Consider the following 115,343-nt stretch of genomic DNA (forward strand, 5'->3'; position numbering starts at 1 on the left):
TGTCTAACGTTCATTGTGTAATGTATTCTTTTCCAGTTCAGCTGTAAGCTTTTTCAATTCCTCTTCGAGTGCGTTAATTCTTTTTTCTACATCGGGGAGGTGTTTGAAAATTACCGATGCGCGCATCCAGTTGCGCAATGGCTGGGCAGGACTGCCGTGCCATTGTTTATTTTCTTCTGTAATGTTAAAGTTAATACCCGCCTGCGCACCAATTTGCGTGCCTTTGGCTAAGGTTAAGTGACCTGCAATGCCCACCTGGCCACCTACAACGCTGTTAGGGCCAATTTTTGTGCTGCCTGAGATTCCTGATTGTGCAGCCAAAACTGTGTTTTCGCCAATCTCCACATTATGGGCAATCTGAATCAGGTTGTCGATTTTTGTACCTTTTTTAACAATGGTCGATCCCATGGTTGCACGATCGACAGTCGTATTGGCGCCTATTTCCACATCATCTTCAATTATAACATTTCCAATCTGAGGAATTTTATTGTAAGTGCCGTCTTTTTGAGGGGCAAAGCCAAAGCCATCGCTTCCAACAACCGTATTGGCATGGATAATTACGCGACTACCAATAACCGAATTGTGGTAAATTTTTACACCGGGATAAAAAGTTGTGTTTTCGCCAATTTTGGAATGTGCGCCGATAAAAACCTGTGTATTTATTTTACAACCATCGGCAATTACAGCATGCTCGGCCACATAGGCAAAAGCATCAATAAAAACATTCTGACCAATTTTAGCAGTTGGGTGCACAAAGGCCATTTTATCAATGCCCGTTTGTGTATTTTGTGCGTTTACAGCTTCGTTGTATTTATCCAGCAAAATGGTAAAAGCACTGTATGGATTTTCTACACGCACTAAAGTGCTGGTATAGGGCTGTGTTGGGGTAAAATCTTTAGATACGATTACAACGGATGCCTGAGTAGAATACAAAAAGTTTTCGTACTTAGGATTGGAAAGAAAAGACAAAGAGCCTTCCTTTCCGTCTTCTATTTTAGAGAGTTCGGTAACGGCTACATCAGGGTTACCATCTATGGAACCGTTCAGAAACTGACTTATCTGCTTGGCAGTAAATTGCATCGTACAAAGGTAAATGTTAAATTGATATGAACAAAAAAACCTGCAATGGTTAAGCTGTGTATATTTTACACAATAATAAGACTTAAAACGGCAGTAAAAGTTAAATATTTTGTTAAATAAGCTTAAATGCCCCTGGGGTAACAGAGGATATATTTTTCTACGGTTTTCTGCAGCGACTCCAGATTAGATAAATCTGAGGCCTTTGCAATATCAACTATCCTGTTATTTTTCATTAAAATTTTAATGTTACCTACGCCAGCATTGTAGGCCCGGTTTTGTATGGTATCGGTAAAAACAAAATAGCGGGCTTCTTCGGGCTTAATTCCGAGCAGGTTAACAGCCGCATCCTGCAAAAAGGTTACGCGATCGGCTTTTTCCATCTCGTTACCCATCTCAACTTTGTACAGGTTACGCGAGGTGAGCATACTGCACAGGGTAGATAAAATTTTATCGGGATGTTTTACCCAAACTTTAACGGCTGCGTAAATATCCTGATCGTCGAGATTGGTAAAATGTTCGAGGTTTTCGTGCTGCTCAAAGAAATTAGCCTCATTAATATTGTTTTTAAGAAAATGGTTTAACGATGGTGAAGCAAAGAGATCAACACCATTTGCCGATAACTCTTTGGCTCTTTCGAGTAATTTCACCAAAATCATTTCGCCTGCAATTACCGTTTTATGGAGGTAAACCTGCCAATACATCAGGCGGCGGGCAATCAAGAATTTCTCGATAGAGTAAATACCCTTTTCCTCAATCACCAGGTCATCGTCGTAAACATTAAACATTTTAATAATGCGGTCGAAACTGATTACGCCTTCGCTTACACCAGTAAAAAAGCTATCGCGGTTTAAATAGTCCATCCTATCCAAATCGAGCTGGCCCGAAATTAACTGGTGTAAAAACTTTTTAGGGTAAGTGCCGTTAAAAATCTCGATTGCATGGGTTAAACGCCCTTCAAAATGAATGTTCAGGTCGTTCATCAGTTTTACTGAAATATCTTCGTGCCTGATACCGGTAACCAGCGAATGCTCAAGTGCGTGCGAAAAAGGGCCGTGACCGATATCGTGCAGTAAAATGGCCAAAATGGCGGCTTCTTCTTCACCTTCGGTAATGTCATGCCCTTTGCTTCTAAGCAAGCCGATTGCCAAACACATTAAATGCATGGCACCCAATGCGTGGTGAAAACGGGTGTGCAATGCGCCCGGGTAAACCAAATGGGTCATGCCCAGTTGTTTAATGTAGCGCAGGCGCTGAAAATACGGATGCGAAATTACATCGTAAACCAGGGCCGATGGTATGCTGATGAAACCGTAAACCGGATCATTTATGATTTTCTTCTTGTTCAATCGTTAAAAATAGTTAAATAGACAGATACGGTACAAAAATTGCTATTTTTATTTAGAGTTTGATTTACCTGCCAAAATTAAAAGGCAATACATACCTATTTTTACATAAACATGCAAGAAACTAAGATATTATGGGCCGATGATGAAATCGACCTGTTAAAACCACATATATTATTGTTAAATGATAAAGGTTATAATGTAACCACATTTACCAATGGGAACGATGCGCTTGAAGCATTCGGAAAATCACATTTTGACCTGGTTTTTTTAGATGAAAATATGCCTGGAATGAGTGGGATTGAAACGCTTGGGGCCATTAAAAACCTGAACCCGGATGTGCCAGTGGTGCTGATTACCAAAAGTGAGGAAGAAAACCTGATGGAAGACGCCATTGGTAGCAAAATAGACGATTACCTGATTAAACCGGTTAACCCCAAACAGGTATTGCTAACCATTAAAAAGCTGATCGATAACAAGCGTTTGGTAAGCGAGAAAACTTCTATGGCTTATCAGCAGGATTTTCGCCGTTTGGGCATGACCCTTGGCGATAAGCTAAACTACGAAGAGTGGGTTGATGTGTATAAAAAGATTGTTTTCTGGGAACTGGAGCTGGAGAAGCTGGACGATCCGCAAATGCACGAGATTTTAACCATGCAAAAGCAGGAGGCCAACACACAGTTTTCGAAATTTGTTGAAGAACACTATTTAGGCTGGATTAAGGAAAAAGATAAAGCGCCTTTATTTTCGAACGAGTTGTTAAAGAAAAAGGCTTTCCCGCACATTAACGAAACTACCCCTGTATTTTTTATCCTGATTGACAACCTGCGTTACGACCAATGGAAAATCATCAATCCTTTAATTTCGGAGTATTTCCGCATTGATGAGGAGGATATGTACAGCAGTATTTTGCCAACAGCAACACAGTATGCCCGTAATGCCATATTTTCGGGATTAATGCCTTTAGATATGGAAAAACGTTTCCCTCAGCTTTGGCAAAACGACGACGATGAGGGCGGTAAAAACATGCACGAAGAGGCTTTTTTGGCCGATAACATTAAACGTACGTTACGAAGAGACTGCAAATTCAGCTACAATAAAATTTTAACTTTTGAGCAGGGGAAAGATTTGGTTGATCAAACCAACAACCTGATGCAAAATGATTTTAACGCTATTGTTTTCAACTTTGTTGATATGCTGAGCCATGCACGTACAGATATGCAGATGATCCGCGAGCTGGCCAACGATGATGCCGCCTACCGTTCGTTAACTCTATCGTGGTTTGAGCATTCGCCGCTTTGGGATTTATTGAAGAAAATATCACAGAAAAAAGTTAAAGTGATTATCACCACCGATCACGGTACCATCCGCGTTAAAAAACCGGTTAAGGTAATTGGCGATAGAAGTACCAATACCAATTTAAGGTACAAACAGGGCCGCAATCTGAATTTTAATGTTAAAGATGTTTTCCTGATCAAAAACCCGCACGATGCCATGTTGCCTAAGATTAACATCAGCAGCAGTTATATTTTTGCCCGTGAGGACAGTTATTTCGTTTATCCCAACAATTACAACCAGTTTGTAAATTACTATAACGAAACCTTTCAGCATGGAGGGATCTCACTGGAAGAGATGATTATTCCGGTGGTGACGTACTCGCCGAGGTAAAGATTAGGTAGCACCGTTTTATTGTCATCTTGATTTTATCGAAAAGATATTCAGTAAATTATTGGTGAATTCTTCGACAAGCTCAGACTGACAAAACTCATAATCAGGCAAAAGGAATGCAATTAAGTATTACTTTTGCCTTTATTTTTTTAGCATGGAAATAACAGTAAATGGTTTATCGGGTTTACCTCAGGTAGCCGAACAGCTTTTGGTCTTCGCCGGTGATGAAAAAGTTTTCATTTTTGAAGGGGAGATGGGAGCTGGAAAAACAACTTTTATTAAGCAGTTCTGTGCCCACCTGGGCATTGAAGATGTGGTTTCGAGCCCAACTTATTCTATCGTAAATGAGTACGTGAGCCCTAAAGGATCAGTTTACCATTTCGATTTTTACCGCATAAAAGATATCCGCGAAGCTTATGACCTTGGCTATGAAGAATACTTTTATGGTGGTGCCATTTGCCTCATTGAATGGCCGGAGCGTGTAGCTGAATTATTGCCCCAAAATTATATCAAAGTTGAAATTAGTGTGGTAGATGAAAACGAGCGATTGTTCACTTTTTGTAAGGTATAACAATTAGTTATCAATAAATTAACAGATTTTCCTTACCTTGAACAACCTAAAACTACCAAAATATTAATTCAACATGGCTACAGGATTACGCGAAGGAATGGCCGATATAGCTCGTCAAGGTTTATTGCAAACACAAGAGGCAAAACTCGAAACCCGAAACAAAAAAAATAGCCTGTACATCGGGATACCCAAAGAAATTTCTTTCCAGGAGAATAGAATTGCTTTAACTCCGCTTTCTGTTGCCTTGCTGGTAAACAATGGTCACCGCGTAATACTGGAAAGTGGAGCCGGTACCGGAGCGAATTTTACCGATACTGAATATGCCGAACAGGGCGCTAAAATAACCTACAACAAAAAAGAGGTTTTCGAGGCCGATATTCTGGTAAAAATTGCACCGCCAACCCTTGAAGAGATTGACATGATGCACAAAGGGCAAACCCTGCTTTCATCTTTACAGATTGGTACTTTAAAGCAGGAATACCTCAAAGCCCTGATGCATAAAAAAATTAATGCTTTGTGTTTCGAGAACCTGCGCGATGAAGGGAATGTGCTGAGTGTGGTGCGGGCCATGAGCGAAATTGTAGGGTCAACATCGATTTTAATTGCAGCAGAATACCTGAGCAATGTTACCGGTGGCAAAGGCTTAATGCTTGGCGGGTTTACGGGGGTACCACCAACCGAAATCGTAATTTTAGGCGCCGGAACAGTGGGCGAGTATGCGGCAAGAACCGCTTTAGCACTTGGTGCCGAAGTAAAGGTTTTTGATAGTTCTATTTACCGTTTACGTCGTTTACAAAATAACCTGGGCAGCCGGGTTTTTACCTCGGTAATGCAGCCCATAGTACTTAATAAAGCCATTGTAACCTGTGATGTGGTAATTGGTGCCATCAGGGCTACCCATGGCCGCAGTCCGTGTATTGTGATGGAAGAAACCGTTGCGCGTATGAAACCACATTCGGTGGTTATTGATGTGAGTATCGATCAGGGGGGCTGTTTTGAAACATCGGAAGTAACCAATCATGCCAACCCGGTTTTCAGGAAATACGACGTAATTCATTATTGTGTGCCTAATATTGCTTCGAGAGTGCCCAGAACGGCATCGTACGCATTAACCAATATTTTCGCCCCAATTTTATTGGATATTGGCGAGTTTGGAGGACTGGTAAACATGGTTTGGAATAATCCGGTTATCCGGGAAGCGTTGTATATTTATCAGGGCAACTGTACCAGTAAAGACCTGTCGGATATGTTTAATTTACCGTTTAAGGATTTAGAATTATTGGTGGTTTCGAACCAATAACCTATAATCCGTCATTGCGGGAAGGCTTTTTCAGCCGACGAAGCCTGCCTGCAACAGGCAGGCAATCTTAATGCGCTGGTTAGTAGCGATCGTTTTTTAAGATTGTTTGTACCACTCAATAATGATGAACTAAGCCAATTCGTGTATGAAATTAAGTTGTGTAATATTTTTTCTCCTTATTTCTGTTTCAGCCTCTGCTCAAAATAAGCCCACCGCCGCAAAGAAACTTGTTGTCGTTAATTCTTTCAATCAATATCAGGCTTCGATAAAATCAAATCCGGATAATGAGCTCGTTGAAATAAAAAAAGCCATTCCAAACATTAGCCTCGATATCCGGTACGCTACTAAGAACAACTTTATGCAGCAGGTAATGTACAGGCAGGCCAGGGCTTTTGCCCGGAAACCTGTAGTCGATGCATTAAAGAAAATTCAGCAGGAGCTAAACAAAAAAGGGCTTGGTTTAAAAATATTTGATGGATACCGGCCCTATGCCATTACGATTGAGTTTTATAAAAAAGCAAGCGATAAAAACTTTGTAGCCAATCCGGCCAAAGGCTCTAAACATAACAGGGGCTGCGCCGTAGATTTAACCCTTATTAATTTAAAAACAGGCAAAGAATTGCCGATGCCAACACCTTACGATAGTTTTTCGGCTGCTGCTGCAGCTAATTATGAACCCGTATCGGCTGTGCAAAGAAAGAACCGCAATTTACTGATCAGCACCATGGCCAAATACGGTCTTAAGGTTTTAGAAAATGAATGGTGGCACTATGATTTTGTGGGCTGGAAAAACTACCAGCTGATGGATATCCCTTTCGAGAAGCTTTAGTTTAGCTGTTCGTCGCTGTGGTGTAAGCTGGTAACAGCTTACACTCAAATCTTCACCAACTTTAGATCTGAGTCAGATGGAAACATCCGACTCCACTTTGAAACTCGCAGGTAACTCCAAACTAAAAACTCCAAACTCCCAACTAAAGATGATGTGGCCTGCCGTACTGGTCTTTTTTAACGCGTGCTTTATCGTCTTTTACGGTTAAGTGAAAAATATAGTCGTAATCATCGTCGGTAAGCATTTCCATTGGTCTTTTACCGCCAAAGGCTTCAATAATTTCCAGTATGGTATTGGAATGGCCGGCTACAATAACCGTTTTTCCGCTGTAATTTTTCTTAACCGAATCTACCAGCGATGGAATATCTTTATAATCGATTACTTTTTGGATGATTAAAGAATCTAAAGTTTGATGCGTTCTTTTAAAAGGGGTACTAAAGGCAACATCGAACTTTTCTTTCTTTAAATAGGTGGCCAGGTCGCCGGCTCTGATTCTGCCTTCATCAGATAAGGCTGGGTCAGTATCTTGTGGGTTCGATTTATCTTTTTCGGCATGCCTTACAATCCAAACATCGGTGGTTTGCGCCAAAACAGCAGTAGAGAGCATCAATAGCAGGGGCAGGAAAAGGAATAGTCGTTTCATTTTATAAAGATTAAAAAATATTGCGAAAGCCTAAGCATTAATAATGCTAATTAATTTCTCGATATCTGATTTTTCGTGCCAGCTACTTAATACAATGCGATTAATAGGGGCGCTTGTTGGGCTGGGATAGGGAAAGGACGAAATCAGAATCTGATCTTTAAAAAAATGCCGATCAATTTGTGGATTGTCTATTAAAAATGCCGGGAAGCCTGGTTCGTATTTCCACGTGGAACTTAGGTTGTTGGCCAATAAATCAATGTTTTCCTGCAGTTTTTGCCATGCTGTTTGATAAATTTCGCCAGCATTTATGAAAGCGTAGAGACCCGCTGCGGCAGGAGGCGAGGCCCCAACAAAAACAGCGCTTTTCTTCAACAAGCCAATTATTTGTTGCGATCCTAAAATAATCCCTGCATCTACTCCCAGCGCTTTTGCCATCGAGGCTACTACAACATATTCGGTATTGGGCCGGTCTGGCAAGCTGGAGTATACGCTTAGGCCCCTATTGTTTACACCAATCCCATGCGAATCATCTATAATCACGATTAGTTTCTTACTCGCGTCAATTTGGTTCAGAAAAGAAAAATCGTAAATCTCTGGCATGAGGTTGTTCATCGAATTGCTGATGAGTACCCAGTTTTGTGCTGTAGAAGCATTAATCCGTTCAGTCGTTTCTGCTTTCCAGATTGTAAATGAATCAGGCGCAACCGGTGGCGTGTTTAGCCATAACGAAGGGTGAGTGGCTGGGGCGTAACTCACCTCGCCCAGGTTAGATAAAGCTTTAACCGTAAGTTGCGCAGCTAAATATCCGCTCGAAGTAATCAGCGCTGCTTCAGCGCCATAACGGCCTGCAGCTACGTTTTCGGCTTCGTCGTAAATGCCAAGCTGAATGTTATTGTTACGGCTGGTGCCATTATTTAAGCCAAATTTGTTAATCCCTTCTACGTAAAGCTGAATAAAAGCTGGATTTTTCGGAATTCCCAGGTAGGCTGTACCGCCAAAATAGAGGTAACTTGTTCCATCAACAGTTATTTTATTACCGAAAGGCTGGTTTATGGCGCTAAATGCAGTGCCCATGTGCTAAAAATTATCGTGTATGTAAGTTATTACCCGCGCCATTTCTGCCCGTACCTCGGCTGTGGGTTTTACAAAACCGTTGTTCATAAAAGCATAAATGTAAGTTTTACCTTTTTTGGTTAAAACATAACCGCTTTGGTTGTGTACACCACCCAGCGAACCCGTTTTGCCATAAACAAATGGTGTATCGGTTTTTGGATAGGCATTTTTTAAAGTGCCACTCTTTCCGCCTGCAGGCAACAGATCAAAAAGTTTTTCTGGATTATTTACCAGGCGGTAAATCGAGTCGAGCAGGTATACATTATCGCGTGGAGTGAATAGATTTTGACGCGAAAGGCCTGAGCCATCAACCCATTTTACCTTATCGGGTAAAAAGGAAAGGTAGTTTTTGTTAATGTACTGAATGGCTTTAACCGTGCTTAAAGTATCGCCAATCTGGTTGGCACATACCAGTAATAAATGCTCGGCTATAAAATTATCGCTGGGCAACATCATGTGTTTTAAAACAGAATCGCGTTTTGCGCCAGGCAAAGTTTTCGCATCAGCAGGTATTTTAAGGTTAATCAATCCAACTGGTTTGTGCAAGGTATCGGACAAAATTTCTACGGTAAGCTGCGGACTTGTTTTATAGGGGTTTTGCTGGTTGTAGCCCGGTTTTACAGCAACGGCGGGATAGTGAAAGGTATTGGTTAAAAAATCGCGGCTTACCTGAAAATTGCCTGTGGTTTTAGCCGAGTCTATTTGGAAGCACGAAGTGAAAACCCTGGGCTGGATGTTGATTTTATTCGGACCAGCGTAGGTAGAAGTAACCATATTATCCATAATGGGCATTTCGGTAATTTCGGGCTGGTAGTAAAAGTCGTAATCATCCCACGACCACCCATCGCCAAAAAAACTACCTGAATAACGACCGGGCGCAAAGAAGAGCTTTTTGTTAGCGGCCAGGAGGAAATTGTATGCCGATTTATCTTTTACTCCAAATTGTAAAAATGAAGGATCGCCGGTTCCCCAAAATATCAGCGAATCGTTTCTTTCAACATATTTTAATGCAGGCATCACCTCAGGCAGCATTTTCAAACTGGCAAAAAAAGTATAGAGCTTGGTATTTGAGGCAGGTGTAAAGTATTTGTCTGCTTCCTGCTGAAAAATCATCTTTTTATCGGCCGGATTGTAAAGCGCAAAACCAACCTGGTACTGCCTGGTTACTTCTGAATTTTTAAAGATTTTGGCTACTTTTTTCGACATTATTTTATCTGCAGAACAGCCACTCAACAGGCTTATAAATAGTGTAGCGGCAAGGAAAAAAGTACTTAGGTTTTTTAATGGAAACATGTTCTGAATTTAGGGAAGCATAATTATCAACTAATTTATTAAATTTAGTTAAATGTTAGCCAAATATAGCCCTGTTGTAATAATCTGTTTACGCAAGTTAATGATTTGCCTGGGCTTTGTTTTGACTGTTTTTCAGGGAAAGGCGCAGGAGTTTGCTTTCAGACGGGATCAGCAGCAGAAACAATCTATTTCCTTTAAGTGCATTAAAAACCTGATTGTGGTTCCGCTGTATGTGAACGGTAAAGGGCCTTACGATTTTGTTTTAGATACCGGAGTAGGACCAATGATCGTTACCGATCCCTCTATCATTGATTCGTTAAACTTTAGTATGCTTCGCAAAATTAAAGTCTCGGGCTTAGGCATCGAAACTGTCGAAGCTTTTGTATCACAGAATATTAGTGCCCGGCTGGGAAATGCAGCTATGGACCATGTACCTACGGCCATTTTAAAAGAAGATCTTTTTAATTTATCGGGGCATTTGGGGATTAAGATTTATGGTTTAATCGGCTATAATTTCTTTAACAGCTTTATTGTAGATATCAGGTACAACGAGAACAGGATCATTGTATCCAATTATGGCGCAAAGATCAAGTATCGCGGAGAAAAAATCCCCATTGTAGTCGAAAACCAAAAGCCTTATGTAATGGCCAATATCGAAATTCCTGGTGGTGGAACTGTAAATGCCCGCTTCCTGATTGATACGGGCGCCAGTCATGCGCTATCGCTCGAAACCCTCGACGGAACAGCTTTCCCGTTACCCGCCAAAACCATCAGCGCCAATTTAGGGATGAGCCTCAGCGGACAGATTAAGGGCTATGTAGGCCGGGTGAAGAAGTTTAAATTGGGCGACTATACCTTTAAAGATGTTGTTGCCGGTTTCCCCGATTTTAAAACCATTTCTGATAAGATTGACCTGACTAAACGGAACGGGAATTTAGGTGCCGACCTGCTTCGTAAGTTTAACCTTCAGATTAATTACCAACAAGGTTTTATTTATATTAAACCCAATAGTTTAAGCAAAGTACCTTTTGAGCATGATATGGTTGGGATGGTAATTTATTTAGACCAGAAAGAATATAAACGCCTGCTCATAGGCGAAATAGATCCCAATAGCCCGGCAGAAAGGGCTGGCCTTTGCCAGGATGATGAAATTATTGGTGTAAATTTCAAGGCAGTTGATTATTATTCCCTAAATGATCTTACAGAAATGTTTAAATCGAAGGCCGACCGGAGCATCATTTTTGAAATTTACCGGGATAAACAGGTGTTCTTTAAAGTGGTAAAGCTCGAGAAAAGGATTTAACAGAATGTAATTTTCCGGTTACACAGTACTTGGCTTGTAACAAGCCTTTAACTTTAACCTCTTAATTGCCAAGCAAACTAACTTTTAATTGCACATGAAGAAAAACTTTAAAATACTTGCATTAGCAGGTATTGTAGCACTTGGTGTAGCCGGAACAGATACGGCATACGCCCAGAAAACTCCAAAAAAAGGTAAAGGCACAACGCCAGCCTCCCCACCGGCAGCAGCTGCTGCAGCCCCAAAGAAAGAGGGCATAAAACCATTCTCAGAAATTATTACCGCAAAAGCAAGAACTACCAATGGCTTGTTTAAAACCCATAAAGTTGATGATAAGTGGTATTTCGAGATTCCTGATTCAATCATTAACCGCGAAATGTTGGTAGTTACCCGTCTGGCTAAAGTACCGGCTGGCGTTAAAGTTGGCAACCAGCAATATGGTGGCGAAGAACTTAACGAGCAGGTTTGGAAATGGGAGCGCAGAGGTAAACAGGTTTTTATCCGTGTACCAAGCTACTCAACCAAAGCAGACCCGAACAGCGACATGTATGAGTCGGTTCAGAACTCTAACCTGGCGCAAATTTTAGCGAGCTTTGAAATTAAAGCATATAATAAAGATACTACCGGTGTGGTAATCGATGTTACCGATTTTTACAACGGCGATGTAATGGCAATTGGCGCTACCGATCAGATCCGTAAGGCCTATAAAGTTACCATGTACGATGCAACCCGTTCATACATCGATACGGTTAAAACTTTCCCGATTAATATCGAGGTAAAAACAGCTAAAACTTACCGTGCAGCCGAATCGCCAACCGATAGCAGCAACGGAGCGGTTACTTTCGAGTTCAATACTTCGATGTTGTTATTGCCTAAAATACCTGTAAAAGCCAGGATTATGGATAACCGGGTAGGTTTCTTTGGTCAGTCGCAGATAGATTATGGCAGCAATGCACAAAAGGCAGAACGTACAGCTTACATTCACCGCTGGAACCTGGTACCGAAAGATACCAATGCTTATAAACGCGGCGAACTGGTAGAGCCAGTTAAACCAATCGTAATTTATATCGATCCGGCAACGCCGAAAAAATGGGTTCCATTCTTAATTCAGGGTATTAACGACTGGCAGGTAGCTTTTGAAGCCGCTGGTTTTAAAAATGCCATTATGGGTAAAGAAGCACCTACTCCACAACAAGATCCTCAGTTTAGCGTAGAAGATTCGAGATATTCGGTAGTACGCTACTTCGCTTCTGATATTGCCAATGCTTACGGCCCGCACATCAGCGACCCACGTACCGGACAGATTTTAGAAACACACATCGGCTGGTACCACAACGTAATGAATTTATTGCGCAACTGGTATTTTGTACAAACAGCTGCCATTAACCCTGAAGTGCGTAAAGCTAAATTTAGCGATGAGCAAATGGGCGAACTGATCCGTTTTGTTTCTTCGCACGAAATTGGTCACACTTTAGGTTTGCCTCACAACTTTGGTTCGAGCTATGCTTATCCGGTTGATTCATTACGTTCTAAAACGTTTACAGATAAACACGGTACAGCACCATCAATTATGGATTATGCCCGTTTTAACTACATTGCACAGCCTGGCGATGGTGTAACCAAATTACACCCACAAATTGGCGAGTACGATAAATGGGTAGTAAAATGGGGATATTCATGGATTCCGGGCGGTAAAACTGCTGAACAGGAAAAAGAAATCTTAGATCAGTGGACTTTAAAAAATGCAGGTAATCCTTTATACTTCTATGGCCGTCAGGGTACTTCTTTAGATCCACGTTTACAAAGCGAAGATTTAGGTGATAATGCCATGAAAGCCAGTACTTATGGTATTGCCAACTTAAAACGCATTTTACCAAATGTAGAAAAATGGACTTACCAAAAAGGTAAAGATTATAGCGATTTAAAAGAGATTTATACAGAGATTGTTGGTCAGTTTAACCGTTATATGGGCCACGTTGCAACAAACGTTGGTGGTTTAAGCGAAAACTTTAAAACGTACGAGCAAAAAGGACCGGTTTACGCATACCTGCCAAAAGCGAAACAAAAAGAGGCTGTAACTTTCTTTAACCAGCAGTTGTTTACCACACCACTTTGGTTAATTAACAACGATCAGTTGAGCAAGTTTGATAATGGCGTATTGTTAAACCGCATTAAAGGTGTTCAAACCAGTACACTGGGTAATTTGTTGTCGCCATCGCGTATTGCACGTTTATTGGATAACGAAACTAAAAACGGTGCCGCTAAAGCCTATACTTTACCTGAACTGTTTACTGATTTAAGATCATCGGTTTTTGTTGCGGGTAGGGCAGATGCCTTTAAACGCAATTTACAACGTGCTTATGTAGATCGTTTACAGGATTTGATGACCAAAGAAAACGAGCTTCCTGCAGGTTTCCCAGCAGATTATGCTGCGAGTTTTGGTTTAACACCAATCAACGTTGGCTTATCAGATATCAGACCATTGGTTAGAGCTGAGCTAAAAACATTATTGGCTACCACCAAATCAAGAGCTGCGGCTGGCGATGCCATTACCAAAGCGCACTACGAAGATTTAAGCATCAGGATTAAAGATATTTTAGATCCGAAAAAATAATACCTGCCTCAAAACCCACAGGTTTTGAAAGCAATATAAACATTGTATTAACCTGCAAGGTTTATACTAAAAAGAGCAATCATTAAATTGATTGCTCTTTTTGTTTTTGTATAATTCTTGATGCTTTAAAGCAAACTGTAAACCGTTTTATAATTTTAAGGCAAAACTGTTTTATGCTTAAAAAACTCTTACTTGCTACCGCCTTATTTGCCTGTAGTTTAACGGCTTTTAGTCAAAACGCCGATTCGTTAACTGTTGTAAAAACCCGATGGCAGAAAACCAGGGTAGCAAGGCAGGTTAGCTTGTTTCAGCATCACTTTAACCAGCAAAACCTGTTTGGCACCAATCAAAATATATCTTTTTTAGAGATTAAAAATACCGGTCGCAAAGCCGTTTTTGCCATTGGAGCGGAAGAAAAACAATTGATTACCACCAGCGATTTCGGCTTGCGCGATACCGCGCTGGCAGCCATAAACGGCAATTTCTTTGATGTTAAAAACGGAGGCTCGGTTGATTTCGTTCGCGTACAGGGAAAAACCATAAATACCAACCGCTTAGCTGCTAATGGTGAAAGAGCCAGGCACCAGCAGGCGGGTATAGCGATAGAAAATGGAAAGCTTAAGCTGATTAAATGGGATGGAAGTACGGATTGGGAAAGCCGCTTAACCGCTGCTGATGTTTTATTAAATGGCCCGTTGCTGACGTTTAATGGGGTAGATGAAAGTTTAGATACTGCTGCTTTTAACCGTTTACGCCATCCACGTACTTGCCTGGGTCTAAAACCCAATGGGCATGTTATTTTGTTAACCATTGATGGCCGCAATACCGAATCGGCAGGGGCAAGCCTGTTCGAACTCACCAAACTGATGCGCTGGCTGGGCTGTACCAGTGCCATTAATTTCGATGGCGGAGGCTCTACTACCTTATGGGTAAACGGCATGGGCAGCAACGGCGTAATTAATTATCCTACCGATAATAAAAAGTGGGATCACGAGGGGCAACGCAAGGTGGCCAACGTTATATTGGTGAAGAAAAAATAAACTTTAGGCGTTTTTTAATGATTTGGCGCTGCAGGTTGCGGCAAGCTTTCATGACCCTCATGATTTGGTGCTGCACCCTGCAGCGGGTTTTCCTGATACTCATGAAAGGTCGCTGCGCACGGCAGGAAGGTTTCATGACCCTCATGATTGCCTGGCGCACAGAGCAGGAAAAGATACTGGAAAACAGGCTAAAAGTTCAAATTAGCGCTAACAAAGTGCATTTTGCTCAAAACTTAAATGGCTTCTTGGATAATTACTTATTTTAGGGCCATATTTTATTACCATGTTTAAAAATATCCTATACTTTTTCTTTTTTGTGCTGTGGCTTTCGTCGTGTAAGTTTGGCTCCAAAACCACCGATCCAACCCTGCGCGATTTTACTTTTGAGCCTGTTAAAGGTATCCGCTATGAAGAGGTAAAACGCAGGTTTAAAGATGGCCTTTCTTTTAACGAACAGGGATTTATGCAGAAACCTTCGTGGATAATTGAAGTGGTAAGAGAAGATACCATGTCGGCATGGAGCCCGCAGAAAAATAGAATGCAGAATTTTTACCTGCAATACGATCATGGCAACGTGTACAATTTCGCTGCAGAGTTTTTCAAAGTGAAGCACATCAGTAAAGATAGCCTGGTATTTCAGCGTGTTCAGGTTGATGGAAAGGTAATTGCTGCTGATGTACGCTCGGATGTAAACATGACTTTTTATGCGCAGAGTTACATCAAAAACAAACTGAAAACAACGGCAAAAGCATTACAACGACCTACTAAGGCCGATACCGCTTTTATCGAAAAAAGGGCAAACCAGGTAAATGCAAATCGCGATAGTGCCTTTGCTGCTACAGATCCTGTTCAGTTTATTTCGAAAAGCAAAATTGCAAAGGCAGAGAAAATAAGCACGGTAGACCGTCTTAACAACCGTACCGAGGCTTATGATTACATGTTTCCGCAATATGTAATTACGATAGAGCGTGCGTATAAAGATTTTTCGCACCAGGTTGCTGCGGTTGTAGACTTTCAAGGGGGCATACATATAAAGACCGTTTATAACACCTTACCGGAAGATGCTGAGACCAAGAAGAAGGCTGCACAGGGTGTTGCAGATATCTATATTCGTAACCTTTTCGATATTGCTCCGGGCACCACTTTAGGTGTGCCGCACAACAGCGAAATTACCCTGACCATGATAGGTAAGGCAATTAAAAAGCCTTAATAATCTGATGTTTACAAGATTTTAACGTTAAAAAAATGTTAAAATTTAGTTTTAATTTTAAAAATTAAAACTTACCTTGCATACTTAATTTAATACTTAAATACAATGCAAGAAGGCACAGTAAAATTCTTCAATGTAACTAAAGGTTTTGGCTTTATCATCCCTGCGAATGGCGATAGCGAAATTTTTGTTCATTCAACAGGTCTTATCGACGAAATCCGTGAAAACGACAAAGTACAGTACGAAGTTGCTAACGGTAAAAAAGGCTTAAATGCCGTTAATGTGAAAGTAATTTAATTTATTTATCATATTTTCAGATGGGCTGCTCTCTTGCGATGGCAGCCTTTTTTATTTTTGCATCTACTAAGGCCATCCGTTTTAATTTTATGACCAACTACTTTATTATTCCAGGTTTGGGCAATTCTGGCCCCAACCATTGGCAAACACATTTCGAAAAATCAGGGAATCATTTTCAGCGCATCAACCAGCAGGAGTGGGATGCACCCAACTGCAAAGATTGGATTGAAACGATTGACAAGGCGCTTGAGGGCTACGACCTGTCTGCAGTGGTTTTAATTGGGCATAGCTTGGGTTGCACTGCCATTGCCAACTGGGCAAAGCATTACCAAAAACAAGTTAAAGGCGCTTTGCTGGTAGCGCCAAGCGATCTTGATGCACCCAAATATACATTCCCAACAGTTGGCTTTGATCATGTGCCGCTGGATAAAATTAACTTTAAAACAATTGTGGTAAGCAGCGACAATGACGAGTGGGTAACTTTAGCAAGGGCCACTTTCTTTGCACAACACTGGGGCAGCGAATTGATTAATATTGGCAATGCAGGCCACATTAATGCCGATTCGGGCTTTGGCCCATGGCCGGAAGGATTGGAGATCCTGAAAAGGCTTTAAGGCAATGCCTGCGTGTTGGGAGGTTATTTATGCACCTTTCTCCGCAAAAACTGATCTAAGAAAATTAATCCGATAACGAGATCAACGAATAAGAAAACATACAGGGTGGTTGGTGTAATGTAGCTATCCAGGTTAATGTTTAACTTTTCGGGTAGGTTAAAGCCTGCAAAACCAGCTTTAGCCTGATAAAATATATAACCCAGGATACCTAAAAGCGAAAGCACAAAAAAGCCGCCAATGGCGTAAATAATCTGCGTATTTACTTTTGTTTTTAAAGCGACAGGGGCCGGTTCGAGCGCAATGCTTTCCATTACGTTCCGGGTAAAAGACATGGAAGGTTCATCAAGATCAAGTGTTCCTAAAACTGAATTCAGTTTTAAAAGCCCTTCATACTGTGCTTTAATTTCCGGATCTGACGCAATTTTTTCTTCAAGGGCTTTTTTTGCCGCTTCATCTAAAGTGCCATCAATATATTCCCAAAGCTGTTGTTCTATCGTGTTCATAGTAACTCCTTTACTTCATCTTTTAACAAATATTGTAATTTTTCTTTAAGCCTTTGCCTTGCCCGGTGCAGTTTTACTTTGATGGTATTGGGCTCCATGTGCAGCGTTTCTCCAATTTCTTCCAGGCTCTGTTCGCCTTTATAAAACAGGGTGATAATGGCCGCATCATCGGGCATTAGCTGGCCAATGGCCTGGTTTAAAAAAGTATGACTATCCAGTTTTTCGTAGTCGTTGGCGTTAAAGCTTGATGTCTGGTTTTCGAGTTGTACAAATGTTTCTTCGTTATGGATCGAGTCGGTATCTAAACGCTTTTTCCTTAAAAAAGTCATGGCTGTGGTATAGGTAATGGTATACAGCCAGGTACTAAATTTCGAAGTTTGTTTAAATGTAGCCAGTGCTTTATAAGCTTTCACAAAGCAATCCTGGGCTATTTCTTCGGCATCTTCGCGGTTTTTCGAAAACCTTAAAGCAAGTGTAAATACAAAGCGCTGATGGCGTTTCACCAACAAAGCATATTGCGCAGGTTCGCCCGCCAATATATTTTGGATCAGCTCTAAATCTGTAAGTTTTTGCTCCATCTTTAGCTGTAAGACTACATTAAAGATACACAGGTTACACGTGAAACATTAATCTTTTTGTTAAACCTATGAGGTTTTAAAAACCTCATAGGTTTGCAAACTCCTGATTTTTGGAAACGAAAGGGAGTATTTTTTAGGATACTGCAGCCCTGCTGTTCGCTGTAGCCCTCATACTTCGGGGCTGCTGCGGCCATCAGGTTTATTAACAGCGTTGGTGCAGCTTGCAAACCTTAAAAATGAAATACTGCTTTTGCAATTTAGCCCTGGGTGAAGCGGTACCCTGCAGGCCGGCGCAGCGGCCGAAGCGTAAAGCGTAACACAGGAGGCAACGTTGTTTCTTTGCAAGGCTACTGCGCTACAGAAAAAAATGTTTAACCTAAATTAGGCTGTGCGGGTTAATGCGAAGCAAAAAATTTCAGCCCGGCAATAGAGGCAATTAAGGTACAGATAAAAAATATCCGCCAGAAAGTGGCTGGTTCCTGAAAATATACAATGCCGATAATTACGGTACCTACAGCACCAATACCTGTCCATACGGCATAAGCGGTTCCCATGGGTAATGTTTGCGCGGCTTTATTTAGCAAAGCAAAGCTGAGCGAAATGCAGATAAAGAATGCGACACTCCATTTCAGGTTAGTAAAGTTGTTCGATAATTTTAAGCAGGTGGTGAAGCCTACTTCGAAAAGGCCGGCTATAATTAAGATAATCCAGTTCATAATAAATGTGTTTCGGCAAAGGTAACACAGCCAATTGGCGCAACATTTTACAAATGTTAAAAAATGAACTTATTAATGAGCTGCCCTGATGCGGCTTAAGGTAACCTGGGTTACGCCAAGGTAGGAAGCAATATGTTTTAGGGCTACCTTTTTAATTAACTCGGGCGATTGCGCTGTAAAATCGCGATAGCGTTCTGCTGCTCCTTTAAAAGCGCGGTCTATCAATCTCCGTTCGGTAGCAATTAATTCCTGTTCGGCTATTTTTCTGCCCCAGTTGGCAATTTCGAGGTTTTGTTGGTACAGCAAAAACAAATCGGTTAGTTTAATCCTGATTAGAGCGCTGTTCGCTAAAAGCTCAATGTTTTCGTAACCGGGGCGATTGTTAATGTAGCTGTTGAATGAAAAAAGCACATCGCCGCTTTGTCCAAACCAAAAGGTAATCTGCTGGTTTTCGCCGTCACTATACGCCCGGGCAATACCACTTTGAAGTACATAAAAGTAGGGTTCTACTTTATCGGCACGAATGATTGTGGTGCCTTTTGGATATTGAATACACTCCATACAATTGCTAAGCTCACGCAAAGACTCCTCACTTAAGGAGCTAAAAACGGCTATATTTCTGAGTTGTTCAATCAAAATAGGAGGCTTTATTACAAAAATAGGAATGTTTTTTAGCTTGCTGTTTGTAGTATTGAAAATTATCTGCTTTAAGTTTAACCTGAAAATTGCTTGTTGGTTATTGAATATTTTTTACCCCATGGTGTAACCTGCTTTAAAAAGTTGTAGTCATAACACACAGAACACGGTTCAAATAAACAAGAAACAAAATATTTATACATTAAAAATTATAATCATGGGAGAGTTAGTTGCAATAACATTGTTTTTAGGTGCCTTCACGATGGTATTCGGCATCCGTTATTTATCAAACAAAGAGAAAATGGCAATGATTGAGCGCGGCATCAATCCGGGAGTAGGCAGGTCGGCCCCGAAACCCTATTTAAGTTTAAAGTTTGGCTTACTGCTGGTAGGTCTGGGCATTGGTTTACTTGTGGCCCTTGCTTCGGTTAGAAATATGTTTGGTAGTGATATGACACATGCAGAAACCTCGCAGGCCGTTGCAGTTTATTTTGGCTGCCTGGGTATTTTTGGTGGTTTAGGTTTAATTGTTTCTTTCCTTATCGAAAAGAAAGCAATTGAGAAAGATAAATTCTAGTCCGCTTTATCCGTGCAAAGCAAATTTACCCTTATGCTCCGGGGCTTTCTTGTAATACTGGCCTGCAACCTCTTTATGGTAGCAGCGGTACAGGCCCAAAAGCTCAATAATCAGCTTGATAGTTTGATTTTGGCTGCAATGCCCGATCAGCAAGGTCCCGGAGCTGCATTTATGGTTGCCCGAAAAGGGGAAGTGATTTACCAAAAGGCTTTTGGTAAAGCCAACCTCGAACTGGGAGTTAACCTTAGTAACGAAAGTGTTTTCCAGCTGGGCTCTATGACCAAGCAGTTTACCGCTGTAGCCATATTGCTTTTAGCGCAGCAGGGCAAATTAAAAGTAAACGATCCCATTTCGAAATATATTCCCGATTACCCCGGTGGTGACAAAATAACCCTGCATCATTTGCTTACGCATACTTCGGGCATTAAAGATTTTACCAAAATGAAGGCGCTGGCAGAGATAGCCCAAAAAGAGATGACACCTAAAATGATGGTCGATTTTTTTAAGGATGAGCCCGTTGATTTTGCCCCCGGTGAGCGTTTCGAATACAATAACTCGGGCTATGTGCTGTTGGGCTACCTGATTGAGCTGGTTTCGGGGGTGACATACGCCAATTTTATTCAGCAGCATATTTTTGATCGGCTTGGCATGAAGCATTCTTATTATGCGAGCGACAGAAAAGTGATAGATAACAGGGCTTATGGATACCAGAAAAAGGAGAGTGGTTTTGTAAATAAAACGGCGATTAACTTTAGCGTTCCTTTTGCATCAGGAGCTTTAATGTCTACTTTAGGCGATTTGCTGAAATGGCAAAATGCTCTGGTCAACAATAAACTACTCAATACTGCTGAAACACAACAGGCATTTTCGCGCTATAAACTAAATAACGGCGAACTGTTTAATTACGGTTATGGCTGGCACATTAAAGAAATTGGTGGCTTAACTGTAAGGACACATGGCGGGAGTATCTTCGGGTTTAAAAGCATGGGTGTTTATGTGCCCGGCAAAGATATTTATGTAGTTGGCCTAACCAACTGCGATTGCAATTCGCCTACCGTGCTTACCGAAAATATAGCGAGGCTGGTTATAACCGAAACGCTGAAAAGTAAGTAGCGCTTTACTGTGGTTTAACAATTATAGCCACTGTTAACCGGCTTATACAATTCATTTTGCCTCTTTCATCGTAAATTTTAATTTCCCAAACCTGTGTTTTGGCTCCAATGTGCAGTGGTTTGCAAATACCTTTTACCAGGCCACTTTTTACCGGCCTGAGGTGATTGGCATTTACCTCCAAACCTACGGCCATGTATTTATCCGGATCAATACACATGTAAGATGCGATGCTGCCCAGCGTTTCGGCCAATACTACCGATGCGCCACCATGCAGAATGCCTGCGGGCTGGTGCGTGCGTTCATCAACTGGCATGGTACCGCTAATAAAATCGGTGCCGATTTCGGTAAACAGGATATCAAGCAGCGCCCCGATATGGTTTTTGGGGCGATTGTTCAGCTCTTCGACGGTAAAATCTTTAAACCACATGATAACGTTCTTTTAAAACCCCAACATGATGGATTACGTGGCCTCCTACAATGAAAAGGATCGCGCGTACATTAATTTCCCTTCCCGAGGCAATCCCATTGCTGTTCAGGTCTTCTTCGTTTAGCGATTTAAAAAGATATAAATTGGCTTTGCGCAGGGCCGCAAATTCTTCAATCAAATCTTCCAGCTCACGTTCGGCAAAGCGGGCATTGTTTACATAATCGTCTTCATCGAAACCGGGCAGGGCCTGTTGCTCTTTGCGGGCAAAGCAGGTAATGCGAAAAGCGAAAACACGCTCGGTATCGATGATATGGCCCAGCATTTCTTTTAATGTCCATTTGCCTTCTGCATAGGCATAATTGGCCTTATCGGCATTTGCCCTGAACAAAGCAGGAATGCTTGTTACCTGTTCGTTTAGTATTTCGAAAATATCGCGGTCAACCTTGCTGATGTAGGTTTCGCCCCAGGCCGGATATTCGTTAGGCTGTGGTCGGTTCATATCTTAAACTGCTTTTTAATATTATTCTAAAAGTGGTGCCTTTGCCCTGCTCTGAGTCTTTTACAAAGATTTCGCCACTGTGGTAATTCTCAACAATACGTTTGGTAAGCGATAGTCCCAGTCCCCAGCCGCGTTTACGGGTAGTGTAACCTGGCTGGAAAACGGCATCGAATTTCGATCTCGGAATTCCTTTTCCCGTATCCGTTACATCGATAAAAACCTGTTCTTTGGCCAGGTTTTCAATAATGTTAATCGATATCGAACCCTCATTTTCAATCGCATTTGCTGCGTTTTTCAGCAGGTTTTCGATTACCCAATCAAACAGGGGCACGTTAAGCATCGCCCTAACCTGCTCGTCGCCGGTAATACTGAATTTAACCTTATCAGAAGTACGTACTTTAAAATACCGGATAAAATCGCTGATGACGATGTACACGGTATGGTCTTCCAGAATGGGTTTAGAACCAATTTTAGAGAAACGGTCGGTAATAATTTCTAAACGCTTAATGTCGTTTTCCATTTCGGCAATCAGCGGATCGTCTTCTGCATCAAATTTAGACTTCATCAGCTCAACCCAGGCCATTAACGAGGAAATCGGCGTACCCAGCTGGTGTGCCGTTTCTTTGGCCAAGCCTACCCACACATGGTCCTGTTCATCACGCCTTGCCGAACTAAATGCAGCATAAGCCGTTAAAAGAAAAAGGAAAATTACACCCATCTGGATATAGGGAAAGTATCTCAGCTGCGTTAAAATAAACGAATCGCGGTAATAAGCCTTAAACTTCTTACCTAAAAAGTTCATTTCATCTGGTGGATGCTGAGCTTTCATCTGCCTCAACTGGCGGACAAAATAAAGGCTGTCATAAGTTAGCTTGGGATCGGAGTCTGGGTAATTTGTTTTGGTACTATCGAGCCCGAAAAAAGAACTGATCATACCTGTAGAATCGGTCATAATTACCGGCGTTTTGGTATTGGTACGCACGGTTTCAACCACATCGCGGTAATCGTCATTGTCGTACAAAAACATGGCCCGCTCCTGTATACGCACCCAAAGGTGAAACTGATCTGCTTCTTCGCGTTCCATTTTTTTTACAAAAGAATCGGTATAAAATACTGAAGCAATGCCGATTAAGATGGCAAAAATTAGGAGGAAAAACTTCCAGCGGCGTTTCTTTTGATAAGGGTTCATGCTTGTGTTAGGCAAAATACGATAACAAAACGAAAAAAACATAAAACCATTATGCTTTTTCAAAAAGCTTAAGTCAATCCTTTTGAAAGCATAACTGCTTCATGACAGATGAAAACCGTATAAAACGGATGAAAAATATATCTTTGTAGCGTCTTGCGCTTTGCGTATGGCGATAGGCGTTTTATGCGCCTTACGCATAACGCCAACCGCTCAACAATTCAATCATGGATAAAAAAGTTAGAGTAAGATTTGCCCCAAGCCCAACAGGAGGTTTGCATTTAGGTGGTGTGCGCACTGCCTTGTTCAATTATTTGTTCGCTAAAAAGAATAACGGAACTTTTGTACTTCGTGTAGAAGATACCGACCAGAACCGCTTTGTAGCCGGTGCAGAAGAATATATTGTAAATTGTTTAAACTGGTGTGGCATTACGCCTGATGAAAGTCCGGCAAACCCGGGCAGCTATGGCCCATACCGCCAAAGTGAGCGCAAACCCAGCTACCGCAAATTTGCCGAGCAGTTAATCAACGATGGTTATGCCTATTATGCTTTCGATACCCCCGAAGAGCTGGATGCAAAGCGTAAAGATATTCCTAATTTTCAGTATGGACAGGCTACGCGCATGCAAATGCGTAACTCGTTAACGCTTACAGTTAACGAAGTAGAAGATTTACTGGCGGCTAAAGTGCCCTATGTGATCCGCATTAAGGTGCCTGCCGATGAGGTGGTGTATTTTAACGATTTAATCCGCGGCGATGTGAGTTTCGAAACTTCGCTGGTTGATGATAAAGTTTTATTGAAAGCAGACGGTATGCCTACCTATCATTTAGCTGTTGTGGTTGATGATAAAGCTATGGAAATTAGCCATGCTTTTAGGGGCGAAGAATGGTTGCCATCTGCTCCGGTTCATATTTTGCTTTGGAAATATTTAGGCTGGGAGGCCGATATGCCGGCATGGGCGCATTTACCTTTAATTTTAAAACCCGATGGACATGGAAAACTGAGCAAACGCGATGGCGACCGCTTAGGTTTTCCGGTTTATGCCATGAACTGGACCGACCCTAAAACAGGCGATGTAACCAAAGGCTTTAAAGAAATGGGTTTTATGCCCGAAGCTTTTATCAATATGCTGGCCCTTTTAGGTTGGAATGATGGTACAGATCAGGAGATATTCTCGTTAAAAGAACTCGAAGAAAAATTCTCGGTAGAAAGAATCAGTAAGGCTGGTGCAAAATTCGATTTCGAGAAAGCAAAATGGTATAACCACGAGTGGATTAAAGCACAAAGTGCTGAGCGTTTGGCAGCAGGGGTGAAAGCAGAACTTGAAAAAGCAGGTGTTGCAGTTAACGACGAAGCTTTCTTAAATACCGTTATCGATTTAATTAAAGATCGCTGTACTTTATTGCCCGATTTTGTGGCACAGAGCAGCTACTTTTTTGCTTCGCCCGCTGAGTATGATGTAAATTCGGTAAAACCGAAGTGGACTTCAGAAAAAGCAGCGTTTTTTAATACTTTTGCTGAGAATTTAACCCTTACAGATGCCGTAGCGGCCGAAACAGCTTTTAAAGCCTTGGCCGAAGAAAAAGGATTTAAACCGGGCGAATTGATGTTGCCTTTCCGCATTATGCTGGTTGGCGGTAAATTTGGTCCGGGTGTTTTCGATATCGCACTATTATTAGGCGTTGATGAAACTAAGGCAAGAATCGAGAAAGCGATTGCTGTATTTAATAGTTAGCCTTTTTAATAATTGAATTTTGAATGCGCGAATGTTTAAAAGAAAGCTCCTGTTTAGGCATTCAAAATTCAATTACCTTCCATTTTTTTGCTACTTACTTCACCAAAAAATATTTCTACATTAGTATAACAATTTTTGATAGATCAGGTTAATCATTAAAATAAAAATATAAACTATGCAGTGGTTTGGTAAAGGCAGTAACAACGTAGAAGATGGCAGAAGTGGCGGTGGTAAAACCGCACTGGGTGGCGGGATAGGTATTATCATTGTGGTGCTGGGTTTAATATTCGGTAAGGATCTAACAGGGGTTGTAAATCAGCTGCCGGCCACTACCGGTACCGAAGAAGTTAAGCAGGGCGTACCAGCTAATGATGCGCAGGCACAATTTGTTTCGGGAGTATTAGAATCGACCGAGCAGGTTTGGGATGCCGAGTTTAAAGCAATGGGTAAGGAGTACGAATACCCTAAACTGCGTCTTTTTAGAGATGGCGTACAAACCGCCTGTGGTTATGCACAATCGAATGTTGGGCCATTCTATTGCCCTGGCGATCATAAAGTATATATCGACTTATCTTTTTACGACGAATTGAAAAACCGTTTCGGTGCAGCTGGCGATTTCGCACAAGCTTATGTAATAGCACACGAAGTTGGTCATCATGTGCAGAATTTGCTGGGTATTTCGGCTAAATTAGATGAAGCGCGCGGACAGGTAAGTAAAACGGAATACAACCGCCTATCGGTTAAATTAGAGTTACAGGCCGATTTCTTTGCCGGCCTTTGGGCGCATAATGCTCAAAACCTGAAAGATTTTAAATTAGACGCCGGCGATATTGAAGAAGCTTTAACGGCTGCCAACGCCATTGGCGATGATAAGTTACAGAAACAGGCAACAGGCGAAGTACAGCCCGATTCTTTTACCCACGGTACCTCGGCACAACGCATGTACTGGTTTAAAAAAGGCTTCGAAACAGGAGACATCAGGCAGGGAGATACCTTTAATTCAAATAATTTATAAAAATTTAAAACCTTTTGTAAAAGCTGTTGTTTGTTTACAGTTAAGGAGATTCTTATCTCCCGACCAAACATAATTATCCCGGCTTCTTATTTGTTTAATAAAGAATGATCCTTATAGTTGATGACAGGCCTGAAAACCTGATCTCGTTACAGAAAGTACTACAGGCGCACAATTTTGAGGTTGATACCGCATCATCTGGTGAAGAGGCGCTAAAAAAAGTCCTGAAAAATAATTACGTCCTGATTATCTTAGATGTTCAAATGCCCGATATGGATGGCTTTGAAGTGGCAGAAGCTATTTCGGGCTTTAGTAAGGCAAAAGATACCGCTATTATATTTCTATCGGCCGTTAATACCGAACTCAAATTCATTACAAAAGGTTACCTGAGTGGCGGATTGGATTACATAACCAAACCTGTTGATATCAACGTATTGTTGCTTAAAATCAAAACTTTTTACCGCATTTACGAGCAGAACAGAAAGCTGAATGAGGTGCAGGAAAAGCTTTTGGAAGAAATAGAATTCCGTAAGCAGGCCGAGCACAAAAAAGATGAGTTTATCAGTATTGCCAGTCATGAGTTAAAAACACCCTTAACCAGTGTAAAGGGCTATATCCAGTTGCTGCAGCGCAGTTTAAACCGCGATGATAAAACCATGGCGCAAAACCACCTCGAAAAAGCCAGCATCCAGCTCGAAAAACTTAATGATCTGATTGTCGATCTGCTCGATATTTCTAAAATCGAAAGCGGTAAGATGAAGTTTAACATGAAAAGCTTTTGTGCCGATAACATGGTAAACAATGCCATCGAGATGTTGCAGCAATCTAATCCCGACTTTAAAATTACCAAGCTGGGCCAAACCCACGAAATGATTTTTGGCGATGAAATCAGGCTCGAGCAGGTGGTTATCAATTTCATTACCAATGCCATTAAATATGCTCCGGGCACCAACCAGGTTAATGTTACCATTAATATAAAAGATGGGAAACTGTACCTGGCGGTTAAAGATTTTGGCATCGGCATTTCGAAAGAGCAGCAAGAAAAAATATTCGATAAATTTTACCGCGTTGAAGAAAATAGCAACCGTTTTAATGGTCTGGGCATAGGTTTATATATCTGCTCGGAAATTATAAACCGGCATGGCGGTAAAATTGGGGTAAATAGTGTACCCGATGAGGGCTCTGAATTTTATTTCATTATCCCCATCACCGAAGAAGAAATTGTAAAGAACCAGATCTAATTAGTTTTATTCCCCATAATGAAAACAACACTTAAAAATAATCTGCGTTTAGGCCTGGGCCTGTCGTTGATTATTCTGTTCATCAGTTCGCTGGCTTCTTATACCAGTATCAGCAACCTCATTAAAAGTACCGAGCTGGTAAAACACAGCGACGAGGTGATTTTAAGTGCCGAAGGCGTAATTTCTACCTTAAAAGATGCCGAAACCGGCCAACGGGGATACCTTTTAACGGGCAACAAGATCTTTTTAACTCCATATTACGGCGCTACTGATACCGCCATGAATGCGTTGAGCAAGTTGCAGGTATTAACAAAAGACAATCCAAACCAGCAAAAAAATATTAAAGCATTGAGGGATATCATGTCGCGCAGACTGAGTATCATTACCTCAACTATTGAAATTAAATCGCTTGGCGGCCAGATAGATCCAACTGTGCTTTTGCAGGGCAAGACTTATATGGATCAGGCCAGAGCAGCTGTGTCAAGGATGGTAAGCGAGGAGAAGAGTTTGTTAGAGCGCCGCACCATCGAACTAAATAAACTGACTTCTTATACGCCACTCTTAATTTTGGTAGCCGCTTTGCTGGCGGTGTTGATTACCCTGTTTTTTTACCGAAAAGTGTCGATCGATTTTGATGAACGTGTTAAGCTTCAGCAAGAAATTGAGAATAAAAAACATGAAATGGAAAAACGCATAACGGCCATTAAAGAAATTGCACACCAGATTTCAAATGGCAACTATGGCGTACGGCTTGATAGCCAGAGTCGGGATGATTTGGGTGAACTGTCCGAATCGTTAAATACCATGTCGACCTCTTTAAAAAAATCTTTCGATACCCTCGAAGAAAACGAATGGCTGCAAACGGGGGTAGCCAATTTAAACGTTAAAATGGTTGGCGAAAAGGATGTTTTTCACCTGGCCGAAGATATTATTGCATTTTTAGCTAACTATACCAAAAGCCAGATTGGCGCCTTATATCTTTTTAAAGATGACGGATACCTGCATTTAAAGGGACAATATGCTTTACAGGGACAAAATTTAACGCAGACGCTGGAAATTGGGCAGGGGTTGATTGGACAGGCGGTAAAATCGGGTAAGCCTATTCTATTGGACGATGTTCCGCAAAACGAACTGACCATTACCCACGCCACGGGGAATATTAAACCCGCACAATTAATTGTGTTGCCGATTATCAGAAACGAGATTTCGATTGGAGGCCTTGAGCTGGGCACCATTGGTAAATACACTGATTTGCAGTTACACTTTTTAAACCTGGTATCTTCTGATGTTGGTACAGCACTTTTAGGCGCTCAGAACCGTCAGAAATTGCAGCAGTTGCTGGAAGAAACACAGGCCCAGTCAGAAGAATTGCAGGTACAGCACAACGAGCTGGAAGGTTTAAATGCCGAGCTCGAGGCACAGGCGCAGAAACTTCAGGCAAGCGAAGAAGAACTGCGCGTACAACAGGAAGAGTTGTTGCAAAGCAATCAAGAGCTCGAAGAAAGAAGCAGTTTACTCGAAGAGAAAAATGAACTGATTGAGGAACGTAATGTAGAAATCCAGCAAAAGGCTGAAGCTTTGGAGTTGAGTACCCGGTACAAATCAGAGTTTTTGGCCAATATGTCGCACGAGTTGAGAACCCCGCTCAATTCGATCTTACTTTTATCGAGGTTAATGGCCGAAAATGAAAGCATGGATCGCGAGCATCAGGAATATGCTGAGGTGATTCAAAGCTCCGGACAAGGCTTATTAAGTCTGATCGATGAGATTTTAGATCTTTCTAAAATTGAAGCCGGTAAAATGGAGCTCGATCGAACCAACGTTAAGGTTGACGATATTGTGTTGAATATGCGCTCGCTCTTTAGCCCTTTGGCCAAAGAAAAAAACTTAACTTTCGAAATAGCGCAATCGGCAGCAGTACCTGAATTTTTCCATACCGATAAAATGCGCTTAGAGCAGATTATAAAAAACCTGTTGTCGAACGCCATTAAGTTTACTACCGTGGGGGCTGTAACCTTATCTGTCGAAAAAAATGAGAAGCTGGCTGCCCTTGAATTTAAGGTTACCGATACCGGCGTGGGTATTGCACCCGAAAAACAAGGTATGGTGTTTGAAGCCTTTCAGCAGGCCGATGGGTCTACACGCCGTAAATTTGGTGGTACTGGTTTAGGGCTGTCTATCAGTCGTGAGCTGGCGAGGCTATTGGGTGGCTACATCGATTTAAAAAGTAAAGAAAACGAAGGCAGTATTTTCACTTTAACGTTACCTATTGATAAAAATAAAGGTTTTGATGGTGTTATTGCTGCTTTAGATCAACCTGTTGCAGCAATTGCAGAACCGGCAGTTAAAAAGGCAAATCCTTTAACGGTGGCCAATATTCCACAGGAAATTGAAGACGATAGAGCTAACATCCAACCCGATGATAAAGTAATTTTGATTGTAGAGGATGATACGCCTTTTGCCAAAACCTTGTTAGATTTTACCCGCAAAAGAAATTACAAAGGTTTAGTGGCTGTGCGTGGCGATGTGGGTATTGAAATGGCTAAAACCTATAAACCACTGGCCATATTGCTCGATATTCAGCTGCCGGTAAAAGATGGGTGGCAGGTAATGGAAGAGTTGAAGTCAGATCCCTCAACACGACCAATTCCGGTGCATATCATGTCTTCTTTACAGGTGAAAAAGGAGAGCCTGCTTAAAGGCGCGGTAGATTTTATCAATAAACCTTTCGCTTTTGAGCACATGCAGGAGATTTTTACCAAGCTGGAGCATGCGCTTAGCCGTCACCCTAAAAAGGTGCTCATTGTTGAGGAAAACGAACAACACGCCAAAGCTTTAAGCTACTTTTTAAGCAATTTTAATATCCAGACAGAGATTGTAAATCAGGTAAACGAAAGTGTTTCTGCCTTACACAAACCAGAGGTAAATTGTGTTATCCTGGATATGGGTATTCCGGATAAACATGCTTACGAAACACTCGAGGTAGTGAAAAAGACCCCCGGTTTAGAAAATCTGCCGATTATTATTTTTACCGGTAAAAACCTTTCGAAAGGCGAAGAAAACCGCATTAAGCAATATGCCGATTCAATTGTGGTGAAAACGGCGCACTCTTATCAGCGCATTTTAGACGAAGCGGGATTGTTTTTACACCTGGTTGAAGAAAAAAATAAGGAAAAAACCAAAACGCCTAAAAAATTCTCAGAATTGCAGGATGTGCTTAAAGGAAAAACAGTTTTAGTAGCTGATGACGATGTGCGTAATATTTTTTCGTTAACCAAGATGCTGGAGCAACATCAGATGAAAGTTTTGGCGGCTACAGATGGGAAAGAAGCACTTAAGCTGCTGAACGAGAACGCCGATGTAGATGTGGTGCTGATGGATATGATGATGCCGGAGCTGGATGGTTACGAAACCACAACAGCCATCAGGCAGGATCTGAAATACCGTAACCTGCCTATATTGGCCGTAACCGCAAAGGCCATGATGGGCGACCGAGAAAAATGTATTGCTGCCGGCGCATCCGACTATATCAGTAAACCGGTAGATATGGATCAGCTGATCTCATTATTGCGCGTTTGGCTATACGAAAATCACCATAAATCATAAACCATTTTAATTAGTTATGCCTCAAAAATTAATCCTTATTATTGACGACGATAACAGAAACATTTTTGCCCTGAAAGCTGTTTTAAAGGCCAAAGGCTTCAATTGTTTGTCGGCCATAAGTGCGCATGAAGGTTTTTCCATCATGGAGCAACACGAAAATGTGGCCATCGTTTTAATGGATATGATGATGCCCGATATGGATGGTTATCAGGCAATTGCCGCAATGAAAAAATCGGCTAAAATGCAAAATATACCTGTTTTGGCCGTAACTGCGCAGGCCATGGTTGGCGATAAAGAACGTTGCCTCAGTGCAGGTGCATCCGGTTATGTTTCAAAACCGATAAATGTTGATGAATTGTTATTGCAGATAGAAAAATTTACCAATTAAACAGTGATAAGTGAAGTGATAGATAACGAGCAGGTTGAGCTGTTGCTGAACGATGTTTTAGAAACTCATGGCTATGATTTTCTCGAATATTCGCATGCTTCGATAAAAAGAAGGATTACCCGGCTCTATGCGCTCGATAGTTTTGTAAGCTTCGCAGAGTTCCGCTACACCGTAAAAACAGATAAACAGTATTTTAAGCGTTTTTTGGAGGAAATTACGGTTAATGTTACCGAAATGTTCCGTGATCCTTCGTTTTACAAAGCTTTGCGCAACGATGTGCTTCCCGTTTTAGGTACCTATCCTTTCATCCGCATCTGGGTTGCAGGCTGCTCTACAGGCGAAGAGGCTTTTTCGCTGGCTATTTTGCTTAAGGAATTAAACCTGCTCAACAAATCGCTCATTTATGCTACAGATATTAATCCCTCGGTTTTAGAAAAGGCAAAAAAGGGCATGTTTCCTTTAAACTACCTGAAACAATATTCTGAAAATTACCTGCAATCGGGCGGAACTAAAGATTTTTCTACTTATTACACCGCAAACTATTCGCTGGCTAAATTTGATGAAAGTTTGAGCAGTAAAATGATCTTTTCTACCCATAATCTGGTTTCTGATCATTCTTTTAACGAATTTCAGCTCATTTTGTGCCGGAACGTATTAATTTACTTTGATAAAGATCTACAGCATAAGGTTTTTAACCTCTTCGATAACAGCATTGAAAATTTAGGCTACCTGGCGCTCGGGAGTAAAGAAAGTTTGGATTTTTGGCCCAAAGCCAAAGGCTATAAAAGGATTAAACAGGAGAAAATATGGAGAAAACTGTAAATAAAACCTCCTGTACTGCATTAATTATCGGGGGCTCGGCTGGTAGTTTAGATGTTTTGCTTGAAATTTTCCCTCAATTGAGCCAGAACCTGAATTTCCCCATTATACTGGTTGTACACCGTAAAGCCAGTAACGAATCGTTGCTTACCGATCTGATTAGAAACCGCACCTCGCTACTGGTTAGCGAAGCCGAAGAAAAAGAACTGTTAAAGGCTGGAAAAGTATTTATTGCACCTGCCGATTACCATATGCTCATTGAAGAAGATCATAGTATTTCGCTCGATTATTCAGAAAAAATAAATTATTCCAGGCCATCAATAGATGTTACCTTTCAGTCTGCAGCTGAGGTCTTTAAATCGGGTCTGGTATGCATTTTGTTATCGGGTTCTAATGCCGATGGGGTAGAAGGACTAAAAAGTGTAAACAATTTTGGTGGTAGGGTGGTTATACAGAATCCAAATACGGCGATAATGCCGTATATGCCCCAGCAGGCGGTACTACAGGTCCAGCCGCATGAGGTTGTGGATGGCCACGATATGGCCACATATATAAATAAGTTGAACAATTAATTTACTTTTTCGGAGGTTAAATATGGCAGGTGTAAAGAAAGTATTTGTTTTTGATGATAACAGGGATATCCTTGATCTATGTACATTTATTTTAGAAGATGCTGGTTACGAAATCAAAACATCTGAAAACGCGAACGATATTGAGAAGCAAGTGGCAGAATATATGCCCGATTTAATTTTCATGGATAACTGGTTGCCCGATTTAGGCGGTATACAGGCTACAAAAGCATTAAAAAGCCATCCTGATTTAAAACACATTCCCGTGATTTACTTTTCGGCCAATAACGATATCTCTTCGCTGGCTGATGAGGCCGGTGCCGATAGCTATTTATCGAAACCTTTTGATATTGCCGCATTGGAGGATATTGTGAAAAAACATTTGAGTTAGTGTTTCATTTCATTATTAACCGCAAAGTACACAAAGACAAAACGCAAAGTACGCCAAGCCTTTTATATTAACTTCGTATGCTTTGCGAAACACTTCACGGCCTTTGCGGTTAAAGTACCTTGGTTAATCTCTCCCCCAGATCCGGGTATTCAAATCCAGCTCTTGTACAATATCATACATAAACTTAACGGCTCTAATATCATCGTTGAGTGCTTCGGCATTAATTAAAGATTTAAATACCGGTGCTTCGAAATAATTCCGGTCTAGCGGAAAAGCAATGTACATCCTCGATTCGATAAACGATAAGGTAATGTCGTATTTGGTTTCGTGGTTGAGCTTTAAAATCCGTTCCATCATGGCTGGTGTCAAAATATAACGCGCTTCTACCTGATCGGAACCATAAGTTACAAAGGCTTTATCAAAATCGGGGTTTTCGAGCTTAACCACATCGCTGCCACCAAAAGAGAAGACATTTTTCGAAAACCAGGCCCCCAGTGCATTGGCAAAGCCCTTAGGGCGTACAATGGTTATGCCATTAAAATTTTTGTTAAAATCGGCAGCGAAAATAATCCCTTTAAAAATGTCGTGCCATTCAGTACGCGTACCGTTTTTGGTTTGGGTTACTGTTTTATATTCGGCATGTACTTCGGCAAAGTAAAACCGGGTTTTGCCGGCGCTGCCCGTTACCAGGTCTTCGGTGTTATACCGGTCGGGGTCTTGTGTAAAAAGCTGTGTGTAAACAAATTCCGATGCTTCAATGCCTGCGTTTGGTTGCAGGGCAAGACTTTCATCTAAAAATTTAAGTGCTGCCCCAATTACATCCCGCTTGTAGGCATTTTTATAAGTGGCTAAATTGTCGCTGATTTTAAGATGGAGTATCCCTCCATAAATTAGTGGAATTAAACCCACAATAATAGGGAGCAGAATAGGGAAGCCCAGCATAATGCCAAGCACAGCTACGGCTATGCCCAGCAAAATAAAAATATAGCCTTTGGTTTGGGTTGAAGCAATTTTTTTGCGTTCAATTTCCATTGTAGCCAATACTTGTTGCAGGGCTACATTTCCATCAATACCGAATTGCATTAGTTGTTAAAAAGCTCTTTTGCGCTGATGTTTTTGCGTTCTTCGGCTGCAGTTTCTAAAACCGGGGTAGGCTGAAAGTTAAGCATGCCGGCAAATAAACTTCCCGGAAACATCATAATGGCATTGTTGTAATCGGTAACAGTAGCATTATAAGTTCTTCTGGCGGCGGCAATCTGCTCTTCACTTTCGGTCCAGGTCGTTTGCAGGTTTATAAAATTGCTGTTGGCTTTTAAATCGGGATAGTTTTCAATGTTTACCATTAAACCCTTCATGCTGCTGCTTAGTTCGCTGTCTAACTGGGCTTTTTCGGCAGGTGTAATGTTTCCTGAGGTAGCCTTTGCTCTAAGTTCAACAATTTTGGTTAAGGTTCCCTGTTCGTAAGTGGTGTATTGTTTTACTACTTCAACCAGGTTTGGGATTAAATCGAAACGTTTTTTCAGCATGACATCAATGGCCGAAAAGGCATTGGTAACCTGATTTTTCTTTCCGATAAGAGAATTGTAGAAGAAAATTCCAAAAAGGAACATAACTCCGATAATAATGAGGGCAATAATCATAATTGTAGTTTAAGGTTTAGAGTATAAATATAGTCAAAGGTTACAAATTAACGTTTTTCGCGTTTCTCCTGGCGCTCGCGCTCCAGGCGGCGCTCCAGGCGCCTCTGTTTTCTTTGCAGGTGACTTTCCCTCATGGCCTTAAATTTAGCAATATGCGCCTTTACTTCGTTTTGTTTTTCTTCGGTAATGCCAATACTGTATTTAATGCCGGTAAAAAGGCTGCGCCAGATCATGCTAAAGAAAGAAGTATTGGCCGGGCGGCTGTAATTTACACTTAGCGGAATCAGCTTTCCATCTGGCCCCGGGTTTTCTGATTTGATGATTAACGCATTGGCTAAGAATGAGAGCAGTCCCCGGGTAACCAGATGGTCTTTCTCGGGGTCGTTCCTCATCAAAGCAACTGAAAGGTCGTAGTAGGAAAAAGCTACCGTGCCTTTTGCACCCAAATCGTTAGCCTTGAAATTAAATTTAAGCTGATCTACATTACCCCGGTTAATACGTACCAGCCCCAGTGGCTTGGTGATCTGGTTCAATACGCGGGCATTAAAGCTATGCAGGGTTCCGTTATAAGAAAAGGCACCATCTTTAGCTGTAAGATCGAATATAAAGTTTACATCCAGCTTGCCCTGACCGCAAAGGTAGGTAGTCAGGTTGGCCTCCATAATGGGATTAATGTTTTTAATACTTTGGATGTTGGTGGCATTTTTAATGAAACCAGAAGTGTGCTGAAAGGTAATTTGTCCTTTCTGGTTGCTCTCGGTATTGTAAACGGCGTAGTTGATGCCTACATCTTTTACCTGTATTTTTTGCACCAGAATGGGCATGCTAACCTGTTGCAGTAACTGATGTGGAAACCGACCGATTTTATTTTCCACCGGTTTTTGTTTAAGCCCTTTTTGGCTGAACACCGAAATAAAACCATTGGCAATAGCCATTTCTTTGGCCCAAAGCTCTTGTTTGCTGATGTAAAGCGGCATATCGATACCGTTAAACATAATATCGTTCATGCTGATGTTAAAACGCTCGCGCGCGTATCCGGCAACTTTGCCGAAGGCCATTTCATCATGCAAAGGGGCGAGGGCAAAACGGTTTATCCTTAGTTTGCCCGTGCTGGCCCTGAAATCGAGCTGCTCGAGCTTAATATCATACATTTTATCAGGTGTACGATAAGCATAATTATTCAGGTTAATTACAATGTCTTTAAGCAGGTAAAAGCGGGTTGGATCTTCGGCCGAAGTAGAGTCTACCAATAAATCGGTAAGGGTAATATTCAAATCATCGATAGCAAAAGGAACCTCTTTTTTAAGGTTATTATTTACGTACTTAAAACTCACATCCCTGAACCGGATTGATTTGATGCTAAACTCTTTAAGATTTTTGGAAATAAATTCGTAGGGTGATTTAATAGGGCGGGGTGCCCGGCCTTCGTTAAAGGCAAGCTGCCGGTTTACCATGGTCACTTCTGGCTTATCAAATAAAACCTCTTCCAGTTGCAATTTTCTTTCGCGGTAAAGTATTAATGGGTGGAAACGTTTAACCACCAGTTTTTTTAATGAAACGGTGTAAAGGTTATTGGGCGCCCGTTTCAGGGCAACCAGTTGTTTGTACCGGTTCTGATCCGGAACGATTTTTACATTTTGCAAAGTAGCGTTACCCGTAAAAATATTGGTGGTTACCCTGGTAAAACTAATGGTATATAAACTGTCTGTTGAGGTATAAAGCAGCGTTTTGATTCTGCTGGTAAGCATGGGGCGCGATTTTACATTCAAAAACCAGGCAATACCGGCCAATACCAGAAAAACACCGACTAAAGCGCCTGCAATCCATTTTAAAACGCTATAACGATATCTTTTAGTAGCTGGCATTAAAAACGGGGACAATTTTTTTATAGCAATATACAGTTATAAACATAATTGCAAGGCATTAAGCTTTAGTTATTTTCTCTTTTTGCCTTTCGGGCGGCCTTTCTATCGGCCCGCTTTTGCTCCCTGATTTTTTTAGCAATTACCTTTTGCTGTTTTACCGGATTTTTCTCTGGTACTACGCCTACGCCCACAATATCTTTTATGCCCACAAATACCGTTTTCCACATCAGGTTAAAGAACGAAGCCGAATTGATCCGGTTATTGGTCATTGTAGCTTTACGGGCTGCTTCTCCCTTTTGCGGGTTTTCATTTTTAACCAGAATGGTATTGGCCAGGAAAGATAAAAAGCCTTTTTCTTTGGTTCCTTCGCCATCAATATTATCCGATAGGAGCTTAATTTTTAAGTTGCTGTACAACATGTTCATTGAGCCCTTTGCTGACCGTAAATCCCCATCGGCTTTAAAATCGATATGCTGCACATCGCCACTTTCAATTTCAATTAAGCCTAATGCCTTTGATAGCGGATTTAAATTTTTCAGATCGAAATTGTCCAGGTTTCCGCTGTAGCTAAAAGCCCCATTCGGATCGGTTAGATTGAAATCGATTTTTACATTCAATTTTCCCAGGCCCATTAAGCGCGAATCGAGATTGGCAAGAGCATGGTGGCGTTGCTTCAATTGGGCACTATCGTTGGTTACGTTTAAAATGTTACCCGTTAAATCTTTAAAGGTTACAGCGCCTATCTTTTTACTGGCCGGATTATATTCCGAATATTTAACATCCACCTTGCTCAGTTTTACAGTATCAATTAGGGTAGGCAGGTTTAGGCGTTTTAGCGCCATGTGGGGATAGTTTTGGCCCTTATCGAAACCAGGAGGCGGTGGAGACTCGCGGCTCATAAACACTTCTACATTGGCAGGGCCAATTTTTAACGATTGGGCATGCAGGGTTTGATCGGTATTTAAACCAACAAAATCAACACCATTAAATTCTATTTGATCAAAAGCAAAATTATAGCGGTCTTTCTGCACCTTGTATTTACGGGCAAAAGTTAATTCGGGGTACAAAGGCAAAAGGGTAAAGCCTTTGGCTGTTATGCGCTTTGATTTGGCAGAACCTGAAATGGTATCGACCTTCATCGAGTACATTTTATCTTTGGTGATAGACTTGTAGCCTGCAAGCTGAAATGATACGTCTTTGGTATAATAGAATCTGGTAGTATCATTACCCGAAAGCGAATCCAGTAAAAAATCGTTAACGGTTATATCGAGGTGTTTGATTGAGTTTTTAACCTTTTGTGAACCGGTTTTATTGATATAATCGAAATCGGCATCTACAATCCTGATCGCTTTTACGTGGATCGATTTAAAAATCTTCGATACCTGATCGTAAAGTGTTTGCTCACTTTTAACCGTATCGGTCTTTTTGGGCACCTTATTGTAAATCATATTGATAGAAGGCTGCTGTAAAATGATTTCGCTTACTGCTACCTGTTTTTTAAAATAGGCGGTTAGTATACCAACACGACTAATCTGTAGTTTTTTCAATTTGAGTTCAAAAGTATGTGCAGGAGCCAGTTTAGCTACTTTTAAACTATCGTAAACCAAAGGATTGGGCTTTAGCGTAACATCGCGCAGGGCCAGGCTCCCCGTAATTACATTCAGGTTAATGCTTTTAAAATCGATATTGTACAGGTGGTGCGAGCCATTATACACTCCTTGCTTTATTTTTTCGGTGAGCAGGGGCTTCCATCTGGCACTCAGAAACATGGCGCCAAATAATAAAATCAGGATTAAGATCCCCAGGATACTGCTAATCCAGATCCAGACTTTGTTTTTATGTTGAGATGTCATTTTTATGCCTTAATTGATACGTAACAGCTGTGAGGGCGAAAGGTTTTTGATAAGCGGAAAGACTAAAGTCTAAAGCTGAAAGCGTAGATCTTGCTAAAACAGTGGTTTTGTATCTAAACCCGACCGTAGCGGGATGCCGCAATTTTTTCTATTGTGGCAGAAGCGGGGGCGGGACTGCAGCCCGCCACAGGTACAGCACCGTTCGTTTCCAAAAAATACAGCCTATCTAAATGCTGGCACCTTACTTTAACGGAAACGATGCCGGATCATAATCGTACTGTAAACATTTAAACAAAATATGTCAATTTGTCACTTTTAATTTTATTTGTGTATTTTTGCAATCCCCAAAATGTTTTTAAATAATGATTGATTTACAAGTACCAGATAAAACGCATGATGAGGCAAGGCAAGGCGAAGCGTTAATTTTAGATACGCCCGTAAAAGCTGATGCCCGTAAATTATATATCGAAAGTTATGGTTGTGCCATGAATTTTGCTGATAGCGAAATCGTTGCCTCTATCTTGTCGGAAACTGGATTTGAAACCACAGGGGATTATCACCAGGCCGATGTAATTTTCATCAATACCTGCTCTATCCGCGAAAATGCCGAAACAAGGGTGAGAAACCGCCTGTCGCAATTTGGGGTAGAAAAACGCCGTAACCCGAAATTAATTGTTGGGGTATTAGGCTGTATGGCCGAGCGTTTAAAATCTAAATTTTTAGAAGAAGAGCGTTTGGTTGACGTGGTGGTTGGCCCCGATGCATACCGCGATTTGCCAAACTTAATTGAGCAGGTAGAAAGTGGCCACAAAGCGGTTAACGTACTGTTATCGCGCGAGGAAACCTATGCCGATATTAGTCCCGTACGTTTAAACAGCAATGGTATTACCGCCTTTATCTCTATTACACGTGGGTGTAACAACATGTGCTCATTCTGTGTGGTGCCTTTTACCCGTGGTCGCGAGCGTAGCCGCGATGCCCATTCGATTATCGAAGAAGCAAAGGCCTTGTTTGAAGGTGGTTACCGCGAGGTTACCCTTTTGGGACAAAACGTAGATTCGTACACCTGGACCTCAGAAGATGGTACTGAAACGGTAAACTTTGCGCAGCTTTTAGAGCTAACAGCTTTAGTTAGTCCTGAGTTAAGGGTTCGTTTCTCTACTTCGCACCCTAAAGATATTACTGACGAAGTTTTACATACCATTGCCAAATACGATAACATTTGTAACTATATTCATTTACCAGTTCAATCGGGTAATACACGTGTGTTAGAATTAATGAACCGGACTTATACCCGTGAGTGGTATATTAACCGGATTGATGCGATTCGCAACATTATTCCGGGATGTGCAATTTCTACCGATATCATCGCAGGTTTCTGTACCGAAACGGAAGAAGAGCACGAAGAAACCCTGAGTATGATGGATTATGTGCAGTACGATTTTGCCTATAACTTTACCTACTCAGAGCGTCCGGGTACTTTAGCTGCACGTAAACTGGAAGACGATATTCCTGAGGAGGTTAAAAAACGCCGTCTGGCCGAAATTTTAGCTAAACAACAGGCACACTCATTAATGCGCTTGCAGGAGTGGGTTGGTAAAACCGTACGCGTTTTAATTGAAGGCACTTCAAAAAAATCGGATAAAGACTACTGTGGCAGGGGAGACAGTGGGGCTATGGCCATTTTCCCGGCAATTGATGGTGTTAAACCTGGTCAGTATGCAAATGTATTTATCGAAAAGTGTACATCTGCTACTTTGATCGGACGAATAGTTTAAATAAGGTTGAGGGTAGAAGGTAAAGGATGTAAGGTCTAATATCTCAAATCTCAATTCTCAAATCTAAAGAATGGATACACAAAATATTAAACAGCGGTTCGGTATTATTGGCAATTCGCCTTTGCTTAACCGTGCTATAGATATTGCCAGCCAGGTGGCGCCTACCGATATGTCGGTTTTGATTACCGGCGAAAGTGGTAGTGGTAAAGAGGTGTTCTCGCAGATTATCCACCAGATGAGCGCCCGCAAGCACGGCGCTTTTATTGCGGTAAACTGTGGTGCCATTCCCGAAGGAACAATAGATTCTGAACTTTTTGGTCACGAAAAAGGATCTTTTACAGGTGCACACGAGGCACGTAAAGGTTATTTTGAAGTGGCCAATGGCGGAACCATTTTCTTAGATGAGGTTGCCGAACTACCTCTAGGTACTCAGGCCCGGTTGCTGCGGATTTTAGAGAGCGGCGAATATTTGCGTGTAGGTTCGTCTAAAGTACAAAAAACCGATGTGCGTATTATTGCAGCAACCAATGTGGATGTATACAACCGCGTTAAAAACGGCAAATTCCGCGAAGATTTATATTACAGATTAAATACGGTTCCTTTGCGTATTCCGGCTTTGCAGGAGCGTAAAGAAGATATTTATTTATTGTTCAGGAAATTTGCGGCCGATTTTAGCGATAAATACCGTAGCCCAGCTTTACACCTGGAGCCCGATGCTATACAAATTTTAACCAATTACAGCTGGCCGGGCAACGTCCGTCAGTTAAAAAATATTGCCGAGCAAATTTGCGTGTTGGAGAAAGACCGCAATGTTACCGGGCAAGCCATTTTAAACTATATCCCGAACGAGGCCGGTAGTAATTTGCCAATGGCGATTAATGCACAATCTAAAGAAGATTTTACCGAGCGGGATATCTTGTACAAGGTGCTTTTTGATATGAAAAAAGATATGGTTGAGCTGAAAAAACTGGTTGCCGAAATTATTCAGCATGGTGGTAATACCGCAACGGTACTGGCCGATAACCCGCAATACATTAATCAGCTTTACAGAGATGTAGAGTTACCTGCCGGACAGGAGCATGCTTTTACCATACAGCAACCTGCGCCGGTAAACAATAACATTAATGGCAATAGCAACTCAGATTATTTTACACACGATGCTGAGGAGGTAGAAGAGTCATTATCGCTGATTGATAAAGAATCGGATCTGATTAAAAAAGCCTTGAAAAAACATAAGGGCAAACGCAAGTTTGCGGCTCAGGAGCTGGGGATCTCAGAACGGACCCTTTACCGTAAGATTAAAGAGTTAAATTTATAAGTTTAAGCCACTGTTGCCGTTATAAGCATGCTGTAAAAAAGCATAACGATCTATCATGATGAAAATTAAAATACTTGCGCTGATATTGGTTGCTACTGTACTGAACGCTTGCTCGTACAAATTTAGCGGTGCATCTACTACGGGCTTAAAAAATGTGGCTATCCGTTTATTCGAAAATAATGCCCCGCTGGTGGTGCCTACTTTAAGTAACCAGCTTACCGAGGCTTTAAAAAACCGGATCCGCACCCAAACCAAACTTATTCTGGTAACCGGCGAATCGGATGCTTCGTTTGAAGGTCGTATTACGGGCTACGATATTAAACCAGTAGCCCTTCAAAACAGTGCCACGCCAACCTCTGGTGCCAACAGGCTTACCATTACCGTTTCGGTAAAGTATAAAAATAACATTAAGGAGCACGAAAAGGAGAGTTTTGAAGAAAGCTTTACCCGTTACTTCGACTTTCCGGTAGGTGGGGCTCCCATTCAATCGTTATTGCCCGGCGCCATCGAAAATATTAACAAGCAATTGGTAGAAGATATTTTTAACCGTGCTTTTGCACAGTGGTAGGCAAAGTAGCCCGTTAAACACAAAATTTTTAAAAACCCGTCTACATTTTTTTAACTTAGCAGCAAACCTCAATAATGGATAACAAAGAGCTACTGGCAGATTTACTTGCGCAACCCGGAAAGGTTGGTCCAGAGCATGCATCCATGTTGCAGGAAATGGCTGAGCAATTTCCATATGCGCAGCCCATTCAATTGCTTTTAGCGCGGGCAAATGCGGCGTTCGTACCTAAAGCCGCTTTATACGGCCAGGGCCATGTACTCTTCCACATTTTAAACATGGTGCCGGTTAAAGCGACCGATACCGTTGAGCTGGATGAACAGGGAGTTTTTGAAGAAACCGGAGCGCCTGAAGAAGCGGTTAGCTTAAATCAGAATGAAGCAGTTGAAATAGAAACCCCAGACCATTTACCGGGCTCTGATAGCCATTTGGTAGATTTACCTGCTGTAGATCATTCTTTTATTGAGGCAGCATCGGCAATTGATTTCTTTGCTTTTGAAGAAAAAACAAGTACTGAAGTAGTAGCACCGGCACCCGAAATAGAAACGGTTGTGCCCGATAGTCACGAAAAGAGTTTCGTTTCCAAGTACGACGACGACGAGCTTCCTTATACCTTTTTATGGTGGCTGGCCAAAACACGCGCAGAGCACGAGCAGATTTTTCAGCCTTATGCACAGGCCAAGCCGGTTAAGCAAAAAGCAAAACCACAAACAGCTCAGCCGCAGGAAAAAGCAGAGTTTCAGCAGCAGTATGTAGAGCATATTTTTCACATTCAAACCCCATTCGAAGTAGCCGACCATTTGGCCGAATATCCTGCTCCGGAAGTTAAAGATGTGAAAGGTGCTGAAATTATTGAGCGCTTTTTAAAAGAAGACCCAACCATTAAGCCGCCTAAGCCCGAACTGATCGATAATGAAAATAAAGCCAAGAAGAGCGCAGAAGATCATTACGACCTGGTTTCGGAAACTTTAGCCAAAATTTACATCGAGCAAATGCTTTACCACAAAGCCATAGATACTTATAAAAAATTAAGTTTGAAATATCCAGAAAAAAGTGGTTACTTTGCCGACCTTATCCAATCTATAGAAAAGAAATTTTAAAAATAATATTACCATGGTAACCTTTTTAATCATTTTATTAATTATTGTATGTATAGCTTTAGGCTTGTTTGTATTGGTACAAAATCCTAAAGGTGGTGGTTTAGCTACGGGCGGTGGCACCAGTAACATGTTTGGTGTACAACGTACCGGCGACGTTTTAGAAAAAGGATCGTGGGTTTTATTAACAGCAATCGTTGTTTTAACCTTATCTATAACTACAATTGCTAAAACCAGCGGTGGTAGTGCTGCTGTAGGAAATTCAGCTATTCAGGAGCGTTTAGATAAAACACCTTCACCATCACCACTTGGTGGAAACTTAAACAGCGCTAAGCCTGCTACAACAACTCCAGCTAAAACAGATTCTACTAAAAAGTAGTAACAACAATATTGTACTGAAAAGCTTTCCTCAAAAGGGAAAGCTTTTTGTGTTTATACCCCCTTGCTTAAAACAAGCTGTTACAGCACAATCAACTTAACGCTGGCTGTTAACACATATTTAACATAAAAGCTTTAAATTGCCACATGAAATTAAGTGTGCTGGTTTTGTTTACTGCTCTTGCCGTAGGTCTTTCTATCGGCATGGTTAATTTTTACTTTCAGCATAGCTGGTATTACCTGGCTATCTCGTTCGGTGTGTCGTTTTTAAGTAGCTTCTTGGTTTTTTATTACCTGCTCGAAAAATACATTTATACCAAAATTAAACTCATTTATAAGCTTATCCATAACCTTAAATTAGGTAAAGATTTAAAAGATGCCCTTGGTGAGTATGTAAGTTCCGATCCGATTAACGATGTAGAGCAGGAGGTGAAAGAGTGGGCAGGAGCAAAGAAAAAAGAGATCGATTTGCTTAAAAAACAGGAACAATTTAGGCGTGAGTTTCTTTCCAATGTATCGCATGAGTTTAAAACGCCGCTTTTTGCCATTCAGGGTTATATCGAAACGCTGCAGGATTGTTTGGTAGATGATCCGGATCAGGCTGTTTTGTTCTTAAAGAAGGCCGAAAACAATGTGGAACGCCTCAGCTATCTCATTAACGACCTGGATGTGATTTCGAAACTCGAAACAGGCGAATCGCCGATTAATTACCAAAAATTTGATTTTGTGCAACTAGCCAAAGAGGTGATGGAAAACCTAGAAGACCGGGCAGAAAGTAAAAACATCAAACTTTTCTTTAAAGATAAATATACCGCCATTACACCGGTTTCTGCCGATAGGGAAAAAATCCGTCAGGTATTGATTAACCTGATGGTAAACAGCATTAAGTACGGGGTTGATGGTGGCGAAACGGCCATTAAGATTTTCGAATTGCACGATCAGGTGCTGATTGAGGTAACCGATAATGGGATTGGTATCGAAGAAAAGCACCTGGCCAGATTATTCGAGCGCTTTTACCGTATCGATACCCACCGCGCCCGCGAGGTAGGCGGAACCGGTTTAGGTTTGGCCATTGTAAAGCACATTTTAGAAGCGCACCAGCAAACCATCTCAGTAAGGAGTACACCTGGCATTGGTACAACCTTCGCGTTTACGCTTCAAAAGGGAGGGTAAACCAGTCTGTTTTAGCGGTTCAAAAAACAAATCTGAAAATTTAGTTTATGCCTGCAGGTACACTGCTGCGTAAAATCCTGACGTTCTTCATGCTAAAATGAATTTTGATGTCGTTTTTGTTAATATAATTACGAAATTAACATTAACTTAACATTGAGCTTGTAGCTTTGCAACATATTAAGAATTAACATGAACAATATTTTTAAGTTCTTTACGCCTCAAGACAGAAAGTTTCACCCACTTTTCGAGCAGGCAGGAAGCAATGCATTAAAGATTGCTGAAGCCCTTTTAGCTATGGTGAGCACAGCCGATGCTGAAAACAGAAAAGCCATTTTTAAAGAAATTGAACGCCTGGAGCATGTAGGCGACGATATTACCCATTCGATTTTTCTTGAGTTAAGCCGGAACTTTATTACGCCGTTTGACCGCGAAGACATTCACCAATTGGCTACTGCAGTTGATGATGTTGCCGATTATATTTATGGCACTGCCAACCGTATGCAAATGTATAACATGAACGCCATTAATGAGCCGATTGTTAAAATTGCTGAGCTTTTGGTAGAAATGTGTACCGATATTGATAAAGCAATTAAAGAATTACGCAGTTTCAAAAATATCCGTGTAATTGCTGATGCTTGTATCCGCATTAACAGTGGCGAAAACCAGGCCGATTATGTATTTACATTAGCTGTAGCCCGTTTATTCGAATACGAAACCAATGCGATTGAATTAATTAAACAAAAAGAGGTTTTACAAACGATAGAGAAAGCAACAGATAAGTGCGAGGATGTGGCGAATGTGCTTGAAACTATCTTGGTTAAAAACGCTTAATAAAAAACAAACATGGTAACTACCTTATTGGTTGTTGTTGTAATTCTGGCTATTGCTTTCGATTATATTAACGGTTTCCACGATGCCGCCAACTCGATTGCAACCATTGTTTCTACAAAAGTACTTACGCCTTTTCAGGCCGTTTTGTGGGCTGCGTTATTCAATTTCGCTGCTTACTTTTATTTTACCGACCACAAAGTGGCCAATACAGTTGCTAAAACTGTTATCGAAAATTACATTACACTCCATGTAATTTTTGCCGGTTTACTGGCGGCCATTATCTGGAACCTGTTAACCTGGTGGTATGGTATTCCTTCCAGCTCATCGCACACCCTAATTGGTGGTTTTGCAGGAGCCGGAATGACACATGCTTTACTTACCGGTGCAAGCCCGCTTGATGCGGTAAACATGCAATACGTAATTAAAATTGTATCGTTTATTGTTCTGGCACCAATTATTGGTATGGTAATTTCGGTGATATTAACACTCATCATTATCAATATTTGCCGTTATGCCAAGCCGGCAACTGCAGAAAAATGGTTTAAACGTTTGCAGCTTATTTCATCTGCAGCACTAAGTTTCTTCCATGGCGGTAACGATGCGCAAAAAGTAATGGGGATTATTGCTACAGCTTTAATTGCCTCTAAAGTAATTCCCGATTTCGAAGCCATGCCTGCATGGGTGCCAATTGCCTGTTATTCGGCAATCTCTTTAGGTACCATGAGCGGCGGCTGGAAAATTGTAAAAACCATGGGATCGAAAATTACCAAGGTAACAGCGCTTGAAGGTGTTGCTGCTGAAGGTGCAGGTGCAGTAACGTTGGGTATTACCGAGCATTTCGGTATTCCGGTTTCTACTACGCACACCATTACCGGTTCTATTGTTGGGGTAGGTGTGGTTAAAAGTGTATCAGCTGTACGTTGGGGCGTAACCATTAACCTCATCTGGGCCTGGATTTTAACCATTCCGGTTTCAGCAACGCTGGCAGCCATTATTTATGGTGTGATTTACTACTTTAAATAAAAAAACAAAATCCTTTAAATATACTCAGAAGACCAGGGCCAAAAGCCTTGGTCTTTTTTGTTGGGTTTAACCGCAAAGCTGGCTAAGTTTTCCGCAAAGGACACAAAGAAGTTTTCACCTTACATTAAATCTCGTCATTCCCGCGCAGGCGGGAATCTTTATTTAGCTAGATTAAGTCTTTATTCATGAACACCATCTTCGTTTGAACTAAAATTGAGCAAATAGTTAAATGAAAGCCACAGATTAACAGATTAGATCAAATCTGTTAATCTGTGGCAAAAATATTTACAAGGCGCACATTGCTGTGAATGGCGCTTTCACTGGAAAGGTTAGTATGTGACATAATTTACTTTGCGCCTACTCTTCGTGCTCTTTGCGGTTAAATGAAATGAGCATTAAAACTTAACGCTCAGCTCAACAACATTGGTGCCTTTTTTAGGCAATACCCAATCAGGTCCATTTTGTACCAATCTTTTGGCTTCTGCATCTGCTTTTTTGTTAAGCGATTTAATTACGGTGATATCTGCAGGCCTTCCGTTGGTTTTTACTTTGAAGCTTAAAATCACAAACTGTTCAGGGCCTTTGGCATTATACAGTTTGTTGTTGTTTTCGAGGTATTGCTGATAGTTAATCGTAGCAACGGGAATAGGCTTGGTAATTTCTTCAGCAGATTTTCCGTTAAGATTCTGCTCTGCACGAAGTGTAATTTTTGGTGCAGGTATATTTTCTTTTTTACGACCGTTCGATCCGGTAATCAGTGCAATTTCATTGAGCGTTTTGCCGCCGCTCATTGCCGTTCTGATTGCATTTGGATCTTGCATGCCCACTACCGGAATCTCTTTAAAACCAATGGCGTTAATTAATAAATCCTTGTCTTTGGCGCTGCTATCAGCTGGCAAGGTAAAATATCCTTTGGTATCGGTTGCGGTAATGTTCTTCGATCCTGCCAGTTTAACTATTGCGCCACTAATAGGCTTTCCGTCACGCTGATCAACAACGTTGCCGCTGAAAACAATTTTACTTGATCCAATAGATTGCGGAGCAGCAGCTACTGCAAGCGGCTCGTCAAATTTAGCCTTAACAGAATCGGCTCTGCGTGCAGCAAAAGCATTCACTTTAGCTTTGCTTAAACTCGCCTGTTCTGCTATTGCTTTACTTTCAGCAATTTCCTTTTCTGCATTATAATCTGCAGGAGTTGTTTTCTTGTTGATGGCCAGATCGCTGGTTTTGACATCGGCAATGGCTTTATCAATTAAGGCCGATTTAGAAACTTTGGTCAAAGTATCAACTTTAGGGCTAACAGCGGCTACGGCAGTAGTAGTATCGAGGTTTACCATTACACCTCCCGATTTACGGGCAGCTATTTCGGCATTTCTGCGGTTCGTTTCGCGCATAAAGAACAAAATACTCACGGCAATAAAAGCTACCGTAGCAGTAGCAGCAATGCTGAGCCTTTGTGTGGTAATTCCCCAGAGCTTGCGCTTGATCGGCTTTTCAGCAACCCTGTCATACAGTTGCTTTTGTAAAATAGAAAGGCTTTGTTTACGTTTTGGCGATTGTTTTAAGCCTTCTAAAGCTTCGGCAACGAAAGGATCTTCCAAAGCCTGCCTTTCTACAAAGTGCATAGCTTTAGCATCAAGCTTACCATCCAGGTAATCTTCCAGTACATCAATATCTAACCAATCGTTATTCACTACTGTTTTTCTCTATACAAATCTTTAAATTCCGCTTACCGTTCTGGATGTAACTTTTAACTTTTAGCATGTCGTAGCCGGTAATATCGGCCACTTCTTTATAGCATTTTTCCTGTAAATAAAATAAATCTACGCTTTTTCGCTGTTCTTCGGGCAAAGTTTCCATACACTTTTCCATAATGGTAAGCTGCGTTTCTTTTGTGTTGTCTATATCCAGATGCACAAACTCGCTGTTTTCCACAAAAGTATCGTCGATAGAAACATTATTTTGCTTAGCCGATTTGCGCAGCGCCATTAAGCAATGGTTGCGTGTAAGCACGTGGAGCCAGCTTTTAAAGTTTAGCACCTCATGCACTTTGAGTTTGATAACCAGTTCTTCGAAAATCTGCATTACAGCATCCTTGCTTTGCTCTTCATCTTTGAAATAATTGAGGCAAACCCCGAAAACCAGGTGCATGTATTTGTTGTAAAGCGTACCCAATGCATCTAAATTGCCCGTGTTTTTGTACTCGGCAATTAGTTTAGCATCATCTTGCTGGCTATTTCCAGCTGTATTTTTTATAAATCTCAAAAAAACAGGTAGCTATATCGAATTATCTTTCAAGTATAAAAAATATTTCTGAGTGATTAACCATAAACTAATTTTTTAGGATACTTCGCCCTTTTATCTGCTATAACTGAAATGGAAAATTTAACATTTCAGCTGTGGCGAAACCCTTATCTTTGGTAACCAATAAAAATTGGCCGTTGTTTTGCTTATCAGGATTAAACACACACCAAATGAAAAGAATTAACACTTTTTCTGCAGCACTGGCTTTTCTGCTATTTGCAAATTTTGCTGCTAATGCCCAGATTAAACTGAGCGATATTTTTAAAAAAGTAACCGAAAAACAGGGTACTTCAACCAGCGCTACCGGAACTCCAACAACCCTCGAAATAGGACAGGGTATTAAGGAAGCATTGCAGATTGGCATTTCGGCCGGTGCCGACAGACTTTCGGTAAAGGATGGTTTTTTAGGCAACCTGGCCGTTAAAATTTTAATGCCTCCTGAAGCACAGAAGGTAGAGAAAACATTACGTGGCATTGGCCTGAACAAGCTTTGCGATAATGTAATTGTGAGCCTCAACCGTGCAGCTGAAGATGCGGCGACAGAAGCCAAGCCTATTTTTATTTCGGCTATTAAACAAATGACGCTAACCGATGCTACCAATATCCTTTTGGGTAATAAAGACGCCGCCACCGAATACTTTAAAAGGGTAACTACTGCTCAATTAATGCTAAAGTTTAGCCCCATTGTAAGCACAAGCTTAAGCAAGGTAAATGCAACCAAATACTACAGCGATTTAACTACCCAATATAACAGGCTGCCACTTGTAAAACCGGTTAACACCAACTTAACCGAATATGTTACCCAAAAAGCAATTGATGGTTTGTTTATAGAAGTAGCGAAAGAAGAACTGAAAATAAGGGATAACCTGGGTTCCAGAAGTTCTACCTTATTGCAAAAAGTATTTGGTTACGCCGATAAGAAAAAAAGTTAAGTCTGTTTAACATCATAAAAGAGGAAGATTCAGGTGCTGCAAGGAGCCTGAATCTTTTTGTTTAAAAACAATTTGTAAAATTGTATATGATGAAATTTAACATTCAGCTGGCTTGTATTTTGATTGCAGGCACGGTACTTACAGGTTGTAGCAATCAACAATCGGCAGAGGGTGGCTCGAAAGCGGTATTGGACACCGTTTCGTTAAGCAGTAAAAATTACGCCCTGGCTTATCAGGATGGCGAAAAGATTGTTGCTACCAGTATCGATACCATGAAACAGATTTCGTTTGGCGGTGCTACCGATCCGGCCATCTCGCCTGATGGGAATAAACTGGCTTACACTTTAAGCGATTCTGCCGGCCACCGGTCTATCTGGATTGCCGATATGGAAAATAAAAGTCAGGGGCAACTGGTGGTAAATAACAACAATTATTATCAGGCTGTATGGTCGGCAGATGGAAACACCATTGCCTTTAATATTTTTAACAAGCAAAACCTGTGGAAAATAGGGATTATTAAAGCCGATAACTCGGGTTATGTAATGCTCGATAGCGCATCTAAAATTAATGTATATGCCCCAACGTGGAAAAACGGGCGCGAAATTATTGGTCATGATTTAACCAATTTGTACACTTTTGATCTTTCAGGTAAAGTGACAGACACCAAACCAATAGCCGGTTTAATTGGTAAAGATTTAACCATTGCCAGCAGTAACCGGTTTTTCTATACTAAAGACGGTAAGAAACTGGTTTTTAATGCAGGCAATAATGATGTTTTAGACGGATTAACCGGCCCCGCAGAAGGAGTGTATATTTTAGATCTGGCCAGTAAGAAAGTCGTAAGGCTTTCGCCTAAGGGTATTAATGTACCTTATGTTTTTGTAACTGCCGACGACCGTATTTTTTACAGTGGTGCGGAAAAGCCTTTTACCAATCCCAAAATTTATATCACCGATTTAGACGGAAACAATAAAATTGTGGTGGATAAAGGCACCAACCCCACAGGGGCTTTAAAATAAGAACATGGCAAAGAAGGTAAAAATCGTAATCGTAGGTATTGGCGGTGTAGGAGGCTACTTCGGTGGCTTATTGGCTAAAAAATATGCTGGAAAGGGAGCCGTCGAAATTGTTTTTGTGGCGCGCGGCGAACATTTACAGGCAATTAAGGCAAATGGTTTAAAGGTGCTAAAAGGCGAAGAAGCTTTTACTGCTAAGCCCGATCTGGCAACCAGTCACTTTAATGAAATCGGGATCGCCGATTATATTCTCATTTGTACCAAGAACTACGGTTTAGTCCAAACGCTCGACAGTTTAAAGCCATGCATTGCTCCACAAACGGTGCTCCTTCCTTTGTTAAACGGCGTAGACGCCCATGAGATCATTAGGAGTCGCTTTCAGGAAAATACAGTGCTAAAGGGCTGTGCTTTTATCATTTCGCGGCTGAAAAGTGCCGGACTAATTGAAAACTCGGGTAACGTGCAGAAAATATCTTTTGGCCTGGATGGGGCATTAAACTCGGCAGTACTATTGTTGAACGATATCTGCCTGAATGCAGGAATTGAAGTGAACTGCAGCGATAAAATCTCAACTGCGGTTTGGGAGAAATTTATTTTTATATCGCCAACCGCTACTGCAACTTCTTTTTACAACAAAACCATTGGCGAAGTACTGATGCATCATAGTCATGAAGTTAAACAGCTAATTGAAGAGATCAAAAGCCTTGCGCAGGCAAAAGGAATTGCGTTGAGTGATGATATTTCGGAAAAGACCTTTAATATTATGAAATCGATGAAATATGACGCCACTTCGTCGATGCATAGAGATTATCTCGATCAGAAACCCGAAACTGAAGTAGAATCGTTAACAGGTTACATTGTGCGCGAGGCAGCTAAACATGGTTTGGAAACGCCGGCATATACGCATTTTTATGCAGGGTTGATTGTGAAATGATTTTATTTGGAGGATTAAAAATCCTCGGGTTATAAGGTTAGGGAAAGATTTCCTGATCAACATAGTGTCAGTGAAATTAGCCTTGCTGAAAAAAGTGAAAAAAATTTAAAGTAATATTGGGTTTCATCCGTTTACTGGTTTACAAAAGATAAATAGTGCCAAAAAACGAACCTCAAAATATCATTTCTACAGTTGCCAGTTATGGTAAACGCCTCTTTAGTTTCATCCGTGGGCGGGTGAATACCGATGAGGATGCCGAAGATATTCTGCAGGATGTTTGGTTTCAGTTGAGTAACCAGCCCGAGGCCGGTGCAATCGAACAAATTAGTGGTTGGCTCTACCGCGTGGCCCGGAATAAAATAACCGACAAATACCGCAAACAGAAAGAAGAACGGCTCGAAGATTTTACGTTTGAAGGAGAGGATGGCGAAGTTAACTTCAGGGAGATTCTGCTGGCCGAATCTTACTCACCGGAAGAAGAAGGGTTGAAAAAATTGTTTTGGGATCAGCTTTTTTTAGCATTAGAAGAACTGCCGGAAAACCAACGATACGTATTCGTGCAAAACGAACTAGAAGAACGCACCTTTCAGGAGCTGGCCGATGAAACCGGCGAAAACATCAAAACTTTAATATCGAGAAAAGGTTATGCCGTAAAACATTTACGCAACCGCTTACAAAATTTATATCAGGAATTTATCAATTATTAAATTTGCAGGAGATGAGAAATAGAAAGTTTAGTAAAGGCAAGAAATTCATTTTCTTTTTACCCGTGGTAGCACTAATTGCCACCGCCTTAGGGTTTGTAGTAATGTACTTGTGGAACTGGATTTTACCTGAAGTAGCCCATGCCGGGCGACTTAATTTCTGGCAGGCAATTGGCCTGCTCGTGCTGTGCCGGATCTTGTTCGGTAATTTTAATAAAGGCGGCGGCGGCGGTGGCTTTCGCGAAAAGGCACATAACATGCGTGCGAAATGGCATAGCATGAACGAGGAAGAAAGAGCAAAGTTTAAAGAAGAATATAAACGGCGTTGTGGTGGATGGGGTCGCCACGATCAGCGATAAAGAATTTTTGGAGCCAGCTTAGCTGGCTTTTTTGTTTTAGAGGTCGAGGTTCCAATTAACAGGTGTCATCCTGAGCCTGTCGAAGGACATTAGCCGCTGCATAGTTGAGTATCTAAAAGTAGCAGGTAACAGCTCACTTCTCTTTTTGAAAAATCAATTTGGGTGACAGCCCTTCTGGGATCGTTATTTCGAGCGGAGTGCAACTTATACAGATTTTACATCGGTAACGTAGTCGAGAAATCTATTTGCAGATTCCACTCAGGTTTCTGTCCGTAGAGTTAAGCGTAGCATCTCTACGGATGGTGAATAAGATTGAGTTTATAACTCAATAATTACGAACGAGTCATAGACTCTTATCCATTCTTTGATCTGTAGAGCCCTTCGGAACTCTACAGACAGTTTGCGTAATAACGTTAATGGTAGCTTTCCGATGAACCGGGACAGATATTCAAAAGACTGTATGGTTAATAAAAGGGCCTAAAATATAGCCACAGATCTACAGATTAAATCTGAGCATCTGTGGCTTTTTATTTCAACACTTTTCTAGCCTGATTGCTTATCTCAAAGTCAGATGGTAACATCTGACTTCACTTCAACCTATTCATAAAAATATTTCAAAAAAAATTAAAGTAAAATCTTTCCTCCTCCGTCTACCTAATCAAACAAGGAAATTAACCATGAAAAAAATATTAAAAGCCATAGGATTCGGAATTGTACTGGGTGCAGCCTTATTCTTCGTTCCATTCATATTCAAATTTATTTTAATCGCGATGCTTATCGGGATGGTGTTCAGGATGTTTGCTTATAACCGCCGCAGGCATTTCGCTCAACGGTTTAATGGATATTATCCGAATCACTTTGAGCAGATTACCCCAATTGATGGTCAATGGTACCGTCCAAACGTTCAGGGTAATGGTATCGCAAACAGTATAAACGTAAATTAATTTAGCCATGAGAGCATTTAGAATATTTTTAGCCTTAGCGGCAGCCGGAGCAACATTTTATAGTTTAAATGTATTGGCGGTTCAAAATGGATACCGCGACCGGTTAGACTTTAAAAACAGGCATTATCACGAGCACGATTGCAGATCAGAACGGAATCATGCTTTAAGCCATCACCACAATACTAACACAGGCACTTTTGAACTTAAACCTGAAGCGCCTGAAAGCATCATCCCCGTAAAATAAACTGATATGTCGCGCGTACTTTTTTTATCCAATCCATACGATAGTTCTGCAAGTCCGATTTTGGGCCTGGCAAACGAACTGATTAACAAAGGGCAGGAAGTTACATTTTTCAGCTCGGATGAGTTTCAGGAACCTGTTGAGGGCATAGGTGCTGATTTTAAACCTTACAACGGAGATCTGGATATTTTTCATGAAAAGAAAAGCGACGAATCTAAATCGGGTTTGATTAGTGCATTGCTCGAGCCAATGAAATTTATCGATGATATTGTGGTACAGATCAGGGGGCTGAAGTTCGATTACGCCGTGTTTTCTCCCGCGTATCCTTATGCCAATATCATTACCCAACTACTGGGAATTCCCAAAGCACAGTTTGGGGTTTCGAGTTAAAATGTCGGCTAAAAATGCCGGCGAATTAATAATTACAAACCATTAAATTTTAAAAACATGTACAACGAACATAGCTGCCATTCAGGCAAAATGCATCACGGTTGCGGCCATAGCCGCGGCAGATTTGGCCATCACTTTGGAGGCCGTTTTAAACAGGGTTACGAAATGTTTAACCGCGGTTTCAGGCGCGTACCGGTAAATATAGAAGAAACTGAAAATAGTTTCATTATTCATCTTTATGCACCCGCTCTGGTTAAAGAAAACCTGAAAGTGGTAACCAAAGATGATGTGTTAACCATTTCATACAAACCAGCAGAAGAAGGGGCAAGCGAAAGATTTAGTCGCCGCGAATACAGCAATGGTGCTTTTGAAAGAGCCTTTGCTCTAAACGGAAAAGTACTTAACGACCAGATTGCTGCGGCTTATGCCGATGGAATTTTAAAGGTAACCTTAACTAAAAACCCCGAAACCAATACACCAGAACAAGCTATTCTGGTGGACTAAGTTTTGTCTATTATAATTTCGCGAAATGCTCCGGTTACAACTGGGGCATTTTTTGTTTAAATGCTTGTGCGGTCGTACAACCTTTAGGAGTGTTACTTTGAAAGCTTCCTGCCGTGGGTGGGAAGCTTTCAAAGTATGTTTGATCGGGCGCTGCGCACTGCAGGAAGCTTTCAAAGTGGTTTTGATCTCTTGTTACTGTGAGCAGCAGGTTTTCAAAGATATCAGGACGAGAAAAGGTGTTTCAGCGTCGGGCCATTGCGGCTAAAACAGCCAATCTCTGCAGATATTGAAATGCGTTTGCTATTCGCCTTAATTTGAGGTACTTTTGCTAAAAGACAAAAACAGACAGATTGAATTTTAACGACTTTAATTTTAACCCCGATTTATTTGAAGGCTTAATGGCCATGGGGTATAAAAGCGCTACTCCGATACAAGAACAAGCCATTCCGGTAATTTTAGATAATCACGATCTGATTGCCTGCGCCCAAACGGGTACCGGAAAAACGGCCAGTTATCTTTTGCCTGTAATGGATAAAATTAGCAGGGCCACTGAAAGACATAACAATACTTTGATTTTGGCGCCAACCCGTGAGCTTGCCCAGCAAATCGACTTGCAGGTAGAAGCGTTGGCTTATTTTACCAATATCAGCTCACTGGCTGTTTATGGTGGGGGCGATGGTATTGCTTACGAACAACAAAAGCGTTCGATGCGCGAAGGGGTAGATATTATTATTGCCACACCCGGGCGTTTAATGGCACATTTATCATCTGGCGTATTGAAACTGGAGCATTTGCAGCATTTAATTCTGGATGAAGCCGACAGGATGCTGGATATGGGCTTTTACGACGATATTATCCGCATCATCAGTTATTTGCCTAAAAAACGACAAACGCTTTTGTTTTCGGCCACCATGGCTCCGAAAATCAGAAATATGGCTGGCAAAATCTTACACGAGCCTAAGCAGATTACCATTTCTATTGCTAAACCTGCCGAAGGGATTGATCAGCAAGCCTATAACATTCACGATCAGCAAAAACAAGCTCTACTAACAGAGATTTTTAAAGAAGGTAAATACAAAAGCAGTATCATTTTTGCCTCAACTAAAGAGAAGGTAAAGGCATTATATAAAACTTTTAAAGGCTTAGGCATTAAGGCCGAAGCTTTTCATTCGGATTTGGGTCAGAAAGAGCGTGAAGATATTTTACTGGCGTTTAAAAATAAGCGGTTGGGTATTATCATCGGAACAGATGTATTATCACGGGGTATAGATGTAGAAGGAATTGACCTTGTTATTAACTACGATGTTCCGGGCGATCCTGCAGATTATGTACACCGGATTGGTCGTACTGCAAGAGCAGCTACCAAAGGAACAGCCATTACCCTGGTTAACGGCAGGGATAAACGCAAGTTTGATAACATAGAGAAGCTGATTGAAAAGCAGGTGCCGCGAATGCTTTTACCTGAGCACATTGCTACTATGGAAATTACCCATGTAGAGGAAAAAAGGCCTCAGCATAAAAACAATGGTAAAAAACGCGTTTGGCACAAAAAGAAACCAAAATCTAAGCCAGCTGGTTAATTGGATTAGATGTTGTCGTCCTGAGCCTCCCGATGAATCGGAACAGGTAGTTGAAGGACTTTTTGAATTACATAACAGCTCAATAAATTTTAGCCACAGATTCACAGATTTTTATTTAATCTGGAAATCTGTGGCTTTTTTGTTGCCATTCGTAACTTCATTAGAAGCCATAATTCATTCGCTATAAAATTCAAGCCCAAGACGTAACGATTTTTAATCAGAAAATCTGTGGCTTTTTAATAAATGACCTTGCTATTATTGTTTTTTATTTAACAATATGGTGATATTCTGCTGCTGTATTGACAACTATAAAGAGTAAATTAGCTTTATTAAAACAGAATCATAATGGACGCAAAAATTGGAATAACCGCAGAACATAGACAAGCAGTTTCAGAACAATTGGCTAAACTATTGGCCGACGAATATGTTTTGTATACTAAAACCCGGAATGCCCACTGGAATGTGGAAGGTATCGACTTTCTGGCCAAGCATAAGTTTTTTGAAGAACAATATAACCAGCTTGATGAATTTATTGATAGCGTTGCCGAGCGCATCCGTAAAATAGGTCATTACGCACCTGCAACGCTTAAAAACTTTTTGGCTTTAACGCACTTAACCGAATACAGCGAGCGCCACAACGATAGTCTGGGTTACATTAAAGATTTATTGGCCGATCACGAAACGGTTATCGAGTTTATCAGAGGAAACATCAATCCGATTGCAAACGATTATAATGATGCCGGAACAAGTGATTTCATTACCGGGTTGATGGAAACCCACGAAGAAATGGCCTGGTTTTTAAGAGCGCATATCAAATAAGCGATCAAAATAATTTTTTAAACGCCGATAGGATAAATTCTTATTGGCGTTTTTGTTTTATGGCTATCTTTACGGCACTCCATGGCAAATTTTATTATTATCGGCCTGTGTATACTGGCTGGCATTCTTTTTAGAAAAAGCAAAACCCTGCCCAAAGATGCGCACAAAGGCATTAATGCCTGGATTATTTACATTGCCTTACCTGCGGCTTCATTTAAATATTTACCACACATCGTGTGGACGAAGGAATTGTTGTTTCCGGCACTGGCACCTGCCTGTGTGTGGTTATTTGGCTGGTTGTTTGTAACCGCATATAGCCGTAGCCAGAAATTAAGCAAAGCAACAAGCGGCGGGCTAAAGCTAACGAGTGCTTTAAGTAACACCTCATTTTTGGGATTCCCCTTAATTGCGGCCTATTTTAGCGAGAAAGACCAGGCTATAGCCATTATCTGCGACCAGGCTACATTTATGCTTTTATCTACTATTGGTATTGTGGTGGCCATTCGTTCTTCGCAAAACCAAAAACTGAGTGCAGGGCTGGTGCTTAAAAAGGTGCTTACCTTTCCACCGCTTATTGGCTGTGTTTTAGCTTTGACTTTACCACATGTGGTGAATATAGTACCGCTGGAGCCGCTATTCGAAAAGCTAGCCGCAACGGTTGGCCCGCTGGCCTTATTTTCGATTGGTTTACAGCTCAGATTTGGTGGCTGGTTTAGCGAATTAAAACACATCAGCTTTGCTTTATTATACAAATTAATACTGGCACCAACAGTAGTTTTGGCTATCGCTGTGCTACTGGGCTTAAGCGGAATCATTACCCGGATTACCATCTTTGAAATGGCCATGCCTACGCTGGTAACGGCTGGTGTGGTTGCAGATCAGTATAATTTGAACCCTAAGTTGTCTAATTTGGTGGTAGGAGTAGGGATTGTGCTTGCCTTTATTACCACAGGTTTGTGGTGGCTGGTGCTTACTTATTCAGGTTTGGTTTAGGTTTAACCGCGCATAATTTTGCCACGGAGGCACGGATTTTCACGGAATATTTTAATCTTACCGTAGTTTTAAGTTCGTGTTCAGTGTTCTCTGTGGATACCTCGATGTCCTCTGTGGTAAAAAATAATCGATCCTTATTATAGTTAATTGCATAAAAAAAGCCGCAAAATTTCTTCTGCGGCTCCCAATCACTTTAAATTTTTTACAAACCTAGTTTCTTAGCAATAGCAGATGGGATACCTGCTTTGTTCAATAAAAATGCTGTGGTTTTATATTTTACGTAGTTTTTGGTTACGTATAAATAACCTTTGTAATCGTTGGTTACACCCCAAGAGTTTTTTACGATATAGTATTCTTTACCGTTCTGGTCTTTGGCTAAACCCACAATGTGCATGCCATGGTCATCAGTAGTCTGGTAGTTATCAAAAGCTGCCTGGCGGTTTTCCTGTGTAATTTCCATCTCAGCCTGAGGACCGTTAAACATATCCGCTTTTTCTTTCATGGTCATATCGTTAAAAGGCGTTTGCGGAACGAACGCTACGCCGTTTTTATAGCTGAATGATTTCTCGCTTACATCGGTAGCCCAGGCTACAGTATATCCGTTTTTCAAAGCATTGTCAATGATATCGGTAATCTCATTTACTTTAACGTTGTAAACCTGATCGAACGACCAGTTATCAGGAACCAATAAAGTAAATTTGCTGTAGAAAGGATGATCGTTGAAAGAAGATAATTCCACGTAGTTATCAGGATTGATACCTACAACTTCGTTTGCGAAAGTTTTAGGCGTATATTTTTTACCGTTGTAAGTAAAGTTTTCAGGGACAGCGCCTAAATACGCATCGATAACGCCGGTATAAGCTTTTAACCAGTTAGGTGTTAACTCACCATTTGAGTTTTTAACCACAGCCTCTAAAACACCTTTTTCGATGTCGCCAAGCTCAGCAGTTTTATTGGTTTTTGTACCGTAGTTTAAGCCAGTATACACTTCTTGTGGTACTGCGCCATATTTCCTGTACATATTAATTACATCGTGCAAGGCACCGCCATCGCCTAAAGAAACTGCGCCATGCATGCGTACATAGTTGATTCCTTTTTCTACGTAAGCATTACGTGCCGAGAAAATCTGCGATAACTGAACAGGTTGTTTACCTGCTTTAATCATTTCCGATTCAAGGAAAGAGTTGGTAGAATAGCTCCAGCAGGTACCCGATGAACCCTGATTTTGAACAGGAGTATTGGCTAAATTAATAACATCAGTAAATTTAAAAGATGCTTTACTGTTTTCGCTTTGGTTGTTTTTTAAAGAGTTAACAAGATTGTCCTGACCATAGGTTACCAAAGTAGATAACGACAAAGCCAGACCAATCACACTGATTTTGGTGTAGTTGATCATTTTTTATGAATAATTATTAAAATTGAGCGAATGTAGAAATACTTGCTGATTTAGGATCAGAATGTTTGTAATAAATCGATAACATCCGTCATATAAATGCAACAATGTTGAGTTAGCATTCTGGTAAACTGATCGGGATGTTGGTTGCAAGGCCTCCGTCTGAGGTTTCTTTATACTTCGCATTCATATCCAGGGCAGTCTCCCACATGGTATTTACCACAGCATCCAAACTTACTTTCGCCTTATCGGGGTTACTTTGTAAAGCCAGCTGGCTTGCCGTAATCGCTTTTATAGCGCCCATGGTATTTCTTTCAATGCAAGGAATCTGCACTAAGCCGCCAATCGGATCGCAGGTTAAGCCCAGGTGATGTTCCATGGCAATTTCGGCGGCCATTAATACCTGTCTTTGCGAACCACCCAGGCACTCGGTTAGTGCCGCTGCTGCCATGGCTGATGAAACGCCAATTTCGGCCTGACAACCACCCATAGCGGCCGAGATAGTGGCTCCTTTTTTGAAAATACTGCCTATTTCTGAAGCGCAGGCTATAAACTGGATGATTTTGTCTTCGGTATAACCATTGCAAAAGGTGATGAAATATTGAAGTACAGCCGGTATTACCCCTGCAGCACCATTGGTAGGGGCGGTAACTACACGGCCAAATGAAGCATTTTCTTCATTAACAGCAAGCGCAAAACAACTTACCCAGTCTAAAATGTAATTAAATCCGTTTCCGCCGTTTCTAATGGCCTCTACCCAGGTATCATAGTTGCTGTATTCGTTCTGGCCAATTAGCCTTTTGTTAAGCGGGAAAGCGCGGCGGGCAACTTCTAAGCCACCTGGTAAGAAACCTGTAGTATGGCAGCCACGGTAAATGCAATCGCGCATTACGGCGAAATGCTGTAAAATGCCTTTTTTCGTTTCCGCTTCAGGTCGCCAGGCCAGTTCATTTTCCATTACAATTTCGCTCACTTTTAAACCTGTAGAAAGGCACCAGTGCAAAAGCTCTTTGGCTTTCTCAACCGGAAAGGGTAGGTCTACCTGCGGTTTTTTGCTATTGTCTTCGCCTTCTTTTACCACGAAACCACCACCAATAGAGTAATAGGTTTCTGAAAAAGCTTTTCCGTTGTTTAAAAAAGCCTGGAAAGTAACTGCGTTGGGGTGGAAAGGCAAACTTTCTGAAAAGAGGAACAGCAAATCTGCTGTATAATCGAAATCGATAACGAGTTGATTGGCGAGGTTCAGTTTTTTATCCTTTTGGATGGCTTCGAAGGTAGGCGTTACGGCATCTACATCAAAAGTTACCGGATCGGCACCCGTTAAGCCCAGTAAAATGGCTACGTCAGTTCCGTGCCCCTTGCCTGTTTTAGCAAGCGAGCCATATAATAATATTTTTATGCCTTCTACGGTATCAATCGGGTAGTTTTGTGCCAGCGAAGCTGTAAACTGTTGTGCTGCCCGCCATGGGCCTAAAGTATGCGAACTGGAAGGGCCGATGCCTATTTTAAAAATATCGAAAACTGAAATTTGTTCCTTAATCATTACGAAAGTTGTTATGCAAAGCTATGATTGTTTTGTGATTTTTAGCTAAATAATTTTTTGCTGTTGTCTCAAAAAGTTTTACTTTGTTGTGCACTAAAATAATGCCTCAAAATGGAGTTTAACAAGTATAATGTAGCTGTTGATATAACTTATTGCAGAGCCTCTTCGGGCAAAAGGTTAGCTAATCACCTGATTGATGTAACAGTTTTTTATGTTGCGCTTTTTTGTGGAGCAATTTTAATCGAAATATTTAGTCCCGATTTTTTGGATGGTATAAATGATTTGGTTGGCCGTTTAATAGGTATGGCTTGTTATGCCTTGTTCATATTTTTTATTGAGGCTATTTCGCATGGCAAATCAATAGGTAAATTAATTACAGGCACAAAAGCTGTTAACCTGGATGGTACAGAAATGGATGTTTCGAAAACATTTCTTCGCAATATCGCCCGTGCTGTTCCTTTTAATGAATTTAGTGCATTAGGAACCCCTTGCGAGCCATGGCACGACCGTTGGTCGGATACGATTGTGGTAGAAGAGAAAAAATTAGCTTTATTTCAACAAAGAGCAGATTTATTTGAATCCGTTAAAAATCAAACTCTATAATATCATCATCTTTTAGCATGCGCTCTACAAACTTCTGGTGGTTTTGTGGCGTGCCGGTAGCCGTCCAGTTTCCGGTAATGATGTTGTTAACCAGTTGGTGTTTACCGCGCTGCGGTTTCAGTTTACTTTCCCTGAAAACTTCTTCATAACTCTCCAAATCGCCATGGGTATGTTGTTTTTTAACAATGCGATAGATTCGTTTGGTAAAGCGGCGATCGCCAATTTCTTCTAAAAAAGGAAAAATAATTAAGGCGAGCAATACCACAATTGTTACCCCGATAGCCTGTTCGTAATAACCTGAACCTACGGCCATACCAATGGCGGCTACGATCCAGATAATACAGGCGGTGGTTAATCCTTTAACACGGTTTTCTTCCTTAAAAATTACACCTGCACCTAAAAAACCAATGCCTGTTACAATGTTCGAGGCAATGCGATCCTGACTGCTTGCCCCGATATTGATGGAAAGAATGGTGAATAGTGTAGCGCCCAAACCAATCATCATCATGGTTTTTAAGCCTGCCGATTTACTTCTGTACTCGCGCTCGGCACCAATAAGACCACATAACAAGGTGGCGAGTAAAAATTTATTCACCTCACTCTGGGTAATGAAATGGTTGTTTTCCAGGATCTCGTTCATAGGCTTTAAATTAACAAAGCCAAATTAATAAAAATCGTAACATCTCAGGCCATTTGCACGGCCACCGTTCGAACTATTTGGAAAGTATTTTTCGTAGCCTACCCCAATTTCTGAAGTTCCGCCGGTATTGGTGTAGTTAATTTTGGAGGTGGTTGCATCGTGGCTAATGCCCAGTCTGAATTTTTCGCCGTTGGTTCTGCGGTTAAAAATATCGAAGATCACCGAAAAAACAATGGCATCGTTTCCGTTCCTGTTGCCATCGTTACGGTACCAGATACCGGCGTTAATGCCTGCATATTTGTATTGCATGCCTGCACTGAAGGAAGTAACGTTGGTTTGCTTGTAGGCAACGATAGAGGGGATAAGGTAACTGCCGTCACGATCGTACTGATCAGGAATTAGCGTTAATTTGTAGCTTAAATTGCCCGAAATGCGGAGTGGTAATTTACTTTGAAAACCCGAAAGCGATTCGTCGGGGCGATTGAGGTGGTGCGTAGCCAGGCCCATCATAAATTTACCAACTACCAGGTTTGCACCTGCATTGGCATCTAAATAGAAACGGCTGTCAACTGCGGGGCGCTCAGCACCCGAAATACTACCGGGAATGTAGCCTGTATTGATATCGATCTGATCGCCAAACACAAGTTTATCCCAGTTTAATTTCTGGTTGGTAACACCAGCCTGCAAACCGAATGAGAGCGTGAAATCATCGCCACCAATAATATAGGCATAACTTACCGCAATGTTATTTTTAACCAGATAAGCCGTGCCTTCGCTGCTGCGGTTAAAAACCAGGCCAATGCCGCTGTTTAGCCTTCGGAGGTTAATATCTCCTGAAGCCGTCATGTACGAAAAATCGCTGGCTAAACCGGTCCACTGGTTGCGGTAGAGCGCATTAAACCGGATATCGCCTTCAAACTGACCGGTAAGTGCAGGGTTTAAATAAATAGGCGCATTGTAAAACTGTGAGTAAATATGGTCTTGCGCTAACGAAATTAGTGGTAGCGCCAGTGCAAGTAAAAATATTATTGTCCTTCTCCCCATCATCTATCTGATTAAATATATTACACCCGTTTTTTTCGGAGGAGATGAATCGTAGGTCATCCCTTTCCAATCGCTGCCATTTATAAATTTGATATCTATTTTCCAGTAATAAACGCCCTGTGGCTGATCCTGGCCTTTGTAGGTACCATCCCAACCCTCTAAAGGTGCACCATCGTCTAACTTGGTGGTTTCCCATAAAAGCTGTCCCCATTTATTAAATACAGACATGTTCCATTCTTTTATACCGCGACCTTTTGCTTTAAAAACCTTGATTTCATTTTTGGCACTGGCTGGCATAAATGAGTTAGGAAGATTTAAATAACCCGGTACGCCAATAATCCTTACCGACTGGAAGGTGGTGGCCGAGCAGCCCTCCTTATTTAACACGGTTAGGGTTACCGTGTAAGTACCTTCGTTGGCATAAGTATGGTTGGGATTTTGCAAGGTCGATTTAGCACCATCGCCGAAAGACCATTCCCAGCTTACCGATCCGGTGCTCGTATCTTTAAAGCCAAAACTATAATTCGGAATGGAAAGTTCATTGCCCGGACTTACCGTGAAAGTGGCTACCGGTGGAGCGACAATTTGAATAAAATCGGGTAAAGCTAACGTATTGGTACAGCCAAGGCTGTTAGTGGTGGTTAGTGTAACCGTATAGTTTACGCCCGAACCAGTGTAAGTGTGCTGTGGCTCAAAATCGGTCGAAGTTGGAGAACCATCGCCAAAATCCCATACATAACCCACTGCACTCACACTTGTATTTTTAAACTTTACCACAAGATTGGTACAGCCAACGGTTTTATCGGCCATGAAACCAACGGTTGGCTGCGGCAGTATGGTTACGGTTTCGCTTGTTGAGTTCTTTGAACAATCGTTTTCTGCATCCAGCTTAATGGTATACCGGCCTGGTTTGGTGAAAAGATGCGGAAAAACACCAGTAGAAGTAGAAAAGGCGGTACTGATTTCGCCGGTATCTTCGTTGGTAAAAGTATAGGTAAAGCTACTGGCACCACTAGTGTTATTGATAAAGTTCACGGTAAAAGGTGCACAACCTCTTTTTTCGTTTCCGTTTACCACCAGTTCAGGGACGATGTTGTTTGGCGAAACCCTGATCACCACCGGTATGGCGTTTGCAATACCACAAGCATTCCTGGCGGTCATGTTTACGGTAAAATCTTTTACTACTAATGTTCTAAAGACGTGACTTACGGTTTGTCTGTCGGCATAGGTCTCAGGAGCACTACCATCACCAAAATCGTAGGTGTAAGTGGTGCCGGTGCTCTCTGGTCCGGTATTGGTAAAGTTAACCTGTAAATCAGCGCAGCCTGTAGTTTTATCGGGAGAGAACAAGGCAACAGGTTTGGCATGTACAATAACTGTCGCAGCCGTTACAACCGGTGGACCGCAGGGTGAGGTTGTTGTTAGCGTAATATTATAGGTTTTGTCTTTTCCGCTTGGATCAGCCAGGAAAGTTATTGCTGCAGGCTGGGCGAGTGTAGAAGATTGGCCATTGCCGAAATCCCATTTATAAGTTGCGCCATTAAGCGGCGTGGTGGTATTGGTAAAAGTAACGCCAAGCGGTCCGCAACCTTCGGTGGTACTTTGTGTAAAAGATGGCGTAACAATTGGTAGAGTTGTAAATACCTCTGTCTTTTCGTCAGAGTTACAGCCCAGGCTGCTGGTTACCACAAGTTTTATGTTTACGCTTTCGTTGCCATTGGTAATGGTATAACCGGGAAAGGTAGAACCGGTTCCAATTTGTACATTGTTGGCAAACCAGGTATATACGGCATTGCGATCGGGATATAATGTAGCGGCAACATTGGTTGCATCGAGTTTAAAAGGAGCACAGCCCGTGTTGGTGGTGTAGGTTATTTCGGCTTTGGCATGTGGGTTTACCGTTATTTTAATCTCGTTACTCAAATTACCCGAGCAGGCTCCGCTAGCTACCACGCGTCGATAATAAATGGTAACTGTTGGCGTTGGCGGGTTAAAGCTCATGCTTGTAGCACCCAATACATCGCTCCAGGCCGTTCCGTTAATACTTGATTGCCATTGGTAAGTGTAGGTTCCGCTACCGCCTGTTGGGGTAGAACCCGTAAGTGGTGCAGCTGTGGCGCCTATGCAAATGTTTTGATCAGCACTAATGGTATTGTTGGTTAAGCCCGGCAATACAGTAATTTGTACTGAATTACTTATTGAGGTACAAATCGTGCTGTTTACTAACCGCCTGAAATAAGTAGATACGTTAGCCGTTGTGTTTAAATCTTTACCAATGGCCGAAGGAATATTCACCCAGGTACTACCGTCGGCACTGCTTTGCCATTGGTAAGCATAAGTGCCTGTTCCGCCTGTAGGTACATCGCCTGTAATGGTAATGTTTTGGCCTGCACAAATGGGAGTAGCCGATGCATTAATGGTATTGATAACCGGTGGATAATAGGTAATGGTTACATCATCAGTAGAAGGAGGGCAGCCACCAAAACCGGTAATCGTCCACCTGAAAGTATAATTTTGGCCTGATACAAGACCGGTAACAGCTGTATTGAATAGAGTAGCGTCGGCAAGCACTACCCCGGTTTGGCCGGAGGTTAAGGTCCAGCTACCTGTATTTGGAGCAGGATTATTCCCGCTTAAAGTAATACCATTACCACTGCAGAGGCTTTGGTCAGTTCCTGCATTGGCCGTAACAGTACCCGGGTTTACGGTAATGGTGGTTACCGTAGAAAGGGCTTCTGCACAGCTTCCGCTTTGTACTACCGCGCGGAATTGAGTAGTAATGGTAAGGTTGCTAAAGACATAAGGATTTGCTGTTGAAGCAACTGTCGACCAGTTTGTGCCATTGTCAACCGAGCGCTCCCAACGGATGATGTTACCCACCTGCCCGCTTAGTGTTATATTACCTCCATTGGCGCCCGAGCAAACACTGGCATCACTACCAGTAGTACCGCCTGCACTGAGCGGGTTAACTGTAAGCTGTACATCATCACTCGAGCTCGAACAGCCAGCATCGCTGATGGTCCAGCGCAATACGTAGGTGTTGCCCGCGGCTAAACCCGAAATTAGGGTATTGTTTTGGGTATCATCAGCAAAGATTATGGTGGTTGGCGCTGATACGATTGTCCACTTACCGGTTCCTACAACAGGGCTGTTTCCTTTTAAGGTATAGGTGCTTTGGTTGCAGATGGCTTCATCAGGGCCAGCGTTGGCCAATGTCGCACCAGGCAATACGGTTATGGTTACAGTAGCAGGAGTACCCGGGCAACCATTGGCAGATACCGGTGTAACGGTATAGGTTACGGTTCCGGCGCTGGTGCCCGAATTGGTTAAAATGTCATTAATCTGGTTACTGGCAGAGGCAACCGGTCTGTTGCTGTTACCGGTTATGGCACCCGTTATGGTACTGGTATAAGTGTAATTTACGCCACTTAGGTTTGTCGAAAGGGTTATGGCAGCAGTAGTAGCATTACAAATACTGGTGTTTTGTGGCGTTGCGGTAGCTATTGGGTTAGGGGTAATAGTTACCACCAGGTTAAAAGGTGTACCGTCGCAACCGTCTTTATGTGGTACAATTATATAAGTAACCACGGCGTCGGTGCTGGCATCGGTATCGGTAATCATATCATTAATAGCACCGCTTCCGCTTGGGCTATAGCCTGTTGCATTCGGCGTTCCAGTGGCTGTCCAGGTGTAGGTAACACCAGTTATAGCCGAGGTAGGGGTGTAAGCCACACTTTTTCCGGTACAGATGGTTTTTGTTGCTGCACTGGTAACGTTGATGTTTTGCTTAATGGTTAAAATAATATCATCGTCTATCTGGTTGCAAGGTGCTGGCAAAGTGGTTGTGGCGCGCAATTTTAAAGTTACCGTTCCTGCTGCTTTTTCGGCGGCTGATGGTGTGTAAACTGCGTTCAGATCGTTCCTTCCCGGGCTAAAGGTTCCTGTACCACCCACCCAGGTTTGACTTGAAGTAGTGCCTGTTACTGCGCCAGCCAGTGTAAAGCTGGGATCGTTAAAACAGATGCTTTGATCAGGGCCCGCATTAACCACAGGCGCAGTGCTGAATGTCAGGATTTGAGTATCGGTTGCAGTTCCGCAGTTATTTTTGTGGGTTACCGTAACGGTATAAGTATCGTAACTATCAAATCTGATAGATGGATATTTAGAATTGGCTGTAGTACCACCGGTAAAACTGTAAGTGCCCGATCCGGCAGCGCTAACTGTCCAAGTGTAGGTATCAGACAGGTCTTTTGATGTACCCGTAAGGGTGGTTTTGGTTGGGCCCGTAGTGGTATTGTTAAAATCGTATGTAGATAAATTACAAACCGTAATATCGGGTGAAAGGGTTGCGGTAGGTGTTGCATTTACCACTACGGTTTGTGCAGGCGTAGTTACCAGGCCGCATGAAGGTGTAGTAATGCTTAAGGTAATGGTGTAAATACCCGGATTGGTAAAATTAAACTCGGGCTCCTTACTGCTTGCACTGGTACCATTGGCATAAGTTACCGCCGGTGTTACCGACCACGAATAGGTATTGGCAGCGTTACAAATGTTATCCAACACCGATTTATCGGTTGGTTTTAATGTGCCTGGTGCGCAAATGGTTGTTGCAGGTAAGGTAAAATCTGGTTTTGGAGGATCCTGAATGCAGATTTTCATTTCAACCGGATCGGCATTACAGGCTCCTGAGCTACTCGATTCTAAACGAATGGTATGCTCTCCGTGTGTAAGGAATTTATATACAAAGTTGAAAGATTTTGGCTGGTTAACCTCCTGGATTACGCCATCAACATACCAGTTGTAAGTTACATTATTGGGGGTACAACCGAGTGTGTTAGTATTTGGGTTTTCGCCTAAAACAGAGGTGTTAACAAAGGTAATATTGGTATTCGTACAGCCCGGAGTATTGAAAGTAAATGAATTTATAGGTTTCACAACCACTTTAGCCGAGGAAGAAACTGGTGTGCCCACGGTACCACAAAAGGCATTTGATACATTTATGGAAACATCAAAAGCGTTGAAAATAGTTCCAGCGCTTGAAGTAGAAACACTTCCGCACGAAGACTTGGTATAGGCGTGCTGTACTTTCCCGCCTAAACTTTTAATATCGCATAAAGTGTAAGTCGTAGTCGTCTGATCGCCCCAGTTAATCGTATAAACATCGCCCGGGAAATTGTTCTGTATTCCGGCTGCCGAAGTTATATCCACATTAAATTCAAGGTAGCCCATTGGCAAGCAAACCACATTATTTCCGGATGTACCGAAAGCTGTAATTGTTTTATTATTAATCAATAAATAAGCCTTGGTACCCACAGTACCATTGGGCATTACTGCTTTGGCCATAATGGTGTAATGTACCTGCTGGGCTGTGAAATTCTGTATCGCTGTTGGAAAAGGAATTACGGTCGGGCTCCCTCCGTTTACTTCATCAGTAATTACTGCCGTTACAGTACTGGTTGCGGTCGATTCATTTTTAATGAAGAAAGAGTTATCTGGCTTGCTGATACAGGTACCAAAAGTTTCGGTATTAGCGGCATTCAGATAGGTTGAGGTTAATTTCGCTTCAACTGCCGGGCCGGCTTTAACTTCAAATGCGTTAGATGGCATACTTGCTGATGCCGGACTGGTTGACTTTACCCTCACCATATAACCTGTACCCGGCGTAAGCCCGGCAGGTAACACGCCATTGATATAAGTACTATAAAAACCGGTGTAAGTACCGATCAGGGTTTCTGCTGCAAAGCTTCCGTTCTGGTCGGAAAGATAAAGCTGAAACTGGTTTCCTTGTGTGGCGCAGCCCGAAGTTATGGTGAATGGCACAGCAATAGTACTACCCGGAGTAAAGGGGCCGGCATCAACTGCACCAATATTAATCTGCGAAAAACATACTGACGTGTAAAACAATGCCCCAAAAAACAGGACAAAACAATGCCATTTCCTTTTACAGCGAATCTTCATAAATCTCTAACACTGGGGAATGATTTTATTACGCGTTGTAAGTTCTGCTTTGGGAAACTTACTTTATCTGGCCTCACAGATTAAGATGAATGCCAGAATGGGATTCGCAAATAAATATTCGTTGCAAAGAACGTAATTTTTGCATTACAACCGCAAAATTTTACACCAACATTAACTAAATGAGCAGGTTATAGGCGCTCTTAAATCTGGTTTCAGGCAGGTAAAGGGCATAAAAAACCCCCAAGGCTTGATCTCCTTGAGGGCATATTTTTACACGAAATCGTTTCGTTATGGATTGGTATTACATCATACCACCCATACCGCCGCCACCCATTGGAGGCATTGGAGCACCACCTTCTTCAGGTTCGTCTGCTAAAACAACTTCTGTGGTTAATAACATTGCTGCAATAGATGCTGCATTTTCTAAAGCTACACGGCTTACTTTAGTTGGATCGATAACACCTGCACCAATTAAGTTTTCGTAAGCACCTGTGCGTGCATTGTAACCGAAATCAGCAGTACCTTCTTTAACTTTTTGTACTACGATAGAACCTTCAATACCTGCGTTTTCGCAAATCTGACGTAATGGCTCTTCAATAGCACGGCGGATGATCTGGATACCCGTGTTTTCATCTTCGTTAATACCTTTTAAATCAGCGATAGAAGCTACAGCGCGGATGAAAGCTACACCACCACCAGCAACAATACCTTCTTCTACAGCCGCACGGGTTGCATGTAAAGCATCATCAACACGGTCTTTTTTCTCTTTCATTTCAACCTCACTTGCCGCACCAACGTAAAGTACTGCAACACCGCCAGCTAATTTAGCCAAACGCTCTTGTAATTTTTCTTTATCGTAGTCAGAAGTAGTAGTTTCGATTTGTGCTTTAATCTGGTTAACACGTGCTTTAATATCGTCAGTGTTACCTGCACCGTTAATTACAGTTGTATTGTCTTTGTCAACAACAACTTTCTCTGCAGAACCTAAGTAAGTTAAATCAGCATTTTCTAATTTATAACCTCTTTCTTCAGAAATAACAGTACCACCGGTTAAGATCGCGATGTCTTCTAACATGGCTTTTCTTCTGTCGCCAAAACCTGGAGCTTTAACCGCTACAACTTTCAGTGAACCACGGATTTTATTTACTACTAAAGTAGCTAAAGCTTCGCCATCTAAATCTTCAGAAATGATTACCAATGGTTTACCAGTTTGAACAGTTTTTTCTAAAACCGGCAACAATTCTTTCATGTTGCTGATTTTTTTGTCGTAGATTAAAATGTAAGGGCTGTCTAATTCAGCTTCCATTTTATCTGCATTGGTAACGAAGTATGGAGATAAATAACCTCTGTCAAACTGCATACCTTCTACTGTTTTTACTTCAGTTTCAGTACCTTTTGCTTCTTCAACAGTAATTACACCATCTTTACCAACTTTGCTCATGGCCTCAGCAATTAAGGCACCGATTACCTCGTCGTTATTAGCTGAAATAGAAGCAACTTGTTTAATTTTGTTGTTGTCTTCGCCAACAGTTTGCGATTGAGTTTTTAAGTTTTCTACAACAGCAGCAACCGCTTTATCAATACCACGTTTTAAATCCATTGGGTTTGCACCAGCAGCAACGTTTTTAATACCGGTAGTAATAATGGCCTGTGCTAAAACGGTAGCAGTAGTAGTACCATCACCAGCAATGTCAGCTGTTTTAGAAGCTACTTCTTTCACCATTTGAGCACCCATGTTCTCAACTGCATCTTTTAATTCGATTTCTTTAGCAACAGTAACACCATCTTTGGTGATAGCTGGTGAGCCGAATTTTTTATCGATAATTACGTTACGTCCTTTTGGACCTAAAGTTACTTTTACTGCGTTAGCCAGGATATCAACACCTCTTTTCAGGGCGTCGCGTGCTTCTACGTTATATTTTACTTGTTTAGACATTTTTAAGAATATTTTTAAATTTTAGTGTTGGCAGGATGAAAAATTTCAATCCTCCGGTTTATATAAATATTACAACATTTGAGCGTTGCAACATTTCAATTTTTATCCTACAACAGCGTAGATATCAGTTTCGCGCATAATCAGGTAATCTTTACCTTCATAAGGGAACTCAGTGCCACCGTATTTACCATAAATTACAACATCGCCAACTTTTACGCTAGCTTTTTTACCTTCAGCATCTTCTTCAGAAACTGAAACTACAGTTCCTTTAGATGGTTTTTCTTTAGCGGTATCAGGGATATACAAACCTGACGCAGTTTTTTCTTCTGCTGCAGCCGGTTCAACGATTACTCTGTTCGAACTGCCAGCAATTGGTTTAAGGTTTAACGCCATAACTTTTATTATTTTTTTATTTTGATTTTGTTTTTTTAACTAGGCATACAATTAACACTTTTTATGCCAATAGGTTTTGAGGGACAAATTTTCACCAAATTGTCAATCTTTTCATGCTAATGGCTTGTGGGCGTGTCAGCATGGCAGTAAGTTTTGGTTTTTGAACACCATAAATAAAGTTTTAAAAGACTATTGATCAGTTTGGGCGATTATACATCAATTTTCTCGGTTAAATACTTCCAATACCTTTTGGGCACATGCTGTACATGCAATTTCGTGTTTTTTCTGGCTACAATGTTAGCACTTTTAAAGTAATCTTTCCAAAGTGTGGCATAAAGTGCTTCATTTTCATCCATAAGACCGGGAGCAGGTTTTTGTTTGTTAATACCCTCGGCAAAACCTATTGTGATTTCTGACACGGTTTCTAAATTGTAATGCAAACCATATTTTCGCTTTAAATCATAAATTACCCATTGCTGATCGGCGTAACGGTTTTTAAAATGACTGGAAATTATGGGCAGTACATTAAAATCGGGGTCAATACTTGCATAAAATAAACCATCACCTGTTTTTTGGAAACGGATAAAGGCCTCCATCCGGTGCTTTTCGCGTTCCACACTTTTGGCATATTTAGCAAGCGCCATTACATGTTCGTTGCCATAATTACTATCTGCCCCAGCAGCATGTTTAAAAATATAAACCGAAAATTGAAAGAGGTGATTGTAAGCTTCCGGAATTTCGGATAAATAACTGCAATAAAATTTCCGCAGGCTTGCTTTCGTTAGTTTCTTTTGAAGCCCTGTCCACACGCGATCTGCTTTTGCAGCATCGGTTATAACCGTAAAACTTTCGGCAAAAGCTTCGGGCTGAAACATTTCGATTGATTTGAGCACTACTTTACCAGGCTTGCGCTCAAACCATTCAAAAACTGCCGTTAAAAGCCCGGGTAAGGAGCCGTCGAAAATGTAGATCATTGGATGTTTTTTATATTAAAGAATGTCGTCATTGCGAAGCCAGTTTTTCATTGGCAAAAGCAATCTTTTTAGAAAGATTGGCTGTCGATAAAAAGATTGCTTCGTCGGCTGAAAAGCCTCCTCGCAATTACGATAATGGGATTTAAAACAAAAGCATCTGGTTATTATCAGTTTTTAAATATTTACTCTTGCTTTCGGCCAGAATAAAAGCCTTTATCTGTGTGCCCTGGTAATCTTTTAACTGATAAGGGCTATCGGCGCAAATAATAAAATGTTTGGCTTTATTGTAGGCTATACCTATTTTCTTCAATTGGTCTATTCTCAGTTTACCAAACTTACGGGCCTGTACAATTTTTTGTGCAGACATTACGCCAATTCCCGGAATGCGCAGAATCATCCTGTAATCGGCCTGGTTAATGTCAACAGGAAAGTGCTGCATATTGCGAATGGCCCAGCTCAATTTAGGGTCGATATCTACATCGAGATTGGGGTTGGCATCGTTTAAAATTTCCTGAACCTTAAAGCCGTAAAAACGCATCAGCCAATCGGTTTGGTACAGCCGGTTTTCTCTTAACAAAGGTGGCTGTGTACCTAAAACAGGCATGCGGCTATCGTTGCTAATGGGTACATAGCCCGAATAATAAACCCTTTTTAACGAGAAATTTCGGTAAAAGGCATTGGCGGTATACATAATATCTTTGTCGCTCTCAGGAGTAGCGCCAATAACCATTTGGGTACTTTGTCCCGCCGGCACAAATTTGGGGATGTGTTTAATCAGTTTTTTATCGGCCGAAAATTGTGTTATTTGTTTTTGTACAAAGTCGAGGGGTTTAATTACGTCGGCATGGTTTTTTTCGGGTGCCAGCAGTTTCAGCCCGGCTTCGGTGGGCATTTCTAAATTGATACTCATCCGGTCAGCATATAATCCAGCTTCTTTAATCAACTCGTCGCTGGCACCAGGAATGGTTTTAAGGTGAATATAGCCATTGTAGTTTTGCTCTAAACGCAGTTTTTTTACCACAAGCAGCAAGCGTTCCATGGTAAAATCGGCATTTTTAAAAATTCCTGAGCTTAAAAACAATCCTTCGATATAATTGCGGCGGTAAAAATTCATGGTAAGGTCTACCACTTCATCCACTGTAAAAGCGGCACGTTTAATATCATTGCTTTTGCGCGAAACGCAGAACAAACAATCGTAAATGCAATGATTGGTAAGCAGGATTTTTAATAACGATACACACCTGCCATCTTCGGTATAGGTATGGCAAATGCCCGATACATGGCTGTTGCCAAGACCTTTATTATCATTTTTTCTTGTGCCGCCGCTCGATGAACAAGAAACATCGTATTTGGCGGCGTCAGCAAGAATATTCAGTTTTTCACGGATACGGTCAGACATAGGATAGCTTTTTAATACTAACAAAGATAGTTAAAAACTAAAAATATTAGTATTTTATCGGTAGTAATCCTATTCTGTTCCGGAATAAAAGGCTTGGATTAAAAGCTATTTAATGTTTGCAGAGGAAATTGGCTAATGGTGCTATAGTTTTTCTGATAGTACCTGAGTTTTGAAAAAAAACGTTCAGCATCCTCTTCCTGATTTTTTAGCGGGCTAAAATTGGCCGTAAAATTAGGGTTGTTAAATACAATTTGATAAAAATAACCGCCATTATAATTGTCGAACATTTCGGTTACCTGACTTATATTTTCCCAGTTTGAGAAAAAGTCCGTTTTCCGGTACAATATTGATCCATTTTTTAATTTAAAACTAATGCCGTTCTCATCCATAGATACTTTACAGTGAACGAAAATTTGTGTTCTGGTAATCCACATTATAATGAGCGCCATAATAATGAGGTAAAGAGATACAAAGATTAAGGTATAGGATTCAGGTAGTAATGCGGGTACTTTGAAGAAGAAAAACAATAAAAAGGAAATAAATAGCAAAGGAATACCGGCCATTGCAATTAATAACACTCTGTTTTTGTGATATTTTAGTTTATAGGCTCGCATGGCATTACTTTTTGTAAAGTTAAGCCCCGCTTTATACCTGTGAAATACTTAGTTCTAGGTATTTTTTGGTAATTACTTACCCGACCATTCCTTATAAAAATGTTCTAAGTAAAGCAGCATAAAATTGTGTCGCTCTGTAGCCATTATCTTACCGGTTTCGGTGTTCATCATATCTTTCAGAAGCAAAAGCTTTTCGTAAAAGTGGTTGATGGTTGGGGCTGTGGTATTTTTATAACTTTCTTTGGTCAGATGTGCTTCGGGCTGGATTGCCGGATCGTAGAGCACTCTGTTTTTAAACCCACCATAAGTAAAAGCCCTCGCAATACCAATAGCGCCAATGGCATCCAGCCTATCGGCATCCTGTACAATCTGCATTTCCTTCGAGGTGAAGCTGCCAGCATCAAAGCTATTTTTAAACGACATATTTTGGATAATCAGTTTAACATGAGCAATGATTTCGGGATCAACAGCAATGGATTCGAGGAAAGTCGCCGCCATATTGGGACCTAATTCTTCGTCGCCATGGTTAAACTTGGGGTCGGCAATGTCGTGAAGCAAAGCGGCAAAAGCAACTACAAGTGGGTTGCCATTTTCTTGCTCATTGATGGTTTTTGCAGTTTCAAAAACCCTTTCAATGTGGAACCAGTCGTGTCCCGCTTCGGCATTTGCTAAAGTTTTTTTTACAAAATCGATGGTTTTCTGGATAGGTTCCTGCATTGTGCTAAATTTTTCCAAAGGTATTGGAATTATTTGGCGGGGAAAATAAATGATATCAACACGGCGCTCAGCTAGCTTACAGCTGCCCGGCGCTCGTCATCCGCAATAATTTTGATCAAATCGTTATGATTAAGCGTTAACAGGTGCGATACCTCTACTTCTAAAATCGTGGCAATCTGAAACAGACGATCGATAGTTAGCTTGCTGTAGCCAAGTTCTATTTTACTGTAAGCATTTTGCGATATTTTGAGTTTTGCAGCCAGGTAATCCTGAGTATAGTCTCTGTATTCTCTAATCTTTCTGATATTCCCGGCAACATTTTTTGTCTTTAATGCCAATGTGTTTTCCATAAAAAGGTATTAATTTTAAACGTTTCTCTTCTCATTTACGAAAGTTATAGGCCTATAGTTTTTTTAAATTGATTATTTAGCACTATTAGGAATTACGTGAGCCTGAGAGACAACTTATTACAGCAACAATTGGATTTTGAAAAAGTTTTGAGCAGCCTGCGGCGCTGATAACGAGGTAACCAGGTTGAGGGAGAGGAGCGGAGGTGTTATGGGGATTTGGATCTAACCGGGTTTTGTGATCCTGATTTAAAAGATTCTGGGTGTAATGTTTGTTGAAATGGGGGTTAGTAAAGGCCCCAGTCGTCTTCAAATTCGTCTTTTTCGAAATATTTTACCCACTCAATAAACAATAAGCGAAATTTTTCGATTTCGGCCAGTACAATGTCTTTATACTCGGGCGTGCAAATCCCAAACATATCGGCAGCCCTTACCTGGGTTTCGAGCTCGCGGCAATTGGTTCTGATGATGGAAGCATTTTCCATGCGTAAAATATACATATCTGCACCTTCAGCACCCACAATTTTGGGGCATAGCATCAGTGCGTTCTGCATAATTAAGTTGGCAGTCAGTTCTGCCATTTCGCCTTCCAGTGTTTCGCAGAAGAGGGCAGCATATTTATATACCGCCCTGGCCTGATTATATAAGTTCTTAGCCCTGGATACTTTTAGCCTTACTTTTTCGGCGTCATCGGACGATAGGTTTTCTTCATCCTCATCATCCCGGCCAAAGCGGCTAAAATGCTCCCATTCGGGCATATGGTCCATGTCATCGAATTCCATATTCTTCAAAATTGGTTACGTTATGGAACGTAAGAGCGTGTAATATATTAAATTTCAATGAAAAAGACTAGTCTTCTGTTTTTGCGATTCTTCTCGAGCCATCATACAACTCGTACTCCAACAGCCTGCAGTCTAATTTACCATTATAAAATTCAATTTTTTTAGCAGCTTTTAAGCCTATTTTTTTAGCAAGATCGGGATTTCCGGTGAAAATATAGCCAGAATAGCCTTTACATTTTGTTTTCATGAAATCGCCCATGCGCTTATAAGTCAATTCCAGTTTACTGTGCACACCTAAACGCTCGCCATACTCGGGGTTAAAAACCACTGCACCTTTGCCATCTTCGGGTACGGGCGTTAGCTCAAAATCGCACACCTCGAACTCGATTAAGCCATCAACCCCGGCGGTTTTTGCGTTTCTGCGCGTTACCTCAACTGCATCTTCAGAAAGATCGGAAGCTACAATTTTAAGCTCAATATTTTTAATTACCTGCTCTTTTAATAACCTGCGCTCCGCAAAAAATACTTCTTCGTTATAACCCAGGATGTGCATAAAGGCATAATTCATGCGGTATAATCCGGGCGCACGGTTTGTGGCAATCAGTGCCGCTTCGATGGCTAAAGTACCCGAACCACACATCGGATTAATAAAAGGCGATTTTTTATCCCAGTTGGTGGCATAAATTACACCTGCAGCCAGTGCTTCGAGCATAGGTGCTTTACCTGGTATTTTGCGGTAACCATGTTTGGCCAGCGTTTCGCCCGAGGTATCGATAAAAACATTGGCTTCGGCATCTTTCCAGTATAAATGTACCACCGCTTTATTTACATCAGAGCCTGAATTGGGGCGAATGCCTTTTTTCTCTTTCAAACGATCTACAATTGCATCCTTTACTTTCAGGTTGGCAAAAAGCGGTGTAGTTATATTCGGGTTATCCACATTTGAGGTAACAGAGAAATAACCTGAAAAATCAATCAGTTCTTCCCACTCAATGGCTTTAATCTCTTTGTATAAATCGTCGGGGCTAACCGCTTTAAAATTTTTGATTGAATATAAGATCTGACTGGCGCAACGCAAGTTCAAATTCAGCTTTATACACTCTGTAACGGTTATATTGAGCTCAACGCCAGTAGCGAAAGCTCTTTCGATAGTGTAACCTAAAGCCTTAACTTCTTCTTGTAAATAAGGCGAAAGGCGCTTGTTGCAGGTAATAATTACCTTGCTTTTATTGTGGAAAACTTGCATCATAATATATGCGAAGTTATCAATAAAATTATAGAGATTTGATGTTTATAAGTACATTATTAGTATTGGTTATGGAAATTAAAGGAAAAGTACACGAAGTAGGTGCCACACAACAAGTAAGCGAAACGTTTAAAAAACGTGATTTAATAGTAGAATACGCAGAAAATCCAACATATCCTGAATATATCCGTTTTGAGGCTTTGCAAGATAAAACTGCATTATTAGATACATTTAAAACAGGCGATGAAGTTGAGGTTTTCTTTAATTTACGTGGCCGTCCCTGGACAGATAAAACAGGTAAAACATCATATTTTAACAGTTTGGTAATTTGGCGTATCAATGCCGTTGCAGGTGCTCCGGCAGCAGGTGCCCCAGCTTATGCAGCCCCGGTTGATGTAAGTAACGCACCAGGTGAGGATGATGATTTGCCTTTCTAAATAAAGAATCTTTTTTAAGCAAACAATTTTGAACCATGCCGGGGCTTTTGCCCCGGCATTTTTTTTGGCTGTTAAAATATGTTAAAAACAAGCATTTAGCGCTGTTTATCAGTATTTTTGATAAACTGTTGGGGTTTAAACAGCCCTTTTCTGATTTTTTTTAGTCCCGGTTTCGAAACTTATTCATGAAGAAAAGAAGTTTTTGGTTAATTACTGTTTTAATGACAGTGGCTTTGCTTGGTGTATTTGTAATGCAGTTGTATTACATCAGGGAGTCGTATAAGCTAAAATCACAGCTTTTTGATGAACAGGTAAACCAGACGCTTTCTACCGTGGTGAATAAAATTCAGCGCAGAAATGTTGCCGACCATTTAACCCGGAAAGATGCTGAAAATAAGCTAAAACAAATTCAGGATTCGAGACAACGTGCGCTGGATATTAAAGATTTGAGGCAGCAATATATGCAGGAAGCCGAATTGCGGCAGGCCGAAAGGGAAAATCAGATTGAAACTTACCTCAACCAGCAGGATAGTATTATCAGGGTATCATACCGGGCACCAAATGTAATTTCTGAAAGGGAATACACCTCTTTAACCTCGAAAAACGGCGATAAGCTGGATTTGCAGATGGATGCCTATATTGATATCAAAAGCCTGATATTAAAGGGCTACAGCATGCGGAGTAAGCCTTTTTCTGCTCCACCAAAGACATTTGAATTTAAAAGCCTGCAAAATTTACCCGATACCCTGAGGTATCTGGTTTTCGATCCGAGAGATGGTAGCCCCGGCTTTGCCAATGTACCTAAAATCCCGACGGATTTAGATAAGAAATTTAAGCGCGATGATGAGATTGCCAAGAAAAAGCTCGAACTGAAAATTGCTGCTTTAGGAAAAGATACCTTTTCTTACAATCGCTTAAGCATGGTAGAAGATGTATCGAAAGAATTGCAGGAAACCAATGTTCCGATTTATAAGCGCATTAATTTCGACTCGCTGGGTAGCATATTACGGGCAGAACTTTTGGCCAATAATATTACATTGGCGCCATCTTACCGGGTTTCTTTGGCGAAAAAAGATTCAACCATCTTCATGATGGCCGCTAATGTTAAGGGCGAGTTTTTACCCGGCAATACCTACAAAATACCCTTATTTGGCAATGATATTTTTCGCGATCCGGGAATGCTCTTTGTTAGTTTTCCCGATAAAAGCTCGGCAATTGTTGCTAACTTAAGTGCAACCCTGGCTTCTTCGGTAGGTTTGTTATTGGTGCTGGTATTTATCTTTTCTTACACGCTTTATGCCATTTTAAAGCAGAAGAAAATATCAGAGATGAAAACCGATTTCATCAACAACATGACCCATGAGTTTAAAACGCCTGTAGCTACCATTATGATTGCCAGCGAGGCTTTGAAAGATCCGGAGGTAACTGAAGATAAAGCAAGGCTTAAAAGACTGGCAGGCATTATATACGATGAGAATGTGCGGTTGGGCAGCCATATTGAAAGGGTGTTAAGTATTGCCAGGTTAGAAAAAGGCGAGCTTAATATGGAGAACGCCGAGGTAGATATGAACGATCTGATTATGATTGTTCTGGATAGTATGGAGTTGCAGCTGCAGAAAAGAAATGCCGTTATAACGGTAAATACCAATGCCGAAAATGCTGTTGTTTTTGGCGATGAGCTGCATTTATCGAACGTAATTTACAACCTGATTGATAATGCTAATAAATACAGCACCGATATCCCTGATATAACCATTACCACCCGCAATACCAGTAAGCATTTAATTATTGAAATTGCAGATAAAGGTATAGGGATGACCAAAGAACAGGCCAGGCGCATTTTCGATCAGTTTTACAGGGTGCCTACAGGTAACCTGCATGATGTAAAAGGCTTTGGTTTGGGACTGAATTACGTTCAGGATATCATTAAAAAATTAAATGGAACCGTTAAAGTAAGTAGCGAAAAAGATAAAGGAACTACATTCGAAATATCTTTACCTTTATAATGCTGTTAACCATCGGCACAAAAGCTGGCTTTATCGATACATTAAAATTTAACAGGTTTAATTTGCTTAATATAGTAGCGTATTAATTTAAAGTTACGTATAAATTAAACCGTTATGCAGATTACGAATCAAACTTTCAGTGTAGGTAATGCTACATATGTGAATAAAATTAAGAACATGAAGAAAATACTTCTGGTAGAGGACGATCCAAACTTAGGTTTATTATTACAGGACTATTTACAGCTAAAGGGTAAATTTGATGTAGTACTGTGCACTGACGGTGAAGAAGGGTTGCGGGCTTTTGGTAAGCAAAACTTCGATTTGTGCATTTTAGATGTAATGATGCCTAAAAAGGATGGGTTTACTTTGGGTAAAGATATCAGAAAGGCAAATGTGCATGTACCCATTATTTTTGCAACGGCTAAAACCATGCTCGAAGATAAAGCTGCGGCCTACGATTTGGGTGGAGATGATTACATTACCAAACCTTTCCGTATTGAAGAACTTTTGCTTCGCATAAACGCCATGTTTAAACGTGTGGCTAATAAAGCTGATAGTAACGACGAATCGGCAGAAACGCAGTTTTCGATTGGTCAGTATCATTTCGATTATACTACGCAGATTATTACCAATAATGATGTTCAGCAGAAACTTTCTACCAAAGAGGCAGAGTTGCTGCGTTTGTTATGCCTGAAAAAGAATACCGTATTAACCCGCGAAGAAGCTTTACTCAGCATCTGGCACGACGATAACTACTTTAACGGCCGCAGTATGGATGTGTTTTTAAGTAAACTGCGCAAATACCTGCGTGCTGATCCGGCTGTTGAAATTATCAACGTACACGGAAAAGGCTATAAATTACTCGTAAATTAAATGCAGTTTTAATGTTGTAACGTTATAAGGTTGGAATGTTCAGGTCGAACTTTCCAACATCAAACATTTCAATCTTCCAGCCTATAAATATAAGTTTTCTTGAATGGCTGGAATAATGCCTCTTTCCTGAGCGAGTTTAAACAAGGTATCAACCGCTTTACGGCCTTCTTCGCCCAGGTTAATGCTATATTTGTTTACGTAAAGTTCAATGTGCTTGTACATTACACTTTCTTCCATGGCCTGCGCATGCTGGCGAATAAAGTCAATACTCGATTTTGGATGGGCAAAAGCGTATTCAACCGACTGCCTGATTAAGCGGTTAACTTTTAATTGTACCTCGCGATCGAGATTACGGTTAATTACAATACCACCCAGCGGGATAGCACAACCGGTTAGTTTTTCCCAGTAATCGCCAAGGTCTACAATTTTGTTTAAGCCTTTATCCTGATAGGTAAATCGGTTTTCGTGTATAATCAGGCCTAAATCAATCTTTTCTTCCAGTAAAGCCGATTCGATTTCAGAAAATACTAGTTCCTGCTTGTTTTGCAATTCAGGATAGGCAATACCCAACAGAAAATTTGCCGTGGTGTATTTGCCCGGTATACCGATTTTAAGTCCGGAGTTTGGAGTACGGAGTTGGGTGGCTTCGCTATCAAAATCATTCTTGCTGATCAACAACGGGCCAACACCAAAGCCAAGGGCGCTACCTGCATCGAGCAGGGCATATTGGTTAGCAACATAAGCAAAAGCATGAAAACTTAATTTGGTAATATTTAATTCGCCGCGCAGTGCTTTCTGGTTTAGTGTTTCAACATCATCGTAATAAACCTCAAATTCTAAACCTTCAGTATCAATTTTATGGTGAATTAATGCATCGAAAATAAAAGTATCGTTAGGGCAGGGCGAAAAGCCAAGGGTAAGTTTCATAGCTCAAAATTAACTACTGTGGTAAATTAATCCGTCATGCTCAGTTCATTTCTCCAATAAAAGCAATGGCCCAGTCGTTCAGGTTTTTAATAGAAAGGCCTATTTGCCAGTTGTCTTTGTTTCGGGGCTCTACATAGTTAGATACACTTCTGATTTGCAGGCAATCGATATGAAACTGTTTGCAGGCATAAAAAACAGCTGCGCCTTCCATACTTTCAGTTGTGGGGTTTAGCCTTTTAACCAGGTTTTTAATGCTTTTTTCACTTCCGGTTACACAGTTCATGGTAATGCCTTTTGCCTGGGGTAAATCTAATTGGTGCTGGCTTCGGGCGGTGTAATGGTTATCGCCGAAGCCCAGGTCGGTAATGGTTAAAAAATCGTCGCCATTCTCGGCACCCAATTCGGCAAAGGTATCTTCGGTAATGTTTAATACCGTACCCAGGGCAATATTGCGGTCAAAACAGCCTGCAATACCAAAATTTACCACCAGGTTATATTTATGCGAGAGGTGCCTGCCCAAAGCAAAAGCTGTTGCTACCATACCTACTCCGGTAATGAGCAAATCGAAATTTTTGCTTTCTACAAAATCACCTTCAGGCAAATTAAAATGCTGGTAAAAAAAAGAAAGTTCGGCCTTTGTGGCTGCAACAACTAAAGTTTTCATAAAGTAAAGTTAGCAGATTGTTTTCATTAAAGTTTCAGGTTTTATGTAAGCTTTGGTCTTTAGTCTTTAAGCTTGAACCTTTATCTGTATATTTGCGGTTTATTTTATAGTAATGATTTACATAACGAGAAAAGCATCATTTAACGCAGCGCATAAGCTGGCCCGAACCGATTGGGATGATGATAAAAATAGTGAGGTTTATGGCAAATGCGCCAATCCAAACTGGCACGGCCATAACTATTGGTTATATGTTACCGTTAAAGGCGAAGTTAACCCCGAAACTGGTTTCCTTGTCGACCTGAAATGGTTAAAAGATGTAATGAATAATTATGTTGTAGATAAGGTAGATCATAAAAATTTAAACCTCGATGTCGATTTTATGAAAGGCAAACTGGCCTCGACCGAAAATCTGGCTATCGAAATCTGGAAACAGTTGTGGGCACCAATTGCAGAAAGTGGTGCAATTTTACATTGCGTAAAAATCTACGAAACTGAAAACAATTATGTTGAATATTTTGGCTAAAAACCTACATTAATGAGCGATAAAGACGTATTAAAAGGCGAGTCGATAGATGGGTATGTAAAAATAGACCGTTATAACGACGATAAAATAGAAGCCGTAGCTACACACTACAAAGATATTTTAGGGCAATTGGGCGAAAATCCTGAGCGCGAAGGTTTATTAAAAACTCCTGAGCGTGTGGCCAAAGCATTGCAATATTTAACACATGGCTACGATTTAAAACCTGATGAAATTTTAAGATCGGCTATGTTTGAAGAAGACTATAGCCAAATGGTTGTAGTTAAAGATATTGAAGTATATTCGATGTGCGAACACCACATGTTGCCGTTTTTTGGTAAGGCTCATATTGCCTATATCCCGAACGGACATATTGTAGGTTTAAGCAAAATTCCACGTGTGGTTGATGCTTTTGCGCGTCGTTTGCAGGTACAGGAGCGTTTAACCAACGAAATCAGGGATTGTATTCAAAATACCTTAAGCCCAATGGGAGTTGCGGTAGTAATGGAATGCAGGCACTTATGTATGGCTATGCGCGGGGTACAAAAACAGAATTCGGTAACCACAACCTCGGCCTTTACCGGTACCTTTTTAAGTAACGATAAAACAAGAGCAGAGTTTTTAAGGTTAATTACGGCAAGTTTAGATTAACCCCCTTCCCCCTTGAGGGGGCAGGATTTAATAGTAATAATTTTAACTAAATATTTAATTTCCCCTATAGGGGATTAAGGGGTATGAAAGCATATATTTTTCCCGGACAGGGCGCACAGTTTGTAGGTATGGGTAAAGACCTTTACGAAAACCCGGAAGCTGCAGCATTATTTGAAAAAGCTAACGAAATTATTGGTTTCCGCATTAGCGATATCATGTTTAGCGGAACTGATGAAGAATTGAAACAAACTAAGGTAACGCAGCCTGCAATCTTTTTGCATTCGGTGATTTTAGCTAAAGTTTTAGGAGCCGATTTTAAACCCGATATGGTTGCTGGGCACTCTTTAGGCGAATTTTCGGCTTTAGTAGCAGCAAATGCATTAAGTTTCGAAGATGGCTTGAAATTGGTTATTGCACGTGCAAATGCCATGCAGAAAGCCTGCGAAGCACAACCATCAACCATGGCTGCTATTTTAGGTTTGGCTGATGAGGTTGTAGAGCAAATCTGCGCAGATATTGATGCTGTTGTAGTGCCGGCAAATTATAACTGCCCGGGGCAATTGGTAATCTCTGGTAGTATTGAGGGTATTGATCTGGCTTGTGCCAAATTAACTGAGGCCGGAGCAAAAAGGGCATTGAAATTAAACGTAGGTGGTGCTTTCCACTCGCCATTAATGGAACCTGCAAAGATTGAATTACAGGCAGCTATTGAAGCGACTAACATTGCTGCACCGGTTTGCCCGGTTTATCAAAATGTTGATGCAAAGCCTTACACTGACCCTGCAGAAATAAAAGCCAATTTAATTAAACAATTAACCGGTGCTGTACGTTGGACACAGACGGTAGGCAATATGCTTGCCGATGGGGCAACCGAATTTGTTGAGGTTGGTCCGGGCAATGTATTGCAGGGATTGGTTAAAAAAGTAAGTCGTGAAGTACAAACCAGTAGTGCTGTAATCGCTTAATTTTATTTCCTTAAATATAATACCAGCGCCATAAACCAAAGTTTATGGCGTTGTTTTTTACCAATATTTAAATATCTTTATCCGTAGATGAAACTAAGCTTTGGTGTAAAAATAAGATTTCTATTGCTTGTTTTGGGCTGTTGTCTCATAGCAACTTCCATTTCTTTAAGCCGTTTTACCACCAAAAGCGAATTGCTTGATCATGATGCCAACGAGATCCAGCAAAACCTCTTGGCTAAAGAAAGATCTGTTGAAAGTTTTTTAGCCAATAAGAAAGAGGTTGCTAAAGCCAAACAATTTCATCTAAATCCGCAAGATGCCACCAATTTTATCGAAACCTATCGCAAGCAAAATGGCATTAATTTATTTACCTATCAAAATGATGAGCTTAAATTCTGGAGCACCTATAAAGTTTCAGAAATAGATCCCTCTGCTATAAAAGAAGGAAGTTCGGTGCTGTTCTTTTCAAACGGATGGTACGAAGTGATTAAAAGTGTACAGGGTAATTTTAGTTTTATTTTTCTCATCTCCATTCAGTCCCAGTATCCTTTTAAAGAAACGCAGTATTTTAAAAACGATATAGACCCGCTGTTATCCAAAACCAGGATTTTAACCTTTGCTTCTTTTACCGATAAAGATGTTTACACGATAAAGAGTCTCGATAATAAATTTCTATTCGGTCTAAAGGTTAAACCCGGCTATGCCGATACCTATTTCTCCGGCATTCAGCTTTGGCTTTTTGTGGCTGGAATGCTGTGTATCTGCATGTTTTTTAATTCGCTATGCTCGTTTATTGCAAGGCGCGGACATATTGCCTGGGGTACTTTTTTATTGCTGTTTTTCTTTCTGGCCTTTCGCTTAACTGATCTATACTTCGGCTGGTTTAACCACCGCTTTACATTGGATCTTTTTGATCCTAAAATTTATGCCGATAGCTTTTTAATGCCCTCACTTGGCGATTTTTTACTCAACGTAATCGCCATTACCTGGTTGCTTTTGTTTATGTACAATCACAAAGCACAATACCAGTTTCCGGGATGGATTAAGCGAAATAAATTTGTCGGTTTGTTTATTCAGGCAGCCTTAATGGTGTTTATTGGTAAGATTGTTTGGGATACAGACGATATCTTTTTCGGGCTGATCTTTAACTCCCGCATTAACTTCGATATTGTAAATATTTTAAAACTTAGCGGTACCAGCTGGGTGGGGATTGTAATTTTGTGCCTCGCCTGGTTCCAGATTTACCTCATTACCGTAATTTCGGCAACGGTAAGCAGCCAGTTAAACGTTACCAACAGAGAAAGGATTATTATTTTTCTGATCGGGTTTACAGGCGTGTTTATTTATAAGCTGTTTGTTGATTTCAATGCTTTTTTCATCGTTTTTGCCCTCGTTTTGTTTATCGTAGCCAGAGCGGTGTATTTAAAGGAAAGTAATTTTTCAATTGGCATGTTTGCCATTGTTTTTTTCTGCCTGGCTTTTAATACCTCTATTAAATACACCCGTTTTAAAGACATTAAAGAGCGGAACCTGCGCGAACCGATGGCGCGGAAAATACAATCGTCAGAAGATCTGAATGCCATTTTAGCCTTGGGCACACTGGGCAATGATATTGCTAAAGACGATTTTCTGGCCCGGTATTTTAATCAAAATAAAACGGCCAATTACGCCGTACTTAAAAATCACCTTAAAGATTATCTCGATGGTTATTTAAGTCGCTATGATTCGCAAATTTATCCGTACGACAGGTTAGGTACGGCAATGGGCAATGCCGATAGTCCGCCAATTGATAAATATAAAAATCTGGTTGAAGCCGGTTCGGTAAAAATCGATGGTTCCAACTTCTTTTATCAGGTAAATAATACTTTTGGCTATCAGGATTATTTCGGAATTATTTCGGTAGTTGATAATGGGAATTTACTCGGTACCCTCATTATCGAGCTCCGGTCCAAGCCTTACAATTACAATAACAGGCTACCTGATCTTTTGGGCGATCAAAAGCAGGCAAAAGACGAAGATTTCAGGGGTTATTCTATTGCCTTTTACAGCAATGATAAACTGCTTAACCAATCTGGTAATTATACTTTTCCTTTAGATGGCAGCGTGTTTAAAGGGAAAAAGGATGATTTTGTTACGCTCAGCGATGATAGCCTGCACTATAGCCACCTTATTTATAAGCCTTCGGCGAGTAAAATGGTAATCATCAGTAAAGCCAAGGTAGATTATGTAGAGCGGTTAGCCGCATTATCTTTCTTTTTTCTGGTATTTATTATCTTCTCTTTACTGCTTTACGGCTTAATATGGCTGATTAAAAACCTCGATGACGATAAGGTTGGCTGGTTTAGCATTAATCGCTCGTTAATGATCAATGCCAATAAAATTTTGTATAAAACGCGTATTCAGGTGGTAATTGTGCTCTCGGTAGTGGCCACCTTAGTAATTGTAGGCTGGGTAACCTATTACTACATGGATAAAGAATACCGCGGCCAGCAGGATGCCATATTGAAAGATAAGATCAGGAAAGTGCAGCAGAATTTCGAAAAGCAGGTTTTTAGCAATGGAATGATTTCGAACGATGAGAATGCTGCTGCGGATTTTAACAATTTCGCCGATATAAACAATGCCGACTTGAACTTATATGATTTGAGTGGTAACCTCACCATGACCACCTATCCGAAGCTGTATAGCTATAAAATTATTGGACGGAAAATGGGACCACTGGCTTATATTGCTTTAAATGGCCTGCGCCGCTCGGAATTTATCAATCTCGACGAGAAAATAGGGAATTTAACTTACGCAGCGGCTTATGCTCCGGTTAGGAATGCGCAAAATAAAACAATAGCTTATTTAGGTTTGCCCAATTATTCAAACGAAGAAGAATATAGCGATAAAATAGCCCTTTTTGTAAGTAACCTGATCAATATTTATGCGCTTGTTTTCGTTGCTATCGGGGTATTGGCCATCTTTTTGGCCAACCAGATTACAAGTCCTTTAACCTTTATTCAGGAAAGTATCAGCAGAACAAAAATAGGGCAACGTAACGAGCCGATTGTATGGCGCCGGCACGATGAAATTGGGTCGTTAATTAAAGAATACAACAGCATGATTGCGGCTTTGGAGGATAGTGCCCTTAAGCTGGCCCGTTCTGAGCGCGAAAGTGCCTGGCGCGAAATGGCCAAACAGGTAGCACACGAAATCAAAAATCCGTTAACCCCGCTCAAATTGGGGGTGCAGTTACTCGAAAAATCGTGGAAGGAAAAAGATCCGAACTTTGAACTGAAGTTTAATAAATTCAGCAAATCGTTTATCGAACAGATTGATAGTCTTTCAAAAATCGCTTCAGAATTCTCGAATTTTGCCAAAATGCCCGATACGAATTTAGAACGGCTGTTGCTGCTACCCATTATTGAACAGGCCAGAGAAGTGTTTAAAAGCACCGAAAACGTAACCATCGATGTGATAAACAAAAGCGACCGCGAGATTGAAATCATGGCCGATCACGATCAGTTGCTCCGCACTTTTAATAACCTGCTTAAAAATGCCATTGAGGCTATTGACGAAGATACTTTGTGCTGTATAACCATTGTTGTGTATATGGATGCAAAAAATGCCTATATCGAAATAAAAGATAACGGAAAGGGTATACCTCCATCTTTACAGGATAAGATCTTTGTGCCCAACTTTACCACAAAATCATCGGGTACAGGCTTAGGGCTGGCTTTTGTTAAACAGGCCGTAGAAAACGCGGGTGGTACGGTTAAATTTACTTCGGTAAGCGGTCTTGGAACTACGTTTTATCTGAATTTCCCTTTGGCTTAGCTAAGTATGAGAAAGAAGCGTTAATGTGATTTTACCGAAGTTCTACCTGGGCTTTCCCCATGGTATTGCCATCAGCATATAAGATTACGGTATAAATACCTTTTATAAAGGGCTTTGGGTTTGCCCAGTCGATAACATAGGTGCTGTCATCGTTATTGTAATTGATAAAAATAGAGTGGCTGTACTGCATGTCCTGTCCGTCGGCTTCGAAGTGGTTGCCTTCATCAGCCAATAGGTTTCCTGCCGGATCAAATACCCTGAGGTAAATGTTATGATGCCCTTTTTCGGCCAGTTGGTTTGGGATAATGGTAAAGCGTACGCTTAATTTTTCGGCTGTAGACGATCTGGTTACTTCTACTTTTTTTCCGCTCGATTTAGTTCTGAAGGCTATAATTTCGGCCGATTGAAGCTTTAGCACAGCAGCAGTTTTAACTTTTGCATTGAGGTTGCTGTTCTCACTTTCGAGGTTCGACGCTTTGTTGCTGATGTTTCTTAAGGTATTCTCCAGGCTATCGCGGCTGTTCTTTAAAAGGATATTGTCTTTTTGCAGCTGGATAATCTGATCGCTGTAATTCTTAACAAAGGTTTTCAACTCATTAATCTGCGCATTTGCCTTATCGAGCTCAACCTGGGTAATCTGGTTTTTCTCCAGGGCCAGTTTAAGTGCATCGATTTTTTTGCGCGCGTCTTTCTGTTCTTCAACCAGCTTTTCGTTTAAATCTAAATTAAGCGCATTAACCTTATCTAACTCCACTTCAATTTTTTCGACCTCAAGCCGCAGTTTGTCCTTCTCCGTACTTACGGTAACAAACCTTTCGCTCTGCTTTCGGTCTTTAAGAAACAAATAAGCATTTGTACCAATTAAAGCCGCTATAACAATTACCAGAAAGTAAATTTTGTTCCTATCACCTTTATTAACTTTTTGTGATTCCATTTTTAATAACGCTGTATCTTCTATAAATTAATATACTTTTGTTCTCCATAGGTAAATGGGGGGGTACACAATTAATTTTTAGGAGGCGCAAATTAAAATTTTTAATAAACTTATAAGAGTTTTTAAAAAAAATCGTTTACTTGCTAATGTTCATTTGTACTCAAATCAACACAAACACACAACCTGAATAAAAAAATAAGATAGAAATAATGCTTAAAAACTTCCTATACGCACTTTTATCCTTAACTGTATTACCATATATATTAAATGCACAACCATTATCAAAAATTGCACCAAAAAGGGAGTTTAGGGGAGTGTGGGTGGCAACCGTTACCAATATAGACTGGCCTTCCAAGCCTGGTCTCACTGTCGATCAGCAAAAACAGGAACTTATCGGTATTCTTGAACGCCATAAAAGTCAGGGCATGAATGCCATTATTTTGCAGGTAAGGCCGGCTGCCGATGCTTTTTACGCAAAATCGAGAGAACCCTGGAGCCAATGGTTAATGGGTAAACAAGGTCTGGCACCAGCTGCTGGTTACGATCCCCTGGCTTTTGCCATTAAAGAAGCGCATTTTAGAGGGATGGAATTACATGCCTGGTTTAACCCTTACCGGGCCAGCATGAGTAGTACTGCGGTGTTGAGCGAAAACCATGCTTATCGCCAGCATCCCGATTGGTTTTTTACTTATGGTGGTAAAAAACAATTCGATCCGGGTATTCCGGAAGTTAGGGAATATATTGTGCAGGTAATTCTGGATGTTGTAAAAGGCTACGATATCGACGGCATCCATTTCGACGATTATTTTTATCCCTACAAGGTAGAAGGCCAAACCATTAACGATGGCAATACTTTTTATAAATACCCCAACAATTTCTCTGATATTAAAGACTGGAGACGGAATAATGTCGATTTGCTGATTAAACAGCTTGATGATAGTATTCACCACTATAAAAAGTGGGTTAAATTCGGAATCAGCCCCTTCGGGATCTGGAAAAATAAAAATGAAGACCCTGAAGGTTCTGCAACCAGTGGTTTATCTAATTATGCCGAACTTTTTGCCGATAGCCGTAAATGGGTAAAAGAAGGTTGGGTAGATTACATTAACCCCCAGATTTATTTTACGTTTACCAGAAGGGTTGCGCCTTATGGTGTTTTGGTTGATTGGTGGAGCAATAATACTTACGGCAGGCATGTTTATATTGGTCAGGGCGCTTATCTGGTCAACTCGAGGGCAGAGGCTGCCTGGAGGAACATGAGCGAAATTCCTAACCAGATCAGATATCTGAGAGATAACAACCGGATTCAGGGAAGCGTTTTCTTCAGCTCAAAATCTTTGAGTACGGTAGCAAAAGCAGTTGGCGATTCGCTAAAAAACGATTTTTATAAGTACCCGGCTTTGCCACCACAAATGCCATGGCTGGATGAAGTACCGCCAAACGAACCACAGGCTTTAACTGCCGATGCCATGAAAGACGGGGTGCACCTGAAATGGCAACTTCCGCTGAAAGCCAAAGATGGAGAAACCGCTTCGGGTTTTGTAGTCTACCGCTTTAACGAGGGCGAGAAAATTTCGGTCCTTGATCCTAAAAACATTGTCAAAATAAGTTTCGAAGATTACCTATCCTTTATTGATACAAGCGTAGAAAGCGGCAAGCGCTATAGCTATCTGGTAACCGCCTTAGACCGCTTAAAAAATGAAAGTGAGCCTAGCGGCCCTGTTGGTGTAGAAGTGCCGCTGGCGAAAGAATAAGGGCTAAAGAGCCTTTTTATTGGTCGATTCTCTTTCTACAACAGTGGGGTCGAGCACAATATGTTCCATACCGGAGTAAGGATTTTGCTGGTTAATCATTTTCAGAAACATCTTAGCACATGCTTTGCCAATTTGTGGCGCATGTTGATCGATGGTGGATAGATTAGGGGTGATGTAGGCTGAAAAAGCTTCATTGGCAAAGCCAATTACGCCAATTTCGGGCGGTGTTTCGTCAATTTCTTTGAGCTTTTTAATAACCCCTACAGCTGTAAAATCATCGCCGGCAATAATGGCGTCGGGTTTATTGCGGCCGCGCATCAGTTTACCAGCCCCGAAACGGCCATCTTTGATAGACAGGCCCCCAAAAATGATGTGTTCTTCTATTAATGGTAGACCATTGTCTGCAAGTGCCGCTTTGTAGCCTTCCAAACGATCGTTGAAAATCTTGATCTGGTGTACGGTGGTTACAAAAGCTATTTTTCTGTAGCCACTATCAATTAAATGTTGCGTGGCAATATAACCTGCCCTAAAATCATCGAGGGTAATGGTGGGCACCTTTAAATCTGCATTTACCCTATCGAATAAAATTAAGGGCTTATTTTGTTTCACAATTTCTGCAAAGTGGCTTACATCTTGTGTTTCCAGCGATAGGGAAGCCATAATTCCATCAACCTGTGCTTCTAGTAAAGTTTTTACACCATTTATTTCATTCTCTACAGATTCGTTAGACTGATAGATAATTACGCGGTATCCGCTATCTTTTAAGCCATCTTCTATGCAATGGATAATGGAAGCAAAAAAATGGGCCTGTACACTTGGAACAATAACCCCGATAATGTGTGTTTTGCCCGATTTTAATGCCGATGCGAGCTTGTTTGGGCTATAGTTTAATTTCCTGGCCATATCAACCACTGCTTTTCTTGTGGTATCGCTTATGGCCGGAAAGCCACTCAATGCCCTCGAAACGGTAGATACCGTAACATTCAACTCCTTTGCAATGTCGTATATGGTGGTTTTCTTTTTCAAATTTTTGATGGGAGGTCGATTTAATAATAGGTTATAAAAATACTAAACCTTAATAATAATGTTCTTCTTGTACATGAAATATAATAATACATAGAAACCAAGAACATAGGTAATGGCCCAAACCAATGAAGCATTTATCGGGCTAAAAAACGGCGTGTAGCAAATTTCATAAAACCTAACCAATAATCCGGTTTTTGTTCCGTCGGGTTTAGTAACCTGTACAAGATTTAATACCCTGGGCATTAAGCCCGCCAAAAAGAAAACAGTAATGGCATTTACACCATACACCACAAACGGGGTTGTAAATTTCTTGTAGCCCTGTACATCAATAATCCAGTAACATAGCGCAAGGCCTATACTGGCCAATCCCCCGGCATAAAGCACATAAGAACTTGTCCAAAGTGCTTTGTTAATCGGGAATTGTAAATCCCAAAGCAGACCAAGTATAACAGCCGTTATACCTGCTGTAAAAAGCCAGGCTACTTTTGTGGCGTTATCTACATCTTTTCGGCGCATCCAAACCCCAACCAGAATACCAAACAGGCAGGTGCCAACGGCTGGTAAAGTACTTAAAATTCCTTCCGGATCCCATGTTTTTGATGAAGCCCAGGTGTGCGCTTCGGTTAAAATCCCCCTGTCTATCCAGGCGGCTAAGTTGGTTTCTTTTTCCAGGTTCGGATAGCCCACGCCTGGCACAGGTATAAAGGTCATTAAAGCCCAGTAAACAGCCAGAATAACAATTAATGTTTTAAATATTGTTTTTTCAGAAGCTTTTAGGAAAATGATGCTGCTGATGATAAAAACAATGCCAATTCTTTGCAAAACACCTAATAGCCTAACCGTTTGAAAAGCTTCAAGAAGCGTACTTTCTGTAGTAATTGCACTGATGATTTTTCCGAAAATAGCCAAAAAGAACCCTAACAGGTATAGGGTCAAACCTCTTTTAATAGCTTTAATAATCGTTTTTTGATGTGTAGCCGGATTTGCTTTACTGCTGCTCATGGCAAAGGCAATTGATACCCCAACAATCCACAGGAAAAACGGGAAGATCAGATCTGTTGGCGTGCATCCATTCCATTCGGCATGCTCTAAAGGCGCATAAATGTGCCCCCAACTACCCGGATTGTTTACTAAAATCATGGCAGCTACCGTTAATCCTCTAAAAAAATCGAGTGAAAGCAATCTTGGTTTAGTTTCGGTCATGGTTAGTTGGTTTGGTTCAGCTAACTAATTTAGAGTATTGTTTTTATAAAGAGAAATAACTTGCTCACGAAGTTTAGCCAGGGGCAGTGTGCAGCAACGTCATTTCGAGCGGAGCGTAGCGCAGTCGAGAAATCTGCCGAGGTGGATCTCTCCCTGCCCGAAGCAGGCGGGCGTTCCACTGCGTTTCAGTCGAGATGACGGTCTTCTTTTAAGGGTGACTTGCAGGGGAGGGCTGTTGCCTCTTCAGACTTCGGAGGAAATCTAAAAAAAATCCTGCTTTGAGCTAACAAAGCAGGATTGATATCGGTTATACTAAAACTAATCTTCAAATTTCCAGCGTACAAAAGCTTCCATCGCTTCGTATTCTGCGAGACCTAAATTATCGTAAGCCTTAGCTGTTTCGCGGTTACGGTCTTCTGCACGTTGCCAGAATTCTCTTGAGTCATCGCCAGGGAAAACAGCTCTGTCTTTTTGGCTCTGGTGCTTGAAAATAGCGTATTTTTTGCGTTCAAGCTCTTGCGGAGAAATTGGAACAGCCATTTCGATTTCGTGTGTTTCGAACTCGTGCCATGCACCACGGTACATCCATAACCAGCAATCCTGTGCCCATGCCTCTGTTTTACGCAGGCGTTTTAATGCCGCAAGAATAATGTTGAAACAAACAATGTGCGTGCCATGTGGATCTTCGAAATCGCCGGCCGCATAAACCTGGTGAGGTTTAACTTTTTGCAACAGCTCCATGGTTAATTCGATGTCGGCATCGGTTACCGGGTTTTTCTGCACTTTACCACTTTCGTAGAAAGGAAGTGCCTGGAAGTGAATGTGATCGTCTTCTAAGCCGCAGTATCTCGCCCCTGCAATAGCTTCTCCTTTTCTGATTAAACCTTTAACAGTTTGGATTTCAGGCGTATCTACCTGATTAGGTTTTTTCTGCTCAATAAAGGTTCTCATATTGTTATAAAGTTCCTTTAAGTGCGAATTATCCATGCCCATTTTCTCTGTAAAATCTACATTGAATTCTACAAAGCGAAGTGCATCATCATCCCAAACGGCAGTGTTACCAGAAGTTTGATAAGCCACATGCACATCGTGTTTCTGATCTACCAAACGGATAAAAGTACCACCCATCGAAATCACATCATCATCAGGGTGTGGCGAAAAGATAATAACCCTTTTCTTAGCAGGTTCTGCTCTTTCCGGACGTTGAGAATCATCTGCATTCGGTTTACCGCCTGGCCAGCCTGTAATGGTGTGTTGTAATTTGTTAAAAATATGGATGTTGATATTGTACACTGGTCCTTTTTCGGTAGCCAGTTGTGCCATACCATTGTTGTTGTAATCGTCTTCAGTTAATTTTAAGATTGGTTTGTTTAAGGTATTTGCCAACCAGATTACTGCTTTACGGATTAAACTATCAGTCCAGATACAATCTTTTACCAGCCATGGCGTATCAAAACGGGTTAAATCTGAAGCTGCAGGAGCATCAAGTATAAATTCAACATGATCTGATAACTGAAGGAAAGTAGCTGGTACTTCGCCAGAAATTTCGCCTTCTACAGCTTTTTTAATGATTGAAGCTTTTTTACGGCTCCAGGCCATTAATATAATTTCTCTTGCTTTGAAAATGGTACCAATACCCATGGTAATGGCTTTGGTAGGTACAAAGCTTTTTCCACCGAAATCGCGTGCAGCATCGCGGCGGGTAAGGTCATCAAGTGTAACTAACCGTGTACCTGAGTTTGGCGCAGAACCCGGCTCGTTAAAACCGATGTGACCGGTACGGCCAATACCCAGAATCTGGATATCAAGACCACCTAAATCACCAATTTTCTTTTCGTAGTCTAAACAAAACGCCGGAATGTCTTCCAACGCAAGTGTTCCGTCAGGAATGTGAACATTCTTTTTATCGATGTCGATGTGATCGAAAAGGTTCTCGTTCATGAAAGTAACGTAGCTCTGTGCCGCAGTTGGCGCCATCGGATAATACTCATCCAGGTTGAACGTAATTACGTTTTTGAAACTTAAACCCTCTTCTTTGTGCAGTCTCACCAGTTCGGCATATACTGCAATTGGAGTAACACCTGTTGCTAAGCCCAGTACTGCAGGTGCGTTGTTTGCTTGTTTTGATTTAATGAGCTCCGCGATGCGGTTTGCTACATTAATGGAAGCAATTTTTGGATTTTCGAACACGCTTACGGGTAGTTTCTCGAAACGTGTCTCCTCCAGTAAATTTAATCTAGCCATTTTTTTTATATGGATTTTAATGTACGGAGCAGTAAATATAGCGAGTTGTGCACAATTTTTAACACAGGATATTTACTTTTATTGCAAGTATTTTTATAAAATTGAGTTAATGGTGCAGACAAACGTTTGTTCGTTTTTAAGTAATAATCAATATGAACACACAGATCCAAAAGTTGTACGAAAAAGCAGGTAAAACCGAACGATTAATCATTGGGCTAATGAGTGGCACCTCTATGGATGGGCTCGATATTGCACTCTGCTCAGTTAAACATAGCGGGCCTGATACCGATATAAAAGTACTGGCTTTTAAAACCGGCGATTATACCGATGATTTCAGGGCTAAGATTAAAGCTGTTTTCTCGAAAAAGGAGGTCGATTTGCAATTGGTTTGCCTCATGAATGAGCACATTGCCAATACACATGCCCAATTAATTAACGAAGCCCTGCAAGAGTGGGGATATGATAATGAAAGCATCGACTTTATTGCCAGCCACGGACAAACTATTTTTCATGCGCCAAAATCTTTGCATCAGCTAGATGATTATCCGAACGGAACCTTGCAAATAGGTGATGGCGATCATATTGCGCTTAAAACGGGCATCATTACGCTTTCGGATTTCAGGCAGAAACATTTAGCTGCCGGTGGAGAAGGTGCACCATTAGCGGTTTACGGCGATTACCTGATCTTTTCAAAGGCTGGTGAAGACCGTGTAATGCTGAATATTGGGGGGATAGCCAACTTTACCTACCTGCCTGGAAGTACCGATGCCAGTGCCGTTTTTTCGACAGATGTTGGCCCGGGTAATACGCTGATGGATCAGTACATGCAAAAATATTTCAACCGGTTTTACGATAAACATGCAGAAGTTGGCTTTTCCGGGCAATTAAATGAAAAACTTTTGCATGCATTATTGGATTGTAGTTTCTTTGAGCTGGGTTTTCCAAAAACAACAGGTCCGGAGCTGTTTAATCTCGAATACCTCAGTCTGGCGCAACAACAATCTAACACCGCTGACATACTGAAAGAAGATGTAATGGCCACATTATGTCACTTTTCGGCACGCAGCATAGCCGATGCCATCAGGAGGTGTTTTGGTCAGGAAGCAAAAGCAGTGGTTTACATGAGTGGTGGTGGCATGCACAACCCTTTACTGGTAAAACTGCTCCGTAACGAACTGCCTTTTTGTAATTTCTTAACAACTGATGATTTGAATATTAATCCCGACGCTAAAGAAGCTGTTTTATTTGCTGTTTTGGCTAACGAAACCCTTTGCGGTAAACCCATAAATTTTGGAAACAGGCAAGGAGTACCGGCGGTTTGTATGGGCAAAATCAGTTTGCCTGCCTAGCTAAATTTACATTATCGGTTGATTGTGAATTAGTTTGTGTAGCTGAAAAGTTTGGTTTGTGCGGTATTTTGTTTAATTTGTTTTAAACTAATCTTTCTAACCCAAAACCAAATTTTATGGAAAAAAGTTACCTAAAATGGTTGTCAAAGCTCTTCGTAATTTTGATGATCCCGTTTCTGTTGCTCTTATTTACAGGAATGGCACAAGCACAAAGCAAACGGTACACCATTAGCGGCAAGGTTACCGATGCAGCTAACAACGATCCTATTCCGGGGGCAGTTGTTAAAATACTTAACACCAATTTGGCCACAAGTACCGATGCAAGCGGAGCTTATTCCTTCTCGGTTAATTTAAACCCCGGAAAATATCAACTTCAGTTTTCTTTCGTGGGCTATAAAAGCAGCCAGCAATCTGTTGATTTAGGAGATAACGATAAAGTGCAGCTCAGTGCGAAACTGGGAGGAGATGCGGTTGGCCTTGATGAAGTTATTGTTACCGGTACCTCGCAGGGAACCACCCGTAAACAGCTCGGTAGTTATGTAAGTACAGTAAAAGGCGACGATTTAAACAAGGCACCCAGCGGAAATGCCCTGGCATCTTTACAGGGTAAAACGCCCGGAGCGCAAATCAGCCAAAACTCGGGCGATCCGGCAGGAGGGATCTCGGTTCGTTTGAGAGGGGTGAGTTCTGTTAATTCATCATCAGAACCGCTTTACATTATCGATGGGGTAATTGTAAACAATTCTACCACAAGGGTAACCAATACTTCTGCGAATTATGATGGTGGAAACTTTATTGGTAGCATTGGTCAGAACCGGATGGTTGATATAAGCCCTGCAGATATTGATCGTATTGAGGTACTTAATGGCGCCGCAGCGGCTGCAATTTATGGATCAAGAGCGAATGCAGGTGTTATCCAGATTTTCACCAAAAGAGGCAAAACCGGCGCTCCGCAGGTGAGTTTCAATACCAGTTTAACCATCAGCGAATTGCGTAAACAAATTGAAGTAAATCAATCGCCTACTAAATTTGGAGGGCCAACTGATGGGCCCACTGCGCAAACTCAGGATGTATTAACCCCAACTTTAACCAATACCACTCCGGTAACCAGATATAATTATCAGGATTACATTTTTAGAACCGGAGTAGGTACCGATAACTCCGTGTCCGTTTCAGGAGGAAATGACAATACCAAATTTTATACTTCTGCAGGATATTTTGATAATCAGGGAATTATTAAAAATACCAATTTCAGGAGAATGAATTTCAGGGCAAATCTGGATCAGACCATTAATAAATGGGCAAAAATGACTGCAGGATTTAATTACATCCACAGCGATGCTAACGAAAAACCAGATGGAAACTCTTTTTTCTCGCCTATGAATTCGGTTACGATTATTGGTAACTTTCATGATTTATTTACTCGTGATGCATTGGGCAATTTAAAAGCCATTGGAGAACGTGGCCGCGTTAATCCGGTTTCTGTTATCGAAGATATCAAACAACGCCAGTTTACCAATCGCATTATCGCCAATGCGGGATTAAAACTTACCCCAGTTAAAAATTTAACTATTGATTATACCATGGGGGTTGATAATTCAATCCAAAACGGAACAACCTACATTCCTCCCTTTGCTTACAACGTAAGTACAGGTTTTTATGGTGGCGGGCCAACTTTAGATCCCTCTTTAAATGGCTACGCAAGTGCGGCAAATGCAACTACTACGCTGTTTAATAACGAGTTAAATTTTACCTATGATGCAAAGATTTCTGATTTGTTTAGCTCTACTACCCAACTTGGCGGATCTTATCAATATCAGAAAGACCTTTACAGCTTGTTAAACGGACGTGGATTAGCGCCTTTTGTTCAGGTGGTAAATGGAGCAAGTACGGTTTTGCCCAATGTTGATAGCCGCTCGGAATTCTCAATCAGTGGTGCTTATTTACAGCAAAACTTTAAATATAAAGATCATTTGTTTGTTACCGGAGCAATTAGGGTAGACCAATCTACTGTATTTGGAGAAGACAATAGAACGCAATTTTATCCAAAGGCCAACGTGAGTTACGTATTATCATCTGCCGATTATTGGAAAAATTCTGGTCTGTCATCATGGTGGAACGCGTTTAAATTAAGGGCTGCTTACGGACAGTCAGGAAATTTGACGGGAATTGGAGCTTACGATCGTTTCAACGTTTACTCGCCAAGCGCGCTAAATAGCAAAACATCTTTAACTTCGTTAACAACACTAGCTAATACCAGCGTAAAACCAGAGCGCCAGAAAGAGCTTGAGATTGGTACAGATATGTCCTTTTTTAACAATCGCCTGGGTTTAACTTTTAGTTACTATAATAAGAATGTAACTGATTTATTATTGCCGGTTGTTATTGCGCCAACAACTGGTTTTTCGAGCTTACTAGACAATATCGGCGGGACTTTAAAAAATAAGGGTATCGAATTAATGCTTACAGGGGTACCCGTTAAAACAGAAGACTTTACCTGGACATCGACGCTGATTTACAATAGAAACAGAAATAAAATAGTGGGGTCAGGCGCACAAAGGTTGCTTTCAACAAATGCAGGCGCTCCGGTTTCCATTACCGATGGCTATCCGGTAGGGGTATTCTATGGAACATTCTTTGCACGTAATGCCGATGGAAGCTTATTGCTAAATGCGCAGGGCATTCCGCAAACAGAGCGAGGCAACCAAACATCAGCTACAACTTACGAAGAGTTAAGAGCCGGCGGGCAGCCAACGGGAACAGTGCTCCGTAAGGTAATTGGCGATCCAAATCCAGATTATACAGGGTCTTTCGTTAACGATTTTACATACAAAAAATTAAGCTTGCACATTCAGCTGGATGCTGTTCAGGGAGGTGATGTCTGGAATGCAGATTGGCGGACACGTCAGGGTGTGGGCAATGGAAAAGTTGCCGAAGCAGAGCAACTGGGTCAATTGCCCAGAGGTTATGTAGCTGGCGTGTACAATGTTGAAGAATGGCGTATAGACGATGGATCTTTTGTGAAATTGAGAGAGATTTCTTTGAGCTATAATGTGGGGCAGGTTAAATTTATTAAAAGCTTAACCCTTAATGTTAGTGCAAGGAACCTGGTTTCATGGGATAATTATAAGGGCTACGATCCTGAGTTGAATTCTGGTGGTCAATCGACAATTTTGAGAAATATCGATTTCGGTTCGGTGCCCATTCCGCGTACTTTCTCTTTTGGTTTACAGGCAAGATTCTAATTTAAAACTATTGTTATGAAAAATTTAAAATCAAGATATATAGGTTATGCATTTCTGCTTACAATAGTGGCTTTTACGAGCGCTTGTAAAAAGGAGTACTTAAATCCTAATGCGGCAACAGCCGGTGATGTATTAACTTCTGCGAAGGGATTAACAGGTGTTACGGTAGGTTTACAGAAAAATTACTCGACTACACGGGCGGGGGTGCTTTACGCATCTATTACTTTAAACGGCTTAACTACAAACGAATTGATATCTATCAACACAGGTAATACCAATGAAGAAAGATTGGCGGCCGGAGGCGTACAGGTAGATGGTACGAATTCGGTATTGCTAAATGTTTGGGCCGGAGCCAATAAAATTATTTATGATGCAGATAACGTGATTAATAATGCAGCCAATCTTGCTGATAAAAATTATGCTGCGGGTTTAATCGCTTATGCAAGTATTTTCAAAGCATTGGCGCTGGGTAATTTATCCGAATACTGGGAAAGTGTTCCAGCCGGAACGGGTCAGAATGTTACCTTTATTAGCCGCGTTGATGGCTACAATAAAGCAATAGCAACCATTGATAATGCCCTGGCTGTAATTGCGGCAAACTCCATAAGTACATCTTTTTTAGGTAATATCCCGTCAGGAGTAGATATTCCTAATACTTTGGTTGCGCTTAAAGCCCGCTATGCTTTATTTGCTGGCAACTATGCATTAGCATTAACGGCTGCAAACACAGTTGATTTAACTAAAAAATCGACATTCACATACGATGCCTTAAATCTGAACCCGATTTTTGAGGTTGCCACTTCCACCAATAATGTTATTCAGCCCAAAAATTTGAACCTGGGTCAAACCGGGGCGAACATTCCTGATGCCGGCGATGGCAGGATTCCGTTTTACACGGTAGTGAATACTACTGTACGTATTAACGGTTTTGGTGCGGGTACTTTTACACAGTTCCCGATATATCTGCCGGGAGAAGTAACCTTGATTAAAGCAGAGGCTTATGCCCGTCAGGCCACGCCCAATTTAATCAGCGCGTTAGCAGAGCTAAACAAGGTAGTTACCAAAACACCAGCTCAGGATCCTTTTGGGGTTGGTGCTGGATTACTTCCTTTAATTGGCCCTTATAACCAGCAGGATCTTTTAAATCTCATTTATAAGCACCGTTGTATCGAGCTGTTTATGTCGGGTTTAAAACTCGAAGATATGAGACGCTTTAACCAGCCATTAACTGATCGTAAACGTAATTTCTTCCCTTACCCTTTTCCGGAACGGGATAATAACACCAATACGCCAGCCGATCCGTCATTCTAATCATGAAAAAAGCTTCCCCGATTTAATCAGGGAAGCTTTTTTTATAAAATATTTAATTCCTTTTCGCGATATCGGGAAAGCGATTCATCACTAATGTCAAGCTCTGTTATTAAGTAACTAATGCTTTCTAATGGGCAAACCCTGAGCCGTAGGGCAATATCCAGCTTTTCTGAAATGCACAATACCGCTGTTCTTTTTGCACAGGCCAGCATGGCTTTTTTCAATTGGTTAATTTCCCAGTAAGTATCGGTTAAACCTTCTTCCGGGTGTATTGCGCTGGTTCCCATCAAACATAAATCGGCTTTTATCTCCGCAAGCTGGGCAATCACCTGTCCGCCGTAGGTAACCTGCGAATTTTTAGAAAACAGGCCACCAATTAAAATCACCTCAACATTGTTGTATTTTGCCAGTTCTACCGCAACCAGAGGGCTAATGGTGAAAAATGTTGCCGAAATACCCTGAGGCAATTGTTTTACCAGTTCCAGAATGGTTGTGCCGCCACCCGTTAAAACTACCATTCCATCTTTGATCAGGTTAATGGCCTTTTTCGCAATTACAATCTTGCTGTCCCGGGCATAAACCGTACTGTCGTCAAAAGAGCTGTGGTAAGATTTAGATAATGCACCACCATGCACCTTATACAACAGGTTTGAATCAACAAGTTCCTGCAGGTCTCGCCTGATAGTGTCTTCCGAAACGTTCAGCAATTGTACCAGGTCAGAGGTGAGCACGCGATTGTGCAGGTTAATCTGGCGCATAATGAAATCATGGCGTTCTTTCTTCAGCATAAAATATTCGTCTGGTTGAGCGAATGTAACAAAGATTTTTAGAATTCCTAAATATTGCGTGTTTTTGCGTGTTTTTGCAATTTAATGTCGTTAGTTGCTGGTAAATAGTTTGTTAAATTGTTTTTTTATTCCAAAACATTTATGATATTAGCATTAAAATGCGTTATTGTGCGTGTTTTGCTAACGAACTAAAAACAACTAAACAATTCATCTTATTCTCTAAACAGGCAGTTTATGAAAAAAAAACTACTACTATTTTTTATTGGTACGTTTTTGTTGCTGGCTCACGCCATTGCGCAACAAGTAACCGTTACCGGTAAGGTTACGTCAGAAGACGGGCCGATGCCTGGTGTCTCCATCCATGTAAAAGGGAGCACTGTTGTTGCGCAAAGCAATGCTGAAGGAAATTACTCTATTAAGGCAGCCCCTGGCGATGTACTGGTGTTCTCGTTCATTGGTTATGTTTCCGCCGAACGAACTGTTGGTGCCAGCAGAACAATTAATTTAATTTTAAAGGCCGATGCTCAGGGCTTGGATGATGTAGTTGTGGTTGGTTACGGAACACAACGCAAGGGTAATTTAACTGGTGCTGTTTCAACAATTGATGTAAAGAAAACTCTTGAAGGCAGGCCAATTGCCGATGTGGGAAGAGCCTTACAAGGCGCTGCATCGGGTTTAAGTGTTACCGTTCCAAGTGGCGAAATTGGTTCAGATCCTGTTATCAAGATCAGGGGGCAACTGGCCTCATTTGCTGGCGGAAGCTCTCCGTTGATTTTGGTTGATAACGTTGAAATACCAAGTATCCAATTGGTAAATCCAAACGATATTGCCTCCATTACCATTTTGAAAGATGCGGCTGCTTCCTCTATTTATGGTGCTAAGGCCGCTTTTGGTGTAGTTTTAATTACCACGAAACAAGGTTCCGGAACAGATAAGCCGTCAATTAACTATTCGAATAATTTTTCTTTCCAAAATGTTTGGAAAGAATTAAAAATGGCAGATGTTAACGGTTTAAAATATACAGTTGATGCGGCTGAACGTGTAGGTGTAACGACACCGGTAGGGGCATTTTACTATGTGGATAGGGCAAGTTACGAGAAAGCTGTAGCCTGGAAAGAAAAATATGGCAGTACCATAGGTGCTGATGATCCGACTGTTTTTGGCAGGGATTGGTATGTGCAGGGTGCAAACCTGAAAATGGGAGTTAGGACATATGATCCGTACGATTACATGATTAAAGAATGGGCTCCTACTCAACAACATAACTTATCTGTAGGTGGTACCACTGGTAAAACATCTTATAACCTGGGACTTGCACTTCTTGATCAGAGCGGGATGTTAAAACCGGCTAAGGAAGATCGCTTTACACGCTATAATGCCTCCTTAAAAATTTCGAGCGAAATTAATAAATACTTAACTATTCGCGGTGGAGCTTTGTATTCGCGAAGGAATAAACAGTATGCCTATACAACCAACTCTACTACGGCCGATCCATGGCTGTACCTTTATAGATGGAGTTCTTTATATCCACTCGGAAAAGATGAGAACGGAGATGCGATTAGAAGTCCGGAAAGCGAAGTAGCGTCGGCAAATACAGCTAATATTTTGTTGAATTATGCTAATGTGAATCTCGGTTCCACAGTTAATATTCTGAAAAACTGGAAAGTAGATTTTGATTATACCTTTACCAATCAGAATGAAGATTGGAAAAGACCGGGTACAAGGTTTACGGCAAGGAACTCATGGGTGGCACCGAAAGCACGTTTGGATGCGAGTGGAGCTCCTGTTTACGTAAATGATCAGGGACAGGTGGTTGCTAGTACAACTCCTGGTGCCATTGCTGCTTATGATTTATCGCTGGATATGTATACAACCGCGGGTTCGAGCCCAGATCATTATGCACGTACAGCCACAAACTTTTTTAGCCATACCATTAATGCCTTTACTACCTACAACTTAAATTTAAAACAAAATCATGATTTTAAATTTATTTTAGGTTTAAACCGTGTGGCATCAACTACCGAATCGCAATTTGGTCAGATTACCAATCTGGCTGATATAATCAATCCGCAATTTAGATTTGGTACCGGAGTACAAACAGTTATACCATCTACTGCTGCAATGGGCATTATTCCTGGCGGGGTAAGTATTCCGGGATCAGATAAAAGATGGGAAGCGCAATTGGGATATTTTGGTCGGGTGAATTATGCATTCAAAAATAAATATCTCATAGAAGGTAACCTACGTTATGATGGTTCTTCTAAATTCCCAACTGATTTGCAGTGGCGATGGTTTCCTTCTTTCTCTGCTGGTTGGGTAGCCAGTGAAGAAAGTTTTATGGCCTGGACCAAACCTGTTCTGGATCTGTTAAAGTTCAGGGGATCATGGGGGTCAATCGGCGATCAAACAGTACCAAATGGTTTATACATTGCTACGATGCCTAGCGGACAGTCTAGCTGGATCGGTGCCAACGGAGCTAAAGTAAATTACGTAGGTACCCCTGCGGCTGTAGCAGCAAATATTCAATGGCAGGATATCGTAACGACGAATATTGGTGTTGATGCAACAATGCTTAAAAATAAATTGAATGTTTCTTTCGATGTTTTCAAAAGAAACACCAATAATATGATTGTGCCTGCAGAAGGTATTCCTTTAACCTTCGGCGCCGGAGCGCCTCAAGGTAACTATGGCTCACTGTCAACCAAGGGATGGGAGTTAACGCTTGATTTTAACCATAGGTTTAAAAATGGTTTAGGAATTAATTTCAGAGGAAATATTTCTGACGCGAAAACAACATTGAATGCTTATGGTTCAGGAACGCAAGTTACCAGTAACTACAACGGTAAAGATATAGGTGAAATTTGGGGTTACCGTACCGATAGGTTATACCAAACCAGCGATTTTGAATTGGATGGCTCAGGTAAACCCATACTAATTACGTTAACTGCTGCAGAAAGTAAATTAAATGCGGGTAAACAGGCTTATAAACTAAAAGCTGGTCCCAATGGCGAAAAGCCTGTTTATCAGCCGTTTCTACAAAATTCATCAACTTTCCGTTTCGGCCCCGGCGACGTTAAATTCATTGATGTAAACGGAGATGGTGAAATTAGCAATGGCGATGGTACGTTGGCCAACCATGGCGATTTAGAAGTAATTGGAAATTCTAATCCGAGATACGAGTACGGATTTAGATTAGGCGCCGATTTTAAAGGGGTTGATATCAGTGCATTTTTTCAGGGCGTTGGAAGCCGCAAAATCTGGGGTGCAGGATTTCTTGCAATTCCTGGCTTTAACTCTGCTGATGGCGCTATGCCTGAGGCAATTGCCGGTAATTACTGGACACCGCAAACACCCGATGCTTTTTATCCTGCTGCTTATAATAACGCAGCAAGCGGAACCACCAACAATATGCAGGTGCAGGATAGGTATTTGTTGAATATGGCTTACATTAGATTGAAAAATTTAACATTAGGTTATACTTTCCCGCAAATGATGACCAAAAAGGTTGGTATCAGTTCGTTAAGGGTATATACTGCTTTGGAGAATTTCTTTACCTGGGATCACCTGGGCGATTTGCCGATCGATCCGGAAAGTGTTAGTGGTTATTCGATCTGGGATCAGTCAAATTATAACAGCGGGCGTACCGGAACTGGTATTCCGGCCTTTAAGAGTGTTTCTTTTGGTGTTCAGTTGAATTTTTAAAATTAAGAAGATGAAATATTTTAAATATATATATGGATTGCCGGTTTTGGCTTGCCTGCTTTTGGCATCATGTAATAAGGATGTTTTAGATCGTCCACCATTAACCGATTATGTAGATGGACAATACTGGCGTGGAGAAGATGATATCCGCATGTATGCAAATAGTTATTACACCAACTATTTTAACGGTTATAATTCTGGTTTTGGTGTAGATTATACGCCTGTACGAGGTTACACTTTTTCTGATGATTTAACCGGAAAGAATGCGCAAACCAGTTTCGAAAGTAGTGTTCCAACATCAAGGGGCTCATCGTCGGAAGCGGCAGATTGGTTAGGTACTTATGCAGGACCAACCTGGGATTTTGCCTGGATTAGAAAATCAAATGTTATGCTGGCCCGTTTAAATGATGTGGCTAAGCCAAAAATTACTACAGAAGCCTACAACCATTGGTCAGCTGTCGCCCGTTTCTTCAGAGGCTTTGAATATAGCCGTTTGGTAAGTGTTTTTGGCGATGTTCCTTATTTTGATAAAGAAGTTTCGGATAACGATCTGGCAACTTTATACAAAGACAGGGATGCAAGGGGAGTGGTAATGGATAAGGTTTATGATGATTTTAAATATGTGATGGCCAATATGCGTGATAATGATGGCGCACAGTTTTTAAACAAATATATCGCTGCAGCATTTATTTCAAGATTTATGTTGTTTGAAGGAACATATGAACATTATCATGGCTTAGATGCTGCCAGAGCAAAAAAATATTTAGAATTTGCAGTTGAAGCAGGTGATTATGTAATTAATAGCAATAAATATAATTTTAGCCGCGATTTCAAATCATTGTTTTCAAGCGATAACCTGGCAGGCCACCCAGAAGTATTGCTCTACAGAACCTATGATGCAGCATTAGCCGTTACACACAGTATTGGCTCTTATCAAAACGGAACTGAAGTAGTCGGTGTAGATGCCAATTTGGTTTTAATCAAATCTTTCCTGCTTAATGATGGCAAGGTGTGGCAAAACTCATCTGTTACAGGTGCTAACTCGTTTACTATTGCTGATCTGGTAAAAACGAGGGACCCTCGTTTCGAAGCTTCTTTTTACGATAAGGCTTTGGTGCCATCGGCAACTTTGCTTTATGGTTTTAAGTTTGCCTCAAGAGAAGCATTAACCTATATCGGCAAAACCTATCCGGCTGCCTGGGGTAGTAATACCAACACCAGCGATGCACCTGTAATGCGCCTGGCCGAAGTTGTATTAAACTGGATAGAAGCTAAGGCTGTTTTGGCCCAATATTTTGGAGGGGCGGCAGTAACCCAGGCTGATTTAAATAAATCGGTAAATGCCATCCGCAACCGCCCTTTAGATGCTGCCGCTACAGCAAAAGGAGTATTAAAAACTGCACCTTTAACCATAGGAGCACTTCCGGTTGATCCAGCTAGAGATGCAGACGTTCCTGATCTGATCTGGGAAATACGCAGAGAACGTCGTATGGAATTTGTGTTCGAGCACACCCGTTTACTCGATTTAAAACGCTGGAAAAAACTGAATAATATGGATTTTAGTACCAATGCTGATTACTACTTAGGACCATGGGTAAATGTACAAACCGAAGCTTCAAGCTATTTAACTGCTGCTAATGCAACAGCTAAAAACGTGAAAGTTAAAAAGGCTGATGGTACTGTAGTTACTTATGATGGGACTAACGCTGCGGCTATGGTAGGTTACTGGATGGTTACTAATGCCGCCAACAGAAATGCATTTACTGATAAGTCTTATTTAGCTCCTGTTGGTCAGGCGCAAATTATTCAATATCAGGAGAAAGGCTATAAACTTACACAAACTACAGGCTGGTAATATTTGATACTACCAGTTAGTTAATGCGACCTTCTCAAGTCAAATAGGCTTGAGAAGGTTTTTTTTATACAAATTATTTGGTTTTTATCCTTACACAAACTACAGGCTGGTAATATTTGATACTACCAGTTAGTTAATGCGACCTTCTCAAGTCAAATAGGCTTGAGAAGGTTTTTTTATACAAATTATTTGGTTTTTATCCATACTACTTTGCCATCCATGGTGCTGGCAATAATATTTTTACTATCAATCACATTGACAGTGTTGATCATAGAATTATCTATTTTATGTGCCCAAACAGTGCTTTGTTGTTTAGGGTCAACAGCGTAAACCACTCCGTTTTTTGTTCCGAAAAAAACTTTTCCATCTTTTTCAATCAGCATCGATGGAATATGCTCATAGCCAAAACCAACATTATAACGCCATAATACCCCAGGGTCTTGCGCCTGTGCTTTGTAAGCTACAATTTCATCCTGCATGGTTTTGCCGTAAATAAGTGTGCTATCTGCCGACTGACCAATTGACTCTCTGACAGAAGCTTCTTTATTTCGCCAAAGCGTATTGCCACTGTTTACATCAATAGCCGTTAAATAACGGTCAGGAGCAGCAATGTAAACAATACCCTGATAGGCTACTGGCGTTACCATTGCTGGCGAAAACATTCTGTTGGTTTGTCCGTTGTTCCATTTCCAAAGCAGGTTTCCGGAGTTCATATCAAGGGCATACAAATGCCTGCCCCAAGATCCAAATATAATTTTACCCTGATATAGAAGCGGTTTGCCAACAATAGAGCCTTCTACTTCTTTAAAAGCCCAGATTTCCTTTCCTGTTTTAATATCAAGGGCCCTAAAGGTATTGTCGCTACCGCCAATATATACCTGTTCCCTGTTTACTATCGGCGATCCCAAGACCGAATTGCTGGTTTCTTTATGCCAGATTTCTTTTCCGGTTTTTGCATTTAAGGCATAAATTGTTCCATCACCTGAGCCTAAAATAACTGTACCATTAACTGCCACGGGAGACGAGTAGATGGCGCCTTTGGTACTAAACGTCCAAACTTTTTTACCACTATTTTTATTTATTGCTTCTACTAAGCCTAAACTATTGCCGAAAATAACATTGTTCGAGGCATATGTCGGCGTATTTACCACATTGGCATTGGAATGGTAAGACCAGGCTTCTTTAGCTGCAGGGTATTTATTATTAATCTTAAAATCAGGACGGTCATATTTTTTATCGTCATTTATAAACGTTTTTAATGCTATTTTTCGCCAAACAGAAAGAATATCCTGCATTGGTTTTTTCGTTTGAAAAAACACGCTGTCTCTGGTCATGCTTACAATGTTGTAACCACCAACGCTATCTTTAGCCCGTAAATTAGAACGACCCATAGTTGCCTCAATACCTTCAAAGTTGTAAGAGTGATTATTGTGTCCGTGGCCACATATTGCATATTGAATGTTGTATTTCTTCAATAAGTCAGTTGCTTCATACCAATTATCAAGGCTATTATCCAAAGGGTAGTGGTTTGCGAAAACAATAGGCATGTTTTTAGGTGTGGTCTTAAGTACACTGTCTAACCAAACTGTGGCATCTCTGGGGATATGCCCATCGCTCATTCGTACGTACGGTCCTGATGCACATGCAATAAAGCGGTAACCATTATGATCGAATGTAAATTTATCATTCCCAAATTCCTTGATAAAATTTACACCGCCCGATTCTGACCAACCCGTATCGTGGTTGCCAGGAATAATGTGATAGGGCTTATTTAATTTAGAAAAGATATTTTTAGCCAGCTTAAGTTCGCTATTGGTACCCATTTCTGTGATATCGCCGGTTATGATTACAAAATCTATATCTTTTAATGCATTGATATCTGCCACAGTCTGGTTAAGGTCCTCCTCACCGGTTGATGAACCCACGTGCGTATCGGTTACAAAAGCATATTTAAAATTTTGGGCTTTCACCGTGAGCGATATTAGGATTGCTAACAGTAAAAAGATAGGATGTTTCATGTCTTTCTAATTAATTTTTAACTATAAAAATCGACAATTTTTAAGGTTTAATCCGGGCTGTAATGCCATTTTTACATGTTAATAAATTTGCCACGCAAGGTTAAAAAATACTGCTTCTTATCTGAAGAATCTATTCAACAAAAAAGGCAACCATTGGTTGCCTTTTTTGTTGGGATAAGTAAAAAATTACAAAATCTTAAATCCTAAACTCAATTGGAAAAGGTTTGGTTTCTGTGTGTATTTTTCACTTTTGCTGATGTTCGATAAACCGGCTTCATAACGTAAGTCAACCGAAATGCTGCCTACATCAACACCTGCACCTGCCTGTAAGCCCAAAGCCTGGTTTTTGTAATTGTCGAAATCAGTTGCCTGTTGGTAAGCTGAGCTAAAAGTCGAATTTTCATCTAACACAAAAGAAATAACCGGACCAGCCATTAAGCGGAAGTTTAGGTTTTTAGCGCCGAATTTGGTTCCCAATAAAACCGGAACATCAAGGGTGGTAAATTTTACTTTTCCTTCTGCCGATACTTCGTTGCCATTATCTTGCTGAAAGCTGATAAATTTGTTGCCTTTACTGCCAATGTAAGCCTCTGGCTGTACATAAAAGCTGGCGCCACCAATACGTGCCCAGGCACCGATCTGATAGCCTAAACGGTTTTCTTCGCTTGCGAAATCCGAATTTAACTTAGCTAAGTTAACACCTGCTTTAACCCCCAGGTTAAAAGTTTGTGCCTTTGCTGTTGCCCAACCTATGGTTAGGAAAACAATAGAGAAGATGATCTTTTTCATTTTAGTTTAAATTTTTAAGGTTATAAAATCAAAAACATGCGTGTAGCATTTTTAAAAAGATTTAATGCCCATAGCTTCTTTTTTAGCGCACCAGACAGTTTTTGATCCGGGTTAGATTTTATAACGCAGTTTTAACACAATTATCGTGCAAGAATTTTTTGCGAATGTCTGTTTTTTTTGTCAGATCGCATAAAAAGGTATTAACCTGAATAAATATTTTTTACTTTTGCATCAAATAAAATATGCCATGGCTAATTTTCAACTCACTTCTGAAACCGCATTTAAAGTAAAAACCAAATTCTTAAGGAAATACCGCGATCTGGCGAACGAACCTTTGGCATTTGAGCCCGGTAAAGAAGATCAGCTGGTTGAAGATTTAATGCGTTTGGTTAAACGCGACCGTACCTATATTGAATTTACCATTCAGAAAGCGCTGGCCGATACTAAAGGAAACAGACTTTAGGGTTTCCATTTTCAGCCTTCTGTTACCAAGTTGAATAAGTACTAGCGCTCCATGTATTCTACCTTGCTTAGGCAACGTGCCTCTTTTATGCTGGCATCTTTGCTCTGCTTAGCTGCGCTTACAGCATCTGCACAGCAACAGGTATTTGATGATGCCTTTCCCGATAGTTTAACGTCAGCTCAAACCCGAAAACAATTAAATGATTTATCCGCTGATCCATACCTGAAACAGACTTTCGTCAAGGCAGGAAAGTCGATTAATTATAGATTACTATTGCCGGAAGCAGGAAGTAGCCAGCTTAAATATCCCCTGGTGATTACCTTTCATAACTCAACGCGGATAGGCACAGACAACGAAAGGCAATTGGAGCCATTGGCCAGGATCTGGTTGCGTTCGGAAATACGGAGCAAATACCCCGCATTCGTCATTGCTCCGCAGTTTCAAACACGTTCATCAAATTATTATCCAGATTCAGCACGTCATTGCTTAATCTCTAAACCATCAGATGATGTTTATTTATTGCTGGATTTAATCCGCGAAGTTAAAACTAAGTATCCGCAGATAGATACCAATCGTATTTATTTGGTCGGCTACTCTATGGGGGCATCTACTGCACAAAACCTGATGAATATGGCTCCTAAAACCTTTGCCGCTATGGTTGCTATTGCTGCAGTGCCCGATTTCGTTAATATAGATGGAATTCGTCAAAAACCAATCTGGTTAATTCATGGCAGACAGGATGATGAAAATCCATACCAGGGAAGCGAGTATTTATATCAGGCAATGAAAGGCAATTCAAATTTGTATTTTACTACTTACAACAAGTTAGATCATAACCTCATTACCATTCCACTATTGGTTACGGCTCAGATACCTGCCTGGCTGTTTGCCCGGCATAAATAAGAAATGACCTGGCCCGGTCTATTATTTGGGCGGTTTATTGCGTAACGCTTAATTTACGCCTGCCCAAAATAAGCTGTTTTTAATCTTTATTGGTTTTTGTACATTTACGTTTCTACTAAAACGATAAATAATTTACCCTATAAGCTGCCTTTTATTTAAAATGCACCGTTTGGGGCCAAAATAATAAGGTTATGAAGAAACTAAAATATGGTCTTTTAGCGGCAGGCGTTGGCGTGGCTGCTTTATCTTTCTCTTTCAAAGAAGATTTGTTTCTGGTTTCTAAAAACCTGGATATTTTTGCCTCCTTGTATAAAGAAATCAACATTAACTATGTTGATGATACCAATGCGCCCAAGTTAATGCGTACGGGAATTGATGCTATGCTCGATAGTCTCGATCCCTACACTGAGTACGTTCCCGAATCGGAAATCGAAGATTATAAACTGAAGTATGTGAGCACGCAATACGGTGGTATTGGGGCCAGCACCGTTTTTATTGATGGTAAATTGTTTATAAACGACATTAGCGAGGGTTATCCTGCTTATAAAAGCGAGGTTAAACCTGGCGATCAGCTGGTAAGTATAAATGGAATAGCCGTTAAAGGTAAAGACCGTGCCGAAATCAGCCAGTTGTTGCGCGGACCAAAAGGTACCCCGGTTGATTTGGTGGTGATCAGAGATGGTAAAGAGTTAAGCAAAAAACTAACGCGCGAAGAAATTAAACAACCCAATGTTTCTTACTCGGGCATGGTTGGCGATGGTATTGGCTACATTAAGCTCGATAAATTTTTAGAAAACTCTGGTCAGGAAGTTAAAGACGCTTTGCTGGCTATCCAAAAAGAAAATCCAAAAGGTGTAGTACTCGATTTAAGAAATAATGGTGGAGGTATTTTGCAGGAGGCCGTTAAAATAGTGAACCTTTTTGTAAATAAAGATCAGCTGATTGTTACCCAAAAAGGTAAAAACGCAGAAAAAACCCTTAGTTATAAAACGCTTTTTGCCCCGGTTTCTACATCGGTTCCTTTGGTGGTGCTGGTAAACGGAAATTCGGCTTCGGCTTCTGAAATTGTAGCGGGCTCATTGCAGGATTTAGATCGTGCCATTGTAATTGGCCAACGCAGTTACGGCAAAGGCTTGGTACAACAAACGTTTAACCTGCCTTACAACAGTTTGGTAAAAGTAACCGTAGCTAAATATTATACCCCATCTGGCCGTTGCATCCAGAAATTAGATTATGCGCATAAAAATGCCGATGGCGTAGCCGAACGCTTTGCCGATTCTACAATGGTGATGTACCAAACCAAAGCAGGCAGAAATGTATACAGTGGCAATGGTGTTTATCCGGATATTGTGGTCGATGCCGCAAAATTGAGCCCGATAACCATTTCTATGCTCAATAAAAACCTTTTCTTTAATTACGCCAACCTGTACAAAAAGGAAAAGCCAACTTTAGCTGCGGCAAAAACCTTTCAGCTTTCTGATGCAGACTATGCTGCCTTTTCGGGTAGTTTGGCCGATAAAGATTTAACCTATTTAAGCCGTACCGAAAGGTTGCTTTCTGATTTGCGCGCAGAAGCTGAAAAGGAAAATAAATCGGCCGAAGTAAAAACCGATCTTGAGAACCTGAAATACAAACTTACTTCCTCTAAAAAAACAGATTTGGCTACGCACAAAGCAGAGATTAAACGTGTGCTCGAAACCCAGATTGTGAGCCGTTATTTCTACGAAAAAGGCAGGATTGAGCAAAGTTTCCAATACGATAAAGAACTGGCTGCGGCTAAAAATCTATTTACCAACCAATCGCAGATTTTGGCGATATTGAAAGGTGATGGCAACTACAAAGTAATTGGAAAACCAAGCAAGGCTACTGCTTCTATTAACTAATAAAAACCTAACCAAATATACCCTGTCATTTTATGAAAAAATTAGCAATAATAGGCTTAGTCCTGTTGTTTGGCCTGCAGTTAAAAGCGCAGGATTATGTGCCTGCAGCATCCAATTTAAAACAACGCGCCTGGTTTAACGATGCCCGGTTTGGTCTCTTTATTCACTGGGGCCCGTTCAGTATCCCCGGAAGTGGCGAATGGGTAATGAACGAGAGGAAGCTGAATGTGCATAACTACACCAATCTGAAAGATTTTTTCAATCCAACGGAGTTTAACGCTGCGCAATGGGTAAGCATGGCTAAAAATGCCGGTATGAAATACATTACGCTGATTACCCGCCACCACGATGGTTTTAGCATGTGGGATACCAAATATTCTGATTTTAACATCATGAATACGCCTTACAAAAAGGACATCGTAAAAATGATGGCTGATGAATGCCATAAGCAAGGCGTACAATTGTATCTGTATTATTCTTTACTCGATTGGCGCCGGGAAGATTATCCGCATGAAACAGGTCGCACAGGTCAGAATTCGGGCAGAACAGGTAAAGGTGATTATGCCAGTTACCTGCAGTTTATGAAAAACCAGCTGACCGAACTGTTAACCAATTACGGCGAAATTGGAGGCATCTGGTTTGATGGTCACTGGGACCAGACCGCACCTGAGGGTGAAAAAGACCGGACATCGCGTATCGATTGGAAATACAATGAAATTTATGGGCTCATCCATAAATTGCAGCCACAGTGCATGATCGGGAATAACCACCACCTGAGCCCCTTTGCAGGCGAAGATTTTCAGATGTTTGAGCGCGATCTTCCCGGCGAAAATAAATCAGGCTTAAGTTTTCAGGAAGCATCAGATAAACTCCCGTTAGAAACCTGCGAAACGATTTCAAATTCTTGGGGTTACAATTTGAGCGATACCCATTACAAATCGAATAAAGAGTTAGTAAATATGCTGGTGAAGGCTGCCAGTTTGGGTTCAAACCTGCTGCTTAACATTGGCCCGATGCCAAATGGTAAAATCCAGCCCGAATTTCAGGATCGTTTAGCGGGCATGGGTGCCTGGTTAAAGGTTTATGGCGAGAGTATTTACAATACTAAAGCTGGTTTTATTAAACCTCAGGCCTGGGGAAGCATTACCCAAACCGATAAAAATATCTATATCCACATTCTGGATGGTAAAACCAATACGCTAGATCTGGAAAATGTTCCTGCAAAAAAAATTAAAAAAGCTTATTTGCTGAAAGATAAAACTGCAGTAAATT

The 115,343-nt window shown here is 41.1% G+C and carries 100 protein-coding genes (2 of these 100 running past the window's edge); 58 read left to right on the plus strand and 42 right to left on the minus strand.

The genetic code is table 11. The annotated features are described in order from the left end of the window. From BLR37_RS09330 to BLR37_RS09340, 3 genes are all read right to left on the minus strand, one after another. Nucleotides 1–14: the start of a bifunctional UDP-3-O-[3-hydroxymyristoyl] N-acetylglucosamine deacetylase/3-hydroxyacyl-ACP dehydratase gene (locus tag BLR37_RS09330; RefSeq protein WP_039477921.1), read on the minus strand. 1,399 nt of this gene lie to the left of the window's left edge; 14 of the gene's 1,413 nt are visible here — the first part of the coding sequence; the start codon lies at nt 12–14; its stop codon lies beyond the left edge, outside the window. After that, a complete protein-coding gene (gene lpxD / locus BLR37_RS09335; RefSeq protein WP_090767564.1) occupies nt 4–1,080 on the minus strand; it encodes a UDP-3-O-(3-hydroxymyristoyl)glucosamine N-acyltransferase in 1,077 nt (358 codons plus the stop codon). Before lpxD ends, BLR37_RS09330 begins: the two co-directional genes overlap by 11 nt. 122 nt (nt 1,081–1,202) lie before the next feature. Continuing rightward, on the minus strand, nt 1,203–2,426 hold the full coding sequence (locus BLR37_RS09340) for an HD domain-containing protein (protein WP_167356578.1): 1,224 nt from the start codon (nt 2,424–2,426) through the stop codon (nt 1,203–1,205). A 111-nt stretch (nt 2,427–2,537) separates the two neighbouring features. Here BLR37_RS09340 and porX point away from each other — a divergent pair, with 111 nt between their 5' ends. From porX to BLR37_RS09360, 4 genes are all read left to right on the plus strand, one after another. After that, the gene (gene porX, locus BLR37_RS09345) at nt 2,538–4,091 is read left to right on the plus strand and encodes a T9SS response regulator signal transducer PorX (RefSeq protein WP_039477913.1); all 1,554 of its coding nucleotides are present in this window, start codon (nt 2,538–2,540) and stop codon (nt 4,089–4,091) included. A gap of 154 nt (nt 4,092–4,245) precedes the next feature. Beyond that, nucleotides 4,246–4,662, plus strand: coding sequence for a tRNA (adenosine(37)-N6)-threonylcarbamoyltransferase complex ATPase subunit type 1 TsaE (gene tsaE, locus BLR37_RS09350; RefSeq protein WP_090767567.1), 417 nt, complete (start codon nt 4,246–4,248; stop codon nt 4,660–4,662). A gap of 73 nt (nt 4,663–4,735) precedes the next feature. Next, complete coding sequence (locus BLR37_RS09355) at nt 4,736–5,962, plus strand: alanine dehydrogenase (protein WP_090767571.1); 1,227 nt, start codon at nt 4,736–4,738, stop codon at nt 5,960–5,962. Between the two features lie 145 nt (nt 5,963–6,107). Beyond that, nucleotides 6,108–6,791, plus strand: a complete 684-nt coding sequence (locus BLR37_RS09360) for a M15 family metallopeptidase (RefSeq protein WP_090767574.1) — start codon at nt 6,108–6,110, stop codon at nt 6,789–6,791. A 142-nt stretch (nt 6,792–6,933) separates the two neighbouring features. On the opposite strand, the gene BLR37_RS09365 is transcribed toward BLR37_RS09360, so the two are convergent. From BLR37_RS09365 to BLR37_RS09375, 3 genes are read right to left on the minus strand one after another with little or no spacing between them, the layout of a single operon-like run. After that, nucleotides 6,934–7,434: a SixA phosphatase family protein gene (locus BLR37_RS09365; protein WP_090767577.1), complete on the minus strand. Its 501-nt coding sequence runs from the start codon at nt 7,432–7,434 to the stop codon at nt 6,934–6,936. Between the two features lie 30 nt (nt 7,435–7,464). Beyond that, nucleotides 7,465–8,508 (minus strand): aminotransferase class I/II-fold pyridoxal phosphate-dependent enzyme, encoded by a 1,044-nt coding sequence (locus tag BLR37_RS09370; RefSeq protein WP_090767580.1) that lies wholly within the window; start codon nt 8,506–8,508, stop codon nt 7,465–7,467. Nucleotides 8,509–8,511: 3 nt separating this feature from the next. Next, nucleotides 8,512–9,840, minus strand: a complete 1,329-nt coding sequence (locus BLR37_RS09375) for a D-alanyl-D-alanine carboxypeptidase/D-alanyl-D-alanine-endopeptidase (protein ID WP_090767583.1) — start codon at nt 9,838–9,840, stop codon at nt 8,512–8,514. 52 nt (nt 9,841–9,892) lie between these two features. Between BLR37_RS09375 and BLR37_RS09380 the strand changes: the two genes are divergently transcribed. The 6 genes from BLR37_RS09380 (at nt 9,893) to BLR37_RS09410 (ending at nt 16,915) form a co-directional block, all read left to right on the plus strand. After that, nucleotides 9,893–11,143, plus strand: coding sequence for an aspartyl protease family protein (locus BLR37_RS09380; protein ID WP_090767584.1), 1,251 nt, complete (start codon nt 9,893–9,895; stop codon nt 11,141–11,143). 94 nt (nt 11,144–11,237) lie between these two features. Further along, nucleotides 11,238–13,754, plus strand: a complete 2,517-nt coding sequence (locus BLR37_RS09385; RefSeq protein WP_090767586.1) for a zinc-dependent metalloprotease — start codon at nt 11,238–11,240, stop codon at nt 13,752–13,754. Nucleotides 13,755–13,927: 173 nt separating this feature from the next. Further along, a complete protein-coding gene (locus BLR37_RS09390) occupies nt 13,928–14,794 on the plus strand; it encodes a phosphodiester glycosidase family protein (RefSeq protein WP_090767590.1) in 867 nt (288 codons plus the stop codon). A 283-nt stretch (nt 14,795–15,077) separates the two neighbouring features. Further along, the gene (locus BLR37_RS09400; protein ID WP_090767597.1) at nt 15,078–16,004 is read left to right on the plus strand and encodes a hypothetical protein; all 927 of its coding nucleotides are present in this window, start codon (nt 15,078–15,080) and stop codon (nt 16,002–16,004) included. 105 nt (nt 16,005–16,109) lie between these two features. Beyond that, the gene (locus BLR37_RS09405; RefSeq protein ID WP_010599196.1) at nt 16,110–16,301 is read left to right on the plus strand and encodes a cold-shock protein; all 192 of its coding nucleotides are present in this window, start codon (nt 16,110–16,112) and stop codon (nt 16,299–16,301) included. 20 nt (nt 16,302–16,321) lie between these two features. Then, nucleotides 16,322–16,915 (plus strand): RBBP9/YdeN family alpha/beta hydrolase, encoded by a 594-nt coding sequence (locus BLR37_RS09410; protein WP_208599621.1) that lies wholly within the window; start codon nt 16,322–16,324, stop codon nt 16,913–16,915. Nucleotides 16,916–16,938: 23 nt separating this feature from the next. Here the strand turns inward: BLR37_RS09410 and BLR37_RS09415 are convergent, their stop codons facing one another. From BLR37_RS09415 to BLR37_RS09435, 4 genes are all read right to left on the minus strand, one after another. After that, nucleotides 16,939–17,418, minus strand: coding sequence for an anti-sigma factor family protein (locus BLR37_RS09415; protein ID WP_090767600.1), 480 nt, complete (start codon nt 17,416–17,418; stop codon nt 16,939–16,941). Further along, nucleotides 17,415–17,996 carry an RNA polymerase sigma factor gene (locus BLR37_RS09420; RefSeq protein WP_090767603.1) on the minus strand — a complete coding sequence of 194 codons (582 nt, stop codon included), beginning with the start codon at nt 17,994–17,996 and terminating at the stop codon, nt 17,415–17,417. The genes BLR37_RS09415 and BLR37_RS09420 overlap by 4 nt, the downstream gene beginning before the upstream one ends. A gap of 395 nt (nt 17,997–18,391) precedes the next feature. Next, nucleotides 18,392–18,712, minus strand: coding sequence for a DMT family transporter (locus tag BLR37_RS09430; RefSeq protein WP_039477884.1), 321 nt, complete (start codon nt 18,710–18,712; stop codon nt 18,392–18,394). A gap of 72 nt (nt 18,713–18,784) precedes the next feature. Continuing rightward, on the minus strand, nt 18,785–19,348 hold the full coding sequence (locus BLR37_RS09435) for a Crp/Fnr family transcriptional regulator (RefSeq protein ID WP_090767609.1): 564 nt from the start codon (nt 19,346–19,348) through the stop codon (nt 18,785–18,787). A gap of 217 nt (nt 19,349–19,565) precedes the next feature. Here BLR37_RS09435 and BLR37_RS09440 point away from each other — a divergent pair, with 217 nt between their 5' ends. Continuing rightward, nucleotides 19,566–19,925: a DUF6249 domain-containing protein gene (locus BLR37_RS09440; protein ID WP_244154629.1), complete on the plus strand. Its 360-nt coding sequence runs from the start codon at nt 19,566–19,568 to the stop codon at nt 19,923–19,925. Nucleotides 19,926–19,958: 33 nt separating this feature from the next. Next, nucleotides 19,959–21,038: a serine hydrolase domain-containing protein gene (locus tag BLR37_RS09445; RefSeq protein ID WP_090767614.1), complete on the plus strand. Its 1,080-nt coding sequence runs from the start codon at nt 19,959–19,961 to the stop codon at nt 21,036–21,038. 4 nt (nt 21,039–21,042) lie between these two features. Here BLR37_RS09445 and BLR37_RS09450 read toward each other — a convergent pair whose 3' ends face one another. The 3 genes from BLR37_RS09450 to BLR37_RS09460 are packed head-to-tail and all read right to left on the minus strand — an operon-like array spanning nt 21,043 to nt 23,153. Continuing rightward, a complete protein-coding gene (locus BLR37_RS09450; protein WP_090767617.1) occupies nt 21,043–21,465 on the minus strand; it encodes a hotdog fold thioesterase in 423 nt (140 codons plus the stop codon). Next, nucleotides 21,455–21,964, minus strand: coding sequence for a DinB family protein (locus tag BLR37_RS09455; RefSeq protein WP_090767621.1), 510 nt, complete (start codon nt 21,962–21,964; stop codon nt 21,455–21,457). The genes BLR37_RS09450 and BLR37_RS09455 overlap by 11 nt, the downstream gene beginning before the upstream one ends. Further along, nucleotides 21,945–23,153 carry a sensor histidine kinase gene (locus BLR37_RS09460; RefSeq protein ID WP_090767624.1) on the minus strand — a complete coding sequence of 403 codons (1,209 nt, stop codon included), beginning with the start codon at nt 23,151–23,153 and terminating at the stop codon, nt 21,945–21,947. Before BLR37_RS09460 ends, BLR37_RS09455 begins: the two co-directional genes overlap by 20 nt. A gap of 224 nt (nt 23,154–23,377) precedes the next feature. Between BLR37_RS09460 and gltX the strand changes: the two genes are divergently transcribed. From gltX to BLR37_RS09500, 8 genes are all read left to right on the plus strand, one after another. Beyond that, the gene (gltX, locus tag BLR37_RS09465; protein WP_090767627.1) at nt 23,378–24,886 is read left to right on the plus strand and encodes a glutamate--tRNA ligase; all 1,509 of its coding nucleotides are present in this window, start codon (nt 23,378–23,380) and stop codon (nt 24,884–24,886) included. Between the two features lie 175 nt (nt 24,887–25,061). Continuing rightward, nucleotides 25,062–25,901, plus strand: coding sequence for a KPN_02809 family neutral zinc metallopeptidase (gene ypfJ / locus BLR37_RS09470; protein WP_090767630.1), 840 nt, complete (start codon nt 25,062–25,064; stop codon nt 25,899–25,901). 104 nt (nt 25,902–26,005) lie between these two features. Further along, entirely contained in the window at nt 26,006–27,139 is a 1,134-nt protein-coding gene (locus BLR37_RS09475; protein ID WP_039477868.1) for a sensor histidine kinase, read from the plus strand. Nucleotides 27,140–27,157: 18 nt separating this feature from the next. Beyond that, nucleotides 27,158–30,745 (plus strand): response regulator, encoded by a 3,588-nt coding sequence (locus BLR37_RS09480; protein WP_090767632.1) that lies wholly within the window; start codon nt 27,158–27,160, stop codon nt 30,743–30,745. 16 nt (nt 30,746–30,761) lie between these two features. After that, on the plus strand, nt 30,762–31,133 hold the full coding sequence (locus tag BLR37_RS09485) for a response regulator (RefSeq protein ID WP_039477862.1): 372 nt from the start codon (nt 30,762–30,764) through the stop codon (nt 31,131–31,133). Between the two features lie 3 nt (nt 31,134–31,136). Then, nucleotides 31,137–31,955 carry a CheR family methyltransferase gene (locus tag BLR37_RS09490; protein WP_090767635.1) on the plus strand — a complete coding sequence of 273 codons (819 nt, stop codon included), beginning with the start codon at nt 31,137–31,139 and terminating at the stop codon, nt 31,953–31,955. Next, nucleotides 31,940–32,524 carry a chemotaxis protein CheB gene (locus BLR37_RS09495; RefSeq protein WP_090767639.1) on the plus strand — a complete coding sequence of 195 codons (585 nt, stop codon included), beginning with the start codon at nt 31,940–31,942 and terminating at the stop codon, nt 32,522–32,524. Before BLR37_RS09490 ends, BLR37_RS09495 begins: the two co-directional genes overlap by 16 nt. Before the next feature lie 22 nt (nt 32,525–32,546). After that, nucleotides 32,547–32,912, plus strand: coding sequence for a response regulator (locus tag BLR37_RS09500; RefSeq protein WP_039477856.1), 366 nt, complete (start codon nt 32,547–32,549; stop codon nt 32,910–32,912). 123 nt (nt 32,913–33,035) lie between these two features. On the opposite strand, the gene BLR37_RS09505 is transcribed toward BLR37_RS09500, so the two are convergent. The 4 genes from BLR37_RS09505 to BLR37_RS09520 all read right to left on the minus strand — a co-directional run bounded on the left by BLR37_RS09505 (nt 33,036) and on the right by BLR37_RS09520 (nt 38,270). Then, on the minus strand, nt 33,036–33,995 hold the full coding sequence (locus tag BLR37_RS09505; RefSeq protein ID WP_090767642.1) for a DUF3137 domain-containing protein: 960 nt from the start codon (nt 33,993–33,995) through the stop codon (nt 33,036–33,038). Further along, on the minus strand, nt 33,995–34,552 hold the full coding sequence (locus BLR37_RS09510) for a LemA family protein (RefSeq protein WP_090767645.1): 558 nt from the start codon (nt 34,550–34,552) through the stop codon (nt 33,995–33,997). The genes BLR37_RS09505 and BLR37_RS09510 overlap by 1 nt, the downstream gene beginning before the upstream one ends. A 47-nt stretch (nt 34,553–34,599) precedes the next feature. After that, nucleotides 34,600–36,417: a hypothetical protein gene (locus BLR37_RS09515; RefSeq protein WP_090767648.1), complete on the minus strand. Its 1,818-nt coding sequence runs from the start codon at nt 36,415–36,417 to the stop codon at nt 34,600–34,602. Nucleotides 36,418–36,482: 65 nt separating this feature from the next. Next, nucleotides 36,483–38,270, minus strand: coding sequence for an AsmA family protein (locus tag BLR37_RS09520; protein ID WP_090767651.1), 1,788 nt, complete (start codon nt 38,268–38,270; stop codon nt 36,483–36,485). 362 nt (nt 38,271–38,632) lie between these two features. On the opposite strand from BLR37_RS09520, the gene miaB reads away from it, so the two are divergent. The 8 genes from miaB (at nt 38,633) to BLR37_RS09560 (ending at nt 46,433) form a co-directional block, all read left to right on the plus strand. Next, entirely contained in the window at nt 38,633–40,048 is a 1,416-nt protein-coding gene (gene miaB / locus BLR37_RS09525) for a tRNA (N6-isopentenyl adenosine(37)-C2)-methylthiotransferase MiaB (protein WP_090767654.1), read from the plus strand. A gap of 70 nt (nt 40,049–40,118) precedes the next feature. After that, the gene (locus BLR37_RS09530; RefSeq protein ID WP_039477841.1) at nt 40,119–41,366 is read left to right on the plus strand and encodes a sigma-54-dependent Fis family transcriptional regulator; all 1,248 of its coding nucleotides are present in this window, start codon (nt 40,119–40,121) and stop codon (nt 41,364–41,366) included. Nucleotides 41,367–41,421: 55 nt separating this feature from the next. Beyond that, complete coding sequence (locus BLR37_RS09535; protein ID WP_039477838.1) at nt 41,422–41,934, plus strand: LptE family protein; 513 nt, start codon at nt 41,422–41,424, stop codon at nt 41,932–41,934. 74 nt (nt 41,935–42,008) lie between these two features. Next, a complete protein-coding gene (locus BLR37_RS09540) occupies nt 42,009–43,031 on the plus strand; it encodes a hypothetical protein (RefSeq protein ID WP_090767657.1) in 1,023 nt (340 codons plus the stop codon). Between the two features lie 13 nt (nt 43,032–43,044). Beyond that, on the plus strand, nt 43,045–43,407 hold the full coding sequence (gene secG, locus BLR37_RS09545; protein WP_090767660.1) for a preprotein translocase subunit SecG: 363 nt from the start codon (nt 43,045–43,047) through the stop codon (nt 43,405–43,407). A gap of 146 nt (nt 43,408–43,553) precedes the next feature. Continuing rightward, the gene (locus BLR37_RS09550) at nt 43,554–44,579 is read left to right on the plus strand and encodes a sensor histidine kinase (RefSeq protein WP_039477831.1); all 1,026 of its coding nucleotides are present in this window, start codon (nt 43,554–43,556) and stop codon (nt 44,577–44,579) included. 189 nt (nt 44,580–44,768) lie between these two features. Further along, nucleotides 44,769–45,410, plus strand: coding sequence for a DUF47 domain-containing protein (locus BLR37_RS09555; RefSeq protein WP_208599622.1), 642 nt, complete (start codon nt 44,769–44,771; stop codon nt 45,408–45,410). Nucleotides 45,411–45,422: 12 nt separating this feature from the next. Next, on the plus strand, nt 45,423–46,433 hold the full coding sequence (locus BLR37_RS09560) for an inorganic phosphate transporter (protein WP_039477827.1): 1,011 nt from the start codon (nt 45,423–45,425) through the stop codon (nt 46,431–46,433). A 395-nt stretch (nt 46,434–46,828) separates the two neighbouring features. Here BLR37_RS09560 and BLR37_RS09565 read toward each other — a convergent pair whose 3' ends face one another. Together BLR37_RS09565 and BLR37_RS09570 are read right to left on the minus strand one after the other, a co-directional pair. Continuing rightward, nucleotides 46,829–48,127: a carboxypeptidase-like regulatory domain-containing protein gene (locus BLR37_RS09565; protein ID WP_090767663.1), complete on the minus strand. Its 1,299-nt coding sequence runs from the start codon at nt 48,125–48,127 to the stop codon at nt 46,829–46,831. Then, nucleotides 48,120–48,698: an RNA polymerase sigma factor gene (locus tag BLR37_RS09570; protein ID WP_090767668.1), complete on the minus strand. Its 579-nt coding sequence runs from the start codon at nt 48,696–48,698 to the stop codon at nt 48,120–48,122. Before BLR37_RS09570 ends, BLR37_RS09565 begins: the two co-directional genes overlap by 8 nt. 209 nt (nt 48,699–48,907) lie before the next feature. Here BLR37_RS09570 and BLR37_RS09575 point away from each other — a divergent pair, with 209 nt between their 5' ends. The 12 genes from BLR37_RS09575 to BLR37_RS09630 all read left to right on the plus strand — a co-directional run bounded on the left by BLR37_RS09575 (nt 48,908) and on the right by BLR37_RS09630 (nt 58,153). After that, nucleotides 48,908–49,669 (plus strand): DUF4197 domain-containing protein, encoded by a 762-nt coding sequence (locus tag BLR37_RS09575; protein ID WP_090767671.1) that lies wholly within the window; start codon nt 48,908–48,910, stop codon nt 49,667–49,669. Between the two features lie 86 nt (nt 49,670–49,755). Then, a complete protein-coding gene (locus BLR37_RS09580; protein WP_090767674.1) occupies nt 49,756–50,688 on the plus strand; it encodes a TolB-like translocation protein in 933 nt (310 codons plus the stop codon). A gap of 4 nt (nt 50,689–50,692) precedes the next feature. Beyond that, on the plus strand, nt 50,693–51,619 hold the full coding sequence (locus tag BLR37_RS09585; RefSeq protein WP_090767677.1) for a ketopantoate reductase family protein: 927 nt from the start codon (nt 50,693–50,695) through the stop codon (nt 51,617–51,619). A gap of 155 nt (nt 51,620–51,774) precedes the next feature. Then, the gene (locus BLR37_RS09590) at nt 51,775–52,326 is read left to right on the plus strand and encodes an RNA polymerase sigma factor (RefSeq protein WP_090767680.1); all 552 of its coding nucleotides are present in this window, start codon (nt 51,775–51,777) and stop codon (nt 52,324–52,326) included. An 11-nt stretch (nt 52,327–52,337) separates the two neighbouring features. After that, nucleotides 52,338–52,682, plus strand: coding sequence for a hypothetical protein (locus BLR37_RS09595; RefSeq protein WP_208599623.1), 345 nt, complete (start codon nt 52,338–52,340; stop codon nt 52,680–52,682). Nucleotides 52,683–53,359: 677 nt separating this feature from the next. Beyond that, nucleotides 53,360–53,626 (plus strand): hypothetical protein, encoded by a 267-nt coding sequence (locus BLR37_RS09600; RefSeq protein ID WP_090767684.1) that lies wholly within the window; start codon nt 53,360–53,362, stop codon nt 53,624–53,626. A gap of 7 nt (nt 53,627–53,633) precedes the next feature. Further along, nucleotides 53,634–53,870 (plus strand): hypothetical protein, encoded by a 237-nt coding sequence (locus tag BLR37_RS09605; RefSeq protein ID WP_090767687.1) that lies wholly within the window; start codon nt 53,634–53,636, stop codon nt 53,868–53,870. Between the two features lie 6 nt (nt 53,871–53,876). After that, entirely contained in the window at nt 53,877–54,257 is a 381-nt protein-coding gene (locus tag BLR37_RS09610) for a glycosyltransferase (RefSeq protein ID WP_143009557.1), read from the plus strand. 57 nt (nt 54,258–54,314) lie between these two features. Continuing rightward, complete coding sequence (locus BLR37_RS09615; RefSeq protein ID WP_090767693.1) at nt 54,315–54,761, plus strand: Hsp20/alpha crystallin family protein; 447 nt, start codon at nt 54,315–54,317, stop codon at nt 54,759–54,761. Nucleotides 54,762–55,111: 350 nt separating this feature from the next. Beyond that, nucleotides 55,112–56,341, plus strand: a complete 1,230-nt coding sequence (locus BLR37_RS09620) for a DEAD/DEAH box helicase (protein WP_090767696.1) — start codon at nt 55,112–55,114, stop codon at nt 56,339–56,341. 345 nt (nt 56,342–56,686) lie between these two features. Beyond that, the gene (locus BLR37_RS09625; RefSeq protein ID WP_090767698.1) at nt 56,687–57,160 is read left to right on the plus strand and encodes a Dps family protein; all 474 of its coding nucleotides are present in this window, start codon (nt 56,687–56,689) and stop codon (nt 57,158–57,160) included. Nucleotides 57,161–57,241: 81 nt separating this feature from the next. Further along, nucleotides 57,242–58,153 carry an AEC family transporter gene (locus BLR37_RS09630; protein WP_090767701.1) on the plus strand — a complete coding sequence of 304 codons (912 nt, stop codon included), beginning with the start codon at nt 57,242–57,244 and terminating at the stop codon, nt 58,151–58,153. Between the two features lie 202 nt (nt 58,154–58,355). On the opposite strand, the gene BLR37_RS09635 is transcribed toward BLR37_RS09630, so the two are convergent. Both BLR37_RS09635 and BLR37_RS09640 read right to left on the minus strand, forming a co-directional pair. Next, entirely contained in the window at nt 58,356–59,549 is a 1,194-nt protein-coding gene (locus BLR37_RS09635) for a C1 family peptidase (RefSeq protein ID WP_090767706.1), read from the minus strand. Between the two features lie 112 nt (nt 59,550–59,661). Then, entirely contained in the window at nt 59,662–61,089 is a 1,428-nt protein-coding gene (locus BLR37_RS09640; protein WP_090767709.1) for an L-serine ammonia-lyase, read from the minus strand. Between the two features lie 111 nt (nt 61,090–61,200). Here BLR37_RS09640 and BLR37_RS09645 point away from each other — a divergent pair, with 111 nt between their 5' ends. Further along, complete coding sequence (locus BLR37_RS09645) at nt 61,201–61,692, plus strand: RDD family protein (RefSeq protein WP_090767712.1); 492 nt, start codon at nt 61,201–61,203, stop codon at nt 61,690–61,692. Here the strand turns inward: BLR37_RS09645 and BLR37_RS09650 are convergent. The 12 genes from BLR37_RS09650 to BLR37_RS09705 all read right to left on the minus strand — a co-directional run bounded on the left by BLR37_RS09650 (nt 61,673) and on the right by BLR37_RS09705 (nt 77,742). Continuing rightward, complete coding sequence (locus tag BLR37_RS09650; protein WP_090767715.1) at nt 61,673–62,332, minus strand: MgtC/SapB family protein; 660 nt, start codon at nt 62,330–62,332, stop codon at nt 61,673–61,675. The two genes, BLR37_RS09645 and BLR37_RS09650, sit on opposite strands and share 20 nt — an antisense overlap. 24 nt (nt 62,333–62,356) lie before the next feature. Next, the gene (locus tag BLR37_RS09655; protein ID WP_090767718.1) at nt 62,357–63,379 is read right to left on the minus strand and encodes a PorP/SprF family type IX secretion system membrane protein; all 1,023 of its coding nucleotides are present in this window, start codon (nt 63,377–63,379) and stop codon (nt 62,357–62,359) included. Next, nucleotides 63,380–69,334: a PKD domain-containing protein gene (locus tag BLR37_RS09660; RefSeq protein WP_090767721.1), complete on the minus strand. Its 5,955-nt coding sequence runs from the start codon at nt 69,332–69,334 to the stop codon at nt 63,380–63,382. Nucleotides 69,335–69,635: 301 nt separating this feature from the next. Next, entirely contained in the window at nt 69,636–71,270 is a 1,635-nt protein-coding gene (gene groL / locus BLR37_RS09665) for a chaperonin GroEL (RefSeq protein WP_090767723.1), read from the minus strand. 102 nt (nt 71,271–71,372) lie between these two features. Continuing rightward, nucleotides 71,373–71,663: a co-chaperone GroES gene (locus tag BLR37_RS09670; protein WP_010599229.1), complete on the minus strand. Its 291-nt coding sequence runs from the start codon at nt 71,661–71,663 to the stop codon at nt 71,373–71,375. A 209-nt stretch (nt 71,664–71,872) separates the two neighbouring features. After that, nucleotides 71,873–72,637, minus strand: coding sequence for a TIGR03915 family putative DNA repair protein (locus BLR37_RS09675; protein ID WP_090767725.1), 765 nt, complete (start codon nt 72,635–72,637; stop codon nt 71,873–71,875). A 142-nt stretch (nt 72,638–72,779) separates the two neighbouring features. Continuing rightward, complete coding sequence (locus BLR37_RS09680) at nt 72,780–74,036, minus strand: putative DNA modification/repair radical SAM protein (RefSeq protein WP_090767728.1); 1,257 nt, start codon at nt 74,034–74,036, stop codon at nt 72,780–72,782. A gap of 98 nt (nt 74,037–74,134) precedes the next feature. Then, nucleotides 74,135–74,485 (minus strand): hypothetical protein, encoded by a 351-nt coding sequence (locus BLR37_RS09685; protein WP_143009558.1) that lies wholly within the window; start codon nt 74,483–74,485, stop codon nt 74,135–74,137. Between the two features lie 237 nt (nt 74,486–74,722). Beyond that, nucleotides 74,723–75,367: an HD domain-containing protein gene (locus BLR37_RS09690; protein ID WP_090767734.1), complete on the minus strand. Its 645-nt coding sequence runs from the start codon at nt 75,365–75,367 to the stop codon at nt 74,723–74,725. Nucleotides 75,368–75,438: 71 nt separating this feature from the next. Beyond that, entirely contained in the window at nt 75,439–75,717 is a 279-nt protein-coding gene (locus BLR37_RS09695) for a helix-turn-helix domain-containing protein (protein WP_039477774.1), read from the minus strand. A gap of 284 nt (nt 75,718–76,001) precedes the next feature. Then, entirely contained in the window at nt 76,002–76,505 is a 504-nt protein-coding gene (locus BLR37_RS09700) for a hypothetical protein (protein ID WP_167356579.1), read from the minus strand. Between the two features lie 58 nt (nt 76,506–76,563). Then, nucleotides 76,564–77,742 carry a THUMP domain-containing class I SAM-dependent RNA methyltransferase gene (locus BLR37_RS09705; RefSeq protein ID WP_090767914.1) on the minus strand — a complete coding sequence of 393 codons (1,179 nt, stop codon included), beginning with the start codon at nt 77,740–77,742 and terminating at the stop codon, nt 76,564–76,566. A 71-nt stretch (nt 77,743–77,813) separates the two neighbouring features. Here BLR37_RS09705 and BLR37_RS09710 point away from each other — a divergent pair, with 71 nt between their 5' ends. From BLR37_RS09710 to BLR37_RS09720, 3 genes are all read left to right on the plus strand, one after another. Continuing rightward, nucleotides 77,814–78,179 (plus strand): DUF3127 domain-containing protein, encoded by a 366-nt coding sequence (locus BLR37_RS09710; RefSeq protein ID WP_039477771.1) that lies wholly within the window; start codon nt 77,814–77,816, stop codon nt 78,177–78,179. A gap of 185 nt (nt 78,180–78,364) precedes the next feature. After that, nucleotides 78,365–80,185 carry a sensor histidine kinase gene (locus BLR37_RS09715; protein WP_090767737.1) on the plus strand — a complete coding sequence of 607 codons (1,821 nt, stop codon included), beginning with the start codon at nt 78,365–78,367 and terminating at the stop codon, nt 80,183–80,185. Between the two features lie 177 nt (nt 80,186–80,362). Continuing rightward, on the plus strand, nt 80,363–81,058 hold the full coding sequence (locus BLR37_RS09720) for a response regulator transcription factor (protein WP_208599624.1): 696 nt from the start codon (nt 80,363–80,365) through the stop codon (nt 81,056–81,058). Between the two features lie 81 nt (nt 81,059–81,139). Here BLR37_RS09720 and BLR37_RS09725 read toward each other — a convergent pair whose 3' ends face one another. Then, the gene (locus BLR37_RS09725) at nt 81,140–81,985 is read right to left on the minus strand and encodes a menaquinone biosynthesis family protein (protein ID WP_090767741.1); all 846 of its coding nucleotides are present in this window, start codon (nt 81,983–81,985) and stop codon (nt 81,140–81,142) included. A 40-nt stretch (nt 81,986–82,025) separates the two neighbouring features. Next, nucleotides 82,026–82,649, minus strand: coding sequence for a futalosine hydrolase (gene mqnB / locus BLR37_RS09730; protein WP_090767744.1), 624 nt, complete (start codon nt 82,647–82,649; stop codon nt 82,026–82,028). A 112-nt stretch (nt 82,650–82,761) separates the two neighbouring features. Here mqnB and BLR37_RS09735 point away from each other — a divergent pair, with 112 nt between their 5' ends. From BLR37_RS09735 to BLR37_RS09750, 4 genes are all read left to right on the plus strand, one after another. Continuing rightward, complete coding sequence (locus tag BLR37_RS09735; protein WP_039477758.1) at nt 82,762–83,172, plus strand: 6-pyruvoyl trahydropterin synthase family protein; 411 nt, start codon at nt 82,762–82,764, stop codon at nt 83,170–83,172. 12 nt (nt 83,173–83,184) lie between these two features. Further along, nucleotides 83,185–83,820 (plus strand): GTP cyclohydrolase I FolE, encoded by a 636-nt coding sequence (gene folE / locus BLR37_RS09740; protein WP_090767748.1) that lies wholly within the window; start codon nt 83,185–83,187, stop codon nt 83,818–83,820. An 83-nt stretch (nt 83,821–83,903) separates the two neighbouring features. Continuing rightward, on the plus strand, nt 83,904–84,785 hold the full coding sequence (gene fabD, locus BLR37_RS09745; RefSeq protein WP_090767751.1) for an ACP S-malonyltransferase: 882 nt from the start codon (nt 83,904–83,906) through the stop codon (nt 84,783–84,785). Between the two features lie 87 nt (nt 84,786–84,872). Then, nucleotides 84,873–88,604, plus strand: coding sequence for a sensor histidine kinase (locus BLR37_RS09750; RefSeq protein WP_090767754.1), 3,732 nt, complete (start codon nt 84,873–84,875; stop codon nt 88,602–88,604). A 31-nt stretch (nt 88,605–88,635) separates the two neighbouring features. Here BLR37_RS09750 and BLR37_RS09755 read toward each other — a convergent pair whose 3' ends face one another. Continuing rightward, entirely contained in the window at nt 88,636–89,538 is a 903-nt protein-coding gene (locus BLR37_RS09755; protein ID WP_090767756.1) for a hypothetical protein, read from the minus strand. 209 nt (nt 89,539–89,747) lie between these two features. Here BLR37_RS09755 and BLR37_RS09760 point away from each other — a divergent pair, with 209 nt between their 5' ends. Then, complete coding sequence (locus BLR37_RS09760; protein ID WP_039477741.1) at nt 89,748–91,292, plus strand: glycoside hydrolase family 10-like protein; 1,545 nt, start codon at nt 89,748–89,750, stop codon at nt 91,290–91,292. 3 nt (nt 91,293–91,295) lie between these two features. Here the strand turns inward: BLR37_RS09760 and BLR37_RS09765 are convergent, their stop codons facing one another. From BLR37_RS09765 to nagB, 3 genes are all read right to left on the minus strand, one after another. Next, nucleotides 91,296–92,318, minus strand: coding sequence for a LacI family DNA-binding transcriptional regulator (locus BLR37_RS09765; RefSeq protein WP_039477740.1), 1,023 nt, complete (start codon nt 92,316–92,318; stop codon nt 91,296–91,298). 42 nt (nt 92,319–92,360) lie between these two features. Further along, nucleotides 92,361–93,521 (minus strand): acyltransferase family protein, encoded by a 1,161-nt coding sequence (locus tag BLR37_RS09770; RefSeq protein WP_090767759.1) that lies wholly within the window; start codon nt 93,519–93,521, stop codon nt 92,361–92,363. A gap of 318 nt (nt 93,522–93,839) precedes the next feature. Then, nucleotides 93,840–95,765 (minus strand): glucosamine-6-phosphate deaminase, encoded by a 1,926-nt coding sequence (gene nagB / locus BLR37_RS09775; RefSeq protein WP_090767761.1) that lies wholly within the window; start codon nt 95,763–95,765, stop codon nt 93,840–93,842. 152 nt (nt 95,766–95,917) lie between these two features. Between nagB and BLR37_RS09780 the strand changes: the two genes are divergently transcribed. The 3 genes from BLR37_RS09780 (at nt 95,918) to BLR37_RS09790 (ending at nt 101,670) form a co-directional block, all read left to right on the plus strand. Next, a complete protein-coding gene (locus BLR37_RS09780; RefSeq protein WP_090767764.1) occupies nt 95,918–97,114 on the plus strand; it encodes an anhydro-N-acetylmuramic acid kinase in 1,197 nt (398 codons plus the stop codon). 116 nt (nt 97,115–97,230) lie between these two features. Continuing rightward, nucleotides 97,231–100,359, plus strand: a complete 3,129-nt coding sequence (locus tag BLR37_RS09785) for a SusC/RagA family TonB-linked outer membrane protein (protein WP_208599625.1) — start codon at nt 97,231–97,233, stop codon at nt 100,357–100,359. 15 nt (nt 100,360–100,374) lie between these two features. Continuing rightward, nucleotides 100,375–101,670: a RagB/SusD family nutrient uptake outer membrane protein gene (locus BLR37_RS09790; RefSeq protein ID WP_090767767.1), complete on the plus strand. Its 1,296-nt coding sequence runs from the start codon at nt 100,375–100,377 to the stop codon at nt 101,668–101,670. Nucleotides 101,671–101,711: 41 nt separating this feature from the next. On the opposite strand, the gene BLR37_RS09795 is transcribed toward BLR37_RS09790, so the two are convergent. Next, nucleotides 101,712–102,458 (minus strand): DeoR/GlpR family DNA-binding transcription regulator, encoded by a 747-nt coding sequence (locus BLR37_RS09795; RefSeq protein ID WP_090767769.1) that lies wholly within the window; start codon nt 102,456–102,458, stop codon nt 101,712–101,714. Between the two features lie 234 nt (nt 102,459–102,692). On the opposite strand from BLR37_RS09795, the gene BLR37_RS09800 reads away from it, so the two are divergent. Then, nucleotides 102,693–106,160 carry a SusC/RagA family TonB-linked outer membrane protein gene (locus BLR37_RS09800; protein WP_090767773.1) on the plus strand — a complete coding sequence of 1,156 codons (3,468 nt, stop codon included), beginning with the start codon at nt 102,693–102,695 and terminating at the stop codon, nt 106,158–106,160. Nucleotides 106,161–106,170: 10 nt separating this feature from the next. Beyond that, nucleotides 106,171–108,015 (plus strand): RagB/SusD family nutrient uptake outer membrane protein, encoded by a 1,845-nt coding sequence (locus BLR37_RS09805; RefSeq protein ID WP_090767776.1) that lies wholly within the window; start codon nt 106,171–106,173, stop codon nt 108,013–108,015. 185 nt (nt 108,016–108,200) lie between these two features. Here BLR37_RS09805 and BLR37_RS09810 read toward each other — a convergent pair whose 3' ends face one another. Together BLR37_RS09810 and BLR37_RS09815 are read right to left on the minus strand one after the other, a co-directional pair. Continuing rightward, complete coding sequence (locus BLR37_RS09810) at nt 108,201–110,033, minus strand: outer membrane protein assembly factor BamB family protein (RefSeq protein ID WP_090767778.1); 1,833 nt, start codon at nt 110,031–110,033, stop codon at nt 108,201–108,203. A gap of 186 nt (nt 110,034–110,219) precedes the next feature. Next, nucleotides 110,220–110,822, minus strand: coding sequence for a porin family protein (locus BLR37_RS09815; protein ID WP_090767781.1), 603 nt, complete (start codon nt 110,820–110,822; stop codon nt 110,220–110,222). Between the two features lie 247 nt (nt 110,823–111,069). Between BLR37_RS09815 and BLR37_RS09820 the strand changes: the two genes are divergently transcribed. The 4 genes from BLR37_RS09820 to BLR37_RS09835 all read left to right on the plus strand — a co-directional run. Next, nucleotides 111,070–111,285 carry a hypothetical protein gene (locus BLR37_RS09820; RefSeq protein ID WP_039477716.1) on the plus strand — a complete coding sequence of 72 codons (216 nt, stop codon included), beginning with the start codon at nt 111,070–111,072 and terminating at the stop codon, nt 111,283–111,285. Between the two features lie 51 nt (nt 111,286–111,336). Beyond that, a complete protein-coding gene (locus BLR37_RS09825; RefSeq protein WP_208599626.1) occupies nt 111,337–112,188 on the plus strand; it encodes a carboxylesterase family protein in 852 nt (283 codons plus the stop codon). 191 nt (nt 112,189–112,379) lie between these two features. Continuing rightward, nucleotides 112,380–114,071 (plus strand): S41 family peptidase, encoded by a 1,692-nt coding sequence (locus tag BLR37_RS09830; protein WP_090767784.1) that lies wholly within the window; start codon nt 112,380–112,382, stop codon nt 114,069–114,071. 32 nt (nt 114,072–114,103) lie between these two features. Then, nucleotides 114,104–115,343, plus strand: partial view of an alpha-L-fucosidase gene (locus BLR37_RS09835; RefSeq protein WP_090767787.1) — the 5' portion only. It continues 89 nt past the right edge of the window; only the first 1,240 of its 1,329 coding nucleotides appear in the window; it begins with the start codon at nt 114,104–114,106; its stop codon lies beyond the right edge, outside the window.

It is taken from the genome of Pedobacter soli (genome assembly GCF_900101435.1).
Lineage (GTDB): Bacteria > Bacteroidota > Bacteroidia > Sphingobacteriales > Sphingobacteriaceae > Pedobacter > Pedobacter soli.

Bases quoted from the DNA above. Each gene is read 5' to 3' on its own strand.
- lpxD (WP_090767564.1), bottom strand. From the start codon at position 1,080: ATGCAATTTACTGCCAAGCAGATAAGTCAGTTTCTGAACGGTTCCATA.
- porX (WP_039477913.1), top strand. From the start codon at position 2,538: ATGCAAGAAACTAAGATATTATGGGCCGATGATGAAATCGACCTGTTA.
- tsaE (WP_090767567.1), top strand. From the start codon at position 4,246: ATGGAAATAACAGTAAATGGTTTATCGGGTTTACCTCAGGTAGCCGAA.
- BLR37_RS09355 (WP_090767571.1), top strand. From the start codon at position 4,736: ATGGCTACAGGATTACGCGAAGGAATGGCCGATATAGCTCGTCAAGGT.
- BLR37_RS09360 (WP_090767574.1), top strand. From the start codon at position 6,108: ATGAAATTAAGTTGTGTAATATTTTTTCTCCTTATTTCTGTTTCAGCC.
- BLR37_RS09365 (WP_090767577.1), bottom strand. From the start codon at position 7,434: ATGAAACGACTATTCCTTTTCCTGCCCCTGCTATTGATGCTCTCTACT.
- BLR37_RS09370 (WP_090767580.1), bottom strand. From the start codon at position 8,508: ATGGGCACTGCATTTAGCGCCATAAACCAGCCTTTCGGTAATAAAATA.
- BLR37_RS09375 (WP_090767583.1), bottom strand. From the start codon at position 9,840: ATGTTTCCATTAAAAAACCTAAGTACTTTTTTCCTTGCCGCTACACTA.
- BLR37_RS09380 (WP_090767584.1), top strand. From the start codon at position 9,893: ATGTTAGCCAAATATAGCCCTGTTGTAATAATCTGTTTACGCAAGTTA.
- BLR37_RS09385 (WP_090767586.1), top strand. From the start codon at position 11,238: ATGAAGAAAAACTTTAAAATACTTGCATTAGCAGGTATTGTAGCACTT.
- BLR37_RS09390 (WP_090767590.1), top strand. From the start codon at position 13,928: ATGCTTAAAAAACTCTTACTTGCTACCGCCTTATTTGCCTGTAGTTTA.
- BLR37_RS09400 (WP_090767597.1), top strand. From the start codon at position 15,078: ATGTTTAAAAATATCCTATACTTTTTCTTTTTTGTGCTGTGGCTTTCG.
- BLR37_RS09405 (WP_010599196.1), top strand. From the start codon at position 16,110: ATGCAAGAAGGCACAGTAAAATTCTTCAATGTAACTAAAGGTTTTGGC.
- BLR37_RS09410 (WP_208599621.1), top strand. From the start codon at position 16,322: ATGGGCTGCTCTCTTGCGATGGCAGCCTTTTTTATTTTTGCATCTACT.
- BLR37_RS09415 (WP_090767600.1), bottom strand. From the start codon at position 17,418: ATGAACACGATAGAACAACAGCTTTGGGAATATATTGATGGCACTTTA.
- BLR37_RS09420 (WP_090767603.1), bottom strand. From the start codon at position 17,996: ATGGAGCAAAAACTTACAGATTTAGAGCTGATCCAAAATATATTGGCG.
- BLR37_RS09430 (WP_039477884.1), bottom strand. From the start codon at position 18,712: ATGAACTGGATTATCTTAATTATAGCCGGCCTTTTCGAAGTAGGCTTC.
- BLR37_RS09440 (WP_244154629.1), top strand. From the start codon at position 19,566: ATGGGAGAGTTAGTTGCAATAACATTGTTTTTAGGTGCCTTCACGATG.
- BLR37_RS09445 (WP_090767614.1), top strand. From the start codon at position 19,959: ATGCTCCGGGGCTTTCTTGTAATACTGGCCTGCAACCTCTTTATGGTA.
- BLR37_RS09450 (WP_090767617.1), bottom strand. From the start codon at position 21,465: ATGTGGTTTAAAGATTTTACCGTCGAAGAGCTGAACAATCGCCCCAAA.
- BLR37_RS09455 (WP_090767621.1), bottom strand. From the start codon at position 21,964: ATGAACCGACCACAGCCTAACGAATATCCGGCCTGGGGCGAAACCTAC.
- BLR37_RS09460 (WP_090767624.1), bottom strand. From the start codon at position 23,153: ATGAACCCTTATCAAAAGAAACGCCGCTGGAAGTTTTTCCTCCTAATT.
- gltX (WP_090767627.1), top strand. From the start codon at position 23,378: ATGGATAAAAAAGTTAGAGTAAGATTTGCCCCAAGCCCAACAGGAGGT.
- ypfJ (WP_090767630.1), top strand. From the start codon at position 25,062: ATGCAGTGGTTTGGTAAAGGCAGTAACAACGTAGAAGATGGCAGAAGT.
- BLR37_RS09475 (WP_039477868.1), top strand. From the start codon at position 26,006: ATGATCCTTATAGTTGATGACAGGCCTGAAAACCTGATCTCGTTACAG.
- BLR37_RS09480 (WP_090767632.1), top strand. From the start codon at position 27,158: ATGAAAACAACACTTAAAAATAATCTGCGTTTAGGCCTGGGCCTGTCG.
- BLR37_RS09485 (WP_039477862.1), top strand. From the start codon at position 30,762: ATGCCTCAAAAATTAATCCTTATTATTGACGACGATAACAGAAACATT.
- BLR37_RS09495 (WP_090767639.1), top strand. From the start codon at position 31,940: ATGGAGAAAACTGTAAATAAAACCTCCTGTACTGCATTAATTATCGGG.
- BLR37_RS09500 (WP_039477856.1), top strand. From the start codon at position 32,547: ATGGCAGGTGTAAAGAAAGTATTTGTTTTTGATGATAACAGGGATATC.
- BLR37_RS09505 (WP_090767642.1), bottom strand. From the start codon at position 33,995: ATGCAATTCGGTATTGATGGAAATGTAGCCCTGCAACAAGTATTGGCT.
- BLR37_RS09510 (WP_090767645.1), bottom strand. From the start codon at position 34,552: ATGATTATTGCCCTCATTATTATCGGAGTTATGTTCCTTTTTGGAATT.
- BLR37_RS09515 (WP_090767648.1), bottom strand. From the start codon at position 36,417: ATGCCAGCTACTAAAAGATATCGTTATAGCGTTTTAAAATGGATTGCA.
- BLR37_RS09520 (WP_090767651.1), bottom strand. From the start codon at position 38,270: ATGACATCTCAACATAAAAACAAAGTCTGGATCTGGATTAGCAGTATC.
- miaB (WP_090767654.1), top strand. From the start codon at position 38,633: ATGATTGATTTACAAGTACCAGATAAAACGCATGATGAGGCAAGGCAA.
- BLR37_RS09530 (WP_039477841.1), top strand. From the start codon at position 40,119: ATGGATACACAAAATATTAAACAGCGGTTCGGTATTATTGGCAATTCG.
- BLR37_RS09535 (WP_039477838.1), top strand. From the start codon at position 41,422: ATGATGAAAATTAAAATACTTGCGCTGATATTGGTTGCTACTGTACTG.
- BLR37_RS09540 (WP_090767657.1), top strand. From the start codon at position 42,009: ATGGATAACAAAGAGCTACTGGCAGATTTACTTGCGCAACCCGGAAAG.
- secG (WP_090767660.1), top strand. From the start codon at position 43,045: ATGGTAACCTTTTTAATCATTTTATTAATTATTGTATGTATAGCTTTA.
- BLR37_RS09550 (WP_039477831.1), top strand. From the start codon at position 43,554: ATGAAATTAAGTGTGCTGGTTTTGTTTACTGCTCTTGCCGTAGGTCTT.
- BLR37_RS09555 (WP_208599622.1), top strand. From the start codon at position 44,769: ATGAACAATATTTTTAAGTTCTTTACGCCTCAAGACAGAAAGTTTCAC.
- BLR37_RS09560 (WP_039477827.1), top strand. From the start codon at position 45,423: ATGGTAACTACCTTATTGGTTGTTGTTGTAATTCTGGCTATTGCTTTC.
- BLR37_RS09575 (WP_090767671.1), top strand. From the start codon at position 48,908: ATGAAAAGAATTAACACTTTTTCTGCAGCACTGGCTTTTCTGCTATTT.
- BLR37_RS09580 (WP_090767674.1), top strand. From the start codon at position 49,756: ATGATGAAATTTAACATTCAGCTGGCTTGTATTTTGATTGCAGGCACG.
- BLR37_RS09585 (WP_090767677.1), top strand. From the start codon at position 50,693: ATGGCAAAGAAGGTAAAAATCGTAATCGTAGGTATTGGCGGTGTAGGA.
- BLR37_RS09595 (WP_208599623.1), top strand. From the start codon at position 52,338: ATGAGAAATAGAAAGTTTAGTAAAGGCAAGAAATTCATTTTCTTTTTA.
- BLR37_RS09600 (WP_090767684.1), top strand. From the start codon at position 53,360: ATGAAAAAAATATTAAAAGCCATAGGATTCGGAATTGTACTGGGTGCA.
- BLR37_RS09605 (WP_090767687.1), top strand. From the start codon at position 53,634: ATGAGAGCATTTAGAATATTTTTAGCCTTAGCGGCAGCCGGAGCAACA.
- BLR37_RS09610 (WP_143009557.1), top strand. From the start codon at position 53,877: ATGTCGCGCGTACTTTTTTTATCCAATCCATACGATAGTTCTGCAAGT.
- BLR37_RS09615 (WP_090767693.1), top strand. From the start codon at position 54,315: ATGTACAACGAACATAGCTGCCATTCAGGCAAAATGCATCACGGTTGC.
- BLR37_RS09625 (WP_090767698.1), top strand. From the start codon at position 56,687: ATGGACGCAAAAATTGGAATAACCGCAGAACATAGACAAGCAGTTTCA.
- BLR37_RS09630 (WP_090767701.1), top strand. From the start codon at position 57,242: ATGGCAAATTTTATTATTATCGGCCTGTGTATACTGGCTGGCATTCTT.
- BLR37_RS09635 (WP_090767706.1), bottom strand. From the start codon at position 59,549: ATGATCAACTACACCAAAATCAGTGTGATTGGTCTGGCTTTGTCGTTA.
- BLR37_RS09640 (WP_090767709.1), bottom strand. From the start codon at position 61,089: ATGATTAAGGAACAAATTTCAGTTTTCGATATTTTTAAAATAGGCATC.
- BLR37_RS09645 (WP_090767712.1), top strand. From the start codon at position 61,201: ATGGAGTTTAACAAGTATAATGTAGCTGTTGATATAACTTATTGCAGA.
- BLR37_RS09650 (WP_090767715.1), bottom strand. From the start codon at position 62,332: ATGAACGAGATCCTGGAAAACAACCATTTCATTACCCAGAGTGAGGTG.
- BLR37_RS09655 (WP_090767718.1), bottom strand. From the start codon at position 63,379: ATGATGGGGAGAAGGACAATAATATTTTTACTTGCACTGGCGCTACCA.
- BLR37_RS09660 (WP_090767721.1), bottom strand. From the start codon at position 69,334: ATGAAGATTCGCTGTAAAAGGAAATGGCATTGTTTTGTCCTGTTTTTT.
- groL (WP_090767723.1), bottom strand. From the start codon at position 71,270: ATGTCTAAACAAGTAAAATATAACGTAGAAGCACGCGACGCCCTGAAA.
- BLR37_RS09670 (WP_010599229.1), bottom strand. From the start codon at position 71,663: ATGGCGTTAAACCTTAAACCAATTGCTGGCAGTTCGAACAGAGTAATC.
- BLR37_RS09675 (WP_090767725.1), bottom strand. From the start codon at position 72,637: ATGATCTACATTTTCGACGGCTCCTTACCCGGGCTTTTAACGGCAGTT.
- BLR37_RS09680 (WP_090767728.1), bottom strand. From the start codon at position 74,036: ATGTCTGACCGTATCCGTGAAAAACTGAATATTCTTGCTGACGCCGCC.
- BLR37_RS09685 (WP_143009558.1), bottom strand. From the start codon at position 74,485: ATGGCGCTCATTATAATGTGGATTACCAGAACACAAATTTTCGTTCAC.
- BLR37_RS09690 (WP_090767734.1), bottom strand. From the start codon at position 75,367: ATGCAGGAACCTATCCAGAAAACCATCGATTTTGTAAAAAAAACTTTA.
- BLR37_RS09695 (WP_039477774.1), bottom strand. From the start codon at position 75,717: ATGGAAAACACATTGGCATTAAAGACAAAAAATGTTGCCGGGAATATC.
- BLR37_RS09705 (WP_090767914.1), bottom strand. From the start codon at position 77,742: ATGCAAGTTTTCCACAATAAAAGCAAGGTAATTATTACCTGCAACAAG.
- BLR37_RS09710 (WP_039477771.1), top strand. From the start codon at position 77,814: ATGGAAATTAAAGGAAAAGTACACGAAGTAGGTGCCACACAACAAGTA.
- BLR37_RS09715 (WP_090767737.1), top strand. From the start codon at position 78,365: ATGAAGAAAAGAAGTTTTTGGTTAATTACTGTTTTAATGACAGTGGCT.
- BLR37_RS09720 (WP_208599624.1), top strand. From the start codon at position 80,363: ATGAAGAAAATACTTCTGGTAGAGGACGATCCAAACTTAGGTTTATTA.
- BLR37_RS09725 (WP_090767741.1), bottom strand. From the start codon at position 81,985: ATGAAACTTACCCTTGGCTTTTCGCCCTGCCCTAACGATACTTTTATT.
- mqnB (WP_090767744.1), bottom strand. From the start codon at position 82,649: ATGAAAACTTTAGTTGTTGCAGCCACAAAGGCCGAACTTTCTTTTTTT.
- BLR37_RS09735 (WP_039477758.1), top strand. From the start codon at position 82,762: ATGATTTACATAACGAGAAAAGCATCATTTAACGCAGCGCATAAGCTG.
- folE (WP_090767748.1), top strand. From the start codon at position 83,185: ATGAGCGATAAAGACGTATTAAAAGGCGAGTCGATAGATGGGTATGTA.
- fabD (WP_090767751.1), top strand. From the start codon at position 83,904: ATGAAAGCATATATTTTTCCCGGACAGGGCGCACAGTTTGTAGGTATG.
- BLR37_RS09750 (WP_090767754.1), top strand. From the start codon at position 84,873: ATGAAACTAAGCTTTGGTGTAAAAATAAGATTTCTATTGCTTGTTTTG.
- BLR37_RS09755 (WP_090767756.1), bottom strand. From the start codon at position 89,538: ATGGAATCACAAAAAGTTAATAAAGGTGATAGGAACAAAATTTACTTT.
- BLR37_RS09760 (WP_039477741.1), top strand. From the start codon at position 89,748: ATGCTTAAAAACTTCCTATACGCACTTTTATCCTTAACTGTATTACCA.
- BLR37_RS09770 (WP_090767759.1), bottom strand. From the start codon at position 93,521: ATGACCGAAACTAAACCAAGATTGCTTTCACTCGATTTTTTTAGAGGA.
- nagB (WP_090767761.1), bottom strand. From the start codon at position 95,765: ATGGCTAGATTAAATTTACTGGAGGAGACACGTTTCGAGAAACTACCC.
- BLR37_RS09780 (WP_090767764.1), top strand. From the start codon at position 95,918: ATGAACACACAGATCCAAAAGTTGTACGAAAAAGCAGGTAAAACCGAA.
- BLR37_RS09785 (WP_208599625.1), top strand. From the start codon at position 97,231: ATGGAAAAAAGTTACCTAAAATGGTTGTCAAAGCTCTTCGTAATTTTG.
- BLR37_RS09790 (WP_090767767.1), top strand. From the start codon at position 100,375: ATGAAAAATTTAAAATCAAGATATATAGGTTATGCATTTCTGCTTACA.
- BLR37_RS09795 (WP_090767769.1), bottom strand. From the start codon at position 102,458: ATGCTGAAGAAAGAACGCCATGATTTCATTATGCGCCAGATTAACCTG.
- BLR37_RS09800 (WP_090767773.1), top strand. From the start codon at position 102,693: ATGAAAAAAAAACTACTACTATTTTTTATTGGTACGTTTTTGTTGCTG.
- BLR37_RS09805 (WP_090767776.1), top strand. From the start codon at position 106,171: ATGAAATATTTTAAATATATATATGGATTGCCGGTTTTGGCTTGCCTG.
- BLR37_RS09810 (WP_090767778.1), bottom strand. From the start codon at position 110,033: ATGAAACATCCTATCTTTTTACTGTTAGCAATCCTAATATCGCTCACG.
- BLR37_RS09815 (WP_090767781.1), bottom strand. From the start codon at position 110,822: ATGAAAAAGATCATCTTCTCTATTGTTTTCCTAACCATAGGTTGGGCA.
- BLR37_RS09820 (WP_039477716.1), top strand. From the start codon at position 111,070: ATGGCTAATTTTCAACTCACTTCTGAAACCGCATTTAAAGTAAAAACC.
- BLR37_RS09825 (WP_208599626.1), top strand. From the start codon at position 111,337: ATGTATTCTACCTTGCTTAGGCAACGTGCCTCTTTTATGCTGGCATCT.
- BLR37_RS09830 (WP_090767784.1), top strand. From the start codon at position 112,380: ATGAAGAAACTAAAATATGGTCTTTTAGCGGCAGGCGTTGGCGTGGCT.